This is a genomic window from Roseburia lenta (assembly GCF_014287435.1).
Lineage (GTDB): Bacteria > Bacillota > Clostridia > Lachnospirales > Lachnospiraceae > Pararoseburia > Pararoseburia lenta.
The window spans coordinates 1-115,343 of sequence record NZ_JACOPG010000002.1 but is presented as its reverse complement, the minus strand read 5'-3'; the positions used below and the strand labels follow the sequence as shown (position 1 = coordinate 115,343).

The 115,343-nt window shown below is 45.5% G+C and carries 113 protein-coding genes, 3 tRNA genes, 2 pseudogenes and 2 riboswitches; of the genes and pseudogenes, 104 read left to right on the top strand and 14 right to left on the bottom strand.

Annotated elements, in window-relative coordinates:
• Positions 1 to 96: 96 nt before the first annotated feature.
• Together H8R94_RS04505 and H8R94_RS04500 are read right to left on the bottom strand one after the other, a co-directional pair.
• Positions 97 to 783 (bottom strand): response regulator transcription factor, encoded by a 687-nt coding sequence (locus H8R94_RS04505; RefSeq protein ID WP_186854019.1) that lies wholly within the window; start codon positions 781 to 783, stop codon positions 97 to 99.
• Positions 784 to 952: 169 nt separating this feature from the next.
• Positions 953 to 1,696, bottom strand: a pseudogene (locus H8R94_RS04500) (conjugal transfer protein); the annotation flags it as partial.
• A 107-nt stretch (positions 1,697 to 1,803) separates the two neighbouring features.
• On the opposite strand from H8R94_RS04500, the gene H8R94_RS04495 reads away from it, so the two are divergent.
• The 30 genes and pseudogenes from H8R94_RS04495 (at position 1,804) to H8R94_RS04355 (ending at position 24,595) form a co-directional block, all read left to right on the top strand.
• Positions 1,804 to 2,586 carry a plasmid recombination protein gene (locus tag H8R94_RS04495; protein WP_408639022.1) on the top strand — a complete coding sequence of 261 codons (783 nt, stop codon included), beginning with the start codon at positions 1,804 to 1,806 and terminating at the stop codon, positions 2,584 to 2,586.
• Complete coding sequence (locus H8R94_RS12480; RefSeq protein ID WP_330592989.1) at positions 2,549 to 2,710, top strand: hypothetical protein; 162 nt, start codon at positions 2,549 to 2,551, stop codon at positions 2,708 to 2,710. Before H8R94_RS04495 ends, H8R94_RS12480 begins: the two co-directional genes overlap by 38 nt.
• A 21-nt stretch (positions 2,711 to 2,731) precedes the next feature.
• A complete protein-coding gene (locus H8R94_RS04490; RefSeq protein WP_186854018.1) occupies positions 2,732 to 3,067 on the top strand; it encodes a DUF6061 family protein in 336 nt (111 codons plus the stop codon).
• A 110-nt stretch (positions 3,068 to 3,177) separates the two neighbouring features.
• The gene (locus H8R94_RS04485) at positions 3,178 to 3,582 is read left to right on the top strand and encodes a hypothetical protein (RefSeq protein ID WP_186854017.1); all 405 of its coding nucleotides are present in this window, start codon (positions 3,178 to 3,180) and stop codon (positions 3,580 to 3,582) included.
• On the top strand, positions 3,572 to 3,883 hold the full coding sequence (locus tag H8R94_RS04480; protein WP_186854016.1) for a hypothetical protein: 312 nt from the start codon (positions 3,572 to 3,574) through the stop codon (positions 3,881 to 3,883). The genes H8R94_RS04485 and H8R94_RS04480 overlap by 11 nt, the downstream gene beginning before the upstream one ends.
• 6 nt (positions 3,884 to 3,889) lie before the next feature.
• On the top strand, positions 3,890 to 4,285 hold the full coding sequence (locus tag H8R94_RS04475) for a hypothetical protein (RefSeq protein WP_186854015.1): 396 nt from the start codon (positions 3,890 to 3,892) through the stop codon (positions 4,283 to 4,285).
• Positions 4,278 to 4,952 carry a hypothetical protein gene (locus tag H8R94_RS04470; protein ID WP_186854014.1) on the top strand — a complete coding sequence of 225 codons (675 nt, stop codon included), beginning with the start codon at positions 4,278 to 4,280 and terminating at the stop codon, positions 4,950 to 4,952. Before H8R94_RS04475 ends, H8R94_RS04470 begins: the two co-directional genes overlap by 8 nt.
• Positions 4,953 to 5,382: 430 nt before the next feature.
• Positions 5,383 to 5,802: a hypothetical protein gene (locus H8R94_RS04465; RefSeq protein WP_186854013.1), complete on the top strand. Its 420-nt coding sequence runs from the start codon at positions 5,383 to 5,385 to the stop codon at positions 5,800 to 5,802.
• A gap of 179 nt (positions 5,803 to 5,981) precedes the next feature.
• Positions 5,982 to 6,809, top strand: coding sequence for a GIY-YIG nuclease family protein (locus H8R94_RS04460; protein WP_186854012.1), 828 nt, complete (start codon positions 5,982 to 5,984; stop codon positions 6,807 to 6,809).
• A gap of 15 nt (positions 6,810 to 6,824) precedes the next feature.
• Complete coding sequence (locus H8R94_RS04455) at positions 6,825 to 7,037, top strand: hypothetical protein (protein ID WP_186854011.1); 213 nt, start codon at positions 6,825 to 6,827, stop codon at positions 7,035 to 7,037.
• Between the two features lie 45 nt (positions 7,038 to 7,082).
• Entirely contained in the window at positions 7,083 to 7,616 is a 534-nt protein-coding gene (locus H8R94_RS04450) for a hypothetical protein (RefSeq protein ID WP_186854010.1), read from the top strand.
• Between the two features lie 15 nt (positions 7,617 to 7,631).
• A complete protein-coding gene (locus tag H8R94_RS04445) occupies positions 7,632 to 8,819 on the top strand; it encodes a macro domain-containing protein (RefSeq protein WP_186854009.1) in 1,188 nt (395 codons plus the stop codon).
• Between the two features lie 118 nt (positions 8,820 to 8,937).
• Positions 8,938 to 9,630 (top strand): vWA domain-containing protein, encoded by a 693-nt coding sequence (locus H8R94_RS04440; RefSeq protein ID WP_186854008.1) that lies wholly within the window; start codon positions 8,938 to 8,940, stop codon positions 9,628 to 9,630.
• A complete protein-coding gene (locus tag H8R94_RS04435) occupies positions 9,630 to 9,821 on the top strand; it encodes a hypothetical protein (protein WP_186854007.1) in 192 nt (63 codons plus the stop codon). The genes H8R94_RS04440 and H8R94_RS04435 overlap by 1 nt, the downstream gene beginning before the upstream one ends.
• A gap of 488 nt (positions 9,822 to 10,309) precedes the next feature.
• A complete protein-coding gene (locus H8R94_RS04430) occupies positions 10,310 to 11,410 on the top strand; it encodes a ribonuclease III domain-containing protein (RefSeq protein ID WP_186854006.1) in 1,101 nt (366 codons plus the stop codon).
• 18 nt (positions 11,411 to 11,428) lie between these two features.
• Positions 11,429 to 11,617 carry a hypothetical protein gene (locus H8R94_RS04425; protein ID WP_186854005.1) on the top strand — a complete coding sequence of 63 codons (189 nt, stop codon included), beginning with the start codon at positions 11,429 to 11,431 and terminating at the stop codon, positions 11,615 to 11,617.
• 612 nt (positions 11,618 to 12,229) lie between these two features.
• Positions 12,230 to 12,658 (top strand): annotated as a pseudogene (gene aac(6') / locus H8R94_RS12420) (aminoglycoside 6'-N-acetyltransferase); the annotation flags it as partial.
• Between the two features lie 42 nt (positions 12,659 to 12,700).
• On the top strand, positions 12,701 to 13,210 hold the full coding sequence (locus tag H8R94_RS12415; RefSeq protein WP_186854283.1) for a GNAT family N-acetyltransferase: 510 nt from the start codon (positions 12,701 to 12,703) through the stop codon (positions 13,208 to 13,210).
• A 70-nt stretch (positions 13,211 to 13,280) separates the two neighbouring features.
• Complete coding sequence (locus tag H8R94_RS04410) at positions 13,281 to 13,436, top strand: hypothetical protein (protein ID WP_186854004.1); 156 nt, start codon at positions 13,281 to 13,283, stop codon at positions 13,434 to 13,436.
• A gap of 147 nt (positions 13,437 to 13,583) precedes the next feature.
• A complete protein-coding gene (locus tag H8R94_RS04405) occupies positions 13,584 to 13,784 on the top strand; it encodes a hypothetical protein (protein ID WP_186854003.1) in 201 nt (66 codons plus the stop codon).
• Positions 13,781 to 14,842 carry an FUSC family protein gene (locus H8R94_RS04400; protein WP_186854002.1) on the top strand — a complete coding sequence of 354 codons (1,062 nt, stop codon included), beginning with the start codon at positions 13,781 to 13,783 and terminating at the stop codon, positions 14,840 to 14,842. The genes H8R94_RS04405 and H8R94_RS04400 overlap by 4 nt, the downstream gene beginning before the upstream one ends.
• Positions 14,843 to 14,949: 107 nt before the next feature.
• On the top strand, positions 14,950 to 16,476 hold the full coding sequence (locus tag H8R94_RS04395) for a beta-glucuronidase (protein WP_186854001.1): 1,527 nt from the start codon (positions 14,950 to 14,952) through the stop codon (positions 16,474 to 16,476).
• A gap of 395 nt (positions 16,477 to 16,871) precedes the next feature.
• Entirely contained in the window at positions 16,872 to 18,095 is a 1,224-nt protein-coding gene (locus H8R94_RS04390) for a hypothetical protein (RefSeq protein WP_186854000.1), read from the top strand.
• 95 nt (positions 18,096 to 18,190) lie between these two features.
• Positions 18,191 to 19,405, top strand: coding sequence for a DNA cytosine methyltransferase (locus H8R94_RS04385; RefSeq protein ID WP_243238460.1), 1,215 nt, complete (start codon positions 18,191 to 18,193; stop codon positions 19,403 to 19,405).
• A 76-nt stretch (positions 19,406 to 19,481) separates the two neighbouring features.
• Positions 19,482 to 19,590, top strand: a riboswitch (TPP riboswitch).
• A 158-nt stretch (positions 19,591 to 19,748) separates the two neighbouring features.
• Complete coding sequence (gene thiE, locus H8R94_RS04380; protein WP_118280151.1) at positions 19,749 to 20,396, top strand: thiamine phosphate synthase; 648 nt, start codon at positions 19,749 to 19,751, stop codon at positions 20,394 to 20,396.
• 118 nt (positions 20,397 to 20,514) lie between these two features.
• A complete protein-coding gene (thiD, locus tag H8R94_RS04375; RefSeq protein WP_186853998.1) occupies positions 20,515 to 21,318 on the top strand; it encodes a bifunctional hydroxymethylpyrimidine kinase/phosphomethylpyrimidine kinase in 804 nt (267 codons plus the stop codon).
• Positions 21,311 to 22,495: a putative hydroxymethylpyrimidine transporter CytX gene (cytX, locus tag H8R94_RS04370; protein ID WP_186853997.1), complete on the top strand. Its 1,185-nt coding sequence runs from the start codon at positions 21,311 to 21,313 to the stop codon at positions 22,493 to 22,495. Before thiD ends, cytX begins: the two co-directional genes overlap by 8 nt.
• Before the next feature lie 47 nt (positions 22,496 to 22,542).
• Positions 22,543 to 23,055, top strand: coding sequence for an energy coupling factor transporter S component ThiW (thiW, locus tag H8R94_RS04365; protein WP_186853996.1), 513 nt, complete (start codon positions 22,543 to 22,545; stop codon positions 23,053 to 23,055).
• 18 nt (positions 23,056 to 23,073) lie between these two features.
• Positions 23,074 to 23,865, top strand: coding sequence for a hydroxyethylthiazole kinase (gene thiM, locus H8R94_RS04360; RefSeq protein ID WP_186853995.1), 792 nt, complete (start codon positions 23,074 to 23,076; stop codon positions 23,863 to 23,865).
• 142 nt (positions 23,866 to 24,007) lie between these two features.
• Positions 24,008 to 24,595: a 50S ribosomal protein L25 gene (locus tag H8R94_RS04355; RefSeq protein WP_186853994.1), complete on the top strand. Its 588-nt coding sequence runs from the start codon at positions 24,008 to 24,010 to the stop codon at positions 24,593 to 24,595.
• A gap of 61 nt (positions 24,596 to 24,656) precedes the next feature.
• On the opposite strand, the gene H8R94_RS04350 is transcribed toward H8R94_RS04355, so the two are convergent.
• Positions 24,657 to 25,556 (bottom strand): LysR family transcriptional regulator, encoded by a 900-nt coding sequence (locus H8R94_RS04350; protein WP_186853993.1) that lies wholly within the window; start codon positions 25,554 to 25,556, stop codon positions 24,657 to 24,659.
• Positions 25,557 to 25,674: 118 nt separating this feature from the next.
• Between H8R94_RS04350 and H8R94_RS12120 the strand changes: the two genes are divergently transcribed.
• The 4 genes from H8R94_RS12120 to H8R94_RS04330 all read left to right on the top strand — a co-directional run bounded on the left by H8R94_RS12120 (position 25,675) and on the right by H8R94_RS04330 (position 29,896).
• Positions 25,675 to 27,099, top strand: a complete 1,425-nt coding sequence (locus H8R94_RS12120) for an SGNH/GDSL hydrolase family protein (RefSeq protein WP_243238459.1) — start codon at positions 25,675 to 25,677, stop codon at positions 27,097 to 27,099.
• A 220-nt stretch (positions 27,100 to 27,319) separates the two neighbouring features.
• Positions 27,320 to 28,078 (top strand): tRNA threonylcarbamoyladenosine dehydratase, encoded by a 759-nt coding sequence (locus H8R94_RS04340; protein ID WP_186853992.1) that lies wholly within the window; start codon positions 27,320 to 27,322, stop codon positions 28,076 to 28,078.
• Between the two features lie 51 nt (positions 28,079 to 28,129).
• Complete coding sequence (locus H8R94_RS04335; RefSeq protein ID WP_186853991.1) at positions 28,130 to 28,285, top strand: hypothetical protein; 156 nt, start codon at positions 28,130 to 28,132, stop codon at positions 28,283 to 28,285.
• A 3-nt stretch (positions 28,286 to 28,288) separates the two neighbouring features.
• The gene (locus H8R94_RS04330) at positions 28,289 to 29,896 is read left to right on the top strand and encodes a diguanylate cyclase domain-containing protein (RefSeq protein WP_186853990.1); all 1,608 of its coding nucleotides are present in this window, start codon (positions 28,289 to 28,291) and stop codon (positions 29,894 to 29,896) included.
• On the opposite strand, the gene H8R94_RS04325 is transcribed toward H8R94_RS04330, so the two are convergent.
• Both H8R94_RS04325 and H8R94_RS04320 read right to left on the bottom strand, forming a co-directional pair.
• Complete coding sequence (locus H8R94_RS04325) at positions 29,893 to 30,603, bottom strand: GDSL-type esterase/lipase family protein (RefSeq protein ID WP_243238458.1); 711 nt, start codon at positions 30,601 to 30,603, stop codon at positions 29,893 to 29,895. The two genes, H8R94_RS04330 and H8R94_RS04325, sit on opposite strands and share 4 nt — an antisense overlap.
• 19 nt (positions 30,604 to 30,622) lie before the next feature.
• Positions 30,623 to 31,990, bottom strand: a complete 1,368-nt coding sequence (locus tag H8R94_RS04320) for an MATE family efflux transporter (RefSeq protein WP_186853989.1) — start codon at positions 31,988 to 31,990, stop codon at positions 30,623 to 30,625.
• Between the two features lie 198 nt (positions 31,991 to 32,188).
• On the opposite strand from H8R94_RS04320, the gene cls reads away from it, so the two are divergent.
• The 12 genes from cls to H8R94_RS04260 all read left to right on the top strand — a co-directional run bounded on the left by cls (position 32,189) and on the right by H8R94_RS04260 (position 44,136).
• The gene (gene cls, locus H8R94_RS04315) at positions 32,189 to 33,799 is read left to right on the top strand and encodes a cardiolipin synthase (protein WP_186853988.1); all 1,611 of its coding nucleotides are present in this window, start codon (positions 32,189 to 32,191) and stop codon (positions 33,797 to 33,799) included.
• A gap of 27 nt (positions 33,800 to 33,826) precedes the next feature.
• A complete protein-coding gene (locus H8R94_RS04310; protein WP_186853987.1) occupies positions 33,827 to 36,640 on the top strand; it encodes a histidine kinase N-terminal 7TM domain-containing protein in 2,814 nt (937 codons plus the stop codon).
• A gap of 37 nt (positions 36,641 to 36,677) precedes the next feature.
• Positions 36,678 to 37,472 (top strand): HAD-IIB family hydrolase, encoded by a 795-nt coding sequence (locus tag H8R94_RS04305; RefSeq protein ID WP_186853986.1) that lies wholly within the window; start codon positions 36,678 to 36,680, stop codon positions 37,470 to 37,472.
• 70 nt (positions 37,473 to 37,542) lie between these two features.
• Positions 37,543 to 38,247 (top strand): 4Fe-4S binding protein, encoded by a 705-nt coding sequence (locus H8R94_RS04300; protein WP_118280124.1) that lies wholly within the window; start codon positions 37,543 to 37,545, stop codon positions 38,245 to 38,247.
• A 5-nt stretch (positions 38,248 to 38,252) separates the two neighbouring features.
• A complete protein-coding gene (locus H8R94_RS04295; protein ID WP_118280122.1) occupies positions 38,253 to 38,834 on the top strand; it encodes a M48 family metallopeptidase in 582 nt (193 codons plus the stop codon).
• Between the two features lie 10 nt (positions 38,835 to 38,844).
• Positions 38,845 to 39,486: a metallophosphoesterase gene (locus H8R94_RS04290; RefSeq protein WP_186853985.1), complete on the top strand. Its 642-nt coding sequence runs from the start codon at positions 38,845 to 38,847 to the stop codon at positions 39,484 to 39,486.
• 36 nt (positions 39,487 to 39,522) lie between these two features.
• Positions 39,523 to 40,098 (top strand): FKBP-type peptidyl-prolyl cis-trans isomerase, encoded by a 576-nt coding sequence (locus H8R94_RS12335; protein WP_118280118.1) that lies wholly within the window; start codon positions 39,523 to 39,525, stop codon positions 40,096 to 40,098.
• 14 nt (positions 40,099 to 40,112) lie between these two features.
• The gene (locus H8R94_RS04280) at positions 40,113 to 41,138 is read left to right on the top strand and encodes an aldo/keto reductase (protein ID WP_118280116.1); all 1,026 of its coding nucleotides are present in this window, start codon (positions 40,113 to 40,115) and stop codon (positions 41,136 to 41,138) included.
• A gap of 3 nt (positions 41,139 to 41,141) precedes the next feature.
• Complete coding sequence (locus H8R94_RS04275; protein ID WP_178010674.1) at positions 41,142 to 41,369, top strand: hypothetical protein; 228 nt, start codon at positions 41,142 to 41,144, stop codon at positions 41,367 to 41,369.
• 19 nt (positions 41,370 to 41,388) lie between these two features.
• The gene (locus H8R94_RS04270; protein WP_118280113.1) at positions 41,389 to 42,327 is read left to right on the top strand and encodes an NYN domain-containing protein; all 939 of its coding nucleotides are present in this window, start codon (positions 41,389 to 41,391) and stop codon (positions 42,325 to 42,327) included.
• Positions 42,328 to 42,378: 51 nt separating this feature from the next.
• Complete coding sequence (locus H8R94_RS04265) at positions 42,379 to 43,107, top strand: alpha/beta hydrolase (protein ID WP_243238457.1); 729 nt, start codon at positions 42,379 to 42,381, stop codon at positions 43,105 to 43,107.
• 42 nt (positions 43,108 to 43,149) lie between these two features.
• Complete coding sequence (locus H8R94_RS04260) at positions 43,150 to 44,136, top strand: 2-hydroxyacid dehydrogenase (protein WP_118280111.1); 987 nt, start codon at positions 43,150 to 43,152, stop codon at positions 44,134 to 44,136.
• Here H8R94_RS04260 and H8R94_RS04255 read toward each other — a convergent pair.
• Entirely contained in the window at positions 44,117 to 44,782 is a 666-nt protein-coding gene (locus H8R94_RS04255) for a Crp/Fnr family transcriptional regulator (RefSeq protein WP_186853984.1), read from the bottom strand. The genes H8R94_RS04260 and H8R94_RS04255 overlap by 20 nt on opposite strands.
• 106 nt (positions 44,783 to 44,888) lie before the next feature.
• Between H8R94_RS04255 and hcp the strand changes: the two genes are divergently transcribed.
• A complete protein-coding gene (gene hcp / locus H8R94_RS04250; RefSeq protein WP_186853983.1) occupies positions 44,889 to 46,526 on the top strand; it encodes a hydroxylamine reductase in 1,638 nt (545 codons plus the stop codon).
• Between the two features lie 27 nt (positions 46,527 to 46,553).
• Positions 46,554 to 47,309: a TraX family protein gene (locus H8R94_RS04245; RefSeq protein WP_243238456.1), complete on the top strand. Its 756-nt coding sequence runs from the start codon at positions 46,554 to 46,556 to the stop codon at positions 47,307 to 47,309.
• Between the two features lie 80 nt (positions 47,310 to 47,389).
• Here H8R94_RS04245 and H8R94_RS04240 read toward each other — a convergent pair whose 3' ends face one another.
• Positions 47,390 to 48,244: a hypothetical protein gene (locus tag H8R94_RS04240; RefSeq protein WP_186853982.1), complete on the bottom strand. Its 855-nt coding sequence runs from the start codon at positions 48,242 to 48,244 to the stop codon at positions 47,390 to 47,392.
• A 190-nt stretch (positions 48,245 to 48,434) separates the two neighbouring features.
• On the opposite strand from H8R94_RS04240, the gene H8R94_RS04235 reads away from it, so the two are divergent.
• The 7 genes from H8R94_RS04235 (at position 48,435) to H8R94_RS04205 (ending at position 57,059) form a co-directional block, all read left to right on the top strand.
• Positions 48,435 to 48,761 carry an ArsR/SmtB family transcription factor gene (locus tag H8R94_RS04235; protein WP_207722462.1) on the top strand — a complete coding sequence of 109 codons (327 nt, stop codon included), beginning with the start codon at positions 48,435 to 48,437 and terminating at the stop codon, positions 48,759 to 48,761.
• A gap of 60 nt (positions 48,762 to 48,821) precedes the next feature.
• On the top strand, positions 48,822 to 49,040 hold the full coding sequence (locus H8R94_RS04230; protein ID WP_118280100.1) for a cation transporter: 219 nt from the start codon (positions 48,822 to 48,824) through the stop codon (positions 49,038 to 49,040).
• 60 nt (positions 49,041 to 49,100) lie between these two features.
• On the top strand, positions 49,101 to 50,978 hold the full coding sequence (locus H8R94_RS04225; protein ID WP_186853981.1) for a heavy metal translocating P-type ATPase: 1,878 nt from the start codon (positions 49,101 to 49,103) through the stop codon (positions 50,976 to 50,978).
• Between the two features lie 121 nt (positions 50,979 to 51,099).
• A complete protein-coding gene (locus H8R94_RS04220) occupies positions 51,100 to 53,016 on the top strand; it encodes a glycoside hydrolase family 2 protein (protein WP_186853980.1) in 1,917 nt (638 codons plus the stop codon).
• Between the two features lie 243 nt (positions 53,017 to 53,259).
• A complete protein-coding gene (locus H8R94_RS04215; protein WP_186853979.1) occupies positions 53,260 to 55,026 on the top strand; it encodes an ABC transporter ATP-binding protein/permease in 1,767 nt (588 codons plus the stop codon).
• Complete coding sequence (gene cydC, locus H8R94_RS04210; RefSeq protein ID WP_186853978.1) at positions 55,023 to 56,681, top strand: thiol reductant ABC exporter subunit CydC; 1,659 nt, start codon at positions 55,023 to 55,025, stop codon at positions 56,679 to 56,681. Before H8R94_RS04215 ends, cydC begins: the two co-directional genes overlap by 4 nt.
• 9 nt (positions 56,682 to 56,690) lie before the next feature.
• Positions 56,691 to 57,059 carry a nitrous oxide-stimulated promoter family protein gene (locus H8R94_RS04205; RefSeq protein WP_118280089.1) on the top strand — a complete coding sequence of 123 codons (369 nt, stop codon included), beginning with the start codon at positions 56,691 to 56,693 and terminating at the stop codon, positions 57,057 to 57,059.
• Here H8R94_RS04205 and H8R94_RS04200 read toward each other — a convergent pair.
• On the bottom strand, positions 57,052 to 58,425 hold the full coding sequence (locus H8R94_RS04200; RefSeq protein ID WP_118535781.1) for a sodium-dependent transporter: 1,374 nt from the start codon (positions 58,423 to 58,425) through the stop codon (positions 57,052 to 57,054). The genes H8R94_RS04205 and H8R94_RS04200 overlap by 8 nt on opposite strands.
• A 237-nt stretch (positions 58,426 to 58,662) precedes the next feature.
• On the opposite strand from H8R94_RS04200, the gene H8R94_RS04195 reads away from it, so the two are divergent.
• Positions 58,663 to 60,369, top strand: coding sequence for an EAL domain-containing protein (locus H8R94_RS04195; protein ID WP_186853977.1), 1,707 nt, complete (start codon positions 58,663 to 58,665; stop codon positions 60,367 to 60,369).
• Here the strand turns inward: H8R94_RS04195 and H8R94_RS04190 are convergent.
• A complete protein-coding gene (locus tag H8R94_RS04190; RefSeq protein WP_178010901.1) occupies positions 60,366 to 61,667 on the bottom strand; it encodes a helix-turn-helix transcriptional regulator in 1,302 nt (433 codons plus the stop codon). The two genes, H8R94_RS04195 and H8R94_RS04190, sit on opposite strands and share 4 nt — an antisense overlap.
• Positions 61,668 to 61,853: 186 nt before the next feature.
• On the opposite strand from H8R94_RS04190, the gene H8R94_RS04185 reads away from it, so the two are divergent.
• The 4 genes from H8R94_RS04185 (at position 61,854) to H8R94_RS04170 (ending at position 65,091) form a co-directional block, all read left to right on the top strand.
• Positions 61,854 to 62,084, top strand: a complete 231-nt coding sequence (locus H8R94_RS04185) for a hypothetical protein (RefSeq protein WP_186853976.1) — start codon at positions 61,854 to 61,856, stop codon at positions 62,082 to 62,084.
• Between the two features lie 147 nt (positions 62,085 to 62,231).
• A complete protein-coding gene (gene tsaA / locus H8R94_RS04180) occupies positions 62,232 to 62,933 on the top strand; it encodes a tRNA (N6-threonylcarbamoyladenosine(37)-N6)-methyltransferase TrmO (protein ID WP_243238455.1) in 702 nt (233 codons plus the stop codon).
• A 20-nt stretch (positions 62,934 to 62,953) separates the two neighbouring features.
• Positions 62,954 to 64,369, top strand: coding sequence for an MATE family efflux transporter (locus H8R94_RS04175; RefSeq protein ID WP_186853975.1), 1,416 nt, complete (start codon positions 62,954 to 62,956; stop codon positions 64,367 to 64,369).
• A gap of 98 nt (positions 64,370 to 64,467) precedes the next feature.
• Entirely contained in the window at positions 64,468 to 65,091 is a 624-nt protein-coding gene (locus H8R94_RS04170; RefSeq protein WP_118280072.1) for a hypothetical protein, read from the top strand.
• A 54-nt stretch (positions 65,092 to 65,145) separates the two neighbouring features.
• Here the strand turns inward: H8R94_RS04170 and H8R94_RS04165 are convergent, their stop codons facing one another.
• Complete coding sequence (locus H8R94_RS04165; RefSeq protein ID WP_186853974.1) at positions 65,146 to 66,510, bottom strand: MATE family efflux transporter; 1,365 nt, start codon at positions 66,508 to 66,510, stop codon at positions 65,146 to 65,148.
• 174 nt (positions 66,511 to 66,684) lie between these two features.
• Between H8R94_RS04165 and H8R94_RS04160 the strand changes: the two genes are divergently transcribed.
• The 16 genes from H8R94_RS04160 to H8R94_RS04085 all read left to right on the top strand — a co-directional run bounded on the left by H8R94_RS04160 (position 66,685) and on the right by H8R94_RS04085 (position 85,150).
• The gene (locus H8R94_RS04160; RefSeq protein ID WP_186853973.1) at positions 66,685 to 68,217 is read left to right on the top strand and encodes a methyl-accepting chemotaxis protein; all 1,533 of its coding nucleotides are present in this window, start codon (positions 66,685 to 66,687) and stop codon (positions 68,215 to 68,217) included.
• A gap of 69 nt (positions 68,218 to 68,286) precedes the next feature.
• Positions 68,287 to 69,177: a magnesium transporter CorA family protein gene (locus H8R94_RS04155; protein ID WP_178010889.1), complete on the top strand. Its 891-nt coding sequence runs from the start codon at positions 68,287 to 68,289 to the stop codon at positions 69,175 to 69,177.
• 96 nt (positions 69,178 to 69,273) lie between these two features.
• Complete coding sequence (locus tag H8R94_RS04150; RefSeq protein WP_186853972.1) at positions 69,274 to 70,047, top strand: transporter substrate-binding domain-containing protein; 774 nt, start codon at positions 69,274 to 69,276, stop codon at positions 70,045 to 70,047.
• A 78-nt stretch (positions 70,048 to 70,125) separates the two neighbouring features.
• The gene (locus tag H8R94_RS04145) at positions 70,126 to 70,860 is read left to right on the top strand and encodes an amino acid ABC transporter permease (protein WP_118280058.1); all 735 of its coding nucleotides are present in this window, start codon (positions 70,126 to 70,128) and stop codon (positions 70,858 to 70,860) included.
• Positions 70,850 to 71,596, top strand: a complete 747-nt coding sequence (locus tag H8R94_RS04140; protein ID WP_118280055.1) for an amino acid ABC transporter ATP-binding protein — start codon at positions 70,850 to 70,852, stop codon at positions 71,594 to 71,596. Before H8R94_RS04145 ends, H8R94_RS04140 begins: the two co-directional genes overlap by 11 nt.
• A gap of 119 nt (positions 71,597 to 71,715) precedes the next feature.
• Positions 71,716 to 73,719, top strand: coding sequence for an ATP-dependent zinc metalloprotease FtsH (gene ftsH, locus H8R94_RS04135; protein ID WP_178010887.1), 2,004 nt, complete (start codon positions 71,716 to 71,718; stop codon positions 73,717 to 73,719).
• 5 nt (positions 73,720 to 73,724) lie between these two features.
• Complete coding sequence (uvrC, locus tag H8R94_RS04130; RefSeq protein WP_118280049.1) at positions 73,725 to 75,617, top strand: excinuclease ABC subunit UvrC; 1,893 nt, start codon at positions 73,725 to 73,727, stop codon at positions 75,615 to 75,617.
• Positions 75,618 to 75,678: 61 nt separating this feature from the next.
• Positions 75,679 to 76,614, top strand: a complete 936-nt coding sequence (hprK, locus tag H8R94_RS04125) for an HPr(Ser) kinase/phosphatase (RefSeq protein ID WP_118280047.1) — start codon at positions 75,679 to 75,681, stop codon at positions 76,612 to 76,614.
• Between the two features lie 62 nt (positions 76,615 to 76,676).
• On the top strand, positions 76,677 to 78,059 hold the full coding sequence (locus H8R94_RS04120; RefSeq protein WP_186853971.1) for an aminopeptidase: 1,383 nt from the start codon (positions 76,677 to 76,679) through the stop codon (positions 78,057 to 78,059).
• A gap of 41 nt (positions 78,060 to 78,100) precedes the next feature.
• The gene (gene murB / locus H8R94_RS04115; protein ID WP_186853970.1) at positions 78,101 to 78,991 is read left to right on the top strand and encodes a UDP-N-acetylmuramate dehydrogenase; all 891 of its coding nucleotides are present in this window, start codon (positions 78,101 to 78,103) and stop codon (positions 78,989 to 78,991) included.
• Positions 78,992 to 79,017: 26 nt separating this feature from the next.
• Positions 79,018 to 79,893 carry an RNase adapter RapZ gene (rapZ, locus tag H8R94_RS04110; RefSeq protein ID WP_118280039.1) on the top strand — a complete coding sequence of 292 codons (876 nt, stop codon included), beginning with the start codon at positions 79,018 to 79,020 and terminating at the stop codon, positions 79,891 to 79,893.
• Between the two features lie 9 nt (positions 79,894 to 79,902).
• Positions 79,903 to 80,799, top strand: a complete 897-nt coding sequence (gene whiA / locus H8R94_RS04105) for a DNA-binding protein WhiA (protein ID WP_118280037.1) — start codon at positions 79,903 to 79,905, stop codon at positions 80,797 to 80,799.
• 11 nt (positions 80,800 to 80,810) lie between these two features.
• A complete protein-coding gene (locus H8R94_RS04100; protein ID WP_186853969.1) occupies positions 80,811 to 81,059 on the top strand; it encodes an HPr family phosphocarrier protein in 249 nt (82 codons plus the stop codon).
• A 10-nt stretch (positions 81,060 to 81,069) separates the two neighbouring features.
• Positions 81,070 to 81,957 carry a diacylglycerol/lipid kinase family protein gene (locus tag H8R94_RS04095; protein WP_118280032.1) on the top strand — a complete coding sequence of 296 codons (888 nt, stop codon included), beginning with the start codon at positions 81,070 to 81,072 and terminating at the stop codon, positions 81,955 to 81,957.
• Positions 81,958 to 82,020: 63 nt separating this feature from the next.
• Positions 82,021 to 82,884 (top strand): class II fructose-1,6-bisphosphate aldolase, encoded by an 864-nt coding sequence (fba, locus tag H8R94_RS04090; RefSeq protein WP_118280029.1) that lies wholly within the window; start codon positions 82,021 to 82,023, stop codon positions 82,882 to 82,884.
• A gap of 145 nt (positions 82,885 to 83,029) precedes the next feature.
• Positions 83,030 to 85,150, top strand: coding sequence for a glutamine synthetase III family protein (locus H8R94_RS04085; protein ID WP_118280027.1), 2,121 nt, complete (start codon positions 83,030 to 83,032; stop codon positions 85,148 to 85,150).
• A gap of 124 nt (positions 85,151 to 85,274) precedes the next feature.
• Here the strand turns inward: H8R94_RS04085 and H8R94_RS04080 are convergent.
• Positions 85,275 to 85,346: transfer RNA gene (locus H8R94_RS04080), tRNA-Gln, on the bottom strand.
• A 72-nt stretch (positions 85,347 to 85,418) separates the two neighbouring features.
• On the bottom strand, positions 85,419 to 86,081 hold the full coding sequence (locus H8R94_RS04075; protein ID WP_118280024.1) for a YigZ family protein: 663 nt from the start codon (positions 86,079 to 86,081) through the stop codon (positions 85,419 to 85,421).
• 133 nt (positions 86,082 to 86,214) lie between these two features.
• Here H8R94_RS04075 and H8R94_RS04070 point away from each other — a divergent pair, with 133 nt between their 5' ends.
• From H8R94_RS04070 to H8R94_RS04055, 4 genes are all read left to right on the top strand, one after another.
• Entirely contained in the window at positions 86,215 to 88,902 is a 2,688-nt protein-coding gene (locus tag H8R94_RS04070; protein ID WP_186853968.1) for a transglycosylase domain-containing protein, read from the top strand.
• 152 nt (positions 88,903 to 89,054) lie between these two features.
• Complete coding sequence (locus tag H8R94_RS04065) at positions 89,055 to 89,771, top strand: acyl-[acyl-carrier-protein] thioesterase (protein ID WP_118535817.1); 717 nt, start codon at positions 89,055 to 89,057, stop codon at positions 89,769 to 89,771.
• A gap of 13 nt (positions 89,772 to 89,784) precedes the next feature.
• Positions 89,785 to 90,627: a CvfB family protein gene (locus H8R94_RS04060; RefSeq protein WP_118535819.1), complete on the top strand. Its 843-nt coding sequence runs from the start codon at positions 89,785 to 89,787 to the stop codon at positions 90,625 to 90,627.
• Between the two features lie 109 nt (positions 90,628 to 90,736).
• Positions 90,737 to 91,111 carry a RidA family protein gene (locus H8R94_RS04055; protein WP_118280015.1) on the top strand — a complete coding sequence of 125 codons (375 nt, stop codon included), beginning with the start codon at positions 90,737 to 90,739 and terminating at the stop codon, positions 91,109 to 91,111.
• 86 nt (positions 91,112 to 91,197) lie between these two features.
• Here the strand turns inward: H8R94_RS04055 and H8R94_RS04050 are convergent, their stop codons facing one another.
• The gene (locus H8R94_RS04050) at positions 91,198 to 91,398 is read right to left on the bottom strand and encodes a putative motility protein (RefSeq protein WP_118535821.1); all 201 of its coding nucleotides are present in this window, start codon (positions 91,396 to 91,398) and stop codon (positions 91,198 to 91,200) included.
• A 118-nt stretch (positions 91,399 to 91,516) separates the two neighbouring features.
• On the opposite strand from H8R94_RS04050, the gene trxB reads away from it, so the two are divergent.
• The 11 genes from trxB to H8R94_RS03995 all read left to right on the top strand — a co-directional run bounded on the left by trxB (position 91,517) and on the right by H8R94_RS03995 (position 104,801).
• The gene (gene trxB / locus H8R94_RS04045) at positions 91,517 to 92,431 is read left to right on the top strand and encodes a thioredoxin-disulfide reductase (protein ID WP_243238454.1); all 915 of its coding nucleotides are present in this window, start codon (positions 91,517 to 91,519) and stop codon (positions 92,429 to 92,431) included.
• A 112-nt stretch (positions 92,432 to 92,543) separates the two neighbouring features.
• The gene (locus tag H8R94_RS04040) at positions 92,544 to 93,740 is read left to right on the top strand and encodes a C40 family peptidase (RefSeq protein WP_178011024.1); all 1,197 of its coding nucleotides are present in this window, start codon (positions 92,544 to 92,546) and stop codon (positions 93,738 to 93,740) included.
• Positions 93,741 to 94,722: 982 nt separating this feature from the next.
• Positions 94,723 to 95,811, top strand: a complete 1,089-nt coding sequence (locus H8R94_RS04035; protein ID WP_118280009.1) for a PucR family transcriptional regulator — start codon at positions 94,723 to 94,725, stop codon at positions 95,809 to 95,811.
• Between the two features lie 29 nt (positions 95,812 to 95,840).
• Complete coding sequence (gene ftsE / locus H8R94_RS04030) at positions 95,841 to 96,524, top strand: cell division ATP-binding protein FtsE (protein ID WP_118280006.1); 684 nt, start codon at positions 95,841 to 95,843, stop codon at positions 96,522 to 96,524.
• Positions 96,514 to 97,422, top strand: coding sequence for a permease-like cell division protein FtsX (ftsX, locus tag H8R94_RS04025; protein ID WP_118280003.1), 909 nt, complete (start codon positions 96,514 to 96,516; stop codon positions 97,420 to 97,422). Before ftsE ends, ftsX begins: the two co-directional genes overlap by 11 nt.
• Before the next feature lie 61 nt (positions 97,423 to 97,483).
• Entirely contained in the window at positions 97,484 to 98,716 is a 1,233-nt protein-coding gene (locus H8R94_RS04020; protein ID WP_186853966.1) for a S41 family peptidase, read from the top strand.
• A 21-nt stretch (positions 98,717 to 98,737) separates the two neighbouring features.
• A protein-coding gene (gene prfB, locus H8R94_RS04015) for a peptide chain release factor 2 (RefSeq protein WP_118280671.1) occupies positions 98,738 to 99,872 on the top strand; the annotation gives its coding sequence in 2 pieces (ribosomal slippage) (positions 98,738 to 98,812 and positions 98,814 to 99,872; 1,134 coding nt in all).
• An 85-nt stretch (positions 99,873 to 99,957) separates the two neighbouring features.
• A complete protein-coding gene (locus H8R94_RS04010) occupies positions 99,958 to 100,401 on the top strand; it encodes an ACT domain-containing protein (protein ID WP_118279999.1) in 444 nt (147 codons plus the stop codon).
• Positions 100,402 to 100,405: 4 nt separating this feature from the next.
• Positions 100,406 to 101,602 (top strand): homoserine dehydrogenase, encoded by a 1,197-nt coding sequence (locus tag H8R94_RS04005; RefSeq protein WP_118279996.1) that lies wholly within the window; start codon positions 100,406 to 100,408, stop codon positions 101,600 to 101,602.
• A 141-nt stretch (positions 101,603 to 101,743) separates the two neighbouring features.
• Positions 101,744 to 103,252: a glycerol kinase GlpK gene (glpK, locus tag H8R94_RS04000; RefSeq protein WP_118279995.1), complete on the top strand. Its 1,509-nt coding sequence runs from the start codon at positions 101,744 to 101,746 to the stop codon at positions 103,250 to 103,252.
• A gap of 139 nt (positions 103,253 to 103,391) precedes the next feature.
• Entirely contained in the window at positions 103,392 to 104,801 is a 1,410-nt protein-coding gene (locus tag H8R94_RS03995; RefSeq protein ID WP_186853965.1) for an NAD(P)/FAD-dependent oxidoreductase, read from the top strand.
• Here the strand turns inward: H8R94_RS03995 and H8R94_RS03990 are convergent.
• Entirely contained in the window at positions 104,798 to 105,133 is a 336-nt protein-coding gene (locus H8R94_RS03990) for a DUF2752 domain-containing protein (protein ID WP_186853964.1), read from the bottom strand. The two genes, H8R94_RS03995 and H8R94_RS03990, sit on opposite strands and share 4 nt — an antisense overlap.
• A 110-nt stretch (positions 105,134 to 105,243) precedes the next feature.
• Here H8R94_RS03990 and H8R94_RS03985 point away from each other — a divergent pair, with 110 nt between their 5' ends.
• From H8R94_RS03985 to H8R94_RS03925, 13 genes are all read left to right on the top strand, one after another.
• A complete protein-coding gene (locus H8R94_RS03985; RefSeq protein ID WP_243069472.1) occupies positions 105,244 to 105,750 on the top strand; it encodes a hypothetical protein in 507 nt (168 codons plus the stop codon).
• Between the two features lie 48 nt (positions 105,751 to 105,798).
• Positions 105,799 to 108,090 carry a Tex family protein gene (locus tag H8R94_RS03980; protein WP_186853963.1) on the top strand — a complete coding sequence of 764 codons (2,292 nt, stop codon included), beginning with the start codon at positions 105,799 to 105,801 and terminating at the stop codon, positions 108,088 to 108,090.
• Positions 108,091 to 108,135: 45 nt separating this feature from the next.
• Positions 108,136 to 108,283, top strand: a riboswitch (FMN riboswitch).
• A 122-nt stretch (positions 108,284 to 108,405) separates the two neighbouring features.
• Positions 108,406 to 109,047, top strand: a complete 642-nt coding sequence (locus H8R94_RS03975) for an ECF transporter S component (RefSeq protein WP_118279985.1) — start codon at positions 108,406 to 108,408, stop codon at positions 109,045 to 109,047.
• Positions 109,048 to 109,186: 139 nt separating this feature from the next.
• On the top strand, positions 109,187 to 109,699 hold the full coding sequence (locus H8R94_RS03970; RefSeq protein ID WP_186853962.1) for a YcxB family protein: 513 nt from the start codon (positions 109,187 to 109,189) through the stop codon (positions 109,697 to 109,699).
• Positions 109,700 to 110,134 (top strand): tRNA (adenosine(37)-N6)-threonylcarbamoyltransferase complex ATPase subunit type 1 TsaE, encoded by a 435-nt coding sequence (tsaE, locus tag H8R94_RS03965; RefSeq protein ID WP_186853961.1) that lies wholly within the window; start codon positions 109,700 to 109,702, stop codon positions 110,132 to 110,134. It begins immediately after the preceding gene.
• Positions 110,131 to 110,844 carry a tRNA (adenosine(37)-N6)-threonylcarbamoyltransferase complex dimerization subunit type 1 TsaB gene (gene tsaB, locus H8R94_RS03960; RefSeq protein WP_118279977.1) on the top strand — a complete coding sequence of 238 codons (714 nt, stop codon included), beginning with the start codon at positions 110,131 to 110,133 and terminating at the stop codon, positions 110,842 to 110,844. The genes tsaE and tsaB overlap by 4 nt, the downstream gene beginning before the upstream one ends.
• Positions 110,844 to 111,296, top strand: a complete 453-nt coding sequence (gene rimI, locus H8R94_RS03955) for a ribosomal protein S18-alanine N-acetyltransferase (protein WP_118279974.1) — start codon at positions 110,844 to 110,846, stop codon at positions 111,294 to 111,296. Before tsaB ends, rimI begins: the two co-directional genes overlap by 1 nt.
• The gene (locus H8R94_RS03950) at positions 111,290 to 112,201 is read left to right on the top strand and encodes a ribonuclease Z (protein ID WP_118279971.1); all 912 of its coding nucleotides are present in this window, start codon (positions 111,290 to 111,292) and stop codon (positions 112,199 to 112,201) included. The genes rimI and H8R94_RS03950 overlap by 7 nt, the downstream gene beginning before the upstream one ends.
• 3 nt (positions 112,202 to 112,204) lie before the next feature.
• Positions 112,205 to 112,783, top strand: coding sequence for a DUF6715 family protein (locus H8R94_RS03945; protein WP_118279969.1), 579 nt, complete (start codon positions 112,205 to 112,207; stop codon positions 112,781 to 112,783).
• Positions 112,776 to 113,810 (top strand): tRNA (adenosine(37)-N6)-threonylcarbamoyltransferase complex transferase subunit TsaD, encoded by a 1,035-nt coding sequence (tsaD, locus tag H8R94_RS03940; RefSeq protein ID WP_118279966.1) that lies wholly within the window; start codon positions 112,776 to 112,778, stop codon positions 113,808 to 113,810. Before H8R94_RS03945 ends, tsaD begins: the two co-directional genes overlap by 8 nt.
• Positions 113,811 to 113,856: 46 nt before the next feature.
• The gene (gene ispD / locus H8R94_RS03935) at positions 113,857 to 114,549 is read left to right on the top strand and encodes a 2-C-methyl-D-erythritol 4-phosphate cytidylyltransferase (protein WP_118279964.1); all 693 of its coding nucleotides are present in this window, start codon (positions 113,857 to 113,859) and stop codon (positions 114,547 to 114,549) included.
• Between the two features lie 86 nt (positions 114,550 to 114,635).
• Positions 114,636 to 114,721, top strand: a tRNA-Ser gene (locus H8R94_RS03930).
• A 62-nt stretch (positions 114,722 to 114,783) separates the two neighbouring features.
• Positions 114,784 to 114,873, top strand: a tRNA-Ser gene (locus H8R94_RS03925).
• The last annotated feature ends 470 nt before the right edge of the window (positions 114,874 to 115,343 follow it).

The following is a 115,343-nucleotide window of genomic DNA, read 5'->3' as shown; positions in this document are numbered from 1 at the left end:
AAACCTCCTTTACTTAAACCAGTATAACGGGCAATTTTAAAGAATTTCTTAAATCGTAATGAGAAAAGTTAAAAAAATAATAAAGCTAAGGAACGTTTAATCCTTAGCTTTATGTAGGCGGTAGCCAATGCCCCAAACAGTATCAATAAATTCTGTATCAGAGCATATCGCTTTTAATTTATTGCGTAAATTACTGATATGAACATTAAGTGTATTATCTTCAGCAATATATTCTGTATCCCAAACACTTTGAAAAAGATTCGATTTTGAAAATACTTTATCTGGATATTTCATCAACAATTCTAAAATGCCAAATTCTTTAGCAGTTAAGGATAATTCTATTCCATTCAAAAATGCTGTATTTTTCTCTAGGTCTAAAGTCAGATTGTTATGTTGCAAACATTCTGTCTGGCTATTTTGAAATTGTACTCTTCGCAGATTACTTTCAATTCTGGCAAGCACTTCTTCCATATCAAAAGGTTTTGTGATATAATCGTCTGCTCCCAGACGAAGCAAGTCGATTTTATTTTGTGTAGTTTCTTTCGCTGAAATAATAATAACAGGTATCGTAAATTTCTTGCGTACATCAGATAAAATAATATCACCACTCCGATAAGGAAGCATAATATCAAGTATAATCAAATCAATTTTTTCTTTATTCAAAAAATCCAGAACATGAAGTCCATCATATTGGCAATGCACAGCATATCCTTTTTCTTTTAGAAAATCAGCCAATAACGCATTTATTTCTAAATCATCTTCAATAATCAATATTTGATTCATTAGCCTACCTCATTCCTGCAATGCTACTTTCCCATTATACATTTAAGGTTGTATTTCCTCAATACCATTGCAACCAATCATATGAGAGGGATTCTTATTTTGTCAATCTAATTGTAAGCAGAATAGTATAGATTGGATAAACAATTACCATACTATTCTGCTGTAACATTTATTCTACAATCTTCCAGTTATCGTCCTTATGAAGCACAAACTCATACTGTGAGATTTGCGTCATTTTCGACTTGTTATCCAGATACTTTACGGACACACTGACTTTGAGGTTGTCGCCATCTTTGGTAAAGACTGGGTTTACCAGTTCTGAAAATACATAGTCGCCGGATACAGGAGCAAGCACACCATCTTTGACATAATAGGCAAGTTCCTTTTCCGTAGCTGTCGGATAGAGCTTAAAGAATGTTTCCAAGAAAGCGGTAGCGTCCTTGACTGTATCGGAGCTGACACTGACATCTGCTTCCTGTGCTTTCGGCTCATACTTTGATTTCTGTACCGCCGGAGCAAGGGTTGGATTCTGGGTAATGACCATTGCACCGTCCTTATCCACATGAACGGTCACGGTGTAGTTTTCTGTGACTGTCTGTGTCTGTTCTCCCTCTTTTACCTGCTGATCTACTTCGTAGGCAACGGTAAAATCGTTCGTTCCAGACTGGTCTACATTCCAGACCAGCACATTTGTAACGGTCGCACTGGTTGGTATATCTGTTCTGATGGTATCGGCGTTCAAGTTCTGTAATTCTTTGGTAAGGTATTTACTGATTTCCGTTGTCCTTGCTTCAATGGCTTCCTTGCTGGTATCCCATGAGTAGTAGGCTTTCGCAAAGTTCTTGACGAGATTCTCAATACCGTTGGTATCGTTCAATCTTAGTTGAATGATTTCTTTTTCATGTATCGTGTGCTTTTGCGTTACTTTCGACGAAAGTAACAAAGCCTGCGCCGTATTCGGCGTTAATATGACAGATAAAAGAAAGGGGAAGATTGCCTATGGAGAGAACGATAAGTGCAATGATCGGAAAAGGTTCTGTGAGACATAATACCAGAGCATTTACAGCTAAGAATGTAGATAAGAACAGACGTGCTGATAATATGGGGTTTTGCCAAGAAGATATTAAACAAGTTTATCATAAGCTGTTTGATGAGGCATTGGAACGATATAATGCAAAACAGAAACGGAAAGACCGTATGATTGATGATTACTATGAGAAAATCAGACGAGGCAAGCAGGAAAAGTTATTTCGTGAAGTGATATTTCAGATTGGAAATAAAGATGATATGAATGCCAAAAATGAAGATGGATTGTTGGCAAAAAGGATTTTAACGGAATTTATGGACGAGTTCCAAGCCAGAAATCCGAACTTATATGTATTCTCGGCACATTTGCATATGGATGAAGAAACACCGCATCTGCACATTGATTTTGTACCATATATTAATGTTCAGCTTGAAAAGCAACAGAAAGAACTTAAAAGCAATATAGAGAAGATGGTTCAATCAGAGGAAGTATTACAACGAGATGTGCGTAAGTATGATGAAGCACTGGAATGGCAGTTGCCGGAGCCAGGGGCATTTACAAGTGCGAAGGCGTTTCGGGATAAGGTTGTATTGCCACTTGTGAATAAGTTGAAGTCTTTGGTGAAAAATCTGACAATTCAGTGTGTAAGGCTGAAAGAGGAAGTCCTGAAACTGAGAAAAGAGAAGAGAGAACTTTCGGAAAGCGTGGAGTTTTATAAGGCAAAGATTAGGGATATGAATGAAGGAACAGGAGCTGTTGCAGGAAAAGGCGGATGATCTGGAGCGTGTGAAGAGGTATGCTGGTGCTGAGCAGATTGATACGATTATTGGTAAGGTAAAGGAACAGGAGCGTACAGAGCAGCAGATAAGGCAGCATGACAGGTCTTATGGGACAAGATAATGGGAAGGATGGATTGATGATATGAAAGATAATCAAATGGATAATATCGTGGAATGTGCTTATAACATGGATAACGGCTATGTTGAGGTGTGGTTTACAGATGGAAATATGTTGCGGATAAAGTGCGAAGAAGTGGAGGCTGCTCTGAGGACAACGGAGCAGTCACTGGCGAAGTTACATAAATTATTGGATGAAAAGCCGATAGAATATGTGGCGTTGGCACTATCCGGAGAGATGCAGGCATATTGTGATATCGAGGATGATATGGTTAAGGGAATGTTTGGGACGATTGTGCAAGGGTATTTGAAGAAGGGGTATAATCGGGCTGCGGCGGAGATGATGGCTAGGGAGGTATGAGACCTAAATAATATGATTTTTCTTGACATATATGATATAATTATCATGAGATAGTTGTATAGTAAAATATATTTGTGATATTCCGAATATACTTTGAGAGGAAGAAACTTGTGTTTAACAGTAAGATAGATAAGTTTACGACATATGACAATAAGATTTCTGATTTGAAAACCAAGAAAACCGAATATCTTAAAATGATACAAGGTATAGATGAACAAATTAGTAATATTGTTGACGAAAGACGTGATTATGGCATTAAACAATATTTGGACAAGAAAAAAAGAGAAGAACTATTGGAAAATGCTGAAAAATACGGATATTCTCCTGAAAAACTTCGTGAGTTAAAAGTGTATGTGGATGAATGGAATCAAGATTGTGTTACAAATGATGTATTAGATAGCTTTAGAGTTATAGAAGAATTTGTAAAGGATAATCAAGAGCAATATAAAGGGAATATAATGTATAAATTTTCAAAATTCCTTAGTGACGAAGGGAGGAATTCAAATGAAAATTAATATTACCCCACCTAGGCATTATTCAGATTTCTATTTACACACCAAAACAAAAAAGTATTTGAAAGGAGAATATAATAAGTTAAAAGCATGGAATGTATTTGAAGGTGAAAGAAAAGGGTACTATTTGTATATAACCAAAAGAAATATTCAAATTGAATTGATTGACAACGGAAAAGAAACTGTTAATGATATAGAAAGATATTTAGAATTTTTGTTTTGCAATCAATACATAGGAGTAAGTTTTGAAGGAAATGATAATGTACATCTTGAAATGAAAAAGGTTAAATGCTTTTACTTATAGATAATCATGGAAAAGAAGAATGATGTAGAATTAGTTAAAGAATTGTTTGAAATTGTTATTTTAATTGGATTGATAATAATTAGATTTTTACCGATAGGGGATAATAATCCTATAATTAAAATAGCGGGATATGTGGGAGTACTAGTATCAGTGCTAGATTTGTATATAGATTCTATTGGAAAATTTTCTAGTTATGACAAGTTTCATGTTATCAAGGGATGGTCATATGCAATATTTTTATTAATGGCTATTTTTTTAGTACTTTTCCTAACGGGAATTGTGAAGATAAATGATGTATGGAGTGATGTATTTACATTAATGGCATTACTTATTACATTACCTAAAAGATTGTATATTCAATTATTAGAAAAGTATATATGCGGAGGAAAAAACAATGAATGAGAAGATTGAGATGCTTTTAAGTACCTATGCAGGGGATGATACTGATCTTTGTTATTATATACTTGACATTTTAAATCAGTCAGAAAATCCAGGAAGCAGTTTGGAATATTTTATGGAAAAAGTCAGAACTCGAAGCTCAGATGAAACCTATTCGCTGGAAAAGAAGTTTTCAATTAATGAATTGCAACAATTGGATTCAATTTATTCAAAATATGTTGATGAGTTATTAGTTGCAATAGTAAATAAAGCACATTTATCTAAGTGGAATATTGGAAAATTTTATGATACTTTATGGGAAAAAATAAGTACAGACATTCTGTTTGAAAATGAAAAGACAAAATCGTTTGTGTTGTTTAAGATGGCGCAAAATCCGTTGATGCCTTATGTAGAGATAGACTCGCCATTATCAATGAGTGATGAAAAATTTAGCGAGATACTTGAAAAAAACAAAGATTTGATTATTAAAATAAGACATATTTTATCGCTTAATTTCACTCAAAAAACAGAGGTGGCCTCGTTGATTCTTAATGAGATTCAAAAGAATAAATCATTTGAAGAACAAAGCGTTATTTTGGCAATTGTATTAGATGAATTTACTCAAAGGAAAGTCAATGGACTAATGCAAATGTTGGGAAATGCAAATGTTAAGTTCGAACAAAATAAATAGTGGCTCCATTTTGGCTCTAAAAATTTTAGACGAGGTACACAAAAATGTGAAATAAGATGAATATGAAGAATAAAACGCACAAATGTGTACCGAAAAACAGCCAGATAAATCTCTCCGCCCAAGAGTTTGAGTAGACCTGAAGTGGTTTAGAGGTTGGTATAACAAATCAAGTATTTTCAAGGCTTGAAATCATGTTAAGAAAACATGATTTCAGGCCTTTTTTGTGTCGTGATACGATTATGATACTGTTTTTCTCAGAAAAAACTGTATCGGAATTATTCCAGAATAAAGTCCAAACCTGTTTTTCATCTTTTATTTTCCACAAATTATAAAATTTCAAACTTTTTTTGCTCTCGTTTAGTAATGGGGATTTTTTCAACCCAAATGTATTACGTAACAAGAAATAGTATGTAAGCGGAGGGCAATGATTATGGCAAAGTATATTGTTGAAGAGACAAACAGAAGTAAATATGAAAAGAATTATAAGTTCCCGATGATAAATCTGATTCCTGCAATCATTTGGTGTATCCCAGTTCATCAGAAGTTGACTCCGTTGGTAGGAACAATGGGAGCATATATAGCGATGGCTGCCTTCTTTGTGTTGTATATTCTCTTATCATATGTTCCGATTGCAGTGTTAGTTCCGGGAATTGGAGGCGTTATAATTTTGACTGCTCTGTTTTGGGCACCGGCGGATCATATTGGAAATAATGTGGCAAGGATAATCGTAAAGGCAATAATCCTTATCATTGCGATAATGATTGAGTTTTGTATTGTGATAAATGCGACATTGCCGTGGCTGGAAAGGAAGACTGCAACACCGCCAAGAATTAGGAAAATAGATGGATAATGCTGAACATAAAAAAATATATCAAAAATGATTATGATTTTTTGAAAAATGTTATTGACAAGCAAAGAACATTATCGTTACAATAGTTGTTTTGAAACAGCTAGAAGTTTCTGGAATTACATGAAGTCTGAGGAATTGGGAACAAGGAATTAGCATATATTGAGAGGGTGGTGTTTTGAATGTATGGAAAAGCTATTGAACTCTTTCTTGTAAATGGTTCTGCGGATAGTTTGACAACAGCGGAACTATCAAACTGGAATGGTAAAGCTATTAAGATTCCAAGAACAGAGATTGCAGGATGTGACCGGGATGATATCAAAGGTGTCGGCGTGTACTTCTTGATGTGTCAGGAGGATGACGGAACAGATTCTGTTTATATCGGTGAGGCAGAAAATGTACTGGATAGACTTTCTCAGCATCTTAGAGATTATCAGTCCGGTAAAGAAAAATATTACTGGAATACAGCGGTTATTTTTGTTGGTCGAGACTTGAATAAAGCCTTGATCCGATATTTAGAGAATCGTTTTGTTGAGATTGCCAAGGACTGTGGCAGGTATTCGATTCTGACAAAGAATACATATAAGAACACGGTGCTGAAGGAAACTCAGATTGCCACAATGGAAGAGTTTATTGATAACGTGAAGATTCTTATCAATACCCTTGGATATAAGGTGCTTGTTCCTGTTCCGAAGGCTACGGATGATACGGTTTACTTATATTGCAAGGGCACGGAGGCAAATGCAAAAGGATTTGTAAGCACCGGTGGTTTTACAGTTCTGTCCGGATCGAAAATATCCGATCATACAGTGCCGTCTTTAGAAACACAGGGAAAAGGATATTTTAATCTGAGAAATACTCTTATCAAAGAAGAAGTGATAAAGGATGGGGTATTCCAAAAGGATTATGAGTTTAGTGCTTCATCCGCTGCATCGGCTGTAATACTTGGACATACATCCAATGGTAATGTTGACTGGAAGACTGAGAACGGAACGAAATTAAAAGATTAGTAGGAGATGTTTAGATTGAAGTATATCGTAAAGAAAATCATGGAACCAGATTGCGGTTGTGAGGAGCGTCCGGATGATTATATGGCTATGGACAAAGTCTTATTAAGAGATGAAAACGGATCTGAAATTGATATGGAGATTGCTGATAAAGAATTATACAGTAAAGATATCAATGAAGGAGATTGGGTATATTTTGATCTAAACAATCAGATTTTTAAAGAGCAATAACTTTTGGTACAATGGACCAGAAGTTGACCAGGGGGAATAATATCGATGGATAATAATTTCATAGAGGAATTGCTTAATCATCCATATGAAAAGAAGAGTATTAAGTCATTAAGAGGAGGATTCTGGATAGAGGAAGTTTTTACAAATAAGAATAATCATATAGATGGTGAAATATGTTGTGGTATTCATGGAGACGATTTAGGGAATGGTAGTGTGGAGATTCACATAGACATCGAAAAATTTAAAAATGACCATCATGCCGGATTTGGCTATTTGGAAGTACCCTCAAGGATTAGCAATCATGGAATAGGCACAACACTTATGCTTTCCGTTATTGATATAATAAAGGCTTTTAAGGAATTTTATTCGGTAGGAGAAAAAGTGAGGGTAAGTGGTTGGTTATCTACGTCGGATAAACAGAATGGTAATTGGAACAAGTCAGTTCCTCTTTACGAAAAGATAGGGCACCTAGCAAATGTAGAAAGCTATTTTACTATCAAGAATGATGAAAATCATTATTCAGCAGAAGATTTTTTGCGTATTTCAAATGACGATGGAAGCATTATTTATTTGATTTAAGTGGGAGGTGAGGATTTGCCTTTTCAGATTATTAGAAATGACATAACAAAAGTAAAAGCAGATGCCATAGTAAATACAGCAAATCCGAACGTTGCCGTTGATGATGGTGTTGATTCTGCCATATATAAAGCTGCCGGAAAGAAAAAGCTTCTTGAAGCACGTAAGAAGATTGGTCTTTTGATGCCGGGTGAAGTAGCAATCACGGATGCATTTGATCTTGATGCAAAGTACATCATTCATGCAAGTGGTCCTTGGTGGACGGATGGAAGTAAAGGTGAGGAAGAGTGTCTTCGCTCATGCTATGCGAAGGCATTACAGTTAGCGAAGGACTATGGATGTAATTCCATTGCATTCCCACTTCTTGCCACGGGCACATATGGTTTCCCGAAGGAGCTTGGCATACAGATTGCTGTTGATACTTTTACGGCTTTCTTGGAAGATAATGACATAGAGATTACGCTTGCTGTGTTTGGTAGCGAGGATGTTACTATTTCTGGTAAGCTTGTAGAAGATGTTGCCTGCTTTGTTGATGACGGCTATGTAGAAACAGCTCTTGCTGAGGAATACCGAAATGATAACTATCCGCGCGAAACGGGAAAACGGCCAGAGAGCAGAGTCGGTGCTACATTGCAATCTTTCCATATGCCATCATTCCTGCGAAGAGAAAACAGGGATAAGGAGGAAGATAGTTTTGATGCGCTTCCTTTAGAGGAAGAGGCTAAGGAAGATGAATCACCGGATGCAGATATGATGCAATCATATTCTGCAATGGAAGCGCCTTCGGTTATGATGCCGGAGTATCTTAAGCCGGTTTCCTTTGAAAAGAAGTCAGAGTCTTTGGAGGAAGCGTTAAAGGAAATCTATACGGATTCTTTTGAAAAGCATTTACAGCAGCTTATCAATAAAAAGGAGCTTAAAAACTCAGAAGTATACGCAACAGCGAATATTTCAAAGCAGTATTTCTCAAAACTTCTTAAGGGGCAGGTAAAGCCTTCAAAAGAGAAGATGCTTGCACTTGCTGTTGGGTTGCGCCTTAATCTTGACGAAACGATAGATTTTCTTAGAATAGCCGGGTATGCGTTGTCACCGATATCGCAGACCGATAAGATAGTTGAGTATTTCATAGAGCACGAAGATTATAACGTCTTAAAAATAGATATTGTATTGTTTGATTATGGGCTGGATCCATTGTCAAATCCATAAATATGAAAGGTCGCCTTACGGTTGACCTTTTTTCTTTGCCTACGATTTATTATTACATCACAACAAGGAAATGCCTCACTGCAGGGAGGTCAGTAATAGAAAACGGAGGTAAAGGATCATGAGTAAAGGATTAACGGAAATCGTTTATATTTTGGATAGAAGCGGATCTATGGGAGGGCTTGAAGCAGATACCATCGGTGGTTTTAATTCCATGATGGAGAAGCAGAAAAAGACCGGTGAGAAGGCATATGTATCTACAGTGTTGTTTGATGATACCTGTGAAGTGCTACATGATAGAGTGTCGATTGATAAGATTAAGAAGATGACGGACAAGGAGTATTACGTTCGCGGATGTACAGCACTTCTTGATGCTGTAGGTGGAGCAATCCATCACATCGGAAATATTCATAAGTATGCCAGACCTGAAGACCGTCCGGAGAAGACCATCTTTGTGATTACAACAGATGGTATGGAAAATGCCAGCAGACAGTATTCTTATGATAAGGTGCAAAAGATGGTAAAGCACCAGCAGAAAAAGTATGGCTGGGAGTTTATTTTCATCGGAGCTAACATTGATGCATATGCGGAAGCTCAGCGTTTTGGAATCAGAAAAGAGCGTGCCGTAAATTATGTGCATGACAATATAGGAACCGCTACAGTTTATGAAGGTGTATCTAAGGCAGTGTGCTTTGCGATGAAGGCAAGTTCTGCGGAACATATGGAGGATTGTCTTAATGATAGTGGATGGAAAGCTCCAATCGTAGCAGATTATCTAACTCGTGGAAATAAGAAGAATGGGGGTAAGAACTAATGGCTATTAAGGGTGCAGTATTAGGCGATATATTGGGATCTCAGTATGAGTTTAATCGTCCCAAAAATCTGGATTGGCAAAACATACCGCTTATCATAGATGATAAAGCTAAGTTTACGGATGACTCTGTTATGATGCTTGCCATAAAAAAACTCTGGTGGAAGATAATGACCTGGTTGAAACAATGGTAGCTGTTGGTCAGCAGTATCCATTCTGTGGATATGGACGGCTGTGTTAAGCTGTCTATCGCGAAAAGGCTCTCTATTCGGGTTTTGATTACTCGGGTATGGGAGCCTTTCTTTATGCCTTTTTGTACAGCCGTGGGTCCCTGCAGTCAACTTATGAGGAATGATGGGAGAGATTTTTAACTTTTGGTCCAGTGGACCAGAAGTGGATAATTACGGGTTGACAGAATTAAATTCTGTGGAAAAATCTTGATTATTGTGGTAATATTACCATGTAACTGAAAATTGGGGCGTGATGCTTTTTAAATTTTGTGTTCTATTTGTACGAGATTTATTACTGCATATGCAAGTGTGCTTTAGTAAATACATGAAAATAGAGAAGAAAATTTAAGATCCATGTCTGATGCAGACGATTACTATCTCACGAGTAGTCTATTTTGTGTTAGATTATTATGCCCCTTTCACATTTATTGTTGAAAGGAGTTTTTTGTTTTATGGACAAAAAAGAGTATTTTGAAACAGTAGTACAGAATCAGATAGGATATGAGTTTAAGAATCAAAAGTTGTTAAGACAGGCATTTGTACGAAAATCGTATACCGAAGAGAATGGTGGAGAGAACAATGAGGTTTTGGAATTTGTTGGCGATACGGTTTTAAGTGCTTCCGTTATGAGGTATCTAACAACGAAATATGGAAATGACCTTCATATCCAGGAGAAGATACCAGCAGGATTTAGAGTACCACAGGAACCGGAAGAGTTTCATAGTGAGAAAACAGAAGGTGAGCTTACCAGAATAAAGCAAAAACTGGTAGAAAAAAAGACGCTGGCAATGCGTATCGACGAAATGGGCTTTACTGAGTTTCTTATTATGGGTAAGGGAGATATAGAACAAAATATGGCTGAGCAACCTTCTGTAAAAGAAGATTTGTTTGAGGCCATACTTGGTGCAGTTGCGCTTGATACCAATTATGATTATGAGATCATCCAGAATGTGGCAGAGGTAATGCTTCGACCGGATTCTATTGTGGATAATGGGGAAGAAGCAGATTATGTAAGATTAATCTATGAGTGGGATGAATCTTTTGGTTGTATTCCGTACTTTAGGTATAAAAATGAGCGCTATAGTCTATATATTCCAAGTAGCCCTGAAGTAATCGAGGTTGTTCCACAAGGTCGCTATTATCTTACAAATGCTAATCATTCATGTGAAATGTCCATACGAAATGATCTCCCAAGATTTAAAGCATATGGATTATCAAAGAATGAAGCACGCAAGATAGCTTGTAAGGCTGCATATGACTATCTGGTAGAACATGATTTATTGTTTACGATTCGTGACGAAATAGATGAGCCATCTATTGAAATGGCAATAAATCAGCTTGAGATACTTGCTCGGCGTGGATATTTCAGTATTCCAAGATATGATTATACGGAATCGCATGATGAAGATGGAAATCCGATTTGGCATGTTGAATGTCATATTGATGAAATCGACGTTGAATTTGATTCTGAATCTTCATCAAAAAAACAGGCTAAGAAAGAAGTTGCGTTTGAGATGCTACAGTATGTATTAGATAACTATGAAGAGGAGTAAAGAAAGGAGACCAGCAATATGGATAGATTTGATTATAGTGATGGAGATTTTCTTTATAACATGGGTGGCGGTATGATGATGGATTCTGAAGGCCATATGATGCAAGATATGGGGGCTGGTATGGCGATGGATATGGAATCCGGAGAATTACATCTTACGGACAGTGGGTCACATTCGTTATTTGATGATGAAGAAGATGATTGGTAGTTCGTGTCGTATAAGTATCAATGGGAACTTAGTGAGTATCTGAACAGAGATATTTGCCAGCCAGAGGGATTTGATGCGTATGGATATCCGAGTGAACTTTTTAAATTAGACATGGAACGATTAGGGATTGCTGCTAAGAGAAAGCCAGCAAAGGTAATTGATTTCAGTCAGTATATAGAAAGCAATCGTGGTACTAACGATTAGTACCACAAAACTTTTTCTTGCAGAAATATTGCTTAGAGATTATAATTTCCATAGGTGGACTTGCAAACTATCGGATGATTATTCTGCGAATAGTAAACAAACCTGCAAGCCACCGGAACTACACACAATAATGACAATATAGCAATGGTACTGGATTGGTACTAAAAATATGTGAAACGAAGAATAACGTGTGGAAAAAGTATGAGTTATCAATACAAAACGGTATAGATAACTGCACTGAAATAATCAAAATCAAACCAAACTTTGCGAGTTTGAATAACGGACAGAAATGCCGAAAGCCTGTATTTATACAGGTTTCCGGCATTTGTTTTATCGAATGGCTCTAGTTTGGCTCTATTTGTGGGTGGAGTAATAGGGATAAATCTTATATCGGCTGTAGGAGTGATAATGAAAATGGATATTAGAGTAGCAACTTTGGAGGATGTACAGATAGTAGCAAAATTGGCGATTCAGATGTGGAAATCACATACCATTGGAGAATTGGCAAGGGAATTTTACGATTATATTAGCAAAGAGAAGGGGATAGTTTTTATTGCAGTGGCAGATGCAGGCGCAGTTGGCTTCGCACAATGTGGATTAAGACATGACTATGTAGAAGGCACAGCTTCAAGTCCAGTAGGGTACTTGGAAGGGATTTTTATAAAAGCGGAATATAGAAAAAGAGGACTGGCAAGAGGTCTGTTAGAGACATGTCAGAAGTGGGCAAAGGAGCAGGGGTGTACAGAATTTGCCAGTGATTGTGAGCTAGATAATGAAAATAGTCGCAAATTTCACTTAAAAATAGGTTTTGTAGAAGCAAATAGAATTATCTGCTTTACGAAAAAATTAACAGATTCTGTTATTGACAAGAACGTAACAATGACATTTGACGAATCATTGGGTGGCTGCACATACGATCATATAAAAAGATTTGAATATAAGAAAGCAACAATGAAAGATGTTGATGAATTAGTAAGAACGAGAATAATTGTCCTGCGTGCAGCTAATAAATTGTCGGATGATGTGGATATGTCTCTGGTAGAGAAGGAATCATATGCATATTATAGATATGCATTGAAAACCGGAGAGCATGTTGCATATTTGGTATATGATAACGGAAAGTTTATCGGTGCAGGTGGAGTCAGCTTTTATCAGGTTATGCCGACATATCATAACCCGACAGGCAAAAAGGCTTATATCATGAATATGTATACCAATCCGGAATATCGTAGACAGGGAATTGCATATCATACATTGGATTTATTGATAAAAGATGCGAGGGAGCAGGGCATATCACAGATTGCGTTAGAGGCAACGGATATGGGACGACCTTTGTATGAGAGATACGGATTTATAAAAATGGAAGATGAAATGGAACTGATTAAGTGACAAGATATATTGGGTTCACTACAGGTGAATGGATGGAGTGACTTAAATGATAACAGATAGAAGAAAGTGAATGTTTAAGATTGCAATATTACAAAAACGTGCCATTAATGCACAAATAGCTAAGGGTAAAGTTGATGATAGTCTTATGAGAGTCTTGAGTAAAGAGATAGCATGTGAATTAATGGAAATTATATTTGGTAATAATGACAATAAAGACGTTGTGTAAAGAAAAATAATTAAAATGATAAAAGTAAACCCACAAATATCACAGCGGATATGGCATCGGAATTGGAAAATTAAAGAGTGAATACAAAGTATAGGTTTTAAAGAAGCAGCGTGGAAAGCACTTTTTAGAGTAATGGGGATACAAAGCATGAAACAGCCCGATTACAATCGTTTACAACTATATCTGATGCCGCCAACTGGCTGGATGAAGCATCATGATTATTATTATATGGTTCAAGGCGGCAGAAAGAAGCGATATCCGCAGGCGCTTGATTTCCCACTTGCAAATAAATCAAATTTGCAGTACACTTCTCTTCGCTTTACAAAAGATAGGAGAGAAAATACATGACTTTTTATCAAGAATTACAATTAAGTTCTGTTGGCTCAAAACAATTGATTCATAGCACGACAGATAAAAAAGAAAAACGACGCCATATCTTGATATACAATTTCAAGGTATATTTGGTCATGGCGTTTTGTGTTGCCGTGGTGACACTTTATAGCATGTTGGCAGGAAACGAGAACAGTGTGGTGGGGGTGACAGTTTTACTGGCGCTTTTGGTTTTGCGTCAGGCGGATTTTGGAATCAGGACGACGCATGGACTGCTTTCCATCATGGGGATATTTGCGATTCTCATGGCGGGGCCTAGACTGGCAAATGTTTTACCGGCATTTGGCGACTTTGCGGTCAACACGATCAGTATTTTCCTGCTGATGATATTGGGCTGTCACAATGTGATTATGTACAATCATTCCACTTTCGTTTTGGGCTATTTGCTTTTATATGGCTATGATGTCACTGGGCATGCGTATCAGATGCGTCTGCTTGGTTTGTTTATCGGCATGGTCATTTGTATGGCTGTTTTTTACAAAAATCAAAAGGAGCGCCCTTATCGGAGAACTTTTTTTGACCTTTTCCGGGAGTTTGATGTGCATTCGGCCAGAAGTCGTTGGTATATCAAATTAACGCTGATCGTATCAAGTGCTATGTTCATCGTAAATATACTTGGCTTGCCACGCGCCATGTGGGCAGGAATCGCCTGTATGTCGGTCAGTTTGCCGTTCACACAGGATTGTCTGCCTAGGGCTAAGGATAGAGGTCTGTTTAATATTGTAGGTTGTGTGCTTTTTATTGCCTTGTATCTGATTTTGCCGGAATCTATGTACAGTTTGATTGGTATTATCGGTGGTATTGGCGTCGGATATTCTGCCGGCTACAAATGGCAGACGGCTTTTAACACCTTTGGAGCATTGGCTATCGCATCCTCTTTATTTGGTATGCCGATGGCGGTGGCTCTGCGTATTGGTATCAATGTGCTGGCAGCCCTATATACGGTTGTTATCAATAAGTGTCTGGATTGGTTACATACGCGTAGAACTGCACAAAAAAGTTTTTTATATGAATAAATTTTATAAAACTGGTAATATTTTTAGCCTATTTTCGATATTTGATATACACAAGACAAAAAACGTGCTAGGATAAAAGCATAAATATTGGAAAGGAAGGTAATAAAATGGCAGAATTTGTAAGTTTGGCACCGGAAAAACTGAGTGCTCTGCGTGAGATGAATCCATGTCTCATGTCTTATAATATTGAATTTGCGGAAGTGACGGGTGGAACATTCTGGAAGGCATACACACCGGAGCAGATCGCGGGAACAGAGCCTTTTCAGGTAGGAAAAGGCGAAAATATCACAGATATGTATAAGGATCTGATGCAGGTCTATGCACCGATCAACCTCTATGATGAGAAATTGCGCAAACTGGCAAAGGAACTGGGAACGGCATGGGTGCGTGTGTCCGGTACCTGGGCGACTAAGACTTATTATGATTTTGATGGTACTTGCAATGGCAAGGTACCGGAAGGATATCTGAATGTTTTGACGAAGGAACAGTGGATCGGTGTGCTTGACTTTGTTAAGGCAATCGGAGCAAAACTTATGATTTCCGTAGCAAACTGTCCTGGACTTCATAGTGCAGACGAACCATGGCATCCGGCAGAGGCAGAAAAGATCTTTGCACTCAGTAAGGAATACGGCGTACCGATCGATGGAGCAGAGTTTGCAAATGAACCGAATATGATGGAGGAGACCGGTTTTCCACATGGTTATACGGCAGCAGATTACAGACGCGATCAGGATCTTTTCTTCGTTTGGCTGCGCAAGAATTATCCGGATTGCCTTTGCATCGGACCGAGCAGCGTTGGTGATGGCCTTGATTTTATGGGCAGTGAAGACAGTGCAAGTGGTGGCGGGGTAGAACAGCTTACCAAGGAAAATGTTTCAACTGAGGAACTTTTAAAGGGTACCAAAGAGCCTTTGGATGTATTTAGTTATCATTACTATAATGGTGTATCTGATCGTTTGGCATCTGTTATGCCAAGTGCACATTGGGCTCCGGAAAAGGCAAACAGTGAGGAGTATCTTTATGTGCCGATTCATTGTGCCAAGGTATATGCTCCAATCCGTGATAAATATGCAGCAGATACAGAAATGTGGGTAACCGAGTCCGGCGACGCAGGCGGCGGTGGAGATACATGGGCATCTACCTATTTAGATGTTCTTAGAACCTTAAACGAATTGGCGGGATTTTCCACGGTTAGTAATGGTGTGATTTTCCATAATACACTGGCAGCATCTGATTACGGATTTTTGGCTCGTGAAGTCTTTGATCCACGTCCAAATTATTTTGCTGTGCTCTTGTGGAATCGCCTGATGGGAACAACCTGTTATGATACAAAGGAGCCGGTTCGTGAGGGGGCACATGTTTACGCACATTCTCGCAAGGACGGCAAGCCGGGATTTGTCTATCTTGTGATCAACAACTCACTGACAGAGACAACCGAGGTAGAACTTCCAAAGGAAGCAGAAAGATATACTCTGGCAGGCCAGGATGGCAATATGCGTGCGACCATTATGACACTCAATGACAAGCCACTTGTCTTGGGAGAGGATAATGCATTGCCAGATTTAAGTCCGGTTGTTCAGCCTGCAGGTCAGGTGGAACTTGCACCGGGAACCTGTACATTCTTTGTTTTATAATCAGCAGAGATCATAGGAAAGATATAAAAGAAAGGCGTTGTCGAAAGGCAGCGCCTTTTATGGTACAACAGAAAATCCATTTTATGGCATAGCAAACAGTAAAAAACTATAGTAAGATATAACATATATTTCATAGAATTGTGCTATATGTAAGCCCATAGTTTTAAAATTGGGAGGAAACGATCATGTTAAAAAAACTGGGGAAAAAGAATTTTTTACAGAAGAAATCCTAGTTATGCCAGTCGCGCTAAGGAAGTTTATGCCAATGCGCAGCTTTACTTTATTGAAAACGGAGCCCATGGATTTAAGCGGAAGCATGATGCGATCGCTATGGGATATTTAGATGCTTTTGTGGGATAGACAGGGAAAGCATTCTTGAAAAGAGGGGGACAACGATGGCTTTTTTAGTAGAACAAGTGAATACAGATGGAACGATTGTCTGCGATTATGATCAGACACTTTCGGTGCGGGCTCTATATGAACGCATTGCGACATATTTTCCGGGAATTTATAGAGATGAAGACGGAATCATCTGTGGTGTGTATCAGGGACGTAAATATTCCATTCGTGCCAAAAATGTTTCCTATCTGGGCAATCCACATCCGGTTTTTAAAAAGAGAATACAGATAGCAAATGATCTGAAAGAATTTTACCAGGCATCTCTTGCCAAAGGATATCGGCCTATTTTGTTAGGGGTATACACCTATAAGCAAACGGTATTATTCTGTGCCTTTCGGATTGAGGATTTCATATACAAAAAAGCCCACAACTCCTCTGCACATGTGTACAGCAGTGACCTGTCCGATGCAGCAGAGCATGATTATTTTCAAAAAACAGATTATTTTGGCAATCAGATCACTGTCTTTTCGCCAAAAGGAGTTGAAGTTTTCCTAAGGGAACTGTTTGAAAATACAGGGCAGACCTGGGGTACACCCGACCTATTTTCTGTGGATGTTTCTAATCCTATGCCGCAGCATATTGTGCAGGAGATTTTGACATTTTTTCAAGATGTTAACAAAGAATGGCACGGAATAGACTGCTACCGACAGATGATCGCTGCCAATTATCGCAACAAATATCAACCGGAATGGGCTGGATTTTATCTGGAATTTTTGTTTGAACAATATCTTGTGGAGCATCAACTACAAGATGATATCCGCTATGCACAGGATAAGTCAAAAAACGGTATTGATTTAGACCTATATTTTCCAACCATAGGTTGCTATGGAGACTTAAAGACCCACAGCATAGAATCTCGCGGTGTGCAGGGCAACGATTGGGATACGGTGTTTTCACTGATCGACGGCAATCCCAGGGGACACCTCTATTATCTGGTCTGTGAACACGAGACGATCAAAGATAGGGTGTGCAATTATGAAGTGACAGAATACTGGAATCGCGCACTACACAAAGAAAATCTGCGTAGTTATGGCGGACGGATGAAGAATCAGGTGACGCTGGCAGATTTTTATCTGCTGGATATCAATGACGGTAACAAACAGTTCTTGTCACAGTTTAAACAGGGCATCAACAGTAATGGAAAACCGAGAGCGCCCAAGATCATGGTCGAGCGTGATCAATTTAAAAATTTTGCGATAGCGGAAATGCCCTTGTTATAAAAATTTTTAATCATATCAAAAAAGTCTAGCTTTCCCAAGGCGGCTATGATAGAATAGATATGTTTGAGCGTAATAAATCAGAAGGAAACGATATTTTGGAAAGACGAGACAAGGGTACATACAATTTCAAATTTATAGATCTTTTCTCCGGAATTGGGGGCTTTCATCAGGCGATGACGCAACTTGGTGGAGAGTGTGTGCTTGCATCAGAAATCGATGCCAATTGTAATCAGGTATATAAGCAGAATTATCACATGGATTCTGCTGTAAATGTACGAGATCTGAATGAAAAAACAGACATACCGGATCATGATGTACTATGTGCAGGATTTCCGTGCCAGGCATTTAGCAAGGCCGGAAAACAGGCAGGCTTGAAAGACCAGACAAGAGGTACCCTATTTTTTGAAATTGAACGTATTTTACGTGAAAAGAAACCGGAGTATATAGTGTTAGAAAATGTACGAAATCTTGTCAGTCACGATCACCATAATACCTGGCGCATTATTCATGCCGTGCTTCAGGATTGTGGATATCGTTTGACGGAGGCACCGCTGATCGTTAGTCCACATCAGTTTGGAATACCACAATTGCGAGAGCGCGTGATCATCTTGGGAAAATATGATCCCAAGCATGTAGATGAGCCACTGGATATTCAGATATCGGGAGGTTACAAAAAAGAAGATAACAGCATTTATGAAATTTTAGATGAGCAGAAAGTAGAGGACAAGTATTACATATCTGCGTATGAGAAGTATGTACTGTCTGCATGGGATGAGTTTTATCAGGGAATTGATTTAAAAGTGATCGGTTTTCCCATCTGGGCAGATTATTTCAAATACAAGGCAGTTCCACAAGAGTATCCGGCATGGAAACAGAATTTTGTAAGGAAAAACATGGAACTCTATCAACGCAATCAAGTCTTTATTGACGCGTGGCTGGAAAAATATAACAACTTACAGGATTTTGTTCCGACGCATCATAAGATGGAATGGCAGGCTGGAACAGCCATTTCCACCCTTTGGGAGGGCATTATACAGATGCGACCATCAGGCATTCGCGTGAAAGCACCAACGTGTTTCCCTGCACTCGTTGCCATGGTACAGATCCCGATTATTGGCAGATACAAGAGACGATTAACGGTGGAGGAGGCAGGGCGTTTGCAAAGTTTTCCGAATCCGGTTCGAACGCCGGAGGCAGGAGAAGGATTTATATGCGATAGCAGTGATCAACAGGCATATAAACAATTTGGCAATAGTGTCAATGTGGAAGTGATGCGGCGTTGTACACAGGAACTTTTTGACCGCTACTAAATTGCAATAAAATTTTCTTGCATAATTTGTCATAACGACTATAATAAAGATGTTGTCCGAAAGAATGACATCTTTATTTTATAAAAAGGGGAGCTTGCAAGTAGGCAGGCTGAGAGTAAGCGAGTTGCTTTGACCCATAACCTGATTTGGATAATGCCAACGTAGGGAGATAGAGAGTTGCAGAAATGATTATTTCGCACAGAAATCCATCGTTGGTTTCTGTGCGTTTTTTGTATAAATAAGAAAATCCTACGAAATCGCTTAAGATACAAAAGGCAATTTGTGCTGGAGATACGCACGCGCGCGAGCATGAAGCAGGTCACAGGCGCGCGAAGGAGAATACATGGAATTTAGACGAGAACAATTAAAAGTATATGCGATTACAGACCGCAGCTGGCTGGGCGAACAGACACTTGCACAAGCGGTGGAAAGTGCTCTGGCAGGCGGTGCAACAATGGTACAACTTCGTGAGAAACACTTAGACGAAGAGACTTTTATTGGGGAAGCAAAGGAATTGCTTTTGCTCTGCCATCGATATCATGTGCCGCTGATCATTAACGATAATGTAAAAGTAGCAAAGTTGGTCGGGGCGGATGGTGTGCATGTGGGACAGTCCGATATGGAAATATCCAAAGTCAGAGAGATTTTGGGAGAAAACGCCGTGATTGGTGTGACTGCAAAGACAGTGGAACAGGCAAAAGCAGCGGAGGCGGCTGGCGCTACCTATTTGGGCAGTGGAGCAGTCTTTGGTACGAGTACAAAATCAGATGCCAAGCCAATGTCCTTCGAACTGTTTCGACAGATTTGCGAAAGCGTAAGTATTCCGGTGGTCGCGATCGGTGGCATCTGCGGAGAAAACTTACCACAACTGACAGGTCAGAAAATGGCAGGCATTGCTGTGGTCAGCGGAATTTTTGCCAGCGATGATATCGAGGCGGAGACAAGAAAACTGCGTCAAAAGATGGATGACATCTTGGAAAAACACATATAATTTCTCCGGCCTTTTAAAAGACCGGTAAGTTATAGATAGATTTACAGCGGCAGATTGGGGGCACCACCTTAGGTCGCTATACAAAATTAATGCAGAAAGAGTACGAGGAGGAAAAATTATGTACACAGCATTAACAATCGCTGGAAGTGATTCCAGTGGAGGCGCCGGCATCCAGGCAGATATTAAGACGATGACAGCAAATGGCGTATATGCCATGAGTGCCATCACGGCTTTGACTGCCCAGAATACAACCGGCGTTACAAGCATTATGGAGGCAACTCCACAGTTTTTGGCAGAGGAACTGGATTGTATTTTTACGGACATTTATCCGGATGCCATTAAAACAGGCATGGTTTCATCAAGTGAATTGATCGAGGTCATTGCCGACAAATTGACAGGCTATCAAGCGAAAAACATTGTCGTAGATCCTGTGATGGTGGCAACAAGCGGAGCGAGGCTGATCAGCGAGGATGCCATTAGTACCTTGAAAAGTAAATTACTACCTCTTGCAAAGGTAATCACACCGAATATTCCAGAGGCAGAAGTATTGTCTGAAATGCAGATTAAAAGTGAAGCAGATATGGAAAAAGCTGCAGAAATTATTTGCAACCGTTTGGGATGTAGTGTTCTTCTAAAAGGTGGTCATCAGTTAAACGATGCCAATGATCTTTTATGGCAAAAAAATGAGCAGGCAACCTGGTTTATGGGAAAGAGAATTGATAATCCAAATACCCATGGAACAGGATGTACATTATCATCTGCCATTGCCAGCAATTTGGCGAAGGGATACGATCTAAAGACATCCGTAAAATATGCCAAGAATTATATTTCCGGAGCGCTTGCTGCCGGTTTGAATCTTGGAAAGGGAAGCGGCCCGATGAATCACGCATTTGCAATCAAAGGAGAATACATAGATGAATGAAAATAGAACTTCCGTTTTTTCAAATGGATTGATATGGTTTGGTGCAGGGGTATCTCTGGCTGAAATTTTGACAGGTACTTATTTTGCTCCATTAGGTTTTGGTAAAGCTATGGCAGCTATTTTATTAGGTCATTTCATCGGTGGTCTTATGATGTTTGCTGCTGGTATGATTGGCGCAAAAGAAAGACGTAGTGCCATGGAAACAGTAAAAATGAGTTTTGGTGAAAAAGGAAGTTTATTGTTTGCCATTCTTAACGTTTTGCAGTTGATTGGATGGACATCAATTATGATTTATGATGGTGCGCTTGCAGCAGATGGTTTGCTGCATACAGGACTCTGGATATGGGCTTTGGTGATTGGTGCGTTGATTATTCTTTGGATTGTAATCGGTCTTACGAATTTAGGTAAACTCAATACGATTGCAATGACAGCACTTTTCATTTTGTCACTGATTCTGTTTAAGGTAATTTTCTTTGGTACAGCAGTAGCAGGTCCGATTGTGGATGACGGAAGCCTGACTTTTGGTGCAGCAGTAGAGCTTGCTGTAGCTATGCCATTATCCTGGTTGCCACTCATCAGTGATTATACAAGAGAAGCAGAAAAGCCATTTGCAGCAACACTCGTTAGTGTACTTACCTACAGTGTTGTCAGCATTTTTATGTATATGATTGGTATGGGAGCAGCGATTTTTACAGGAGAATATGATATTGCCCAGATTATGGTAAAAACAGGACTTGGCGTTGTTGGCCTTTTGATTATCGTATTCTCAACCGTGACAACGACCTTTTTGGATGCGTATTCTGCAGGTGTTTCATCCGTATCTATTTCTTCTAAAATAAAGGAAAAATGGGCAGCTGTGGTTGTAACCATCATTGGAACGGTTGCAGCGATGCTTTATCCAATGGATAACATTACAAACTTTTTGTATTTGATTGGTTCTGTATTTGCGCCGATGATTGCTGTGCAAATTGCAGATTATTTCATCTTGAAAAAGGCGGATGCAGCAGAAAAAGAATTTCAGTGGACCAATCTGTTGATCTGGCTTATTGGTTTTATAGCGTATCGTTTGCTGATGCATGTGGATACACCGGTGGGAAATACGTTGCCAGATATGGCAATTACAATCGTTCTCTGCCTGATTGTAGGAAAAATTGCAAGTAGGGGAAAAGAAAACTAGGGGACACATGTTTTTCGTGATGTCTCCGGAAAGAAAGAGAGAGTATCATGAAAAAAGTAAATCTGAAGAAATTAACTATCACAGCACTTATGGCAGCCATTGCCGTTGTAGGGAGTTTATTTTCCTTCCCGGTATTTGGGTCTAAATGTGCACCGGTACAGCATCTGGTCAACATTTTATGCGTTGTTACCGTAGGTCCATGGTGGGCATTGGCACAGGCTTTTATCGCGTCGCTCATTCGTAATCTGGTTGGTCTGGGAAGTCCGCTTGCCTTCCCGGGCAGTATGTGTGGCGCACTTTTGGGCGGTCTTTTGTATAAATATGGCAAAAAACTACCCTTTGCCTATATTGGTGAAGTGGTAGGAACGGGTATTTTGGGAGGCATGCTCTCTTATCCGATAGCGTATCTTGTTATGGGAAATAAGGCGGCAGCACTCTTTACCTTTGTAGTTCCATTTTTGATTAGCACATGTGGTGGAACCTTGATTGCGATTGTTATTACGGCTTCTTTAAAAAAGACAGGCGTTTTAGGACGTATGCAGGCGAGTCTGGAAGAATAAGTTTTGTGTGGAGATTGTATGGAAAGCGATGCAGAGATTAGAACATATTTAAACAGAATAAAGACCTTGCATCCGGTTATTCACTGCATTACAAATACGGTGACCATGAACGACTGTGCCAATCTGGCTCTGGCCCTAGGGGCATCGCCGACCATGGCACATCACGAGAAAGAAGTGGAAGAGATCGCGGCGGGCGCAGATGCGCTTGTCTGCAATCTGGGCGCGACCGAATGTCTGGATGCCATGTTCTTAGCCGGAGAAAAGGCACATGATCTGGCACATCCGATCGTGTTGGATCCGGTTGGTGTGGCAGGTTCTTCTTATCGCAGAAAAAAATGCATGGATCTGATCCGCCATATAGAGCCGACCTGTATCCGGGGAAACTATTCTGAAATGCTGGCTTTGATGGAACAGCATAATATGGCGGCTGGTGTGGATGCGGTAGATAAAAGTATGGATCCGCAGAGGTTAAAGCAACTGGCGGAGGAGTTGGATTGTATTCTGGTCGCATCTGGTCCTACCGATTGGATCACGGATGGAAAGCGGATAGAGTCTTGTGAGCGCGGGCATGCTATGATGTCTTATATCACAGGGAGTGGTTGTATGTCCACGGTAGCAATTGCTGCTTTTTTGACGGCGGATCTATCGGTGGAAAGTGTGGCTGCTTCCTGTGCCTTTATGGGAAAAGCAGGGGAGATTGCGGCAGACGGCACAAAAAAAGTGCATGGTGGTAGCATGACTTTTCATGATCTTTTCTTAGATCAGGTGTCTTTGCAGGGCATTCTATGGAAAGATAATACGCACTTGTAGAATATGAAATTTCCTCTTGCATTTTAAAAATAAAAGGACTATAACAGTTTGTGGAACGAAGAGAAACGAAAGGCCATTTGTTTTAATGACATTCCGCAAACATCCCTCTGTTCTTAGATTTGTAGCATGGAGGAAAAGACAAATGAATACTTTAAAAGCGCAAAGAAGAGAAACAACGGAGAAAGCAAAGAGACTGAGAAGAGAAGGCTATGTGACCGGTAATCTGTTTGGAAAACAGATCGAGGGTTCTGTACTTCTGAAGATTGAGAAGAAGGAAGCCGAGAGGATCATGCGTGAGTGCATGAAAGGTAGCCAGATCATGCTGGATGTTGAGGGCAAGGAGTATGATGTCCTCATCAAGGAAATGGATTATGATTCCATGAAACGTAGCATCGTAGAGATGGATTTTCAGGCATTGGTTAAGGGTGAAAAGGTACATTCCGTAGCCGAGATTGTTCTTCATAACAAGGATAAAGTCCTTGAGGGAGCCTTGGAACAACTCCTTGAGGAAGTATCTTACAAGGCAACACCAGAACATTTGGTAGACAAGATCGACGTGGATTGCGCTACCTTACATCTGGGCGATACGATCACAGTCGGCGATCTGGATATTGCCAAGAATAAGGATGTTGAGGTCATGACCCATCTGGATAGCGTAGTTGTCACGGTGCTTGCACCAAACAATGCGGATATTCCGAGTGATGAGGATGCCGAGGAAACAGCCGAATAATACCTATAAAAAGAACGAAATCCGCCGGGGAATTTATCCTCGGCGGATTTTTTGTCTTTGGCTATAACGCGGCAAAATATGTGTGCAGATAATCTGCAAATTCCTGAGCCAAGGCTGATAGATAGGGCTGGCGGTAGAGACAAATATGACGGTAGATTTTTGCATTCGGGAGAGGTGCAAGTATCAGGTTATTTGCGGTATAGGCAGGACGCCAACTCTTTTGTGGTACCAGAGTGAAATAACGTCCCTGACTGACAAGTTCGCATTGGACATAGGAGTTGTTGACATCGCTGGATGATTGTAGGGGGCGCAGGATATAACGCTTCCATAGGTCATCTAACAGATCGCCCATGCGGCTTTCTGGCGATGGCAGAATGCAGGGATAATGATAGAGTATGGAGCGTGGTATGGCTGTCTCCCGGGCAAAAGGATGCGATGCGGCGTAGGCAATGCAGATCTCCTCACTCATGAGTATATCGCCCACTGGCTTTTGCAAGGACTCTGTATCAGAGGAAGGTGTTGTTAGTTGTGGATAGGCATCCAAAACGAGATCCAGATGATCCTGCATACAGTCCAGAGGATAGCCGGTGTGAACCGTGATGTTGGCATCCGGGCGTTTTTCGTAAAAACCCCCCAGAATATCTGAAAGCAACTGGGAACAGACGCTGACACCAAAGGAGATATGCTTGTCATCTGTCTGGTTGTTTGACGCAAGTGCCGCGCGAGCGCCATCGTAATTGGCAAGAATCTGCTTGGCATAGGTTTGAAAAATTCGTCCATTTTCATTTAAAATGATATGTTTTCCCTGACGGTCAAACAGTGGATAGTGTAATTCTTCCTCCAATTCCTGAATAGTTTTGGAAAGTGCCGGCTGTGCGATAAATAAATTTCTGGCAGCCGATGAAATGTTTTCTGTTTTGCAGACTTCTATAAAATACTGTAATTTCTTTTCTGTAATCATAAGAAACCTCCCAATAATCTATACATAATATATTATAACATATGAGATTTTTATATTGGAATATTTATATATAAAAGAATTATACTGAATGCATCATGAAGATTGGGAGGTATTTTACATGAAAAAGAAAATGGCAATGCTTCTGGCCCTGACGCTTAGTCTCGGATGCATAGGGACAGCGTGTGGCAGCAGCAAGAAAGCAGATGCTGACACAAAAAAAGAGAATACGAAAACAGTGACAGCAGATGAGGTCAGCGAGGAGGAGACACTGCTCAGTGGAAGTCACATTGCAGTGGTTGGCTCTACACTTACAGTTGGAAATGGCAAGACATCCTACACCGATTATCTGGAAAAGAAAAATGGAATGACCGTGGATGTGTTTGCAACAAAGGATGCGACCTTGACCGGAGACGGGGAACAATCCTACAAGGCACAGTTGGACGCCATGGACAAGGATGCGACATGGGATATGATCTTAGTAGAAATTCCACCGACAGAGACAGACAAAAAAGCAGAAGTAGGAGAATTATCAGAGAGTGAGGATCGAGATACTTATGATCTGGAAACGCTGACAGGTGCATATCAGTATATCGTATCTTATTGCTGGGAGACCTGGAAAGCGCCGGCAGTTTTTGTTACGGGTATTCAGGAGGGGAAAAAGGATGCCATCTATGATATGCGTCAGGCTGTCTGGCCGGTCAAATATGGCATGGATCATGCATATGTCATGGATCTATGGGAAAAACTGGATTATAAAGATAAGAACATCAGTACATACAAGCAGAAAGACGGAACGCTTAGTGATGCCGGTTACATGAACTGGTATGGTCCGGCCCTGCAGACGGAATTGATTGAAAAATATGGAGAAGTGGCATCAGATAAGATCAATGAATTGCCGCAGTATGATCCGGCAAATGTGGAAGCACTTGCAGATTCTCCGTTAAAGGGGAAAAAGATCATCTTCTTAGGTTCTTCGGTTACTTTTGGAAGCAACAGTAATGAGGCTTCCTTTGTGGAATATTTGGCTGCCAGAGATGGTATTGTATATGTCAAAGAAGCGGTTAGTGGAACCACGCTTGTAGACAATGGAGAGACTTCTTATATTGCCCGCATGAAGGCAAATATTCCGGATCAGAAGGCGGATCTCTTTATCTGTCAATTGTCTACCAACGATGCAACGACAGGACAGCCAATGGGCGAGATCTCAGACTCTAAGAACATGGATGATTTTGATACGACAACGATTGCCGGAGCCATGGAATATATCATCGCATACGCAGACCAGCATTACGGTTGTCCGGTCATGTTCTATACCGGCACAAAGTATGACAGTGAGCAGTATGGTGAAATGGTGGAATTGACCAAGAAACTGCAGGAAAAATGGGGCATTGGCATCATTGATATGTGGGATGATCTGGATGCAGACATACCGGAATATCATTATTATATGGCAAATGGCATTCATCCAAACCGTGCCGGCTATCTGGACTGGTGGACACCATTTTTTGAACAGGAAATTGAAAAATATCTGGACTTGAACTAAGACAGACACAGGGACGCTCCTATGCAGTAGGGGCGTCTCTTTTTGCTTGGAGCAACCTAGAGTGGGGCTGGTGCAAATGGGATAAGCAGGCGCCCAAGCCAAAGGGGACAGTCCATATGGCAAAAGGAATGTCCCTTGTGGCTTCCTTGTGGCTTGTGCATCTGCGGCTTCCATGCTACAATAATCTCCAAGAAAAATGGTAGGAAATGAGGAAGATCACATGTTGACACAGTTTTCAAGAACGGAGTTATTGTTAGGCAAGGAAGGTATGGAACGCCTGAAAAATGCCAGAGTGGCTGTCTTTGGCGTGGGCGGCGTAGGTGGATATGTGTGCGAAGCCTTGGTACGAAGCGGTGTAGGGAGTTTTGATCTGATCGACGATGATAAGGTCTGTCTGACCAATCTCAACCGTCAGATCATCGCAACGCGTTCTACAGTCGGCAAATACAAGGTCGATGTGATGAAAGAGCGTATGCTGGACATCAACCCAGATGTACAAGTGGAGACTTACAAGTGCTTCTTTTTGCCGGAAAATGCAGATGACTTTCCTTTTGCAGAATATGATTATGTAGTGGATGCCGTAGACACGGTGACGGCAAAGATTGAACTGGTCATGAAATGTCAGTCTATGGGCGTGCCGATCATCAGCAGCATGGGAGCAGGCAATAAATTAGATGCCAGTGCTTTTCAGGTGGCTGATATCTATAAGACAAAGATGTGTCCTCTGGCAAAAGTGATGCGTCGTGAGTTGAAGAAGCGGGGCGTCAAGAAATTAAAAGTCGTTTATTCTGAGGAGAAACCGACAAAACCGATCGAGGATATGGCAATCAGTTGCCGGACGCATTGTATCTGTCCGCCGGGAGCAGCCCATAAATGTACAGAGCGTCGTGATATTCCGGGCAGTGTGGCATTTGTGCCATCGGTTGCCGGTCTTATTGTGGCAGGAGAAGTCGTCAAAGATCTGGTCTATACGAAATAACATAAAAATATAAGGCTTTTCAGTACATTGCGTTAAAGGAGCAAAAATGCTATGAGAAGGAAGATTGGAAAAAGGAAATGGATATTGCCGGTTTGCGTGACGGCTTTGGGGCTCGTTGTTCTGGCAGGAGTAGTACACTTTAGTATAGAGAAAAATCATAAACAGGTACGGACGGTCACCGAACTGAATGCTATGAATTATGCATAGCGCATGGCCAGCGACCTCAACCATGGAATCGGCATCACAGAATCCATACAGGCGATTATTGTCAGTGACAATGGACGGATTGCCAACTTTGATGAGATTGCTGCAGACTTGATCGATGATACGATTCAAAGTATCCAGATCGCGCCGGATGGTGTCGTAACAGATATTTATCCTGCAGCGGGCAATGAGGCCGGCAAGATCGATCTGATCCATGATGAGCAAAGAGGAGAGATTTCTCGCTATAGCCGGGATCATGACCTGACCATCATGCAAGGACCTTTTTCACTCAAACAGGGTGGCATGGGCATTGCGATCCGTAATCCGGTTTACCTGAAAAATGATGCAGGGCAGGAGTATTTCTGGGGCTTTACCATAGCCATCATCCGCGTGCCGGATATTTTTGCTAATTCCGTACAGGCACTTACCAACTTTGGATATGATTACCGCCTGTCTAAGACAGAATCACCGCTTACATCCCAATATCAGGAGATTTCTGCCTCCGCAGAGGACATGACAGATCCGGCTTCCTATGAATTTGAACTTTGCGGATGCTCTTTTAAATTAGAAGTGATGCCAAAAGAAGGCTGGAATCGAGGAGACAATGTAGGACAGATTCTTATTGTCGGTATACTGATCATTATCCTTTTGTCTGGCTTGACTGGATCCGTATTAATCATGGAAGAAGATAGACAGCAATTGGAAGAATTATCTACGACAGATGCCTTGACAGGTCTTTATAACCGCAATGGTTTTGAAAAGTGTTTTTGGGAATATCGCAGGAAAAATCCAAACCAGTCATGCGTTGGTATACAGTTAGATATCGATGATTTCAAGATGATTAACGATATTTATGGTCATGTGGTAGGAGATCAGGCATTACAGAATCTGGCGCAGAGCATGCGGACTGCTTTTCCTGCCAATGCCATTTACGGCAGAAATGGTGGTGACGAGTTTACGCTGATTTTGACCGGGGCGACCTGTGATGATGTCAAAGAGCAGATAGAAGCCTTTACCGCCAGCGACCGATCTTTTATGTATGAGGGTATGGAATACTACTTTCATATTTCTGTAGGCTATGCGGAGTATCCGGCGGATACAGAGGAGGCTGACCGGCTGCTGGGACTTGCGGATATGGCGCTTTATGAGGGAAAACTTCGTGGAAAAGCCAAGAGTATGCGGTATCAGAAAGATTTTGATCCAAACCGGAGAAACCGTCTGGGATTTGCCCTTAGTGACATTACCCAGCACTTGCCGGGAGCATTTTTGATCTACAAGGCAGATCCGGAAAATGACCAGATTCTATTTGCCAATCAGGAACTGGTTACTTATGCAGGCTGTAAGAATCTGGATGAATTCATGCAGTATTCAAAGCATAGTTTCCGCAATCTGATTCGCTCCGACGAGCAGGAGGCTGTTGAGAAAAGCATCTGGCAGCAGATTCAGTCCCAAGCCGCCGGAACGAATGATTTTGTGCAATTCCATTTTGTCAAGAAAGATGGCAGTACACACCCGGTATTGGATCATGGGCGTATCGTGGAAAGCAACTATTACGGCAATGTCTTTTATGTACTCATTATGGATTGTCAGTTGTTAGATGAGCATTACGATTAAATATATGGTTTGATATTGTTGAATACGACTTCATATGCGTTGGCAAACATATGGAGTCCTTCTTTTGTAAAATCCTTTTTCAGATAGCCCTCGGCATCACAAAGCCCATCGTTGGCATTGATAAAATGATAGTCGTATTTGGCGGCAAGGGTAGCCATTTTTTCATTGATCATGTCAAGGTTTTCTCGGGTGCGTGTGGCTAAGAGGTGTCTGGTAACCTCGTTATCAGCAACCGTCGGATTGGTCGGATAGTAAGCCATCATGTAGACCTGACATTCGGGAAGCCTTTCTTTTATCTGCTGCAAGATGTGTTCATAATTGCTAAGAAGATGAACAGCCCAGTCCTGACCGTCTTCGCGAGGACGCATGTCGTTTGTCCCGATGTTGATAAAAAGTTTTGATGGGGCGAGGTCAAAAAGTACGGTGTCAATTTCAGCGATGAAATCATCTGTGGTATAGCCGCCGATACCGCGGTTATAGATGATCTTGTCAATGCCATGATTCCGGGCAATCTCTGTGATGGGAAATTGTTCCATCAGAGAAGAACCGGTAAAAAGGATCTGTCCTTTGACGGCATTCTCGTTTAGGATGCGGAAATTTTTGACTTTTTCTGCCTGCTCCTGCTTGGAACGCATTTGCATGATGCTACCAATCTCTTTCATAATCTCCATCATTTTTGGGTCTTTTTGTAATTCTTTTAAGTCCATTGTAGATATCCTCCATTTATTATTTGTTTTTTTGTATACGTTTTAATTCCGGTAAGACGGTGCAAAGCATGGTGATAAAGCAAAGGCTTCCACCGATGACATTGGATACCGGTTCGGCTAAAAAGACACCGTCTGTGCCCATGCCGAGAACGAAAGGCATCAGATAGGTCAGAGGGACAACGATAAAAACTTTTCGAAGCAGGGAAAAAAATATGGCCTGTTTCTTTTTATTTAAGGATTTGAAAATGGTCTGACCGATATATTGCAAATCCATAAAAATAAAGGCTGCAAAGTATTGTTTTAAGGCCGGAACAGAGTCACTGATCAGGCTGGCATCGGAACTAAAGACCTGTATGAGGGTATGGGGAATCAGAATAATGACAGCCCACATAACAGCGGTATAAGCAAATACCAGAAGACTCATGATGCTGCCGGCTTTCTTGACGCGCGTTGGACGTTTGGCACCATAGTTGTAACTGATGATGGGGGATGAACCCTCGGTCAGTGCATAGATTGGTGTTTCGACCAACTGTCTTACACTAGATACGATCGTCATGACAGAGATATAAATATCACCGCCGGTCATGGAAAGGACATGGTTGCAGCAGATGGTCACCAGGCTGTTGGTCAACTGCATGATAAAACCGGCAGTTCCAAGACTGACGATATTTTTGGCATGCCCTAAGGAGACAGAAAATTCTTCCTTTTTAAGCAGGCGAACCTGTAACTCAGATCTTCTAGTTAAAAAATAAAGGACAAAGGCAGCAGACAGAGTCTGTGAGATGACGGTTGCAATTGCAGCACCACATACGCCAAGGCCAAATGCGAAGATGAAAAGTGGATCTAAGAGCAGATTGGCAAGGGCACCGATGGCGACGGAGAGCATGCCCATGGTGGAATAGCCCTGGGCATTGATAAAGGGGTTCATACCCACAGCTATCATGGATGGCAGGGTACCTATCAGGTAGAGCATGAGGTAGGGATAGGCAAATACCAGTGCTTTTTCGGAGGCTCCAAAAAGGATGAGAAGGGGATGGGCAAAGAGCATGCCAATCGCCATGAGCAAAATCGCGGCTATGCACAGCATGGTAAAGGATGTGTTCATAATCTGGTTGGCCCTTGTATCCTCTTTTTTTCCTCTGTGGATGGAAAAAATCGGGGCACCGCCGCTGCCGAACAGATTCGCGAAGGCACTGATAATAACAATCAGAGGAAAACAAAGTCCTACTGCGCCGAGTGCTGCCGTTCCCACTTGGGGAATGCGGGCGATATAGACACGGTCTACGATGTTATATAAGAGGTTTAAAATCTGGGCGATAAGCATTGGCAGTGCGGCAGCCAGAATATTTTTGCCGACACCACCATTTTCAAAATCAATTTGTTTCATTGTGATATCATTTCCTTCTTTTTCTGCATTCAAGTATAACAATCTGTCTTATATATGTAAAATACAGATTACATATTATTTATAACCGAAAGACTATATAGAAAAACGAGAAGATCTGCCTGTATTGAATATCCATCGGCGATGCATTATAATAGAAAGACTAGATTTGGAGTGCTTTATATTAGGAAAGGAGCAGGCATGAAAATACGGACCTATGAGAAAAAAGCACATGTGAAAAACGGCATTGCAAGACTCTTTTTCTCCGTACTTGCGATCGCCTTAGAGATCGCTTTTATCGTGGTGGTCTTTACCAGGCTCAATGATTACGCGGAAGGTATCAACATTGCCACGCGTATTCTGGCGGTGGTGCTGGTCGTATGCATTTACGCGCAGGATCGGACAAGCAGTATGAAGACCCCTTGGATCATGCTCATCCTTGCCTTTCCGATTTTTGGCATCATCATGTATCTTCTGGTCGGTCTGAATGGTCACACCTATAAGATGCGGCAGCGTTACGATGCCGTGGATGCCATCGTTCTTCCCATGCTGGAGCAGGGACCGGGGGCAGACCATGTGAAGTCCTCCATGGAGGAACTGCGGGATAAGAATGAACAACTTGCTAGTATATCCTATTATTTGCAGGAAAAGAGCGGATTTCCGGTCTATGCGGACTGTCCCATTACCTATTATGATGAGGCTTACAAGGGATTTGAGGCACAAAAAGAAGCCTTAAAAAAGGCAAAGCACTTTATCTTTATGGAGTATTTTGCCATCGAGCAGGCAGAAGCATGGAATCAGGTAGAGAAAATTTTAGTAGAGCGGGTCAAGGCTGGCGTGGAAGTCCGCGTCTTTTATGACGATATCGGAAGTATCGCCTTTATCAACGGGGATTTTGCCAAGCACCTCAATGCCCTTGGCATCCAGTGCCGTATCTTTAACCCTTTTATGCCGGGGTTGAATTTCTTTTTAAATAACAGGGACCACAGAAAGATCATGGTCATCGATGGACGGGTGGGCTTTACCGGCGGTTACAATATGGCAAACGAATACTTTAATCTGACCCATCCCTACGGTTATTGGAAGGACACAGGCGTGCAGATCACAGGGCTGGCAGTGCGGAGCCTGACGGCAACTTTTCTGGAAAACTGGAACGCGGTCAAGGGCAACGATATCGATGATGCCGATTTTGGCAAATATCTGGAGCAGCCTTATGCGGATCCGCATGCCATGGCAGAGGAGATCGGAGAGACCGGGCAAAGCCGGGCTTATGTGCAGCCTTATGCAGACCGCCCTATGGATAATGAGCATGTGGGCGAGGAAGTCTACATCAGCCTGATCAATAAGGCAACGCGGTATTGCTGGTTTGTCACGCCGTATCTCATCCTGACTGATGAGATGGTGCACGCCATCCGTCTGGCAAAAAAGCGTGGCGTGGATGTGCGCATCATCACACCGGCGATCCCGGACAAACGTATTGTCTATGCCGTGACGCGGTCTTACTATCATTGCCTGGCAAAGCACGGTGTCCGTATCTATGAATATACGCCGGGCTTCTGTCATGCCAAGATGTGCGTGGTGGATGACGTGGTAGCCACCTGCGGCACGATCAATCTGGACTACCGCAGTCTCTATCATCATTTTGAAAATGGCTGTCTCTATGCCTATGGTCCGGCAGTCCAAGAGACCAGACAGGATATGGAAGCCATGATGAGGGAAAGTCTTGAAGTTACAGAAAAATACAATACCGGGCGCAGTCAGGGCATGCGGTTTATCCAGATGCTCCTGCGTCTGATCGCACCACTTTTATAAACAGAAGAGGAGTTTACAAAAGAGAGTATGAGTCAGGGGATTTTAATTTTTCAAGCGATCGTAACGATCGCCTGTATCGCTTTTGTCTTGGCGGCAGGGATCCAAAAGTCCAACCGTCTGTCTAAATTGATGCTGATCGTGGCGTTTTTATGCCTGATCGAAAATGCGGCATATCTGATGGAGATACAGGCGGATTCGATCAGTGCGATTCTGCTGATCATGAAATTGCGATATATCGGTGTGGCATTTATTGATACTTTCTTTTTACTCTTTTGTATGCGCTATACCCACAAAAAGATACCCAAGCACCTGGTCGGTGTCATGCTCGTAGTGGACATTCTTGTCATGATCAGTGCATGGACCAGTCAGTATCATTCGCTTTTTTACCGGGACATTTATTATGTGACCGCCGGCAGTCTGACCTATCTGCACAGAGTCTACGGACCGGTCATCTATTTTAACTCGGTCTATGAGACAGTGCAGATCTTTGCCTGTGCCTATCTGGCGCTTAAGGGCTGGCGTGAGGCAAAGGATGAAAAATACCGTCGCAGTTGTAAGATGCTCTTTTTCTGTGTCCTTTTGCCTTTCGTGGTCGTTCCCATCCGTCTTTCGGGACTGGATCGGGGCTACGAACTCATTCCATCTTTGACCGCGGTGGGGATGATCTTATTCTTTTCTTCTGCCATGGTGCAGGATATGTTTGATATTGCTCGTGTGGCACACAACAATATCTTTGAAAATATGCATGAACCTATCATCATTGTGGATGGGAACTACGGCTTTGTAGAGGCAAACATCAAGGCAAAAAAACTTTTTCCATCTTTAGCCGATCAGCGGCAGGGACAACTTTTAACTGAGACAAAACTTTTGTCTTATCTGCGTACCGGGATTGCCAATAAGATGTATTTGGGCGATCAGGTCTATGATGTGCATATCGACCAGATTTATGAGGAAGATGTGCTCATGGGCTATTCTATCCTTCTGATGGATCTGACGGATGAGGAAAGGCAGATGAAGCGGATCCAGTCCCTGGTGACAGCCGCCAACGAAGCCAATCAGGCAAAGAGTGATTTCATCGCCAGCATGTCACACGAACTGCGTACTCCGATCAATTCCATCATGGGTATGAACGAAATGATCCTGCGAGAGGCGAAAGATCCGCAGATCCTGCAATATGGCAAAGACGTGGAGAGTGCAGCAAATATGCTGCTGAGCCTGGTCAATGATATTTTGGATTCGTCCAAGTTATCGACCGGCAAACTCAATATCCTGCCGGTACATTATGATCTGGGCAATATGATATCCGATCTTTATCAGATGCTGTCGCCTCATGCCAAGAAGAAAAATCTGACTTTTCAGGTCGTTGTCGATCCGACCCTGCCGCGTGCCTATATCGGGGATGATATCCGTATCCGTCAGGTTCTGATCAACCTTTTGACCAATGCGATCAAGTACACCGCCCAGGGCAGCGTGACCTTTTATGTGGAGTCGGTACAGACGACAGACAGTAGTGATCTGGGCGTACGTTTTTCCATCAAAGATACCGGAAATGGCATCAAACCGGAAAAGATCCCACAGATCTATGAACGCTTTAACCGCGTGGAAGAAACGGCAGTCCGTCATATCGAAGGCAGTGGACTGGGACTGAGTATTTCTTCCTCTCTCCTACAACTGATGGGCAGTAAACTGGATGTCTGGAGCCAGGAGGGCGTCGGCAGTGACTTTTCATTTGTTCTCTACCAGCCGGTAGCGGATCCAACACCGATCGGGGAATTTGCGCAGATGGTAGCGCAGAATGTGGCATATGAGGAGTTTGCCTCCGGTTTTGTGGCACCGAAAGCCAAGATTCTTCTGGTCGATGACAACGAGATGAATCGGCGTGTTTTTGTGGAACTTTTAAAGGAGAGCCGGATCCAGATCACGGAGGCGGATAGTGGTGCAGAGTGTCTGCGTCTGACAAAAGAACATGCCTATGACCTGATCTTTTTGGATCACATGATGCCGGAAATGGATGGGATCGAGACGCGGCGTAATATGCTTTCGGATGAGGGCAATCTCTGTCGGCAGGTGCCGATCGTCATGCTGACCGCCAATGTGACTGCGGGGGCAAGGGAAAAGTATCTGGCAGAGGGCTTCTGTGACTTTTTGCCAAAGCCTATTCTCTACGATCAACTGGAAAAGATGCTCCTTACTTACCTGCCAAAAGATCTGGTGAAAAAGGGGCAAAAGGATGACAAAGATCAGGCGCAGGCAGACATGGAACTGCCGCAGATCGAGGAGTTTGATGCGGAATATGCCATGCTGATCTGGAAGAGTCCGTCGCGTTATCGTACCGGTTTGCAGGAATTTGCCCGTGATCTTGCAAGGGCGCAGGAAAAGTTGACGACTCTTTTTGACACGACCTGGACGGATGAGACAAAAGAGGACTACAGACGCTGTATCCATACCTTAAAGGGCACGGCGGCGACCGTGGGTGCCCTGCTTTTGTCAAAAACAGCCCGCCTGATCGAGATAGCTCTGGCTGACGGTCGGATAGATCAGGTGCAGACCCTGCATCCTATACTCATGGAGCAGATCGAAGATGCCGGAAAGCACCTGGCAGATTATTTCAAAGATCACAAGGATACGACGGCGGAGACCAAGGAAAATCTCTTGGAGATGATGCAGTCTGCACTGGAAAACCAGGACCTGCAGGCGGTGGATTTCCTCTATCAGCAGTTGCAGGATAGAGCGTGGAGCGTGGACGCGGCATCGGTACTGGCGACGCTGGGACAGGATCTGTCGGAATTTTCCTGGGAGTCTGCGACGCGCAAGGTGGAAATCCTGCGGACTTTCTGCTAAGATAGGTAAGCGAAAAAGAGAAAAGGATAGATTAGAAATGAAGCAAAAGGTAAAACTGATTGCATCGGATCTGGACGGCACGCTTTTACAGAATTATATGCCGGATTGTTCCGAGGAGGCGATCGAACTGATCACGGCACTGACGAAAAAGGGCGTGATCTTTGTGCCTGCCAGCGGCAGACAGTATTTTAACTTACATAACATGTTCAAAAAGGTGGATGGAGATGTCATGTATCTCTGTGAAAACGGTGCCTTGGTCTTTTATCAGGACAAGGTTCTCCTAAAGCGGGAGTTTGACCGAGCGTTAGCCTTGGAACTTTGCCATATGGTCATTGATGATCCAAAGTGTGAAGTATTGATCTCCGGGGAGCGCACCTGCTATGTGGTGCCAAAGACAGAGGACTATGTGGATTATCTGAGAAATCACATCAAGAACGATGTGACCGTGATCGGGGCACCGGAGGAGATCACAGAGCCGATCATCAAGGTATCTTACTTTACCCCAAAGGACTACCGGGATCAGGTGACGGCATACTTTACCAAAAAGATCGCCGGAAGATGCCAACTCATGGTATCTGGTAATGAGTGGGCGGACTTTGCACCACTTGGAGCCAATAAGGGCACGGCACTCGAAGCCATCGGTCAGCAGATGGGGATCGCACCGGAAGAAATGGTGGCTTTCGGTGACAACGAAAATGACCGTTCTATGTTGGAATTTGTGGGACAGCCTTATCTGATGCAAAAATGTAATCCGACCATGGAGGATGTCAAGGCGAACCACTGCGACCGCGTGGAAGATGTTTTGCGTCAGATTTTAAATGGAATGTTGTAGATACAACATATTTTTTGGACAAAATGTCTTATGATCTAGTCATCTTAGGAAAAGTAAAGGAGCATAGATCATGAGAAGAAAGATTGTTCATATTGAAGAAGAAAAATGTAATGGATGTGGCGCATGTGCGACAGCCTGCCACGAGGGAGCCATTGAGATCGTAAACGGCAAGGCAAAACTCATCAAAGACGACTATTGCGACGGACTTGGCGACTGTCTGCCGCATTGTCCGATGGATGCCATCCATATCATTGAAAGAGAAGCGGCAGATTACGACGAAGTCGCTGTCAAGGCACGCATGGAAGCAGCCCAAGAACAACCAAAGCCATTTGTATGCCCGGGCAGCATGGCAAAAGCCATTGCACATGAGGATGCGCCGGAAGTGGCGGCAGCGACAAAGGCTGCGAGTGTCAGCCGTCTTGCTAACTGGCCGGTACAGATCAAACTGGCGCCGCCACAGGCACCATATTTTGACGGTGCCCGTCTTTTGATCGCGGCAGACTGTACGGCATATGCTTATGCATCCTTCCATGAAGAATTTATCAAGGGGCATGTGACCCTGATCGGCTGTCCAAAGTTGGATGCGATCGATTACAGTGAAAAATTAACGGAGATCATCAAGGCAAATGACATTAAGAGCGTGACGATCGTGCGCATGGAAGTACCGTGTTGCGGCGGGCTGGAGTATGCAGCCAAGACCGCCTTACAAAACAGCGGCAAGTTCCTTCCATGGCAGGTTGTGACCATCTCCATTGATGGCAGGATCCTTGATTAAGGAAAATGTTGACAGAATTGATTATTGCCTTAGAAAATGAAGAAATCGAGGTCGAGATCGTAAGATCCAAGCGGCGGAGCATGGCACTCCAGATCCGGACGGATGGATCCGTCTTAGCGCGGGTACCTATGCGTGTTTCAGACAGGACCATCCGCCGCTTTGTGACCTCGCATGCCAGGTGGATCGAGGAAAACCGCAGCCAGATGTTTGCAAGAAGACAGTATCTGGCAGAAAATCCTTACGACATCCCGGAATGGGAGAGCCTGACGGCATCCGACAAAAAAATAGCCAAGCAAAAGATAATAGAGCGCGTAGACTACTATGCAGATTGCATGGGGATAGACTACGGCTCTATTTCTATGCGTAATCAAAAGAGCAGGTGGGGAAGCTGCAGCAGTAAGGGAAATCTCAACTTTAACTACCGGCTGGCTTATCTGCCGCAGGAACTTTTGGACTATGTCGTGGTGCATGAACTGGCGCACCGCCGTCATATGGATCATTCCAAGACTTTCTGGCAGGAGGTCGAGACCTATTATCCAAATTATAAGGAATGTCGGCGGACATTAAATGATATCATGTTAGCATAAGGAGAGACAGATGCGGTATTACATTGCAGATTGCCATTTTTTCCATGAAGCACTCAACCGGGAAATGGATCACAGGGGCTTTGCCTCCGTGGAGGAAATGAATGAATATATGATAAAAAGATGGAATGAAAAGGTCAGAAACCGCGACGAGGTCGTGATCTTAGGAGATCTTTCCATGGAAAATGCCGAGCAGACCAATGCCCTTTTAGACCGTTTGCAGGGCAAACTGTTCCTGATCGTCGGCAATCATGACAACCGCTATCTGCGGAGCAAAACCTTCCACAAGGAGCGTTTTGGCTGGATCTATCCCTATGCGGAACTCCATGATGACGGGCGCAAGGTCGTCCTTTCCCATTATCCCATCGCCTGTTATAACGGGCAGTATTTAAAAAATAAAAAGGGAGAGCCGCGGACCTATATGCTCTACGGGCATGTGCATGACAGTCATGACGAGCGCCTGATCGAGCAGTATCAGCAGATGGTGGAAAAGACCCGGATCCCGGATCGTGATGGTGGAACGCAGTCCCTTTCTTCCCACATGATAAATTGTTTTTGCATGTATTCGGACTACCAGCCCCTCAGTCTGGACGAGTGGATCGCGCTGACAAAGCAGCGACTTATCCGTTGCCAGAATGTGGAAGATTCATTATAATATAAGAGTTATCATCTAAGGAGGTAATCATACGCAATGAAGAAAGAAAATAAGAAAATGGCACAGGAGAGAAGAGCCGCAGAACGTAAAAAACAGGCAACCATGCGTCTGGTGAGAAATACCCTCATCATTGCGCTTATCGTTGCATTTTTTGTCGGCATGATCGTCTATGGCGTGATCGATAGCCGTAAGCAAAAGGCTGCCGAGGCAGAGGATGCCCAGCAGCAGGCGACAGATACGTCCAGCCAGGAGTCCACCACACAGGATTCTTCAGATACGACGAAAGAGACATTGCTGACAGATACCAGTCTGGAAGTAAAGGAAGGCGATACGGTCAATATCGATTATTCCGGCAGTATTGACGGTTATGTTTTCCAGGGAGGAACCGCAGAGGGACAGGATCTGACGATCGGATCTAATACTTTTATCGATGACTTTGAGGAGCAGTTGGAAGGTCATAAGGTGGGAGAGACTGTTGAGGTCAATGTCACATTCCCGGAAAATTATGGACGTTCTTATACAGACGATAATGGCGAGACCAAGAGTTTCAATGGGGCTGAGGCAGTCTTTACCGTCAAGATCAACGGCATTTACGGACAAGCAGAAGAATAAGGGAGGAAAAGCCAATGAGAAACATTACATTAGGAAGTACAGGGATCACAGTGCCGCAGAACGCTTTTGGGGCACTGCCGATCCAGCGTATCAGTGCTGAGGATGCAGCGGGACTTTTGAAAAAGGCATACGAAGGCGGCATGCGCTTTTTTGACACGGCAAGAGCCTACAGCGACAGCGAGGAAAAAATGGGCTTAGGTCTTTCAGATGTCAGAGAAAATATTTACATTGCCTCAAAGACGGCAGCCAAGACACCGGAAGGATTCTGGAAAGACCTTGAGACCACACTTCATAATTTAAAGACCGATTATCTGGATATCTATCAGTTCCATTGTGCAGACCGGGTTTTTGCACCGGGGGATGGCACAGGCATGTACGAAGCCATGCTTGAGGCAAAAGCCCAGGGTAAGATCCGGCATATTGGTATCACAGCGCACAAGATCGGCATTGCCGAGGACATCATCGAATCCGGTCTTTATGAGACCTTGCAGTTCCCATTTTCCTATCTGTCTGCGGACAGGGAACTGGCATTGGTGGAGAACTGCCGCAAGCACAACATGGGCTTTATTGCCATGAAGGGACTGGCTGGCGGACTTATCAACAATTCCACCGCAGCCATGGCATATATGACACAGTTTGACAATGTCCTTCCGATCTGGGGAATCCAAAAAGAGAGCGAGTTGGATGAATGGCTTGCCTTTATGGATCAGACACCGGAAATGACCGATGAGATCCGTGCCTTTATTGCCAAGGAATGTCAGGAACTGACCGGCGATTTCTGTCGTGGCTGTGGCTACTGTATGCCGTGCCCGGCAGGTATCATGATCAACCAGTGTGCACGTATGTCTCTCATGCTCCGCCGTGCGCCGTCAGCCAACTGGCTGACCGAGGAAATGCAGGCAGAAATGAAGAAGATCGAGGGCTGCTTAGAGTGTGGCGCCTGCAAAAAGAAGTGTCCGTATGAACTGGATACACCGACATTACTAAAGAAAAATTACGAGGACTACAAGCGTGTGCTTGCAGGGGAAGTAGAGGTATAAGAGATGATCAATCCGGGAACTATGATGAAACTCATGAATGCAAAGAACACATTTACAAACAATCATCCAAAGTTTGTAAAGTTCTTGCAGGTGGTATTTTCTTCCCGCGTGGAGGAAGGAACTGTTTTTGAGATTACCGTGACTAAGCCGGGAGAGGAACCGATCACGACAAATTTTAAGGTATTGCAGTCGGATCTGGAATTGATGGAGAGCCTGAAAGATTTACAGTAACAGGCAGGTGGAGTATAAAATGGAAGAAAAACGTCTGGCACTTTTGATCGATGCGGAGAACGCGAGTTCCAAGTATATTGATGCCATTATCAGTGAATTAAAAAAATATGGTGTGATCACCTATCAGAGAATGTATGGAGATTTTACCAGTCCAAATCTTGCAGACTGGCACAAAAAGGCATTGAAGCATGCCATTGTGCCAATCCAGCAGCCGCGCTATTCGTCCGGCAAAAATGCATCGGATATCATGCTGGTGATCGATGCCATGGATATCTTGTATCAGGACAAGACGGATGGATTTTGTATCGTGACTTCGGACAGTGATTTTACAAGACTGGTCAACCGCCTGCGTGAAGAGGGCATGTTTGTGATCGGCATGGGCAAATCCGACGCGTCAAAGACCTTTATTGCAGCCTGCAATGAATACAAGTTCTTGGATAAGATCGTGGATGAGGAGGTCAAGGAGACTTCCAAGGCAAAGAGCCACAAAGAAAGTAATCACGACAGCAAGGGCGATTCTATCACACCGATCGGAGAAATTAAATCAGCAATTAACGAATTGATCCAGCAGAGCGAGAACAATGGCGAGCATGCCAATCTGGGATCCACCAAGAGCAATCTGCAAAGACTCTTCCCGGATTTTGATGAGCGAAATTACGGCTACAGTTCCATGCGTACCTTTATTGAGGAAGCGACCAAGTTCGAGACCATGCAAAAAGGTACTGCCATCTGCATCCTGCGCAGCAGTGACCATGGCAAGGATATCGAAAAAGAAGTAGAGAAATTTGTACAGAAGGCAGCAGCCAGCACGGTGGAACTGGGAACACTTGGCAGGATGATCGCGACTGAATACCCGGATTTCAAATACAAGGATTACGGTTATGCCAGACTTTCCAAGTATGTCAGCAGTGTTCCGGGCGTGCAGATCGAGAACAATCTCGTGACCGCCATCCTGTAAAGACAGGTATAGATTTTTCTGGTTTTCAAAAAATAAAGATAGGATAGCAATATGAAAAACACAAGTCAGCGTAAAAAATTAAAAATAGAGATCACCATTGTCATCATTATTTCCCTGATCACGGGGATCATGGCTTATCTCAACCAGTATTATCACGCCGAGGGCGTAGAGGACGCACTGGAATCGGACGTGGAAGTTACCGTGACCAAGACGGAGGACGGCTATTTTTTTGATGGCAAGGGTACGGAGAGTGCCATGGTCTTTTATCCGGGAGCCAAGGTGGAGGAAATCTCCTACGCACCGCTCATGAAGCAGTTGGCGGCAAATGGCTTGGATTGCTATCTGGTCACTATGCCTGGTAATCTGGCGATTTTTGGCATGAATAAGGCAACGGATGTCATGACAGCCTATAAGTATAAGCATTGGTATATCGGCGGTCATTCGCTGGGCGGAGCCATGGCGGCATCCTATGCAGCAGATCACGCGGACGAACTGGACGGTCTCCTTCTTCTGGCGGCCTATTCGACCAAGGATCTTTCCGACAGCGATCTTGCGGTCGTGTCTTTGGTCGGCAGCGAAGATGGTGTCATCAACCGGGATAAACTGGCAAAGTATGCGGACAATCTGCCAAAGGATACGACGGTTGATATTCAGTTTGCCGGTGGCAATCACGCCTACTATGGCAATTACGGAGAGCAGGACGGCGATGGCAAAGCCGGTATCTCACGCGAGGAAGAGCAGGCGACGGTAGTGAATGCCGTGGTAGAAGCCTGGCTGTAAGAGTTACATAGACCGGATCTATGAAGGAAAGGATAAAATTAAATGAAGATATTATTTTATGATGCAAAGAAATATGATATCGATTCTTTTGATAAGGAACTGGCAGATTATGCATCCATAGAGATCGATTATCTGGATGCCGATATCAATGTGAGAACAGCGGCTTTAGCAAAGGGCTATGATGCCGTCTGTGCTTTTGTCAGTTCCGATTTATCCGCACCGGTTCTGGAAGTTTTGCACGAGGAAGGCGTAGGTCTGATCCTATTACGCTGTGCCGGTTTCAACAATGTGAATCTGGAAAAGGCAAAGGAACTGGGACTCACCGTCCTTCGCGTACCGGGCTATTCCCCGGAAGCCGTGGCAGAGCATGCAATGACACTGGCTATGAGTGTCAACCGACGTATTCATAAAGAATATATCAAGGTGCGGGAGAACAATTTCAGTCTGGAAGGACTCATGGGGATCAACTTTTACGGCAAGACCGCAGGTATTATCGGTACGGGAAAGATTGGTGCCGCTATGGCGCGCATTTGCCGGGGATTTGGTATGCGGGTGATCGCCTATGACAAATACCCGAACCCATCTTTGGATTTTATCGAGTATAAAGAATTAGAAGAAGTTTTCCGGGAAGGTGACCTGATCTCTTTGCATTGTCCGCTCACGATCGACAACTATCATATGATCAATGCCAAGACCATTTCTCTGATGAAGGATCAGGTGGTACTGGTCAATACTTCCCGCGGGGAACTGGTCGATACGGATGATCTGATTGCCGGGATTCGTGCCCACAAGTTTCATGGCGTGGGACTGGATGTTTACGAGGAGGAGTCCGGCAATGTCTTTGAAAACCGTGAGGCAGACATCATGGAACATTCCGTTACGGCAAGGCTTTTGTCTTTCCCAAATGTGATCGTTACCTCACATCAGGCATTCTTTACCGAGGAGGCAATGGAAGCCATCAGCCACACTACCTTAGAGAATGCGCTGGGCTACGAAAAGGGAGAGATCCCTACAGGCAATCAGGTGTAAGTTTAAAATGATTTTTTTTGGAACTCAGGATGCCCTCGCGCTGCATCTTGCTGAGTTCGTTGGAGAGGGCGCTGCGGTCGACCCCCAGATAATCTGCCAGTTGTTGGCGGTCAAAGGGGATGTCGAACTCGTAGTTGCCCTCTTTTTGTGCTAAAAAAGACAGATAGGACAAGAGCCTGCCGCGGATGGTCTTGGGCGAGGTGTGGAGGATGTGGCGGGACATATGCAGGTTCTTTTGTGAGGAAATGGCAAGCAGATTGCCTAAGAGGGCGCGGTGGCTGTAGCAGGACTTCTGACAGGGATTTAGGATAGCCCGGGTCTGTAAGAAAAGGACTTCTGTCGGTTCATTTGCAACGATATCGACCATGAGGATCTCCTCCGGTGTCAGGGCATAGGACTCGGCAAAGATCGCGCCTGCCCCCAGGCGGTCCATTACGGTGCGATTGCCCCAGAGGTCATTGTTTTCGATGGTGATATTGCCGGAGAGGACCAGACCGATGGCAGAGACCGTCTGTCCGGCACGCAGGATCAGACTGCCTTTTTCATATTGTCTGGTCTGTACGGAAAAACAGGCCAGCATCTTTTCCAGTTCATCCACGGAAATGCCGCGGAATAATCTTGTATTTGCTAAAAATTGGTAATTCATTTTATCTCCTTTTGTTGTTATGACAACATAATTGTTTCGATAGCCATATTATAATGAGCCTGTCAGTGAAAAACAAGACAAATAAACAAGATAAAGGAGAAGAAAAATGGAAAATAAGATGTTTTGCTATCAATGTCAGGAAACAGCAGGATGCAAGGGATGCAGTGTGCGCGGTGTCTGCGGTAAGACACCGGAAGTGGCTGCATTGCAGGATCTTTTGATATATGTGACCAAGGGATGTGCTGCTCTTACAACAGCGCTGCGCAGTGAGGGCAAAGAGGTTTCTTATGAGGTCAACCATCGTATTACCTTAAATCTTTTTACAACCATCACCAATGCCAATTTTGATGGGGCACAGATAACAAAGCGGATCGCAGATACCTTGGTCTGCAAGGAAGAACTTTTACAGCAGTTAGAGGACAAAAGGGAATTGCCGGAGGCAGCCCTTTGGACGGCGGAGCCGTCGGCTTATATGGAAAAGGCAAAAAGTGTCGGCGTTTTGGCAACGCAGGATGAGGATATCCGGTCTCTGCGCGAGTTGATCACCTATGGGCTCAAGGGTCTGTCCGCCTATTCCAAGCATGCCAATGTACTGCTGGCAGATGACGCAGAACTGGATGCCTTTTTACAGCGGGCACTGGCAGCAACCTTAGATGACACCTTATCCGTGAATGATCTGGTGGCGCTGGCATTGGAGACAGGCAAGTATGGCGTGAAGGGTATGGCACTCTTGGATGGAGCCAACACGCAAGCCTATGGCAATCCGGAGATCACAAAGGTCAACATCGGCGTGGGTAAGCGCCCGGGCATCCTGGTATCCGGACACGATCTGCGGGACCTGGAAATGCTTCTGGAGCAGACCAAGGACAGCGGCGTAGATGTATATACCCATTCAGAAATGTTACCGGCACATTATTATCCGGCGTTCAAAAAGTACAAGCATTTTGTCGGCAATTACGGAAATGCATGGTGGAAACAGACGGAAGAATTTGCGTCTTTCCATGGTCCGATCCTGATGACGACCAACTGTATCGTACCGCCAAAGGATTCCTATAAAGACCGTCTCTTTACCACGGGGGCATCCGGCTATCCGGGCTGCAAACATATTGAGGGAGAAATTGGTCAGGAAAAAGACTTTAGTCAGATCATCGCATTAGCCAAGACATGCCGGCCACCGGAGGAGATCGAACAGGGGCAGATCATCGGCGGTTTTGCACATGCCCAGGTATTTGCCCTGGCAGACCAGATCGTAGAAGCCGTAAAGAGTGGCGCGATCAAGAAATTCGTTGTCATGGCAGGCTGCGACGGCAGAGCCAAGTCCCGGTCTTACTATGCGGATTTTGCAAAGGCATTGCCACAGGATACGGTCATCCTGACAGCAGGCTGTGCCAAGTATAAATACAATAAATTAAATCTGGGTTCTATAGGAGATATCCCGCGTGTCCTGGATGCAGGGCAGTGTAACGATTCCTATTCGCTGGCGGTCATCGCTATGAAATTGCAGGAGATCTTTGGACTGGAAGACATCAATGAACTGCCAATCGTCTATAACATTTCCTGGTATGAGCAGAAAGCAGTTATTGTCTTGTTGGCGCTCTTAGCCCTTGGTGTAAAAAATATCCACCTGGGACCGACCCTGCCGGCATTCTTATCACCGAATGTGACAAAGGTTCTGGTAGACAACTTCGGGATTGCAAGCATTGGCAGCGTGGAGGAGGATATGAAGATCTTCTTTGGTGAATAAATCTTTACAGAAAGGAAGTGGCTTGTTATGATATTCTGGTGTCAGGTTCTGGCACCGGAAGGAGAACAAGCCATGCTTTCTTTAAACCGAAATCAGATCAAATATATTGTGATCCTAGCCATGCTCATCGATCACATTGCCTGGGCTTTTGTACCGCTTGCCTCCTGGCAGGGGCAGATCATGCATATGATCGGTCGGCTGACAGGTCCGACCATGGCATATTTTATTGCCGAGGGCTATGTGCATACACGAAGCGTAAAGAAGTATGCCAAGAGACTTGCCATTTTTGCGGTCATTTCCTGGATCCCCTTTACTTTTTTTGAGTATGGACATTTACCTATTTATAAATTAAATGGAAATTATACATTTGAATTTTCGCCGGGCGTTATCTACACCCTCTTTCTAGCCCTGCTTGCAATCTGGGTTTGGGATAAGGGAACGATGATGGAGGCACAGAAAAAAGCCATCATTGCCTTTCTTTGTATCTTGTCTATTTGGGGAGACTGGCCCATCTTTGATATCCTTTATGCCATGTGTTTCTTTTGCTATCGGAAGGATGAAAAGAAGAAGTGGTCGACTTATACCCTGCTCTCTGTCTGTAGTTTTGTCTTTGGGGGATTTGGTATCTGGGGTATTTATCAACTGGGTGTCCTTTTGGTGCCCCTGCTCCTGCATTATACTTATAATGGAAAGGCGGGCAGTAAGAAGCCCATACATAAGTGGTTCTTTTATGTATTCTATCCCCTGCACCTGCTCGTGCTGGGACTTTTAAAAATTTTATAAAGTAAGATCACATAGAAAGCCCTCGTGCGCAGGATACGCGCGGGGGCTTTTCTTTTATTTCATTGAGAAGTTTGGAAAACTTAAACTGTTCCTGTGATGGTCAGGGTTGCGGAACCCGGAACAATGGAGATGGCACCGGTCGCAGCATCCTGTGTATAGGAAGCGGCAGGTACGGTGATGATGCCGGCGGTCGATACAAACTGTCCGGTGGTGGCATCGTAGGTGTACTCGGTACCTTCCGTCCAGGCAGTGCCATTGAAGGCGACCGTGATCGGATTTAAGATCGGGTCAAAACGGTCGGAGACGATCAGGGCATCGGCTTCATCCGCTGCGGTGTTGCCGTAGTTCTGAATGATAAAGGTATAAGTCAGTTGTCCGTTTTCGGAGACAGTCGTCGGTGTTAAGGATTTACTGATGCGGAGCACCGGCTTACTGTAAGCATTGACTGTAGCACTTGCCGTGATCGGATTGGCGATATTGTTGGCATTGATGGTCGCCGTGTTGGTGATGCTACTTTCCTGTGCCAGTGGAGCATAATCGTTGGTCTTGGCCTGGTAGATGACGGTGACATTGCCTTTTGCCGGAACAGACAGACCGGAAATGGTCAGAGGAGGACCGGCGGTCACCGTTGGTGTCGGCTGTAAGACACCGCCAACATAATAGCGGACAGTGCCTACCACATAGTCCATAGGCACCAGTGTTATGGTGTTTAAGGTATAGGCACCCAGATTATCGGAGATCGTCACTCCGGTCATGGTGGTATTGCCTGAGTTTAAAATGTTGACGACATAGGTCAGGGTATCATCCTGCTGATACTCGGTCTGTACGGCGGTCTTTGTGGCAGAGAGCACTTCGACCAGTTCACCGGTCGTGATATTGGATGTGGTCGTGTTGCCGTTGTAGGACAAGGTCGCCTGGTTATAAAAAGTTGCCATAGTTGATATTCTTTCTTTTTTTATTATTCTATGTGGCGGGGAAAAAAAGGTACAGAAAATTCATTGGATATATTGACAATGTATGAACATATGAATATAATTACATATGAACAGATGATAAAGAGAAAAAATACAAAAGATAAAGATAAAGAAGGGAGGATTTCAGGTGGCAGAGCAGAAGTCAGAATTTTTGGCGGCACACGAAGATTTGGTAGAGCAGGTACTCCAAAACCAACCGGAGGATGAATACCTGTATGATCTGGCAGAACTTTTCAGGGTCTTTGGCGATTCGACCAGGATCAAGATCTTATATGCCTTGTTTGAAAGTGAACTTTGTGTCAGTGATATCGCACAGATCTTAAATCTGAACCAATCCGCAGTCAGTCACCAACTCCGCATTTTAAAGGATGCCAAGTTGGTCAAGTTCAAACGGAGCGGCAAGAGTATTTTTTACTCGCTGGATGATGATCATGTGCGCACGATCCTATCCATGGGTATGGATCACGTAGAGGAGTAAAGACAGATGGATCACCATCTTGTATGATAAAGAATAAAAAAGAAAAAGGAGAACAAAATTATGAAAAAGACATATGATGTAGAGGTTGATTGCGCAAACTGTGCAGCAAAGATGGAGGAAGCCGTAAAGAATACAGAGGGCGTAAAGAATGCAACTTTGAGTTTCATGACTTTGAAGTTAAAGGTTGAATTTGAAGAAGGCGCAGATGTGGACGCTGTTATGCAGCAGGCATACAAGAACTGCAAAGTCGTAGAAGACGATTGCGAGATCTTTTTATAAGAAGAACCGCGTTTCGGGGCTGTGCCACGGAGGCGGTGGGAGTCGTAAAGGAGAAGATAGATGAGTAAAAAACAGCAAAAAGTACTGAAACGCATTGTTGTTGCCCTGCTTTTATTAATAGCAGTATCCATTTTGGATGCTTTGGTAGAGATGCCGTGGATCCTTCGTTTGGCATTGTATCTGGTGCCATATCTGGTAATTGGCTATGACATTTTAAAAAAAGCGGGAAAAGGTATCCTAAAGAGACAGGTCTTTGATGAGAACTTTTTGATGGCAGTCGCAACCGTGGGAGCCGTTTGTCTGGGCGACTACAAAGAAGGGGCAGCGGTTATGCTCTTTTACCAGATCGGCGAACTCTTCCAGAGCGTAGCCGTAGGAAAGAGCCGCAAGAACATCGCAGCCCTTATGGATATCCGACCGGATTATGCCAATATGATGGTGGACGGCAAACTGGAAAAGGTCGATCCGGATGATGTGGAGATCGGTTCCGAGATTATTATCAACCCGGGCGAAAAAGTGCCGATCGATGGCGTGATTACAGAGGGAAATACGACCTTAAATACCAGTGCGCTTACGGGAGAAAGCCTGCCGAGAGACGCATCCTGCGGCGATGAGATCATCAGTGGATGCATCAATATGACCGGTATGATCAAGGTAAAGACGACCAAGGAGTTTGGTGATTCTACCGTATCTAAGATCTTAGACCTGGTGGAAAATTCAGCCATGAAGAAATCCAGATCCGAGAACTTTATCACAAAGTTTGCCAAGTATTACACACCGGCAGTCTGTTATGGTGCTCTGGCACTTGCTATTTTACCGCCGATCGTGCGCCTGTTTATGGGAAGTAGTCCGATGTGGGGCGAGTGGATCATCCGAGCTTTGACTTTCCTGGTAATCTCTTGTCCGTGTGCTTTGGTTATTTCCATTCCGCTATCATTCTTCGGAGGTATCGGTTGTGCCTCCAGCAATGGTATTCTGGTCAAGGGATCCAATTATCTGGAAGCATTGTCTGCAACCAAGTATATTGTCTTTGACAAGACAGGAACACTGACCAAGGGGGTATTTGAGGTGACCGCCTCTTACCCGGAAAATGGATTTGATAAAGAAACCTTACTTGGTATGGCTGCCTATGCCGAAAGTTCATCTTCCCATCCGATCAGCCTGAGTCTGAAAAAGGCATATGGACAGGAACTGGATCTTTCCCGTGTCTCTGACATTGAGGAGATCGCCGGACATGGTGTGTGTGCCCGGGTGGACGGCAAGAAGGTCTATGTTGGAAACATGCGCCTGATGCAGCGTGAAAATCTGACGGTTACGACCGAGCACAAAGAGGGAACGGTCTGCTACGTTGCCGTGGATGGCACCTATGCAGGATGTATCGTGATCTCCGATGTGGTAAAACCGACCACGAAGGATGCGATCGCCGGACTGAAGAAGAACGGCATCAAAAAGACCATTATGCTTACCGGGGATGCCAATGAGACGGCACAGCGTGTGGCAGCAGAGATTGGTATTGATGAAGTCCACAGTGAACTGCTTCCGGCAGATAAGGTCGCACAGGTCGAGCACATTTTAAATGCCAAGGGAGAAAAGGAAAACTTAGCCTTTGTCGGTGACGGCATCAACGACGCACCGGTATTATCCCGCGCAGACATTGGTATTGCCATGGGAGCCATGGGATCGGATGCAGCGATCGAGGCAGCCGATGTGGTCCTTATGGACGATGATCCGGCAAAGATCGCGCTGGCTATGAAGATCTCTGTACGAACCTTAAAGATCGTGCGGGAAAACATTGTCTTTGCACTTGCGGTTAAGGCAGTCTGCCTGATCTTGGGAGCACTTGGTATTGCCAATATGTGGGTAGCCATTTTTGCCGATGTCGGTGTCATGGTGCTGGCAGTCTTGAATGCAACAAGAGCCTTGAAGATAAGAGCATAATAAGAATTTAAAAGGAAGGACTCTGCTGTGTCGCAGGGTCCTTTTTTCTTGGCTGGATAAACAGTGAAAAGACCGCAAAGGTGTGATACAATGAGCCCAAAGGTGAAAAGAAGGTGTGCGTATGAAGCAGTTATATACAAGTTGGGGAGAAAAATTAAAAGAGGAGATGAAAGTGGGCAAGGAAGATCTTGCAGTACTTACAGAATATCCGCGCCCATCCATGATGCGCGATTCTTATGAGAATCTCAATGGTTGGTGGGATTATGCCATCACAAAACAGTTGGATGGGGAGAAAATCCCGGATATTTATAATGGGAAAATCCTTGTGCCATACTCACCGGAAGCCGCACTCTCCGGTGTGGAGCATCAGTTGCAACCGGATGAATATCTCTGGTATCATAGAGAACTTGTACTGGATAGAAAAAAACTGGATCAAGGGATGCGTCTGCTCCTACATTTTGGTGCGGTGGATCAGACAGCATATGTCTATGTGGACGGAAAAGAAGTGATGACACATGTTGGCGGATATCTCCCATTTACCCTTGACCTGACACCATATGCAAGGAAGAGCCGGGCGGACGCACTGGATCTTGTCGTGAAGGTGAAGGATGTCAGCGACACTTCTTATCATGCGAGGGGAAAGCAAAAGTTACAGCGTGGCGGTATGTATTACACGGCACAAAGTGGTATCTGGCAGACGGTCTGGATGGAATATGTACCGGCTCTTGCAATCGCAGAAGTAAATGTGGTGGCAGATAGTGATCATGGAAAAGTGTGTTTTACTATTCTTGCACAGGGAAAAAATGAAACGAATGAATTAACAGATATTTGTGAAAATTTCATGACAAATGCAGGCTTACCTGTAACGATACGGATTTTTGCATCATCTCATGCGCGAGCAAATATTGAAACACCGCATGCTAAAATACAGGAAATAAGCGGAAAAACAGTCATAGCAGAGTACAAGGATAGCACCATCATAAGAAAAAAGGTGGAAAGTTCGGATAATCCTAATCTATATCTGGAAGATATTGTGCTGGAGATACCGGAAGCAGACCGCAAGTTCTGGAGCGTGGAAACACCTTATTTATATGATTATGAAATCTTGCTGGGGGAGGATGTTATTTACGGCTACTTTGCACTGCGCACGTTCACAAAGGAAAAAGATAAAGATGGAATCTGGCGCATCTGTTTAAATCATCATCCGATATTTATGGAAGGTGTTTTGGATCAGGGCTATTGGCCGGATGGACTCATGACACCGCCTGCGGATGCGGCATATATTTTTGATATCATGGGAATGAAGGAGACCGGATTTCATATGATCCGTAAGCATATCAAGATTGAACCGGAGCGATTTTATTTCCATTGTGACAGGCTGGGGATGATCGTATGGCAGGATATGGTAAATGGCGGTAGGTCTTACAAGGATTGGTATGTTACATATCTGGCTACCGTACTTTCGTTTTTACAGATCAAAAGCAATGACAGGCATCGAAAACTGCTTTCGCGTGAGGACGAGGCTGGACAACGTGAATGGCAGCAGGAGATGTTAGAGACGATCGCCTTATTAAAGAAACACCCCTGCATCAGTACATGGGTTATTTTCAACGAGGGCTGGGGACAGTTTTCGACCAATGAAATGGTGGCACTGGCAAGAGAGGCGGATCCAACGCGCCTGATCGATGCGGCAAGCGGCTGGTACGATCAGGGAAGCGGCGATATGAATTCCTTTCACAATTATTTCTTCCCCCTGGTCATCCCGCGTGACCCAAGAAAGAATGAGCGTGTGGCTGTATTGTCAGAGTATGGAGGTTATTCCTATGGCATCCCGGAACATACCACAACAGAAGCTATCTATGGATATGGAACTTATAAAGATACGGAGAGCCTTAAGGCGGCATATGAAAAGCGGCGTCAGGAGGCGATGAGATTGATTCCACAGGGGTTGTGTGCAAGTGTCTACACACAGGTATCTGATATCGAGGACGAGGTCAATGGTATCTATACCTATGATCGGAAAGTGAAGAAAATATAATAATCATGCAATACTATTTTAAGGTGTAAGTCGAAAATGACTTACATCTTTTTTGATTACAGAAACTCTGCAGTTCTGATGGCAAGAAGAAAAATCCAATGGCAGGAAGAAAAAACCAGTGGAAAAATCCAGCAAAATGTGGTAAGTTAAAGCGAACCTATGTTATGAATGAAAAACCACGGTACACATCAACTAATCAAAACGAAAGTATATTTCATAGATACAGGGAAGGAGAACATACATATGATGATGAACAAACGGCTCATCGCCATGGTGGGCGAGAGCAAAAAATACATAGCCGGCAATGTCATCTTTCAGTGGCTTGGCATGCTTGCCAACATCCTGATGATGTATAGCATTACCGGATTTTTAGGAACTTTACTGCCGGACAGCGGCAGGGGAGGCGACTTTTATCAGAACATCAAAAGACTGGTCTTGGTTGTTGTATTCTGTATCCTGGCACGTTTCCTTTGCACCCTTCTTTCCAACCGCATGAGTTTTCTTTCGGCAAAGACCGTAAAAAAGACCCTGCGACAAAAGATCTATGAGAAACTCCTGGCACTGGGTTCTTCCTATCAAAAATACGTTGCCAGTTCCGAAGTCGTACAGATCGCCGTGGAGGGAGTAGACCAGTTGGAGACTTACTTTGGTGCCTACCTGCCGCAGTTCTTTTATGCCATGTTGGCACCCCTGACTTTGTTTATTGTCCTTTGCTTTGTCAATGTGCCGGCAGCGATCGTACTTTTGGTCTGCGTGCCTATGATCCCGATGGCGATCGTCTTTGTCCAGAAGTGGGCAAAGAAACTTTTGTCAAAATACTGGGGACAATATACGGCTTTGGGCGACACCTTTTTGGAAGACCTGCAAGGGCTTACGACCTTGAAAATCTATCAGGCAGATGGCTATAAGAGTGAAAAGATGGACGAGGAAGCCGAAAAGTTCCGAAAGATCACCATGAAGGTCCTGACCATGCAGTTAAATTCCATTACCATTATGGATATTGTTGCTTATGGCGGTGCGGCACTTGGCATGATCGTTGCCATCCTTCAGTATCGCGCAGGTCATATCGATCTTACCGGCACACTTTTTATCATCCTGCTTTCGGCTGACTTCTTTATTCCTATGCGCCAACTGGGAAGTTTTTTCCATGTTGCCATGAATGGTATGGCAGCCAGTGACAAGATCTTTGCCCTTTTGGATGTCAAAAAGGAAGAGACAGGGGAGATCGCAGAAGAGGTACCACAAACAAACGATCTTTGTATGCAGGACCTGTCTTTTTCCTATGATGAGAGCCGTCAGATCTTAGTCCATATCAACCTGTCAGTAAAATCCGGGCAGTTTGTTGCCCTGGTCGGAGCCAGCGGCTGCGGCAAATCAACGATCGCATCCTTATTTATGGGAAGAAATACGGCTGACCAGGGGCAGATCACCTTGGGAGGACTGCCATTGGCAGCCATTCCGGAAGATGTGCGTATGCAGAAGATCACCTATGTCAGCCACGATGCCTATCTCTTTAAGGGAAGCGTGCGCGATAATCTTTTGATGGCAAAGGAAGACGCCACGGAAGGGGAAATGTGGAAGGTCTTAGAGCAGACCAAACTGGCAGACTTTTTACGGCAAGAGGAGGGGCTGGATACCAAATTACTGGAAAAGGCATCCAACTTGTCCGGCGGACAGCGGCAGCGCATGGCATTGGCGCGTGCTCTCTTGCATGACAGCCCGATCTATATTTTTGATGAGGCAACCTCCAATATTGATGTCGAGAGTGAAAATGATATCATGGAGCAGATCATTGCTTTGGCTAAGACAAAGACCGTGCTTCTGATCTCCCACCGTTTGGCAAATGTGGTCGGAGCAGATCAGATCTATGTATTGGAAAAAGGTCAGATCGTTGAAGTGGGGCAGCATGAAAGCCTTTTGCAAGAGCAAAAAACTTACGCGTCACTCTGGCAGGCACAGCAGGAATTGGAAAATTACGGAAAGTCTGAGAAAGGAGGAGCACAGGCATGAAAAAGAGATCAAATTTAGAGATCATGGCAAAACTGATCGGCATGGTACGTCCGCTTCTGGGCTATATGCTCCTTGCCATTACATTAGGTCTGATCGGACATTTATTGGCATCCTTTATCACTATTTTTGCCGGTTATGCGGCATTGAAGGTTTGGGGATTTCCAATCGCCCACTCCATTGCTTTCTTCTTTGTCTGCATGGTGGTCTTTGCCATCGCCAGAGGATTTGCCCGCTATACGGAGCAGTCCTGCAACCATTACATTGCATTCAAACTCTTAGCACTGATCCGCGCAAAAGCATTTGCAGCCCTGCGCAGGCTTTGCCCGGCAAAACTTGAGGGCAGGGACAAGGGAGATCTGATATCCGTCATTACTTCAGATATTGAACTTTTGGAAGTTTTTTACGCACACACGATCTCGCCGATCGCGATCGCTACGATCTACTCGGTCATCCTGAGTCTTTTCATCGGACATATCCACTGGGGTCTGGGACTGCTGGCATTGGCGGCATATGTGACCGTGGGCGTCATCGTACCGGTCATTGCTTCCAAAACGAGTGGCGATCTGGGATTGGAGTTCCGCAATCAGTCAGGTAGTCTGAGTGCATTTGTGCTGGATTCTTTGCGCGGTCTGCCGGAGACCATGCAGTATGGCAATGGAAAAAAACGTATGCAGCAGATGAATGAGCGCACCGATCGGATGAATGACTGTCAGGAAAAAATGAAGCGTGTGACTGGGCTTAATATGGCGGTGACCAATACGGCAATCCTGGTCTTTGACTTCCTTATGCTGCTTAGCGCATCTTATTTATATAAAGAAGGGATCATTGCCTTTGACGGGATCGTGATCGCGACTCTGGCACTTATGTCCTCCTTTGGACCGGTGGTGGCACTGGCAAATCTGGGAACGACCTTACAGAATACCTTTGCCTCAGGCAACCGTGTCTTAGACATTTTAGAGGAAGAACCACAGGTCGCTGAGATCACAGGTGCAGACCAGACAACTTACGGACAGGTGACGATCGAGGATGTGACCTTTGCATATGAAAAGGAGACGATCTTAGATGGAGTGTCTTTGGATGTGCCAAAGCAGGGCATTCTTGGTATTGTCGGAAAGAGCGGCAGCGGTAAATCAACCCTCTTAAAACTTTTGATGCGTTTCTGGGATGTTGATTCAGGAAAACTTGCAATCGCAGACCGGGAGATCGGAAAGATCAATACGGAAGATCTGCGCCGGATGCAGGGCTATATGATCCAGGAGACCCATCTTTTCTGTGACTCTATCGCAGAAAATATCCGCATTGCAAAACTGGATGCGACCAGAGAGGAGATCGAGGAAGCCTGCAAAAAAGCCTCCATTCATGACTTTATCCTGTCCTTACCGCAGGGCTATGACACACCGGTGGGCGAGTTGGGTGATACCTTATCCGGCGGAGAGCGTCAGCGTATCGGGCTGGCGCGTGCCTTTTTACACGACGCGCCGATGATGCTTCTGGATGAGCCGACCAGCAATCTGGATTCCTTGAATGAAAGTGTCATTTTGCGTTCTTTGCGCGAGGAGCGAGGAGATAAACTGATCCTTTTGGTCTCACACAGGGATTCTGCCATGCGCATTGCCGATCAGGTCTATCAAATGAAGGAAGGACGCGTCAGTTAGGAGAAGATGATGGAAGAAAATTTGACCAGTCAGGAACTTATAGAAAAAAGAGAACGGGAAAAAACTATGGTTTCGGATATGATCCGTGTCTACTGCAAGGGAAATCATGCGGCTTATGATAAGAAAAACAAGTGTCTCTGCAAAGAGTGTCAGGCACTGGATGATTATGCGAGAATGCGCAGTGACAAGTGTCCTTTTATGGAGACAAAGACTTTTTGTTCCAACTGCAAGGTGCATTGCTACAAGCCCGAGATGCGCCAGCGCATCAAAGAAGTGATGCGCTATAGCGGACCGCGGATGCTCTTTGTGCATCCCGTCGCCTGCATCCGCCATCTCGTAGAGACGCGGCGGGAGAAAAAGCGACTGGAAACTACATAGAGATCCAGCCAAAAGCATTGGCAATGGATGAAATGAGGATGATGATGGCAAAGATCGGACAGAGATACTTGATCATAAACTGGAAGATCTTTTTACGACGGAATGGTTTTCCTCCGTCTGTCACTTCATCCTCTATTTTTTGTGTGCCGACCACCCGGGAGACGAGCAGACAGGTCGCAAGGGCAGCCAGCGGCATCATGACTGAGTTTGTCAGGAAGTCAAAGAAATCCAAAAACTGCATGCCGATCAGGGTTACATTTGCCAGTGGACCATAGCCCAGAGAGGAAAGAGTGCCGAGCGCGATCATGATGATACCGACGATAACGGTCGCCTTTTTCCTTCTCCAGCCAAGTTCGTCCTCAAAGGTGGAAACCGCACTTTCCGTCAGTGCGATGGAACTTGTCATAGCGGCAAAGAGTACCAGCACAAAGAAAAGGATGCCGACGCCCGTGCCAAGCCCCATGCTGTCAAAGACTTTCGGGATCGTGATGAACATGAGGGACGGACCTGCCTGTAAGGTGTCCGGATCTCCGCCAGAAAAAGCAAAGACCGCCGGAATGATCATCAGACCAGCCATAATGGCGATCGCTGTGTCAAAGATCTCTACATTCTTGGTAGAGTCCTCGATGGAGACATCCTTTTTCATGTAAGAACCAAAGGTCACTAAGATGCCCATGGCGATCGACAGGGAATAAAACATCTGTCCCATGGCGGCAACGACGGTCATCCAGGAGAAGTTTTCCGGGTTTGGCACCAGAAAATATTTGACACCGGCAAGGGCACCTGGTCTGGTTACAGAATAGATGGTAATAATGACGGACAGTACGACCAGGATGGGCATCATGATCTTGGATACGCGTTCAATGCCGTTTCGTACGCCCGCAAAGATGATGCCAAGCGTCAGCAGGGCAAAGACCAGAAAACAGAGTTCTGTGGATGCCCCGTCAGAGATAAAGGTGCTGAAATAGCCGTCCTGAGCGAGTGCAGAGCCCTTTCCAGAGAGATAGCCAATGAGATATTTGAGTACCCAGCCGCCAATGACGGAGTAGTAAGGTACGATCAGGATGGGTATGATGGCGTTGAGCCAGCCGCCGACAGACAGCCATTTGGATCTGCCGAAGGAATGGTAGGCTCCGACCGGACTTTTCTTGGTCATACGACCGAGTGATGTCTCTGCCATGATCATGGTATAACCAAAGGTCAGGGCAAGGATGATATAGATCAATAGAAAAATACCGCCGCCGTATTTGGCAGCAAGGTATGGAAAACGCCAGATATTTCCAAGCCCGACAGAAGCACCGGCTGCAGACAGGACAAAGCCGATCTTACCGGAAAAGGAACTGCGCTTTTTGTTTGGATCATGCATGATAAAATTTCCCCCTCAAGATTATTTCCTATTAAATGCATTTGGGCATACATAATGGAGGAAGTTTAGCATAAATACTGAAAATTTGCAATGCCGTATAGAAAATAAAGGTTGTCTTGCAAGATGAGGAGTATTACAATATGGATGTGTGACGAGGTTCGAGAGCAGACAGATGGGCGTCGCCTTTCGTATAGGAAAAATAGCATATGACGGGATATATTTCCCCAGGGGATGAAGATGGAGAAACAAGAGACAGCCAAGACGATAGCAGGACATGATGTGAAACGGGTACATGAGAAAATTTCAGATTATCTTGTCAGAAGTGAGTATGACTATATTTGTGTCATCAACACCCAGACAGGGATGCTTTATGTAGATACAGATGAATTGCATGCAGATTGGGACTGGACAGGCGAGGAGCATGACTATTATGATGCGCGCGCCCTTTTGGTAGAGACTTTTTTGGATGATAACGACGGTAAGGACTTTATGCACTGCTCGGAGATCCCATACATCGTAAAGCAGTTGGAAGAACAAAAAGTTTACAGTTTTATGTTCCATTTTAGTACACCGGAACACAACCGCCACAAGAAACAATGGAAGTTTTCTTATCTGGATCAGGAAGATGGTTTGATCCTTACGACCTTAAAGGATGTGACAAAACTCCTAGAACAGGATCATCTGACCGGAGAGTTGAACCGATATGGCTTTATCCGAAAGGCAAGAGCTGTTCTGCGGGATCCTGCCGTAGACCATGATCTTGCCATTATGTATATCAACCTCAAGGGCTTCAAGGCAATCAATGAGTTGTTCGGTACGGAGGGCGGAGATCTGGCACTGCGTGAGGTCGTGCGTGTCATTCACAGATCTAACCTGCATCCTTATGCTGTGGGACGTATCGAGGCAGATCATTTTGTCTGTCTGGTGGATCCAGCCAATATCAATTATGAACACTTAAAGCAATTCTTACATCAGACCCTGGTATTTGATCAGAGATCCTTAGATGTTTACGGTGTCTGCGGTATCTATATGATACCTGCGGAGGAGCGTTTGGACAGTGTCAGCAATATGTGTGATCGCGCCCGCATGGCAAAGGATTATATCGAGGATGAATATGTAAAGCCATATGCTATTTTTGATCAAAAGATGGGCAGTTCTTATATGGAGAGAAACGATGCACTGCGGGATATCAGCAATGCTCTGGAAAAGCATGAGTTTCAGGTTTATTACCAGCCGGTCTATGATGCCTTTTCCGGTGAGATAGCATCCGCCGAAGCGCTGGTGCGCTGGAAAAAGGCAGATGGAGAAATGGTATCGCCGGGCATCTTTGTACCTGCCTTAGAGGACAGCGGACGTATCTCCCAGATGGATCTTTTCGTGGAACGCAGTGTGCTTTCCTTTATGGAGGAACGCTACAAAAAGGGACAGTTTATTGTTCCGGTTTCCATGAATATGTCCCAGATGGATTTCTTTGATAAAGATATGATGGCATCGGTTCTTCTGGATGTTTCCAATACCGACCTGCCGATGGATTATACACGTTTTGAGGTGACGGAGACGGCATACTCGACCGTTGCCAGCAACAACCGCAATGTGCTTTTGGATATGAAGCGGATCGGCGTCAAGTTCTATTTGGATGACTTTGGCAGTGGCTACTCGTCCTTTAGTACCATCCGTGATTATGATTTTGATGTTGTCAAATTAGATATGGGATTTGTGCAAAAGATCGGTACGACGACAAAGGCAAATGCTGTCATTCAAGCCATTATCGACATGGCACATGCCATCGGTTCCAAAGTCGTAGCCGAAGGGGCAGAGACCAAGGAACAGGTGGATGCTTTGCGGGAGATGGGATGCGATTATATTCAGGGCTTCTATTTCTCCAAGCCTTTGCCGCAGGAGGAATTTGAGGCGCTCTTAAATGCCCAGTACAGAGAGGACTAGCCGTGATACTGGGAAGGGGATACCCCATATTCTTTTTGAAAAAGATTTGAGAAATAAGATTGCGAACAAAAATGCAGTGCTTCTGCTACCTGGGTCACATTCATGTGCTCGGTAGTCAGGAGCACTTTTGCTGCCGCTAGTTTTTCTTTTTGGACATACTGGTTGACCGTGATGCCCAGTTCTTCCTTGAATTTGTGGGACAGATAATAGTCGCTGTAACCGGTAAAGTGTGACAGGTCTTTGATCGTGATCTTGTCGCGGATATGCAGGTTGATGTAGTCAATGCAGGCGCGGATGGGCGCAGAGATATCCTCGTTTTGCTTGGCATCGTGCACACGGGTGATGTAGTCGGCAAAGATGGTGTCGTTGATATAGCGGATATCATTTACATTTGCACAGTTGTCGATGGCGAGGGTGTAGGTATCCATCAAAGAATAGGAGATGGAGGCAGACAGGCCGCCCCGGATGGCTGCGCGGCTGCAGAGGGTCAAAAGGGAGATGGATCCGTACTTGCAGCGTTGCAGATCATTTTCCAACTGGATCTTGATGCCGTTGGAGAACTTTCCACCTTCCTTGATCAGGTCTAAAAGTCCCATATTTCCCTGCTCGACTGCAGCGACCAGTTGCTGCTCAAAACCGGAAACCCCGGCATGGTCGCGGGACAGATCTTCGTTTAATTTATAAGAAGTCTGCTGTAAGTGGCGGATGGAGGCATCGTTGCCCTTATAATCTTCTAAGGCTTGCATAAATGCCTTGGTGGCTATGTTGGTCTCCGGGACGGCAGCCGTCTTTTTGGTATGGTAAAAGTTCTTGCGCCGGATGGCAGGAAAATCCAGACATTCATCGCAGATGGCATTGTGGAGCATGAGCAGGTATTGCTCAAAGATATTAATGGGGATGATGGGATAGTCCTTGAACTGCTCGTACATATATTTACGGGCGGACACGGAAAGATCATGGATCTCCAGATCATCCAGCAGGCGTTTTAGAGACCGGTCATTGGCAAAGGTCGGTCCCAGTAAAAGGACACGGTCGGTTCTTTTATCCTCTTTGGAAAATACACAGCCTATGATAATGCCCAGATCGTCTGAAAATTCATAGGGAGGGCAGACATCTTCTTTGGCATATGCGATCAGAAAGTCTTTCATACCATTTAAAGAAATGAGCCGGTCCATAAACTCTGCCTGTCCATCATGATTCGAAAGCAGTTCCATGGCAGGGGAATACTCCCAGAACTGCAGGGGATAGCATGTGGATAAGATTTTTATGGTCATCTCACAGGTCTCTTTAGAAAACATACTGACATACTCCTTATTTGCTTTGTTTGTATCCAGTATAACGCAAAAATATTAAATTTCTATAAAAATCACGAAAAAAATAATATAAACATGAATTTATGTACGATGCTTTGATCCTACTCGTGCTACTGTATAGTTAAATGAAGGGGACGAAGTATTCGTTTCAACAATAGAGGAGGACTTTTTATGAGTAAAGAGGTAAGTGTTACAGGCACGAAATACCGCAGCGCCAAGTTATGGGAGATGATCATGGCTCCGGCGTGTGCTGGTAACAACATTTGTATGTACATGTGTATGGTTTATGCTTCTTATGCCGGCAGTGAAGGCTACGGTATCGCAAACAGGTGCAGGCAGACAATCAGGCCAAACGTGATGCAGCAGCAGAACAGTTACATCAGGCAGAAGCATAAAGTGTAATTGGTCTTACATAAAAATGACGAGGGAGGTCGGCAAAGATGCTGACCTCTATTTTTTTATCTGCGCTTGTGTTATACTCGGGCTTGAACGTTTGAAGAAGTATCTCGGACAAGAGAATGTACTATAAACAAGAGGAGAGAAAAAGTCATGGAAGAGACAAACATGCAGATCATCGGACATGTGCAAACGGATTTCCCGACCAAGTTTGGGTTGCCCAGACAGAGCGGTCTGATAGAGGAACTGGTCGGGCGCATCGAATTGAAGCCGGAATTTCGTCGTGCTGAAGCCTTCCGCGGCATTGAGGAATTTTCCCATCTTTGGATCCTATGGCAGTTTTCTCTCAGTCAAAAAGAGCATTGGTCGGCGACGGTAAAACCGCCACGCCTGGGAGGAAAAAAGCGTATGGGAGTTTTTGCCACGCGCTCACCCTTTCGCCCCAATCCCATTGGACTGTCCTGTGTCAGGTTATTAGACGTCGACTATGCTTGTGCCAAGGCACCGGTACTTTATGTGGCAGGGGTAGATATGGTGGATGGCACGCCCATTTATGATATCAAGCCTTATCTGCCTTATGCGGATGCAAGGGCAGATGCCAAAGGGGGATTTGCCGATGCGGTCTTTTCCCATGCACTAAAGGTGGACTTTCCACAGGAATTGCTGGACAAACTTCCAAAAGAAAAGCAAAAGGCGGCGATCGCCTTTTTAAAGCAGGATCCCAGACCGCCTTATCACAATCGTGCCGATCAGGTCTATAAGATCGCCTTTGACCGCTGGGACATCCACTTTACCGTGGAGGGGGACAGAGCCAGTGTTTGCGCTGTGCATTGCATCCGGGGCGCAGAAAGGTGAAAAAGGAGAAAGAATATAAGATGACACAGTCGAATACAGACAATCGCATAAAATTTGGCTTGGATAAGGCAGTCCTTGGTATACTGCTGACCCTGGCATGGCCTACGATCTTAGAAAATCTCTTGGAGACCATCTTACAATATGTAGATACTGCCATGGTGGGACATCTGGGCGCACAGGCAACGGCAACGGTATCTCTGACCGCTACCTATACCTGGCTGATCCAGAGCGTGATCGGTGCCCTTGGCGTGGGCTTCCTTTCCTATATTGCAAGGGCAGTGGGAGAAAAAGATCAAAGTAAGATCCGCAAGGCATCCAGACTCGCCATGATCGTGGCACTGCTTGCCGGGGGCATCCTTATGGCGATCACCCTTTGGATGGCACCCCATGTGCCGGTCTGGATGGGGGCAGAAAAGGCGATTCATGCAGATGCCACACGCTATTTTATCTATATCAATCTGCCTATGATCTTTCGTGCGGCGACCATTATATTTGCTTCTGCCATCCGGGCAACGGGCGATACCAAGACACCTATGATCGTCAATGTCTGGGTCAATGTTATCAATATCGGGCTCAACTATGTCTTTATCTATCTTTGGGGACAGGGGGCTGTGGGAGCCGGCATGGCGACCATGGTATCTTATACGATCGGGGGCCTTTTGATGACGGTTGTATTCCTACGCAATCCGAGTCTGGATGTGCTGGGAAAGGGGGGCTCCCCGGCGCAGGGGAAAGAAGGTAAGCCGCTTGTAACAGAAAAAGCGCAAGACATTTTGCCGGTTACGACCCGACAGGTTCTGACAGCTGTCCTTGCCATTAGCCTTCCGGTTGTCCTAACACGCCTGGCATCCTGCCTGGGACATGTGGTCTTTACCAGTTTTGTCTCCTCTATGGATACGATCACCTATGCGGCACATGCCATTGCCATTACGGCGGAGGAGATCTTTTATATTCCGGGCTATGGCATGATGGCGGCGACTTCTACCTTGATCGGCCACGCCATCGGTGAGAAGAATAAAAAGAAAGAAAAGGATGTTAAGATCGTGTCGATCGCTCTGATCTTTGGACTCATGTGCATCACAGGTATCCTGCTCTTTGTCGGCGCCCATGCCATGATGTCTATTTTTACAAAAGATCCGCAGGTGATCGCTATCGGGACGCGTCTGCTTCGGATGGTGGCCTTTACGGAACCGGTCTTTGGCACATCGGCAGTCATGGAAGGTATTTATAATGGTATGGGACGCACCCGCTATCCTCTGGTGGTGGAACTGATCAGTATGTGGGGTGTGCGTGTGGTCGGCACATATCTCTGCGTGCGCGTCTTTGGACTGGGGATCACGGCTGTCTGGATCATGATGATCTGTAACAACATCTTAAAAGCCATCCTGCTTGCCTTAGGCTTGCTTTCCATGGGGCGAAAAAATGCACAAAAGTAGGCTAAGGGGTTTATTTTGCAAAATTTCCTCCGATATAGAAGATAAGAAACGTTGAAAAGGATTTCGACATTGCATTATTGATCAAGGAGGACAAGATTATGAGTATGAATCCGGTAGGAACTACTAAGACCGATAGCGTTTACAACCGCTACGGAAAGACTTCTTCTGCCAAGACTTCCAAAGAGGCTGAAAAAACAAGTGCCACTGAGGAAAAAGAGGCGGTTTATGAGAAGGGAACAACAGAAAAGAAAGCAACTTATTCCATCAACAAGATGAGTTCATCCGATCGTGCAGCCCTGGTGCAGCAGTTGAAGCAGGATCAGGAGAACAGGCAGCAGAGTTTGATCTCACTGGTACAGGATATGATGAACGGACAGGCAAAGTCCTACAGTCAGGCAACCGGTGATGATTCTATCTGGAAATTCTTAGCCAGCGGCAACTTTACTGTGGATGCAGCAACCAAGGCACAGGCGCAGGCAGATATCGCAGATGACGGATACTGGGGTGTTTCCCAGACCTCACAGCGTTTGTTTGATTTTGCAAGTGCACTTGCAGGAGATGATGTAGAAAAGATGCAGAAGATGCAGGAAGCCATGCAAAAAGGTTTCAAGCAGGCGACAGCAGCATGGGGCAAATCGCTTCCAAGCATCAGCCAGCAGACTATGGATGCAGCCAACAAATTGTTTGATGATTATTACAAATCCAAAGGCGTAGAAGCCTAAAGAAAGGCATAAGAAAAGGACGGATGGGCTCCGTCCTTTTTTGATGGGAAAATATTATAGTGCTATGTGTGCAGCAAACTTCTTTTGCAGTTTTTTATGCACATGGAAGAAGGCCGGGATGAGGAATACATCCGCCATGATCCAGGCAAAGGGACTGGCAAAGCAGGCACCCAGAAAGCCAATCGCCGGTACCAGGGTAAAGGCAACAATGCTTCGCGCCAGCATTTCCATAACGCCTGCAAGAATGGCAAAGATGGAAAAGCCCATGCCCTGAATGAGAAAACGTACGATGTTGACCAGAGCCAGCGGAAAATAAAAGCAGGACTGGATCAGCAGGAAAGTCCGTGCATCTGCGATGATGGCTGTCTCATTTGCGGACAGGAACAAAAGCAGGAGATATTTTCCAGCAAAGAGCAGGACAAAAAAGGCGATGATCGCATAGCAAAGACCAAGGATGGTCGCAGATTTTAAGCCTTCTTTGACACGCCCCAGTTCCATGGCACCGACATTTTGTCCGCCGTAAGTTGCCATGGTAGAACCCAAGGCATCAAACGGACATACGATGAACATGGAGATACGGTTGGCTGCGGTGATGGAGGCAACGGCATTGGACCCTAAGTTGTTGACGGCAGCCTGCAAGATGACAGAGCCGATCGCTGTGATAGAATACTGTAAGCCCATAGGTACGCCCATATGACAGAGAGTAGCAACACAGTGTCCGTTCCAGGCCCATTCGCCCGGCTGCATTTTTAAGATCGGGAACTTTGCCTTCATATAGATGAGGCAGGAGATCCCGGAGATAAACTGGGAGATCACGGTTGCATAACCGGCGCCTTCGACACCCATGCCGATCTGTGTGATAAAGATCAGATCCAGTACGATGTTGATCCCGGATGCCAGCAAAAGGAAATAGACCGGAGTCTTGGAGTCACCGAGAGACCGCATGATACCGGAAGTGATATTATATAGGTAAGTAACCGGAATACCCACAAAAATGATAAAGATATAGGAGTATGCCTGATCTATGATATTGGACGGTGTCTGCATGAGTTCCAGGATCTGCCGGCAAAAGACGGAGACGATCAGAGTCATGACAGCAGAAAAAATGAGGCAGAGCCAGACACTGTTGGCAACGTATTTGCGCAGGCTTTCATAATCACCGGCACCAAAACGCTGGGCAACCGGGATGGCAAAGCCACTGCACACGCCCATGCAGAAACCGATGATGAGAAAGTTGATGGCTCCGGTGGAACCGACGGCGGCGAGGGCATCCACACCCAGAAACTTTCCAACGATGATGGTATCTACCAGACTGTAGAACTGTTGAAAGAGCATACCCACCAAAAGAGGCAGGGAGAAACCAAGGATCAGTGACATAGGTTTTCCTGTCGTTAATCTTTTTGTTGTATCTTTTGCCATAATTGCATTCCTTTCCTTATATATCAAAATTCGCTTTAGATATAATAGCACGAAAAAATTTTTTAACAATACTTTCCTAATAAACTTTCTTATTGTATAATGTATTTATCTTCATACACAGGGCAGTTGAGGGGAAAACTGTACACTTGTATAGTAAACGAGGGGGATAAGACGATGGATTATAATGACGTCATTCGTAACAAAAACAGAATATTAGCGATCACACTCTTGATCTGTATTGTGCTTCGCTGTATCGTAAATACATTTTTTACCGGGATCGTACAGGTCATCCCGATGGGGATCGGAGGACTGATCTTTACAGCGCTCCTGTTACTCTTGAACAAAAAGGTACATCCGGTGGTCATGATGTATGCCATGGTGGTACTCATGTCGGCGATCAGTATCATTCTGATGATAGCCTTTCCTTGCACGACCAATTATCTGATGTTTTTCTTGTCGATCTTTTTTGTTGTGATCTATGAGGACATCCGACCGATCATCATGCAGTCGGCGATCAGTGCGGCTGCTATGGTATATTTCTATTTCCGCTATACACAGGAATTGCGAGATTCCTGGTCGACGGATGCCATGGCAATGTGCGTTGTTTATATTGTCAGTGGCATGCTGGTATATATTTCTCTTTGCCGCCTGACCAAAGAACAGTTCCACCAACTGCGCAAGACCCACAAGGCAAGCGAAAAGGAGCGTAAAAAGGCAGAACAACTCTTAGCAGAGATCGGTAAGTCTGTTGGTGTCTTAGATACGACCAGTGGCAAGTTAAATGACAATATTACTATGACCGGCACGATCTCTGATCAGATCGCAGAGGCTACCGAGGACATTGCGCGCAGGACAGTGGCAGAGGTCGGAGATATTGAGCAGATCAAGGGCATGGTACAAAACGGGGTTTCCCAGATCAAGGATATCGCGGACAGCAGTACCCGCATGGCAGGGGCTTCCAACGAGACCAACACCCAGGTACAGACAGGCGGTCAGTTGGTCGGAGACCTGTCTTCCCAGATGCAGGATCTCAACAAGCGCATGGAAACGGTTGCTTCCTCCATCCAGTCTTTATCCGAGGAAAATGCCAAGATTATCGAGATCTTAGCGACACTGGATCAGATCACATCCCAGACCAATCTTCTGTCTTTGAATGCTTCCATCGAGGCTGCCAGAGCCGGAGAGCATGGCAAGGGCTTTGCTGTTGTTGCAACGGAGATCCGTCAGTTATCTGATGACTCCGCCAAGTTCACAGAGCAGATCCATGGCATCTTAAACGGTGTCGAGGAGCAGACCGCACAGGTACAAAAGGAGATCTTAACAGGACAGAAGTCTGTGGAGACCTGTACGCAGAATGCCAATGATGTCAACTACTCATTCCAGGAGATCGCCGAGAATACTTCCCAGGTATTGCACCGTGCCAATGTGATCGAGAAGCAGGCACAGGAACTGGAAAGCCTGATGAACACGACTTTGGAGAATGTCAACAATATCAACGACAATATCGAGTCAACATCCGCAGCCATGGAGGAGATCTCCGCAAGTATCAACAATCTCCACAGTAACATCGGCAATGTGGTAGACGGTTATCATGACATCAATGAGATCACCGAGGCTTTGGTACAGGCATCCGAGCCGGAAGCAGAGGAGGAAGATGACGATTTGCCAAAGAAGAAATTGAAAAAAGTCAAGATTGATTTATCTTAAAATCGTATAGACAGGATAGAAAAAGATACATACTAAGAGGTAGAAAAGAGATAGGAGATACCACTTAGTATGTATTTTTTATTGGAAAAAAAGGATGGCTGCGGTTATATCCATCCTTATACATGGGAGGAGGAAAAAGAGGATCTGATCGATCCTGAGGCCATTCACTCCTGTCTGGTAGAAAAGAAAGGTCACGACCTCGTGGTACAGATGCAGGTGCCCTTGCAGGAGGAGAAAAAAGTAGAGGGGAAAAAGCAGACTGTGCCGCTGTTGGGACAGGGGCATGCCTTTTCCAAGTTTGCCTTTGTCGTATGGGAGGACGGGATCTGTTTTGCGGATTTTGACGGCTATCTACAGGGGATCATGGACCGTCTGCGTAAGGAAAATGGGAAAAAGACACCGGAAGCCATGCTCTACCGGCTGTTTCAGATCCTTGTTGAAAATGATATTCATGTGCTGGATGTCATATACAAACAACTGGCAACTTTGGAAGAAGAGATCCCCAAGGATAATGCCCGCTTTTTTCTGCAAAAAATGTATACTATGAAACACAGCATTTATCAGTTGTTCCGTTACTATCAGCAACTGACGGAACTGGCGGATGATCTGATGGAGTGGGAGGGCGGCTTTTTAGATCCGGGAGAAATGGAGTGCTTTTCACGCTTCATCACAAGGACAAAACGGCTGGCAGATGATATGGAGATCATGCGGGAGTATGCTATGGAGATCTGGGAGATCTACCAGTCGCAGATCTCTATCCGACAGAATGATATTATGAAGATCCTGACAATTGTAACAACTATTTTTTTGCCGCTCAGCCTTTTGGCAGGCTGGTATGGCATGAATTTTGAATATATGCCGGAACTGCACTGGCGTTATGGTTATGTGGGGGTTCTGGTGGCAGCAGTCCTGATCGTGATCTTTTCTATGATCCTCTTTCGTAGAAAACGCTATTGGTAGATTGACTTTGAGGGGCTGACGGTGTTATATTATACAATATATATGTATATTTATAAATTTTAGGCGAAAGCGAAGACGGAAGAAAGGAAGAAAATTATGAAGTTAAAAAGAGGTTTAGCAGCCGTTCTGGTGGCTGCCCTTGCGGTAGGTATGATGACAGGCTGTGGAAGCAAGAGCAGTGACAAGCAGGCTGCAAGTGATAAAAAGGAAACTTTGGTCATGGCGACCAATGCGACTTTCCCACCATATGAATATGTGGACGGACAGGATTATGCAGGAATAGACGTGGAAGTGGCACAGGCGATCGCAGATGAACTTGGCATGGAATTACAGATCCAGGACGTAGAGTTCGGTTCTATCATTTCCGGTGTGCAGAGCGGTAAGTTTGATATCGGTATGGCTGGTATCACTGTTACAGAGGACAGAAAAAAGAGCGTTAATTTCACCAACACTTATGCGACAGCAAAGCAGGTCATCATTGTAAAAGATGGCAGTGCCATCCAGACAGTAGACGATCTGTCTTCCAATACCAAGATCGGTGTGCAGCAGGATACCACAGGTGATATCTACACTACAGATGATTACGGCGAAGATGCGGTGACCCGATACAACAAGGGCGCAGATGCGGTACAGGCACTGCTGACCGGCAAGGTTGACTGCGTTGTCATCGACAGCGAGCCGGCAAAGGAATTTGTTGCGGCAAATGACGGACTCAAGATCTTAGACACAGAGTACGTGGAAGAAGAATATGCTATCTGTGTAGCAAAGGACAATGATGAACTTTTGAATCAGATCAACGATGTACTTGACAAGTTGAAGAGTAATGGTAAAATTGACGAGATCGTAAATAAATATATTTCAGCAGAATAAAAGCCAGAGCAAAAAGGGTCAGACCCAGGTGTCTGACCCTTTTTCAGGCTATGGGTATAGTAGAAAGGAAGAAGACAAATGAGTAATGGATGGAATACTTTTGTGACAGATTTCCGGTTTGTCTTTATACAGGACGACAGATGGAAATCCCTGTTTCAAGGTTTAGGGAATACGCTTGTGATCACATTTTTTGCGGTTATGATCGGTATTGTCTTAGGGGCGATCGTTGCAACCGTGCGCACGACTTATGACAAGAACAACGGAGATATGAAAAAGAGAAATCCGGTCGGATTTTACATATTGAGCATTGCTAATGTCATCTGTAAGTTATATCTGACAGTGATCCGTGGAACGCCGGTGGTTGTGCAGCTTATGATCGCATACTTTATCATATTTGCCACTTCCAACAATTCTACGGCTGTGGCTGTCTTTGCTTTCGGTATCAATTCCGGTGCTTACGTGGCAGAGATCATCCGTGGAGGTATCATGTCGATCGACGAGGGACAGTTCGAGGCAGGACGTTCCCTTGGCTTTAATTACGGACAGACCATGATCTATATCATCATCCCGCAGGTATTCAAGGTGGTACTTCCTACCTTATGTAATGAGTTTATCGTACTTTTGAAAGAGACTTCGGTTGCAGGTTATGTGGGTATCATGGACCTGACCAAGGCGGGCGACATCATCCGCGGCAGAACTTTCTCCGCATTTTTGCCATTGCTGGGCGTGGCAGCGATCTATCTTGTTATGGTCGTTATTTTGACTGCCTTAGTGGGATGTCTGGAAAGGAGTTTGCGTAAGAATGAGCGATAAGAATGTATTGATCCAGGTCACAGACTTAAAAAAACATTATAACAAAGGGGAGATCAAGGCACTCGACGGTGTATCTTTAGAGATTGACCAGGGCGAGGTTGTTGTCATCATAGGTCCAAGCGGAAGCGGAAAATCTACCTTGCTTAGATCCTTAAACCTTTTGGAGGAACCAACCAGCGGACAGATCCTTGTGGATGGCGTGGATATCACCGATCCAAAGGTAGACATCAATGTGCACAGACAGAAGATGGGCATGGTCTTCCAGCATTTTAATCTTTTCCCCAATATGACGGTGCTTCGCAATATGACCATCGCACCGATGAAACTTTTGCACAAGTCAAAGGGTGAGATTGAGGCAAAGGCGATGGAACTGCTTCGTATGGTAGGCTTAGAAGATCGTGCCGATGCCTATCCGAGCCAGTTGTCCGGCGGACAGAAACAGCGTATTGCTATCGTGCGTGCTCTTTGCATGGAACCGGAGATCCTTTTGTTTGACGAGCCGACTTCTGCCTTAGACCCGGAAATGGTCGGAGAAGTCTTGGATGTTATGAAAAATCTGGCAAAGGAAGGCATGACCATGGCGGTCGTTACCCATGAGATGGGATTTGCCAGAGAAGTGGCAAGCCGCGTAGTCTTTATGGATGCGGGAACCATTGTGGAGCAGAATACACCGCAGGAGATCTTTGAACATCCGCAGAGTGAACGTTTACAGAACTTCCTGGCAAAGGTTCTCTAAAAATAAAAAAAGTATAAACGAATTCGAAAATTATCGTAAAAGGCACCCGGGTAGTATTGCTTTTGCCATTTAGGTCAAATATAATGGATGAGGTAATACCTACGCGAGTGGAGGATAAAATGAACGAAAACAACAATGGTTCACAGCAGGGTGGACCGAATAACAATAATAACAACAAAAAACGACAGCCGATCATGCTCTTTGTGCTCTTTGCACTGATCGCCATGTTTATCACCAGCCTTCTATATAGCAGTGCAGGCTCCAGTACGACAGAGGCGATCACCTATTCCAAGTTCCTGGATCTGGTAGAGAAGGATCAGGTCAAGTCGGTTGTCTTTGACGGCGATCAGATCAACATCAAACTGGTAGATGGTGCCAAGGTGGGATCAGACTCTCAGACCGCGTCCATCCAGGCACAGTTATATAAGGAGAGTACAGGGCAGGATCTGACGATCACCTATTACACCGCTTATATCTCTGATGCAGACCTCCTTCCTTTATTAAAGGAACATGATGTGGAGATCGACGGAGAGATCTCAGACTCTACGGCAGTGATCATTTACAATGTTCTGAGTTTTGTTATCCCGATCGTACTCTTATGGATACTCATGTCCTTCCTTATGAAGCGCATGGGCGGCGGAGCCATGGGTGTTGGCAAGTCCAATGCCAAGGTCTATGTGGAGAAGTCTACCGGTGTGACCTTCAAGGATGTTGCCGGACAGGATGAGGCAAAGGAATCCTTGCAGGAAGTAGTAGATTTCCTGCACAATCCTCAGAAATATACCTCGATCGGTGCCAAATTGCCAAAGGGCGCACTTTTGGTCGGACCTCCCGGAACCGGTAAGACTTTGCTTGCTAAGGCAGTAGCCGGAGAAGCGGGCGTGCCGTTCTTCTCTCTGGCAGGATCCGATTTCGTGGAAATGTTCGTCGGTGTCGGTGCTTCCCGCGTCCGTGATCTTTTTAAAGAGGCACAGAAGGCTGCACCGTGTATCATCTTTATCGATGAGATCGATGCCATCGGTAAGAGCCGTGATTCCCGCTATGGCGGTGGCAATGACGAGCGTGAGCAGACTCTGAATCAGTTATTAGCAGAAATGGATGGATTTGATACTTCTAAGGGACTTTTGATCTTAGCGGCTACCAACCGTCCGGAAGTTCTGGATAAGGCATTGCTTCGTCCGGGACGTTTTGACCGACGCATCATCGTAGACCGTCCGGATCAAAAAGGACGTCTGGAGACCTTAAAGGTACATGCCAAGGATGTGGCTATGGATGAGACGGTAGATCTGGATGCATTGGCACTGGCATCTGCCGGACTGGTAGGATCCGATCTTGCCAATATCATCAATGAGGCTGCCATCATCGCCGTAAAGCATGACCGTAAGTTTGTCAACCAGAGCGACTTGTTTGAGGCATTTGAATTAGTTGCTGTCGGCGGTAAAGAGAAAAAAGACCGCGTCATGAGTGACAAGGAGCGCAAGATCGTTTCTTATCATGAAGTAGGGCATGCGCTTGTTTCCGCTTTGCAGAAGAACACCGAGCCGGTACAAAAGATCACGATCGTACCGCGTACCATGGGTGCTTTGGGCTATACCTTACAGACTCCGGAGGAGGAGAAGTTCTTAGAGACCAAGGATGAACTGCTTGCCAAGATCACCACCTTTATGGGTGGGCGTGCCGCAGAACAACTCGTATTTGAGTCTCCGACCAGTGGTGCTTCCAACGATATTGAGAATGCGACCAGCATTGCCAGAAACATGGTGACACGTTTTGGTATGTCTGATAAGTTTGGCATGATGGGATTGGCAACGGTGGAGAACCAGTATCTGGAAGGCAGAGCCTCCATGACTTGTGGCGAGCGTACCGCGGCAGAGGTGGATCAGGAAGTCCTTCGTATCGTGACCGAGTGTTACGACAAGGCGACCGGTCTTTTGGAAGAAAACCGCGAGATCTTAGATAAGATCTCAGACTATCTCTACGAGCATGAGACCATCACCGGTAAGGAATTTATGAAGATCTTCCGTGACCTGAAGGGACTGGATGACCCGGAGGAAAAGAAAGAGGATACTTCTGCTGAGACAGTAGAAGAGATCGACGACAAAGATTTATTTGTGGAAGAGTAAAGAATATGGATTTTTCGATTGAAGAAGAATTAGCAAAACTCCCGGATTCTCCGGGAGTTTATATTATGCATGATGCCAAAGAAGCCATCATCTATATTGGCAAGGCAAAGTCTCTGCGCCATCGCGTGCACCAGTATTTCCAGCCCAGCCATGATGAGGGTATCAAGAAACAGCGCATGGTGCAGCAGATAGCCTATTTTGAATATATTGTGACGGATTCGGAATTGGAGGCACTGGTCTTAGAATGCAATCTGATCAAGGAGCATCGCCCAAAGTATAATACTATGCTTCGTGACGATAAGACATATCCGTATATCAAAGTGACGCTGGGAGAAGCTTACCCCAGAGTCCTTTTTTCGCGTCAACTGAAAAAGGACAAGGCAAAATATTTCGGACCTTTTACCAGCGCGGCGGCTGTCAAGGATACCATTGATCTGGTGCAGAAGATCTACCATTTGCGCACCTGCAACCAAAAGTTCCCGGATAATTTCGGTAAGCGCAGACCTTGTCTGAATTACCATATGAAGCAGTGCCCGGGTGTCTGTACCGGCAAGGTTTCGGAGGAGGAATATCAAAAAAGCGTCCAGGGAGCCATTGACTTTTTGAACGGCTCCTATGGCGAGGTTGAGAAGATGCTGACCGAGAAGATGCAAAAAGCGGCAGCAGATATGGAATTTGAAAAGGCGGCAGAATACCGTGATCTGCTGGGGAGTGTCCGTGCCTGCGTGCAGAAGCAGAAGATTACCAATGCAAGTGAGATGGATGACAAGGACATCGTTGCACTGGCAAAGCAGGGGGAGGATGCCGTCGTACAGGTATTCTTTGTGCGGTCGGGAAAACTGATCGGACGCGAGCATTTCTTTATGAATGTGCGCATGGATGAAGCAGACGGGGAAGTTGTAACACGTTTCATCCAACAATTTTATGCCGGTACGCCGATCATTCCACGCGAGATCTTTTTACAGGAAGAGATCGAGGATGCCCGGGTGATCGAGCAATGGCTGACGGAGAAAAAAGGACAGCGTGTCTACTTGCGTGTACCGCAAAAGGGCATGAAGAATAAGATGGTGGAACTGGCAGAAAAGAATGCTGCCATGGTCTTAGCCCAGGATCGGGAGCGGATCAAGAAAGAGGAAGGTCGTACCATCGGTGCCTTAAAAGAGATCGCGGGACTGCTTGGCATGGAGCATCTAAACCGCATGGAAGCCTACGATATTTCCAATATCAACGGCTTTCAGACGGTTGGCTCCATGGTGGTTTTTGAAAAGGGAAAACCTCTGCGCAGTGATTATCGAAAGTTCAAACTCAAGACTATCACGGGACCGGATGACTATGGCTCCATGCGGGAAGTTCTGACCAGACGTTTTTCTCACGGTCTACAGGAACGGGAAGAACTGCGTGCCAAGGGAGCGGACGAATCGCTGGGCAGTTTTACGCGTTTCCCAGATGTTATTATGATGGATGGCGGACGCGGCCAGGTCAATATCTGTGAGGAGGTCTTGGCAGACCTGCATCTGTCCATACCGGTCTGCGGTATGGTAAAGGATGACCACCACAGGACCAGAGGTTTATATTTCCATAATGAGCTTATCCCAATCGACCGGACATCGGAGGGCTTTCATCTGATCACGCGATTGCAGGACGAAGCCCATCGTTTTGCTATCGAGTATCACCGGTCTTTGCGCAGCAAGTCACAGGTGCACAGTTTCCTGGATGATGTGGAGGGCATCGGACCGGCAAGGCGCAAGGCTCTGATGAAACGCTATGCCAGTGCGGATGAGATGCGAAATGCCAGTATTGAGGAACTTGCCGATACCCCATCCATGGATATGCGTGCAGCAGAAAAACTCTACCGGTATTTTCACGGAAGTGAGGCTGACCCTACTGTACAAAAATGAAAAAGTTGGTTACAATAACAGGAGTGGTTATATTGTGATTTGACGATAAAGGAGAAGGACTATGGAACCAATACAGGCAAAACTTTCCATCGTTGCAGACAAACTGCATTTAAAGAATTTTACAGAAGACCTCAATCTGGAGGAACATTTCGTATGCGTTGCGGATGTCAACCGTCCGGCATTACAGTTGAATGGATTTTATGAGCACTTCGAGGCAGACCGGATCCAGATGATCGGTATGGTAGAGCATGCATATATGAATAATAAGACCGCAGAGGAACGTGCGGAGATCTACCGCAAACTGCTTTCCTACGACATACCGTGTGTGATCTTTTGCCGTGGTTTCGTACCGGAGCAGTCTTTGATGGATATTGCACATGAGCGCAAGATCCCGATCCTGGGAACCGAGCGCGGGACATCCGAGTTCATGTCCGAGTTGATCTTTGAACTCAATGTACTTTTGGCACCGTGCACGACCATTCATGGTGTATTGGTCGATGTCTATGGTGAAGGACTTCTGATCACAGGAGAAAGCGGTATCGGAAAGAGCGAGGCTGCTCTGGAGTTGATCCGCAGAGGACATCGTCTGGTGGCAGATGACGTGGTCGAGATCCGAAAGACTAACGCCCACACTCTTCTGGGACGTGCCCCGAAGATCACCAAGCATCTGATCGAACTGCGTGGTATCGGCATCATCGATGTTAAGAGTCTTTTTGGTGTTGAGAGTATCAAGGAGAGCCAGAAGATCGATTTTGTCATCAAATTGGAAGATTGGAAAAAGGAAAACGATTATGACCGCCTGGGTCTTGAGGATGAGCATATGAACATCTTGGGTATTGATGTGGTATGTCATTCCCTGCCGATCCGTCCGGGACGTAATCTTGCCGTGATCTGTGAGACGGCAGCCGTCAACCATCGTCAAAAGAAGATGGGCTACAATGCCGCACAAGAACTCTACCGTCGTGTCCAGGACAATATCAGTCAGGGACAGGAGTAGTTTTTCGTTAGGCATGAAGCCTTAGATTTTGCATATATTATAAAAGATAGGAGTGTTTTATTTTGGAAAGAGCAAATGCATGGAAAAAGTATCAGGAAGAGGACAAGCGTCAGGCTGTCTATGATTTTGCAGACGGCTATCGCCAGTTCTTGTCAGAACACAAGACTGAAAGAGAGTGCGCAGCATTCTTTGAGGCAGAAGCAAAGCAGGCAGGCTTTGAAAATCTGGATGAGATCATCGCTTCCGGCAAGACCTTAAAGGCAGGAGATAAGGTCTATGCCATCAACAAGAAAAAGATGGTGGCTGCTTTTGTGATCGGCAAGCGTCCGCTTTCCGATGGTATGCGTATTTTAGGAGCACATATTGATTCTCCGCGTCTGGATCTCAAGCAGAATCCATTATACGAAGATACCGATATGGCACTTTTAGATACCCATTATTACGGTGGCGTCAAGAAATATCAGTGGGTGACCCTGCCACTGGCTTTACATGGTGTGATCGTCAAAAAAGACGGCAGTGTCATCAATGTATGCATCGGTGAAAAGGACGAAGATCCGGTATTCGGAGTCAGCGATCTTTTGATCCATCTCTCTGCAGAGCAGATGGAGAAAAAGGCATCCAAGGTGATCGAGGGAGAAGACCTCAATGTGCTGGTGGGAAGTATCCCGGTAGAGAGCAAAGAAGAAAAAGAATGTGTCAAGGCAAATGTCCTTCGTATTTTAACAGAGCAGTACGACATTGAGGAAGAAGATTTCTTATCCGCTGAGATTGAAGTGGTTCCGGCAGGAAAGGCTAGAGACTACGGCTTTGATCGTTCTATGATCATGGGCTATGGTCATGACGACAGAGTCTGCGCTTACCCATCTTTTAAGGCGATCGCAGAGGTGATGGACGTAGAGTACACCAGCGTCTGTCTTTTGGTAGACAAGGAAGAGATCGGATCTGTCGGTGCAACCGGTATGGAATCACGCTTTTTTGAAAATACGGTTGCAGAGGTCATGGCACTGACCGGTCAGACTTCTGAGTTGTTGCTGCGCCGTGCACTGCGCAATTCCAAGGTATTATCTTCCGATGTCAGCGCAGCCTACGATCCAAACTATCCGTCTGTTATGGAAAAGAAAAATGCGGCTTACTTCGGCAGAGGTCTTGTCTTTAATAAGTATACAGGTTCACGCGGCAAGTCCGGTTCCAACGATGCAAGCGCAGAATATATGGCTGAAATGCGCAAAGTCATGGATGACGCAGATGTGTCCTTCCAGACCGCAGAACTCGGTAAGGTAGATGCAGGTGGCGGCGGAACAATCGCTTACATTCTGGGCAATCTGGATATGCAGGTCATCGACAGTGGTGTGGCAGTGCTCAACATGCATGCACCATGGGAGATCATCAGCAAGGTGGATCTCTACGAAGCATACAAGGGATATGTAGCATTTTTACACAACTAATATCTGACGGTTTATTATTTGACCATGGAGGAAAATAAACAATGGAAATCAAAAAGAAATTTCCACATATCAACTTTTTAGAAAAAGAGCCTATGAGCCGCCATACCACTTTTCGGATTGGCGGCCCAGCAGGGCTTTTTGCGTCTGTACAGGTTGCGGATGTGGCGCCATTGGTATCGTATTGCAAGACCCATGACATCCCGGTCACCATCTTAGGCAATGGCAGCAATGTCTTAGTGGGAGATCAGGGGATCGAGGGACTGGTCTTATCCTTTGGCAAAGAGGCGTCTGCTATCACGGTCGAGGGCAATCAGATTCGGGCAGAAGCGGGAGCGCTCCTGTCCCAGGTGGCTAATGCGGCACTGGAGCACGGATTGGGTGGACTGGCTTTTGCGGCAGGGATCCCTGGCACGATCGGCGGAGCCGTATGCATGAATGCCGGCGCTTATGGCGGAGAAATGAAGGATGTCCTGCAAGAGGTCAGAGTCCTGCGCGCAGACGGCAGGATCGAGAACTGGCATGCAGAAGATCTGGATCTTTCTTACCGGCACAGCCGTATGATGGAAGAAGGTGCTATCGTATTGTCTGCTACCATGAAACTGCACCCGCAGGAGACAGGGCAGATCAAGGCAGAGATGGATGATTACCGAATCAGACGACAGGCAAAGCAGCCGCTGGAATACCCAAGCGCAGGGTCTACCTTTAAGCGCCCGGAGGGCTATTTCGCAGGCAAACTCATCATGGATGCAGGACTGGCGGGCTACCGTGTCGGTGATGCCGCAGTTTCTGACAAGCATTGTGGATTTGTAGTCAATCTGGGGAAGGCGACGGCAACAGATGTGCGGGGGCTTATGCATGACGTATCAGACCGGGTCTATGCACAATTTGGCGTTCACTTAGAGCCGGAAGTACGATTTGTGGGTAACTTTTAAGAATCGCATGCAGGAGGCGATAAAGTATGAAATTATTGATATTAACGGGGATGTCCGGGGCGGGAAAGTCAACGGCATTCAAGATGTTGGAGGATCTGGGCTACTACTGTGTAGATAACCTGCCGATCCCGCTTCTTAAGAGTTTTATCGATCTGTCGGAGCAGCCTTCCGCCAAGGAGCAGAAACTGGTCGTCGGCATCGATATCCGAAGCGGCGAGTCCTTACATCTTTTACAGTCGGTCTTATCCGAACTGCGGCAGGATGGCAAGAAATACAGCATTCTCTTTTTGGATGCTGAGGATGAGGTACTGGTCAAGCGTTATAAGGAGACCAGACGGAATCACCCACTGTCCGGGACGGAGCGTATTCAGGCAGGCATCATCAAGGAGCGAGCAGCGATCGGATTTTTGAAAGAGGAAGCAGACTATATCATTGATACCTCACACCTTCTGACGCGCGAGTTAAAGGAGGAACTGCAAAAGATCTTTGTGCAGGAAGAAGACTTCCGCAGCCTTTTTGTGACGGTCATGTCCTTTGGCTTTAAGTACGGCATACCGGCGGACGCAGACTTAGTCTTTGATGTGCGTTTTCTGCCAAATCCATACTATATCGCGGAACTCAGACCCAAGACCGGCAATGACATTGAGATCCAGAAGTTTGTGATGGGCTACGAGGAGTCCCATATCTTTTTGGACAAACTGGTAGACATGATCGAGTTTCTGATCCCGAATTACATAAAAGAGGGCAAGAACCAACTGGTGATCGCGATCGGCTGTACCGGTGGCAAGCACCGTTCGGTCACACTGGCAAACAAATTGCACGAGCGCTTACTGGATGAAGATGCGATCGGCGTCAAGATCGAGCACCGCGACATCGGTAAAGATGCCTTGCGCGGAAAGTAGGAGGTTCCAATGTCCTTTTCAGCAGAAGTAAAAAAGGAATTGAGCCAGCATATCGACGGAAGCAGGCATTGCAGACTGGCGGAATTGGCGGCAATTCTCAGTCATGAAGGAAAACTTTTGACCCAGGGGAAAAAGACGATTCTTTCCATGGAATCGGAAAACCCGCTGGTGCAAAAAAAGTACTTTACTTTATTAGATAAAACAACTAATATATCTGAATATGGGGCTCATTTGGATGAGCAGGATGCAAAAGATGTCCTGACCATGGTAAAGATGTATAAAGAGAGGGAGGATGGCGTATCCATCCGCATGGACGTGGTAGATGGGCTGTTGTTACAGCAGACCTGTTGTCGTCGCGCCTTTATACGCGGTGCCTTTCTGGCAGCCGGATCCATCAGCGACCCCAACAAGAATTACCACTTTGAAATCGTTTGTAAGACAAGCCCACAGGCACTGCAACTGCAGGAGATTATGAAGGGTTTTGCAGTGGATGCAAAGATAGTAGAGCGAAAGAGACATTACGTAGTTTACTTGAAAGAAGGCGCTCAGATTGTTGACATGTTAAATGTCATGGGAGCCCATGTGGCTTTGATGGATCTGGAAAATGTCCGGATCCTGAAAGAAATGAGAAATTCTGTTAATCGAAAGGTGAATTGCGAGACGGCGAATATCACAAAGACAGTCAGTGCGGCTGTCAGACAGGTGGAAGATATCCAGTGGATCGAACAGACCAGAGGACTTGGTTCTTTGCCGGACAGTCTCAGAGAGATCGCAGAGGTACGTTTGGAACATCCGGATATGCCGCTCAAGGATCTGGGGCAGTTGCTGGATCCGCCACTGGGAAAGTCGGGCGTCAATCACCGCCTGCGACGCATTAGCGAGATCGCAGACAGGCATAGGGGATAGGAGGAACAATCGTGAGAAAAAACGTAACAATCAATATGACAGACAGTATGGAGTCCACACCGATCGCTCATCTGGTACAGTTGGCAAACCAGTTTTCCAGCAGTATCTATTTTGAGATGGACACGAAAAAGGTCAATGCCAAGAGTATTATGGGTATGATGAGTTTAGTCCTTACTGCGGGCGATGTCGTTACGATCGACGCTGAGGGTGAGGATGATGCAAAGGCAGTCGATGAGATCGAGAAGTTTTTGACAAAGTAGGATTTTTAGCATGAGCAAACGAGTTTTATTTTTGTTTAACCCGCGTTCCGGCAAAGGGAAGATAAAAGAGAATCTCGCAGACATCATTGATGTGATGGTCAAAGCCGGATATGAAGTGATGGTCTATACAACACAGTCTGCAGGCGATGCCGTGCAAAAAGCGCGCACGGAGGCAGGCAACTATGACAGGATCATCTGTAGTGGCGGAGACGGCACACTGGATGAGGTTGTCACCGGTGTTATGGCATCTGGCATTTCGGTGCCGATCGGTTATATTCCTGCCGGAAGTACCAATGATTTTGGTAATTCCCTGGGGATCGGATCAGATATGGTACAGGCAGCGCATATTGCTGCGGAGGGAAAGCCTTTCCCTTGTGATGTAGGCAAATTTAATGAAGATTATTTTGTCTACGTCGCAGCCTTCGGTATCTTTACCGAGGTGAGTTACCAGACCAGTCAGGATCTGAAGAATATGTTGGGGCATGCTGCCTATATCTTAGAGGGAGCCAAGCAGATCTGGGATATCCCGTCTTATCGTATGCAGGTAGAGTATGACGGCAATGTCTTATATGATGAGTTTATCTATGGCATGGTGACGAATTCCATGTCTGTAGGTGGATTTAAGGGGATCATTCCGGGCAATATCGCGCTGGATGATGGTGTGTTTGAAGTGACTTTGATCAAGACCCCGAAAAACCCGATCGAACTCAATGATATCGTTTGCTTTTTGACAGGGATTTCCAAGGATTCCAATCAGGTCTACTCTTTCCAGACCAACTTCTTAAAACTGACCAGCAGTGAAGATGTGTCATGGACTTTGGACGGTGAGTACGGTGGGAATCATCATCTTGTTGCCATCAGCAACTGTAAACAGGAAATGGAAATTATTGTTGAATAGATTTATAAATTGAGCTATAATGACTCATGGAGTGAAATTATATAGAAGAATGGAGGAACCGCTATGTTGGTATCTGCAAAAGAAATGTTGGACAAGGCTAAGGCTGGACATTACGCAGTAGGTCAGTTCAATATCAATAACTTAGAATGGACAAAGGCTGTATTGTTGACTGCTCAGGAGTTGAACTCTCCTGTCATCTTAGGTGTGTCTGAAGGTGCCGGAAAGTACATGACCGGATACAAGACAGTTGCAGCAATGGTAAAGGCAATGATCGAGGAATTGAATATCACAGTCCCGGTTGCATTGCATTTGGATCATGGTAGTTATGAAGGATGTTTGAAGTGTGTTGAGGCAGGCTTCTCATCTATTATGTTTGATGGTTCTCATTATGCAATCGATGAGAATGTTGCAAAGACAACAGAGTTGGTTGCTCTTGCACATAGCAAGGGAATGTCTATCGAAGCCGAGGTAGGATCTATCGGTGGAGAGGAAGACGGCGTTATCGGCATGGGAGAATGTGCTGATCCTAAGGAATGTAAAGCGATCGCTGATCTTGGCGTTGATATGCTTGCAGCAGGTATCGGTAATATCCATGGTAAGTACCCTGCAAACTGGGCTGGTCTTAGTTTTGAGACTTTGGATGCTATCCAGCAGTTGACAGGAGATATGCCACTGGTTCTTCATGGTGGTACAGGTATTCCGGATGACATGATCAAGAAGGCAATCTCGCTTGGTGTTGCCAAGATCAATGTAAACACAGAGTGTCAGTTATCTTTTGCAGCAGCAACAAGAGAATATATCGAGGCTGGCAAGGATCTGGAAGGCAAGGGCTTTGATCCTAGAAAACTTCTCTTACCTGGAACAGAAGCAATCAAGGCAACGGTGAAAGAGAAGATGGAACTGTTTGGTTCTGTAAATAGAGCTTAATATTTTTGATGGTACAAAGGTGTTCCGTATGTGTTTTTCATAGCGGGGCACCTTTTTGCTTATAAATAGTATGATTTATCAGATTTTTATGATATATTTGATAGAGTTGTGCTACAAGTGAAAGAAACGAGGAAGGAAAAGTATTATGAAAGAACAGGAATATTTCAACGTTGCTGATATCTTTGGCGAGAATGTCTTTAATGATTCTGTGATGCGTGAGCGTTTGCCAAAGAAAACCTATCAGAAGATGAAAGAGGTCATCAGTCAGGGCAGAGAACTGGACCCGGAAACAGCAGATGTTGTTGCTCATGAAATGAAGGAATGGGCGATCGAAAAGGGAGCAACCCACTATACACATTGGTTCCAGCCGCTTACCGGTGTGACGGCAGAAAAGCATGATTCTTTTATCACTGCCCCGATGTCCAATGGTAAGGTACTTATGAGTTTTTCCGGCAAGGAACTCATCAAGGGCGAACCGGATGCTTCTTCATTCCCGTCCGGCGGTCTGCGTGCAACGTTTGAGGCGCGTGGCTATACAGCATGGGATTGTACTTCTCCGGCTTTTGTCAGACAGGATGCCGCAGGTGCAACACTTTGCATCCCGACTGCATTTTGTTCTTATACAGGTGAGGCATTGGATCAGAAGACACCGCTTCTGCGTTCCATGGAAGCCGTCTCCAAGCAGTCTGTCCGCCTGCTCCGTTTATTTGGCAATACCACTTCACAGAGAGTTATGCCATCAGTCGGTGCAGAGCAGGAATACTTTATCGTAGACCGTGCCAAGTACTTACAGCGTAAGGATCTGGTCTACACCGGACGTACTCTTTTTGGTGCTATGCCGCCAAAGGGACAGGAAATGGATGACCATTATTTTGGCGCGATCCGTGAGAGGATTGCAGCATATATGCGCGATGTCAATATTGAGTTGTGGAAACTGGGCGTATCTTCCAAGACACAGCACAATGAGGTGGCACCGGCTCAGCATGAACTGGCACCGATCTATGCAGAGGCAAATGTGGCAGTTGACCACAACCAGTTGATTATGGAGACTTTGAAAAAGGTAGCCGGACGTAATGGTTTGCAGTGTCTGCTCCATGAGAAGCCATTTGCAGGCGTCAATGGTTCCGGTAAGCACAATAACTGGTCACTGGTTACCGATGATGGTATCAACCTTTTGGAACCGGGCAAGACACCACATGACAATATCCAGTTCTTACTGGTTCTGGCATGTATCCTGCGCGCGGTAGATGAACATGCAGACCTTTTGCGCGAGTCAGCAGCAGATGTGGGAAATGATCACAGATTGGGCGCAAACGAGGCACCTCCTGCTATTATCTCTGTATATCTGGGCGAGCAGTTGCAGGACGTATTGACACAACTCATTGATACCGGAGCAGCGACACATTCGATCTCCGGTGCCAAGTTGGAGACCGGCGTTAAGACTTTGCCGGATTTCATGAAAGATGCTACGGATCGTAACCGTACATCACCGTTTGCCTTCACAGGAAATAAATTTGAGTTCCGTATGGTTGGTTCTCAGGATTCTGTCGGCGAGCCGAATATCGTACTGAATACCATCGTTGCAGAGGCATTTGCGGATGTCTGCGATATCTTAGAGAAGGCGGAGGATTTTGATCTGGCAGTGCATGATCTGATCAAGCAGTTGGTGACAGACCATCAGCGCATCGTCTTTAACGGCAATGGTTATTCTGACGCATGGGTAGAGGAAGCCGAAAGACGTGGACTTCCGAATATCAAGTCTATGGTGGAGGCAATCCCTGCACTTACCACAGACAAGTCCATTGCCTTGTTTGAGCGTTTTGGCGTATTTACTAAGGCAGAATTGGAATCCCGTGCAGAAGTTGAGTACGAACTTTATGCAAAGGAGATCAATATCGAGGCTAAGACCATGATCGATATTGCCGGCAAGCAGATCATTCCGGCAGTCATCAAGTATGCGACAGAACTCGGTACTTCGATCAACACGATCAAGGCTGCCTGCGATGCGGATGTCAGCGTGCAGACCGAACTTCTGGTAGAGGTATCTGACTTATTGGCTGATACCAAGGTAGCACTTGCCAAGTTGCAGGAAGTGGTTGCAGAGGGGCTTACCATGGAAGAGAACGAGTCCAGAGCCAAATTCTATCACGATGAAGTATTTAAGGCAATGGAAGAGTTGCGTGCTCCGGTCGATGCATTGGAAATGCTGGTAGACAAGGAAGCATGGCCAATGCCTTCCTATGGAGATCTGATCTTTGAGGTATAAATGATCTTATAGAAAAAGAAAGACGGACAGAGAGGAATATGGTTATTCCAATCTGAGCCGTCTTTTTCATTGCGCATTTAAAAAATGGAAATAAAAAAAGAACTTCATAAAGAAGTTCTTGAAACTGGCCCACAAGGATTCGAACCTTGAAATGACGGAGTCAGAGTCCGTTGCCTTACCATTTGGCGATGGGCCATTATGCCTTGTGTGAGCGACTTGTCTAACAGCAACTCAACAATGAACATTATATAGAAGGCGAAAAGAAAAATCAAGTCTTTTTTTCAAAAATTATAATTTTTTCTGCATCGTAGCCGTAGCGCACGTAATCACCCCAGGAAAGCAGGGCATTTCCGCTGGTTACGTTGGCAATCTCGGTCGGCAGACTGTCGTAAAGATCGGCATCGATGACGACATCCAGACGGACATCAGCGCCAAATTCACTTGCCGAAACGGGCACGGCATGTTCGCGTAGCAGATAGTCGATCTTGCCATAGGCATTGTAGTCACTGGTGATGGTGAGTTCCCGACCAAGACGCTGCTCAACCAGGACACTGGCATCCAGTCCTGCCTTGGTTGCTCCCTGATAGGCGCGTACCAAGCCTCCGGTACCAAGTAAGACGCCGCCGAAATATCGGGTCACAACGACAACGATATTGTAGACGGAAGCGGACAGGAGGACATCGAGCATAGGCCGTCCTGCGGTCTGCGCCGGTTCGCCGTCATCGGAGCAACGCATAATTTCCTGTTTGCTGCCAATGATATAAGCATAGCAGTTATGCCGCGCATCCCAGTATTCCTTTTTCTTGGCTGCGATGAAGTCCAGTGCCTCCTGTTCTGTTGCAACAGGTGCGACACTGGCGATAAAGCGGGATTTCTTTTCGACGATCTCGCCCACGCCGCCCTGATATAGTATTTTCGTGCATTCTGCCATGCCTGTCTCTCCCACACATTTTTCTTTATTATATATGAAGTTTTTGGTATAATAAAGTAGATTTGTTTAAATTCTGACCAATACCCAGGCCTGTATATCTTTTGGGCAGGCATGGTAAGTAAAGGAGAACGATATGAACTACGGTAAAAAAAGTGCACAAAAGCAAAGTGCTAAACTTTCGAGCAAACGTGCCAAAAATAAAAAGAGATTCGGCATTACCTTTATTAAGACCATTTTGGTATGCATTCTCTGCATCATCGCTGTCGGACTTGTGGCAGGCGGTCTGTATGCAGTCAAGTTGATCAAAGAGTGCCCGGATATTTCAGAGGTCAATATTTCCCCGAATGGATTTTCCACGACAGTCTTGGATTCAGCGGGAAATGAGATCGAGACGCTGGCAGCCTCCGGCTCCAACCGTACTTATGTGACAATCGATGAGATCCCCAAGGACTTGCAGCATGCCTTTGTAGCGATCGAGGACGAGCGATTTTACAAGCACAATGGTATTGATCTGCGTGGTATTATCCGTGCAGGCTTTACCGGTATCATCAGTGGCGGTGAGAAGATGCAGGGTGCATCGACCATCACCCAGCAATTGCTGAAAAACAACTATTTTACAACGTGGACAAAGGAAGCCACACTCTTAGACAGTGTCAACCGTAAGATCCAGGAGCAGTATCTGGCAGTCCAGTTGGAAAAGGTAGAAGATAAGGATACGATCCTGGAAAATTATCTGAATACGATCAACTTAGGACAGAATACCCTTGGAGTTGAGGCAGCATCGGAGCGTTATTTCAATAAGTCTGTCTCCGAACTGACCTTGTCCGAGGATGCGGCGATCGCAGCAATCACGCAGAATCCGTCCAAGTACAATCCAATCACCAACCCGAAGGACAATGCGTCCAGACGTAAAAAAGTCCTCAAAAAGATGTTGGATCTGGGCTATATCAACCAGTCGGAATATGATGAAGCCTTAGAGGACAACCTTTACGATCGTATCCAGATCGTGAATGCGCAGAATGAATCCAGTGCAAGCACTTCTTATTTTGTAGATGCGCTGACGGATGAAGTGGTAAATGATCTGGTAGACCAGAAAGGCTATACAGAGGCGCAGGCTTATCAGATGCTTTATAGTGGCGGTCTGACCATCAACTCTACGCAGGATAGCAATATCCAGACCATCTGTGAGGAAGAAGTCAACAACAATGCAAACTATTCAGATCATGTGCTTTATTCTTTCTCTTACCGTTTGACGGTGACGAAGAAGGACGGCACTTATCAGAATTACAGTGAGCAGACCATGCTGACCTACTATCAGGCGCAGAATCCGAATTATGATATTAACTTCTCTTCACAGGAAGAATGTGATCAGGCGATTGAACAGTACAAGTCTGAGATCATGGAAGAAGGCGATACGATCGCCGAGGGTGGCGAGACGATCACTTATACTTTACAGCCACAGGCTGCCATTTCCGTGATCGACCAGGCAACCGGACATGTGGTTGCTTTAGTAGGCGGTCGTGGCAACAAGACAGCCAGCAAGACGCTGAACCGTGCAACCAACATTACACGTCAGCCGGGATCCTGCTTCAAGATCATCGGTTGTTATGCGGCAGCATTGGATGCCGGCGGATTGACCCTTGCCAGCGTGCAGGATGATGCACCGACCAGTTATGCAAATGGTACGCCGCTTCACAACTACGACAATCGCTATCGTGGCTTTACCACGATCCGTGATGCGATCATATCTTCCATGAATGTCGTGACGGTCAAGAACCTGACCCAGATCGGTACCGGACTTGGCTTTGAATATGCAGAAGCCCTTGGTATTTCTACTTTGGAACCGGGAGACAACAACCAGACCTTATGCCTGGGCGGTCTGACCCATGGTGTTACGGATCTGGAACTTACGGCATCTTATGCAACGATCGCAAATGGCGGAGACTACAACAAGCCGGTATTCTATACACAGGTTTTGGATCATAACGGCAATGTGATCCTGGACAATACACAAAATACTTCCAAGGAAGTGTTAAAGGATACGACGGCGTGGCTTTTGACCAATGCCATGCAGGATGTTATCACATCCGGTACAGGTTCCGGTGCGGGACTTTCCAATATGCCGACGGCGGCAAAGACCGGTACGACGACCAAGAACCGTGATACGGTATTTGCAGGCTACACGCCATATTATACAGCGGCAGTCTGGGGCGGCTATGATGACAATACGGAGCAGACTTATACCGCATATGCCAAACTGATCTGGCATTCAGTCATGCAGCGTATCCATGAGAACCTGCCTCGTAAGGAGTTTACACAGCCATCCGGTATTGTGACGGCGCAGGTATGTAAGAAGTCAGGTAAACTGGCGATCGAGGGTGTCTGCGATGCGGATCCGAGAGGCTCTATGGTTTATACCGAGTATTTCGATAAGGATTCTGTACCGAAAGAGACTTGTGACCATCATGTCAAGTTAGACATCTGCTCTGCCTCCGGTCAGATCGCCGGAGAGTATTGCCCAGCTGAAAATCGTGTGCCGACGGTATTCATCATCGGTGGTACGGCGGAGACAGAAGACGGACCATATCTGATCACGGAAGAAGCATTGAATACGGTATGCAGCGTGCATACATCTTCCGGCAGCACAAGCGATGGTTCCACAAGTGATGGAAGCGTCAAGCCGACGGTTGAGGGAACCATTACTGACAATAAATCACAGACTGACACTTCGGGAGGGGACAACAGCTCCGGCAGCAGTTCGGGCGGTTCCTCCGGTGGCTCGGCAGGTGACGGTAGCACAACGCCGAGTACAACACCATAAAAAAGAAAGAACGCCAGCAGCGGTATAGCGAATATGCCGTTTCTGGCGCTTTTTGTGGGTGATTGTCCGTGGCTCAAAACAGATACATTTACCTTATCTCTATTTTGTGTTATTTTATAATGGACTAGAAAAATGATGAGAGGGCGAAAACAATGTATGCATTACATAGCCGTGTAAGATATAGTGAGGCAGATGAAAAAGGCAGATTGTCTGTATCGGGCATTATGAATTACTTGCAGGATTGCTGTACCATGCAGGCGGAAGATCTGGGCGTGGGCTTATCCTATCTGGCAGAGCATCATATTGGCTGGTTTGTGACATCCTATCAGATCAAATTATTAAAGGAAATGCCGATGGTGGGTGAGTCGATCGTGGTCAAGACTTGGCCGTATCGTTTTCGCGGTATGCTGGGATATCGTAATTTTACGATCGAGGATCAGGCGGGACGGGTCTATGTCCAAGCCGATTCCTTGTGGATTTTGATGGATCTGGATAAATTATCGCCGGTACGTCTGCCACAGGAAATGCTGGATGCCTATACGATTGATCCGCAGTTAGAGGGTGAATGGAACCTGCGCAAGCGTAAATTGCCGGATACTATGACCAGAGTCTATGACTTTACTGTGACCAAGTTGCATCTGGATACCAACCATCATATGAACAATGCCCATTATGTTGAGGCGGCGAGAGAGTGCCTGCCGAGAGGACAAAAGATAAGCCAGATTTATGTGGAGTTTCGCAAATCAGCAGTCTTATCAGATCAGGTTATCTGCTACAGTGTGCAAGAGGAAAATCAGCGTGTGGTTGCTTTAGAAAACGAGGAAAAAGAATTGTTTGCGGTTGTTGAATTTACAATCAACAACAAATAAGAAAGGAAATACAATGAAATTAGGATGTATGCAGACCTTACGGGTCATAAAAAAAGTAGATTTTGGTGTCTATCTGGCAGATAAGGATCAGGCGAAGGCAGAGGAGAGAGTCCTACTTCCCAAGAAGCAGGTTCCGGACCAGACCATAGTCGGTGACGAGATCGAGGTCTTTCTTTACCGGGATTCCAAAGATCGTATGATCGCGACAACGACGCATCCATTTATCACCTTAAATGAGATCGCGGTTCTTACAGTGAAAGAAGTGGGACGTATCGGTGCTTTTTTGGATTGGGGCTTGGAAAAAGACTTACTGCTTCCGTATAAGGAGCAGACCAGAAAGGTGCATGAGGGTGACGAGATCTTGGTACGCCTTTATATTGATAAGAGCAATCGTTTATGCGCCAGCACGCGCGGTATCTATGAAGGCCTGTCCACCAATCCACCGTATCAGATCGGTGATGAAGTGGAGGGACGTGTTTATGAGTTCGGTCATGATTTTGGTACATTTTTGGCAATCGATGACAAATATTCAGCCATGATCCCGAAACATGAAGACACATCACATCTGCAATTAGGAGATGTGATCACGGTGGAGGTGACCGGCATCAAGGAAGACGGCAAACTGGATGTATCTATGCGTAAGAAAGCCTATATGCAGATGGATGATGATGCGGAAAGAATCATGGATCTGATCGAGTCCTATGCAGGCGTTCTGCCGTTTACGGAAAAGGCAACACCGGAAATCATTTTCCGTGAGACAGGACTTAGCAAGGCTGCATTCAAACGCGCGGTAGGACGCTTATATAAGGAAAGAAGAATTCAGATCACGGACGGTAAGATCCGTAAAGCGGACTAAGTTTTTCTATACCATAGGATAGGAGTATGCTATAATAGCAAAAGACGTAAAAAAGGAGAACCTGCACCTGACAGGTAGTCCATTAGAAATAGAAAGGAAGCAGTACATTATGAAAAAAGTAATCGCAACAGATAAGGCACCGGCAGCAATCGGACCATATTCACAGGCAATCGAAGTAAACGGTATGGTTTATACATCAGGTATCATCCCGGTAGATCCTGCTACAGGCAATATCCCGGAGGGATCCGTAGCACAGGCAGAGCAGGCATTCTTAAATATGAAAAATCTGCTGGAGGCAGCCGGTACAGACATCAGTCAGGTAGTAAAGACAACTGTATTCATTAAGGAAATGAATGATTTTGGAGCGATCAACGAAGTTTATGCAAAATACTTCACAGAGCCATATCCAAGCCGCAGTTGTGTAGAAGTGGCAAGACTGCCAAAGGATGTTATGCTTGAAATCGAAGCCATTGCCTTGAAATAAGAGAAGTTTATAATTGCAGAAGGAAAAAAGAAAAGAACCCTTAGCGGTTCTTTTCTTACACTTGTTATAGAATTGTAAGGATCCGATCAGACGCGCAGATCGATGTTCTGACCGATACCATTTATAGAAGCCTCTGAAACAGGGGTTGGCATAGAAGACAGAGAAGCGGCAAGAAGATCACCGGTAGATGTGGCAGTATCCAGTTGCTTGCTTAACATGGCAATGCCGATCTGTTGTAAGGCGCCGGTATCTGATATCATACCGGAAGAAACAGGTGTAATATTCATGACAATTCCTCCTTTCTATGCGATAGACCATGTATATCTATGGAATATTCTATCATACTTAATTGTAGTATGACACATCAGGAAGAAAATGACAAGAGGAGATAAAAGGAGAAGAAAAATGTATGACGTAATTATAATAGGAAGTGGTCCGGCGGGACTGGCAGCGGCTATTTATGCAAAACGTGCGGCACTCGAGACTTTGGTTCTGGAAAAGACACCTCTGAGCGGAGGACAGATCATCAATACCTATGAGGTTGATAATTACCCGGGACTACCAGGGATCAGTGGCATGGAATTGGGACAAAAGATGCGTGGACATGTCGATGCGGAAGAAGCAGAGGTCAAGACTGCGACGGTGACTGACATTGAAGACAAGCAGGATCATAAAGTTGTCCATACCAATCAAGGAGACTTTGAGACAAGGACGGTCGTGCTTGCCATGGGAGCATCCCATAGACAGTTGGGAGTTCCCGGAGAAGAAGATCTTTGCGGTATGGGCGTATCTTACTGTGCAACCTGCGATGGGGCTTTCTTTAAGAACCGGGATGTAGCTGTGGTCGGTGGCGGCGATGTGGCACTCGAGGATGCACTTTTCCTGGCAAGGGGCTGTCGCAAGGTATACTTAATCCACAGACGCGATGCTTTTCGTGGGGCAAAAGTCTTGCAGCAGCAGGTGCAGGCGAAGGAAAATATTGTCTGCCTGATGGATTCGGTTGTGGATCAGATCCTTGGTCAGGATATGGTGGAAAAACTGCATATTTCCAATACCAAGACAAAGGAGGCGACAGATCTGCCGGTGCAGGGCATTTTCATTGCTGTTGGCATCAAGCCGAATACAGATACCATACAGGGGCTGCCAAAGCGTGATGAGGCAGGTTATATCCTTGCAGCCGAAGATGGCGTGACGGATATACCGGGTATTTTTGTTGCAGGGGATTGCAGGACAAAACAACTGCGTCAGGTGATCACGGCGGCGGCAGACGGTGCCAATGCGATCACATCCGTGGAACATTATTTGTGCGAGACACACTAATGTCGCAATTTAGTAAGGGCGTGGACTTGACAGGTTGCGAACCCTTTGCTATAATGGCAAAAGTGATGTAACAATTTCGTAACAAATGTTTCACATGGAGGTTTACGATAACATGAGAAAAGATGGAAAGATCAAGATTTCATATGCGGTGGCAGCAGGTGTGCTTTTAGGCAGTGTGTCTATGACATCTCTTGCTTCTCCGGTTGCCGGTGTTGTAGGTATGGCATCTACAGACAGCGCAACGGTCGCATCTAATTCATATTCTACCTTGTCAGGTGTATCATTGACTTTGGCGAACATTTTATCCGATGCTTCAGCAGCAGCCAATAACACCAGTGATGTGGCAAGTAATGACACAACTACAGTTGAGCAGACACAGCAGTCTGAATATGCCAATGTAGCCATTGCACAGGTAGACAATTACGTTAATATCCGTAGCACCCCAAGCGAGGATGGCGATGTTGTCGGCAAGTTATACAACAAGTCAGCCGCTACCGTACTTGCTACTGAGGGAGACTGGTATCAGATCACATCCGGCAACTGTACCGGATATGTTAAGTGTGAGTTCGTTGTTGTCGGTGATGAGGAACTGGCAAAATCCGTTTCTACCAGACTTGCAACGGTTACCACACAGACTTTATATGTCAGAGAACAGCCGACAACGGAGTCTTCTGTTGAGGGTATGGTTCCGGAAGGAGACGACTTGGTTGTAACAGATGAGTCTATGGCTGATACAGGTTGGGTAAAGGTATCCTTATTAGATTATGAAGGCTATGTATCCTTAGAGTTTGTAACTTTGTCAACTGACTATGTAACAGCAGAGTCCAAGGAAGAAGAAGAAGCAAGACTTGCTAAGGAAGAGGCAGAGCGTAAGGCAGCCGCAGCCGCAGCCGCTGCATCTTCAAGAAAATCATCCGGTGGATCTTACTACACAGGTGGATCATCTTCCTATGCATCCCCAAGTGGTTCCGGCGGATCAGCAGTTGTAGGTTATGCATCCCAGTTCGTTGGCAATCCGTATGTTTATGGTGGATCTAGTCTGACAAACGGAACAGACTGCTCTGGTTTTGTTATGAGTGTATATTCTGCTTTTGGTGTAGGACTTCCTCATTCTTCCAGTGCTATGCGTAGCGTTGGTTATGGCGTAGATGTGAATTCTATGCAGGCTGGTGATATCGTATGTTACAGTGGACATGTTGGAATTTACACAGGTAATGGTACGATCGTAAATGCTTTGAATAGCAGTTCCGGTATCACATACACCAATGTAAACTACAGCCCGATCCTTGCAGTTCGTAGAATTTACTAATTTGCATATTAAGTTGGATTTAAGCCTCAGGCAAATGCCTGGGGCTTTTTATTGTCGTGTATGCCGAGCAAAATGTTCAGTATATATGGAGGGGGATAGGACTTACCGTGGATGGGGCGCTGGAGTGTGTGATAGGGGCGGGGAGGCGGACTACGAGAGAATACATTGGAACAGGTTGGGACAATTTCTTATGAGGGCAATTTGCTGGGGATGAACTGTCTCTTGCACAGCTTCGACAGTCGGCAGGATGTGTCCGCCTGAGACAGATATTCAGGAGCGCCGCGCACAAGAGACTCTAATGCGTTTTACACTCATATCGGTCATCAGGCGAACATCATCCCTGACGGCTGTCTAACTTTGCAAAGACAGTTCTAATGCTAGAAAGCAAATGCCCTCATATAGAAATTGCCTGTTCTGTGACAGTATTCTCTCGTAGTCCGCCTCCCCGCCCCTATCACACACTCCAGCGCCCCATCCACGGTAAGTCCTATCTCCTCCCCCAAAAAGTATTCAGACAATAATTTTGTCAAGGTAAAAAGTGTTTTTTGGAAGAACTGCACAAAAATCCAAATTTTGGTAAGAAACAAAAAAATCCGGGTGCAAGACCGCAAAAACTTATCCACAATTTTTGCAACGAAAAAGTGGGAAAAATGGACTTATACACGGAATTATTAACTTTATCCACAATTTTGGGGATAAAAACGCGGAATCTGTAGATGGCAAAAAGAACAAGCGTTTTGTAAGTTTCTGATAAAATTTGTCGAAAAAGGAAAAAAGCATTGACTTTTAAAATGTAAAAAAATGTCAAAATGTGGAGATATTGACAGAATATTTGTAGCAAAAGGGATTTTGCATAAAAAAGTGGCGCTTGCCTCTTTCTTTTTTTAGCAGATTATATTAAAATAGCAAATAAGTATGTGAAAAACTTCAAAAAACCACAGGGTCAAATTGTGGAAATTGCATAGATAAGGGAGGAAAGGATATGATTTCGAATCAGACGCTACAGAATACCATCGACGGTCTGCACCAGATCACCAAGGTTGATTTCGCTGTTGTGGATAGCGAGGGTGGTGTCTTGGCATCTACACTTACGAATCCGGGCCAGTATCGCGAATCAGCAGTTACATTTGCAATCTCTGAAGCAGAGAGTCAGGTAGTGTCCGGCTGCCAGTTCTTTAAGGTGTATGACGAGCAGCAGTTAGAGTTCATTGTTCTTGCAAAAGGTACGGATGAGGAAGAAGCCTTATTGGTAGGCAAGATCGCCACATTCCAGATTCAGGAATTGATGGTGGCATACAGGGAACGCTTTGACAAGGATAACTTCATCAAGAACCTTTTGCTGGATAACTTATTGCTGGTTGACATTTACAACCGTTCCAAGAAGTTACATGTAGATATCAATGCCAGACGTGTTGTTATGATCGTAGAGACAGGTGAGCACAAGGATGGAGATTCCATTGACCGGGTGCGCAGCCTCTTTAGCGGAAAGACAAAGGACTTTGTGACCGCCGTAGATGAGCACAATATCATCGTTGTCAAAGAACTCACAGAGCAGGAGACCTATGACGATATCCGAAAGACCGCGGCAGTGATCATTGATGCCTTAAAGGACCGTGATGATGCGATCCGCGTTTCTTACGGTACGATTGTCGGAGAGATCAAGGAGGTATCTCGCTCCTATAAAGAAGCAGGCATGGCTCTGGATGTAGGCAAGATCTTCTTTGCCGACAAGCGCATCATCGCATATTCAGCACTGGGCATCGGACGCCTGATCTATCAGCTGCCGATTCCGCTTTGCAAAATGTTTATCAAGGAGATCTTTGACGGCAAGGATCTGGACGATTTTGATGAGGAGACACTTTCCACCATCAACAAATTCTTTGAAAACAGTTTGAATGTTTCTGAGACATCCAGACAACTCTATATACATAGAAATACACTGGTCTATCGTCTGGATAAGTTGCAAAAGAGCACTGGACTGGATCTGCGCGTCTTTGAAGATGCGATCACCTTCAAGATCGCACTCATGGTCGTGAAGTATATGAAGTATATGGAAAACCAGGATTTTTAATTTACAGCATTTAGGAGATAGAAGAAACAATGATTCGACTAGAACACGTTAGTAAGACATACCAGCAGGGTGTGCCGGCGCTCAATGATGTCAATATTGACATTGAGCAGGGGGAGTTCGTTTTTATCATGGGTAAGAGCGGTTCGGGTAAATCGACCCTGATCAAACTTTTGCTCAAGGAACTGGAACCGACAGAGGGCGAGATTTACATCAATGAGCAGAAGTTGTCTTCGGTCACCCACAAAAAGACGCCATATTTCCGCAGAAATATCGGTGTTGTATTCCAGAATTTCCGTCTTTTACAGGATCGCAACGTCTATGAAAATGTGGCATTTGCCATGAAAGTCGTTGAGTCCTCAACACGTGAGATCAAGCGCAAGGTGCCGCTCATGCTGTCTTTGGTCGGACTGGCTGCAAAGTACAAGTCGCTGCCACGCCAGTTGTCCGGTGGTGAGCAGCAGCGCGTTGCCATTGCAAGAGCACTGGTTAATGAGCCAAAGATCCTTCTGGCAGATGAGCCGACAGGAAACCTGGACAATACCAATGCGTGGGAGATCATGCATTTATTGGAGGAGATCAATGAGCGTGGAACGACCGTTGTGGTGGTAACACATAATAGCGAAATTGTCAAAAAGATGAATAAGCGTGTCATCACGATCAAAAAAGGCGTCGTTGTCAGTGACGGGAAATGGGGTGATACACATGAAGTTTAGTACATTTTGGTATAACGTAGGACAGGGACTGAAAAATATCTGGCGTAACAAGTTATTCTCCCTGGCATCCATTGCGACCATGTCTGCCTGCATTTTTTTGTTTGGTGTCTTTTATTCCATAGGTGTGAATTTTACCTCAATGGTACATTCTGCCGAGGAAGGCGTGACGATCATTGTTTACTTTGATCAGGGAGTCAGCCAGGAACAGATCGACAAGGTAGGCGAGGAGATCGGCAAGCGTGCTGAGGTTGCAAAATATGATTTTGTGACCGCAGATGAGGCTTGGGCATCTTATAAAGACAAGTATTTTGAGGGCAATGAGGCAGCCGCAGAGGGCTTTGCCGAGGATAATCCGCTTGCTAATTCCGAACACTATGAGATCTATCTGAATGATGTATCCATGCAGCAGACCTTAGTAGACTATCTGCAAGGTTTGGATGGTGTCAGAAAGGTAAGTTATTCCGAGGTTGCAGCACAGACCTTATCAGATTTTAACAGTCTGATCGGTTATATTTTTGTTGGCGTGATCATCATTCTGGTGGCAGTTGCCGTCTTTTTGATCAATAACACGGTTACTGTTGGTATTTCCGTGCGTAAAGAGGAGATCGCCATCATGAAACTGATCGGTGCCAAGGACAAGTTTGTCCGTGCGCCGTTTGTCGTAGAGGGTGTATTTATCGGTCTGATCGGTTCAATCATTCCGCTGGTGCTTTTATTCTTCCTCTATCAGGGCATTGTAAGTTATGTATCGGAGCGCTTCCAGTTTATTGGCGATCTGGTTTCTTTCGTGCCGGTAGGAACCGTATTTACCATCTTGGTTCCGGTATCGCTGGTACTGGGTATTGGTATCGGTTACATTGGCAGCCGAATGACCCTGCACAAACATTTGCAGGTCTAACCGCATAGAATATGTGATCTTACAATATATTGGAAAAAAGTCATATAAGAAGGATAGGAAGATGGAAGAAATAAAAGAGCAACCGGAAGTGACAAAAAAGGCAAAAAAGCCAAAGACATTTCGTCGTGGTGTCCTGACCGGCGTTTTGTGCAGCCTGCTTGTCATGGCGCTGATTCTTGGCGGGCTGGTATTTGCCCTGCGGGGCAGTCTTGGCACGCTGGCAGATTTAAACCTTTCCAAGTTGCAATACATTTCCACACTGGTACATCATTACTATTATGAAGATGTGGATGAAGAGGCACTGGCAGAAGGCATTTACAAGGGCTATATGGAAGGATTGGATGATCCGTATTCGGTTTATTATACGGCGCAGGAATATGAGGATATGATGATCGATACGACAGGCAATTATGCCGGTATCGGCGCTGTGCTTACAAAGGATACGACGACCGGGCAGGTGCGTATCGTCAATGTATATGATGATTCCCCGGCGGCAAAGGCAGGGCTTCAGGCGGATGATATCATCGTATCTGTGGACGGACACAAGGGACAATCAGAAGACCTGGATCAATTCGTGCATTATGTGCGTGGCGAAGAAGGCACCAAGATCACGGTGCAATATGAGCGTGACGGCAAGACAGATGTCGTGGAAGTAACGCGTGCACAGGTGGAGGTACCGAGTGTCAAATACAAGATGCTGGATGACGCTGTCGGTTATGTTTATCTGTCAGAGTTTTCCGATAATACCAAAGATCAGTTTGAAGCAGCAATGGCAGACTTGGAGTCCCAGGGCATGAAAGCCGTGATCTACGATCTGCGCTTTAATGGTGGCGGGCTGGTAGATTCCGTGACCGGGATCCTGGATGACATCTTACCGGCGGGTACGACCGTTTATATGGAAGACAAAAACGGCGAGCGCACGACTTATACATCGGATGATGAAAAGCAGATCAATATGCCGATGGTCGTACTGACATCCGGCAATACAGCCAGCGCGGCAGAGATCTTTGCCGGAGCCATCCGCGATTTTGACTATGGTACCCTAATCGGTACCAAGACTTTTGGAAAGGGGATCGTGCAGACGACGGTGCCGCTTTCCGACGGAAGTGCGATCAAGGTCACGATGGCGACCTACTATACGCCGAGTGGTGAGTGTATTCACAAGACAGGCATCACACCGGATATCAAACTGGAATACCAGTTCTTAGGCGGTGATGACGAGACTTATGATGAGTCGCTCGACAACCAGATCCAGAAGGGGCTTGAAGTCCTCCACGAGGAACTGGACAAATAAAAAATGAAAGAGGTGAATACTGTGGTAGAACTTGACGCTTATAAACAGCAGTTGCAAGCATACGAATCTCCACTACAGGAAGTGAGGGATTCACTTTGACCTGGCTAACAAGTCAAAGCGTATCGAAGAATTAGAAAGAGAAATGGAGGCAGCGGACTTTTGGAATGATGCAGCACAGTCTACTGCCAAAATGAAGGAACTGAAAAGTTTAAAAGATGATGTCAGTATCTTTTCCCATTTACAGGAACTATATGAGGAGATCGACACCTATATCACATTGGGATATGAGGAGAATGACCCGGATCTTTTGCCGGAGATCGAATCTCTTTTACAGGAGTTTGATGGGGAACTGGAAGAACTGCGCATGAAGACTTTGCTCTCAGATGAGTATGATGACAGAAATGCCATCGTATCGCTCCATGCCGGAGCCGGTGGTACGGAGAGTTGCGATTGGGTATCCATGCTGTACCGTATGTATACCAGATGGGCAGCGAGTCGTGGCTATGAGGTAGAGGTACTGGATTATCTGGACGGTGAGGAAGCGGGCATCAAGTCCGTGACCTTCCAAGTCAATGGGGCAAATGCCTATGGTTATCTGAAATCTGAAAAGGGTGTCCACCGTCTGGTACGTATCTCGCCTTTTAATGCAGCAGGCAAAAGGCAGACTTCCTTTGCATCCTGCGACGTCATGCCGGAGTTGGATGATAATGTCGAGGTGGAGATCAATGATGACGATATCCGTATCGATACCTATAGGTCCAGCGGTGCTGGTGGCCAGCACATCAACAAGACATCATCTGCCATCCGTATCACGCACTTCCCGACTGGGATCGTGGTACAATGCCAGAATGAGCGTTCCCAGCATATGAACAAAGATAAGGCTATGCAGATGTTAAAGGCAAAGTTGTATCTTTTGCAAAAAGAGGAGCAGGAGCGCGAAGCGCAGGGCATCCGTGGAGAGGTGACCGAGATCGGCTGGGGCAACCAGATCCGTTCTTATGTCTTACAGCCTTACACCATGGTAAAAGATCTGCGGACCGGCGAGGAGACCGGAAATGTGGATGCCGTTTTAGACGGTGCCATCACCCCGTTTATGAATGCCTATCTGAAATGGTGTTCTCTGGGACGACCGGATCGTCATACGCAGGAATCATAAAGGGCTTGATTTAGGTAGTCTTCTTGTGGTATTATCTTTCGAGTGAGAACATTTGTGTTTGTGTCAAAGACACTCGGGAGGGAATATGTCAGAGAAGACTACCTATTTTGTGTTAAAGGAAAAGGCAGTGCCGGAAGTGCTCCGTAAGGTAGTGGAGGCAAAGCGCCTGATCGAATCCGGTCGTTGTATCTCCGTGCAGGAGGCGACAGATCGCGTGGGGATCAGCCGGAGTTCTTTCTATAAGTACAAAGAGGATATTTTCCCCTTTCATGACAACGTCAAAGGAAAGACGATCACTATGGTGATCCAGTTGGAGGACGAGCCCGGCATTCTGTCAGAGATCTTACAGACAGTCGCCCGGTATCATGCCAACATACTGACGATCCACCAGAGTATTCCGGTCAATGGGATCGCGTCACTGACCTTATCGGTCGATGTGCTGCCGGAGACAGGCGATGTCTCGGAGATGGTGGAAGTCATGGAAAAAACACAGGGAATACAATACGTAAAAATATTAGCTAGGGAGTGATCAGATGAAAGTAGCAATTATGGGATACGGAACTATCGGTTCCGGTGTAGCAGAGATTTTAGAGGTAAACAGAGATGTTGTGGCAAAGCGTTGTGGCGAGCCATTAGAATTAAAATATGTTTTGGATCTGCGTGATTTTGAGGGAGACCCGATCGCGGACAAGATCGTCCATGACTACAAGACGATCGTAGAAGATCCGGAAGTTGCCATTGTTGTGGAGACCATGGGTGGCGTGGAGCCGGCATATACCTTTGTTAAGGCAATGCTTGAGGCAGGAAAGCATGTTACGACCTCCAACAAGGCACTTGTGGCAGACAAGGGTGCAGAATTGATCGAGATCGCCAGAAATCACAAGGTCAATTTCTTATTTGAGGCATCCGTTGGCGGCGGTATTCCGATCATCCGTCCGTTGACCTCCTGCCTGACAGGTGATGTGATCGAGGAGATCACGGGTATCGTCAATGGTACGACCAACTATATGATGTCAAAGATGACCAAAGAAGGTCTGGAATTTGATGATGTATTAAAGGATGCACAGGCAAAGGGCTATGCAGAAAAGGATCCGACAGCAGATATCGAAGGACACGATGCCTGCCGTAAGATCGCCATCCTGACATCTCTTGTCTGCGGCAGACAGGTGGATTATGAAGATATCCCGACTGAGGGAATTTCACATATCACGGCAACCGATATCAAGTATGCAAATAAAATGGGAAGAGCCATCAAGTTACTGGCTACCAGCAAAAAGGTGGGAGACTCCTATGTGGCAAGAGTAGCACCTTTCCTTTTATCACCGGAGCATCCGCTTTACAATGTGCATGATGTATTCAACGCTATTTTTGTTCATGGCAATATGCTGGGCGACGGTATGTTCTACGGAAGCGGTGCGGGCAAACTCCCGACCGCCAGTGCAGTCGTGGGTGATATGGTCGCCATTGCCAAGCATATCGACAAGAACATCTATCTGGAGTGGGAAAAGGAGAAACTTGTCCTTGCGGATCCAAACGAGCAGGTCAATCGTTTCTTTGTACGTTCCGCTGCATCAGAGGCTGAGATTGAGAATATCTTTGGTCAGGTAGAGTTCGTTGAGAGCGGTCTGGATGATGAGATCGGATTTGTCACAGAGGCCATGAAAGAGTCTGACTATGCGACAAAGGCAGCGGCACTTGGCGAAGTGCGTCAAATGATCCGTCTGGTCTAAAATGCATCATAAATAGACACATTACGACCATCCGTGGAAGAATAGAAAATCGCGGAAACTTTATTGAAAAATCATGGGGGATTTTTTATAATAGGGTCAGGATCATTAAAGATTTGATTTCAATATAAGGGGGTTTTTACTATGCCAAAATATATTATGGCATTGGATGCAGGGACGACAAGCAATCGCTGTATCCTGTTTGATCATGAGGGGAACATTTGTAGTATGGCACAGAAGGAGTTTCGTCAGATCTTCCCGAATCCGGGATGGGTGGAACACGATGCCAATGAGATTTGGTCTACACAGCTTGGTGTAGCCGTAGAGGCGATGTCAAAGATCGGCGCGACCGCAGACGATATTGCCGGTATTGGTATTACGAACCAGAGAGAGACTGTCATTGTGTGGGATAAACATACTGGGGAACCTGTATATCACGCGATCGTTTGGCAGTGTCGCCGTACTTCTGAGTACGCAGATGAATTAAAGGCAAGAGGCTTGGAGGACATGATCCGTTCCAAGACAGGTCTGATGATCGATGCCTATTTCTCCGCTACCAAGATTCGTTGGATTTTGGAAAATGTAGAGGGAGCAAGAGAAAAAGCGGAAGCTGGAGACCTTTTATTCGGTACGGTAGAGACATGGTTGATCTGGAAACTAACCAAGGGCGCAGTACATGTTACAGATTATTCCAACGCTTCCAGAACCATGCTTTTCAATATCAATACTCTGGAATGGGATGATGAGATTTTAAAAGAACTCGATATTCCGCGTTCCATGTTACCGGAAGCCAAGCCGTCAAGTTGTGTTTACGGTATGGCAGATCCGAGTTTCTTCGGTGCAGAGATCCCGATCGCGGGAGCAGCCGGAGATCAGCAGGCAGCCCTTTTCGGACAGACCTGTTTTACCGAGGGCGAAGCCAAGAATACATATGGTACCGGTTGTTTCCTTTTGATGAACACGGGAGAAAAGCCGGTATTCTCCAAGAACGGTCTGGTTACAACGATCGCATGGGGATTGGACGGCAAGGTCAATTACGCGCTGGAGGGATCTATCTTCGTCGCTGGTGCTGCGATCCAGTGGCTGCGTGACGGCATGAAACTGATCGATTCCGCTGAGGATTCCGAATATATGGCAAAGAAAGCCAAGGGCACCCATGGTACTTATGTCGTTCCGGCATTTACCGGACTGGGCGCACCGCATTGGGATCAGTATGCGAGAGGTACGATCGTAGGTATTACCAGAGGCACCAACAAGAACCATATCATCCGTGCGACGCTGGAATCTATCGCTTATCAGGTATGCGATGTTATTGATGCTATGAAGGCAGATGCCGAGACCGATCTTCGTACCCTGAATGTAGATGGTGGTGCCAGTGCCAATGATTTTCTGATGCAGTTCCAGGCAGATATGCTGGATAAGCCGGTCAACAGACCGTCCTGCGTAGAGTCTACGGCTCTTGGTGCAGCATACCTGGCAGGTCTTGCGGTTGGTTACTGGGAGAGCAAGGAAGAAGTCATGAAGAATGTGCAGTATGACCGTGTATTCATTCCATCCATCGACCCGGAGGAGCGCGCAGCAAAGCGTAAAGGCTGGAATAAGGCAGTCAAGTATGCTTTTGGCTGGGCACGTCAGGACGAGGACGACGAGTAAAGGTATTCTGATAAAAAAGGACACTATAAGGAGATGTCAAGGCTGGCATCTCCTTTTCTACGCCCGCTTACGGCTTTATTTTACTGGCAGGACAGAGGAAACTATGATATGATAATGAAGTAAAAAAGCGGTCGTTTTTATGAAAAGACGACGGATAGGAGAATGTATGAATTACGATGTACTGATTATTGGCGCAGGCCCGGGAGGTATTTTTTCTGCCTATGAACTGATCCAGCAGGATCCGAATTTGCGTGTGGGCGTTTTTGAGGCAGGACACGCTCTGGGAGGCAGAAAATGCCCGATCGACGGAAATAAGATCAAGTCCTGTATCGGATGTAAGACCTGTTCGATCATGAGCGGTTTTGGCGGAGCCGGTGCTTTTTCAGATGGAAAATACAATATCACCAATGATTTTGGCGGTACTTTATATGAATATATCGGTAAAAAAGAAGCTATTGATCTGATGCGCTATGTCGATACGATCAATCTGGCATATGGCGGCGAGGGGACCAAATTATACTCTACCGCAGGCAGTCGTTTTAAAAAGCAGTGTATGCAAAATGACCTGCATTTGCTGGATGCATCTGTTCGCCATTTGGGTACGGACATCAACTATGTGGTATTGGAAAATCTCTACGAATATTTAAAGGACAAGGTAGAGTTTCATTTTGACACGCTGGTGGAGTCAGTCGAAGTCTTAGCAGATGGTGAGGAAGGCTACCGTATCCAATGCAAGGATGCAAGTTACACCTGCAAAGATTGTATTATTTCTGTCGGACGCAGCGGAAGCAAATGGATGGAAGAAGTCTGCAAGGATCTTTCTATTCCAACCAATTCCAACCGTGTGGATATCGGGGTGCGTGTGGAATTGCCGGCAGAGATCTTTTCACATCTGACGGATGAATTATACGAGAGCAAGATTGTTTACCGTACCCAGAAATACGAGGATAAGGTGCGTACCTTCTGTATGAATCCAAAGGGGGCGGTCGTAAATGAAAATACCAATGGCATCATTACGGTAAACGGACACAGTTACGAAGACCCGGAGAAACAGACGGAGAATACCAATTTCGCACTTTTGGTTTCTAAGCATTTTTCCGAGCCTTTTAAGGATTCCAACGGTTATGGCGAGTCAATCGCCAGACTTTCTAATATGCTTGGCGGTGGCGTGATGGTACAGCGTTTCGGAGACCTGATCCGTGGACAGCGTTCTACCAGGAAGCGTATCGAGGAGTCCTTTGTCACACCGACACTCAATGCTACGCCGGGAGATCTCTCCCTGGTACTGCCAAAGCGAATCTTGGACGGCATTGTAGAGATGATCTACGCACTGGATAAGATCGCACCGGGTACCGCAAATGACGATACTCTGCTTTATGGTGTCGAAGTCAAGTTCTACAATATGGAAGTGGAAGTGGACGAACATTTGCAGACCAATTATAAGGGACTTTATGTGATCGGTGATGGAAGCGGTATTACCCACTCCCTGTCACACGCTTCTGCAAGTGGTGTTTATGTAGCAAGAGAGATTGCGGGAAACCAGAACTAGAAGATCTGCAATAGGTCTACATGAAAACAGACAAGGGCAAGGTTTTTGATGACAAAATATACTGCCAGTAAGCCCAGTGCGATCCATAGCAGACGGGCGCTGGGGTGGTACTTATGATCTAGGATCTTGCGGATACATAGATAGAGGCAGACAAAAAAGGCATAGACCACCAGCGGGTGAAAGAGAAAAGACTTGATCCAGTGTCCGGTAAGAAATAAATACAGGGCTCTGGTGCCACCGCAGCCGGGACAATAGTAGCCGGTTACTAGATGGAAAAGGCATTTGGGTGCATGGCTCATATAGTTTTGTAGTAGTCTGGCAAGTGCTTGCATATTAGGCCTCACATCTAATTGAAATAGTGATATTTAAGTACAAAATCTACTATAAAGGAATGACGGACGATTTGTAAAGAGGACGCGATCAAAGAAAGGGGGAATGGTGTATGCAGATAGGAAGTCTTGGTTCTATCCTTACAACTTCATATCAGCCGGGAACTTATGGCATGGGGACTTATGATGTCACCGCAGGCGTGACGGATCCGACTATGACCGGGGCAGGGGATACGGACGGCGTCAAGCCGGGTTATAAATCCACGCCGGCGGAATGTCAGACTTGCAAGGAGCGCAAGTATATCGATGGGTCGGATGAAAATGTTTCCTTTAAGGCGGCGGCACACATTTCACCGGAGGCAGCCGGCGGTGCCGTGCGGGCGCACGAGGGTGAACATGTCAGCAATGCCTATACCAAGGCTGCCCAAAATAACGGAACGGTGGTAAATGCCAGCGTATCCATCCACACATCGGTCTGCCCGGAATGTGGCAGGACTTATGTTTCGGGTGGCACGACCAACACAACGATCCGCTACAACGAGAGCAATCCTTACGGACAAAATCAAAAATCGCTGGATGCAGCCAGCCTGATCGGGGGCAAGGTGGATTTGAGTGCCTGATGCAGGCGGTTTTGATCGAGAAATTAGAAAAGAAATGGAGTAACATAGATGGACATCAATAGAAAACTGGCAAGTGAACTTGGCGTTCTGCCAAAACAGGTAGATGCGGCGGTAAAACTGATCGATGAGGGCAATACCATTCCCTTTATCGCAAGATATCGAAAGGAAGCAACGGGTGCACTCAGTGATGAGATTCTGCGAAACCTGTATGAACGTCTGAATTATCTGCGCAACCTGGAGGACAAGAAAGCGTCAGTCTTGGCGAGCATCGAAGAGCAGGGCAAATTGACGGAGGAACTGCGTGCGCAGATCCTGGCGGCAGAGACACAGGTCGTTGTAGATGATCTGTATCGCCCATACCGTCCAAAGCGCCGCACCCGTGCGACGATCGCCAAGGAAAAGGGCTTAGAGCCGCTGGCAGATCTGATCTTTTTGCAGGAGATCGATCAGCCGTTAGAGGAGATTGCAGGAGATTATGTAAATGCAGAGAAGGAAGTGGTTACGGCGCAGGATGCGATCGCGGGAGCCAAGGATATTCTGGCAGAGACCATCGCAGACCAGGCGGATTATCGTATGCATATCCGTGGGCTGACAGAGAAAAAGGGACATATCACATCAAGTGCCAAGGATGAGACCGCGGAGTCGGTCTACGAGATGTACTATGAGTTTGACGAACCAATCGAAAAGTTGCCGGGACACCGTATTCTGGCACTCAACCGAGGAGAAAAGGAAAAGATCCTGACGGTCAAGATCTTGGCACCGACCGAGGAGATCATTCGTTATCTTTCCAAACAGGTTATTACCAAGGATAACCCTTATACGACGCCGGTGCTGACGGAGACGATCGCGGATGCGTATGACCGCTTGATCGCACCGGCTATTGAGCGTGAGATCCGGTCTGCCCTGACGGAAAAAGCAGAGGACGGCGCGATCAGTGTCTTTGGCAAGAACTTACAGCAGTTGCTCATGCAGCCACCGATCGCAGGACAGGTGGTCTTGGGATGGGATCCGGCATTTCGTACCGGCTGTAAACTTGCAGTTGTAGATGCGACCGGAAAGGTATTGGATACGACAGTTATTTTCCCGACAGCACCGCAGAATAAGGTGGAGGAGGCAAAGGCAGTTTTAAAGAAACTCATCTCCAAATACCATGTTACCCTGATCTCCGTAGGAAATGGTACGGCATCGCGTGAATCAGAAATGATCATCGTAGATCTCTTAAAGGAGATCCCGGTTCCGGTGCAGTATGTGATCACCAATGAGGCGGGGGCATCCGTCTATTCTGCCAGCAAATTGGCGACAGAGGAATTTCCGCAGTTTGACGTAGGGCAGCGTAGTGCGACATCCATTGCCAGACGTGTACAGGACCCCTTGGCTGAACTGGTAAAGATCGATCCAAAGTCGATCGGTGTAGGACAGTATCAGCATGATATGAACCAGAAAAAGTTGGACGAAGCCTTATCCGGTGTTGTTGAGGCGTGCGTCAACAATGTGGGCGTTGACCTGAACACGGCTTCAGCATCCTTGCTGGAACACATTTCAGGCATCAATAAGACCATTGCCAAGAATATCGTGGCATATCGTGAGGAGAACGGACAGTTCACTTCAAGAAAACAATTATTAAAGGTACCAAAATTAGGACCAAAGGCATACGAACAGTGTGCAGGCTTCCTGCGGATCCGCGGGGGCAAGAATCCTTTAGACGCGACCAGCGTACACCCGGAGTCCTATGAAGTGACGGAAAAGCTTCTTGCCGAATTAGGACATGATCTGACGGAGATCACCAGTGGCGGTATCGGGCAGATCGGAAAGGAAGTAGGCGATCTGGATCGACTGGCAGAAGAACTTGGTATCGGTGCCATGACTTTGGAGGATATTGTAAAAGAACTCCAAAAGCCGGGGCGTGATCCAAGAGAGGATATGCCAAAGCCAATTCTTCGCAGTGATGTCCTGAGCATGGAAGATTTAAAACCGGGCATGGTCTTGAAAGGCACTGTCCGCAATGTCATTGATTTTGGTGCTTTCGTGGATATCGGCGTGCACCAGGACGGACTTGTCCATATTTCTGAGATCTGCGACCGCTTCATCAGGCATCCGCTGGAGGCTGTATCGATCGGCGATATTGTGGATGTGCAGGTCTTGAGCGTGGATTTCAAAAAGCAAAGGATCCAGTTGACCATGAAACTGGGCGATCGACAGGACAAAAAAGAGGCTGCGAAAGACCAGCCTGCGGCAAGATGCAAAAAGCCTGCCAATAAGCAGAATTTCAAGAAAAAACAGGAGCACAGGAAGCCGGTCAAAAAAGGCAATAACTTTTTTGACAATATTATTATCGAATAGTGGTTGACAGATAGGCTCTATATGCATATACTGATGCTTGTAAATAGGAATCTTCGGGGCAGGGTGATATGAGAGATCATAGATTCCCGACCGACGGTGATGTTGCTACGGCAACGAGTCCGTGACCTGCATTTGCAGTTGAATCGGTGTGAATCCGATACCGACAGTATAGTCTGGATGAGAGAAGATAAGTTGATTTTTGCGTGCAATGTATTGCCCCGAACGCTGGAATTAGTGTTCGGGGCTTTTTGCGTACAAGGCTGACTTACCAGAGACCGATTTTCCTAAATAAAAAGGAAAAAGGAGTGTTACAAAATGAGTGAGGTAACAACAAAAAGAGCAAACGTAAACAATGGAACAAAGAGTGCAGCAGCATCTAAGATGAATGTGCGCTATCTGACGGTGACGGCAATGTTATCGGCGATCGCATTTATCCTGATGTTTCTTGATTTTTCTGTTCCGGTCATGCCAAATTTCATCCGCATGGATCTGTCAGAATTACCGGCCTTGATCGGTGCTTTTGCCATGGGACCGGCATGTGGCGTATGGGTATGCTTAGTTAAAAATCTCTTGCATCTGTTTATGACATCCACAGGTGGCGTCGGAGAATTGAGTAACTTTGTTCTTGGCGTAGCCTTCGTACTTCCGGCAGGACTGATCTACAAGCACAAAAAGAATAAGAAGTCAGCCATCACAGGCGCTCTGATCGGAGCACTTTGCATGGCACTCTTCAGTTTCCCATCCAACTATTTCGTGGTTTATCCGATCTACACCAAGATGATGCCAATGGATGTGATCATCGGTGCTTATCAGGCAATTGTGCCATCCGTAAAAGAATTGTGGCAGTGCCTCTTATTCTTTAATGTGCCGTTTACCTTTGTCAAAGGTCTGTTTTCCGTCCTGATCACAATGGTGGTATATAAAAAGATCTCACCGATCTTAAAAGGAAGAGTTTAAAAACAAAATAAAGAAATAGGATAAAAGCCTCAATCCGTCCGGCGTCTTGCATGTCGGTAGACGGATTGGGGCTTTTGATTTTGTATGGAATATGATAATATAACAATCAGAAGTGGGCTTATATGGAGGAAGATATATCATGACCATCAAATTTAACGTAAAACTGAGCAGTGAGGATATGTATCGTTTCAATATGTATCACGCATATACATCCATGCAGGGCATCTTGTCGCTTGTCATGGGGATCTTTGTAATCGTGGTGATCGCGCTTTCCGAAAATCTGCACGACATCCGTCATGCCCTGCCTTATCTTTTGATCGCGTTGATCTTTCTGTTATATGTGCCTTTGACGCTGCGCATCCGCTCGAAGCGACAGATTCATATGTCAGATGCTTTGAAGGATGTCCTGCATTTTGAAATGAGAGAAGATGGCATTGCCGTCACGACAGATCACGAGACGGAGGAGGCAGTTCTGCCATGGGATATGATCTATAAAGCCGTGACAACCAAACACAATCTTCTTATATATAGTAACCGCGTCAATGCGTACATCATACCAAAGGCACAGGCGACGGAGGAACTGCCACAGATCTATGCCATGTTGCGTCAGCATTGCAAGGATTATCGCTTACATATTAAGGGAGACAAATAGATGATAAAAGAAACATTTTCACCAGAGGAAACGTTTGCCTTTGGGAAAGAATTAGGAAAAAATGCCAGACCGGGACAGGTTTACACCCTGATCGGCGATCTTGGCGTGGGAAAGACAGTTCTTACGCAGGGAATCGCAAAGGGCCTGGGAATTGATGAAGCCATCTGTAGTCCGACCTTTACCATTGTGCAGGAATATCACACCGGGCGCATGCCGTTTTACCATTTCGATGTGTATCGTATCGGCTGTGTGGAAGAAATGGATGAGATTGGTTTTGACGATTACGTCTATGGCGAAGGCCTGACTATGATTGAGTGGGCAAATTTGATCGAGGAGATTCTGCCGGACCATTTCTGGCAGATCATGATCGAAAAAGATCTGGAAAAAGGTTTTGACTATCGCATGATTACAGTTGAGGAAGTGGGTAAGGCATGAAGATATTAGGAATTGATGCATCGGGCATGGTTGCCAGCGTAGCGATCGTGGAAGATGATATTGTTGTGGGCGAATACTCTACTAATTTTAAAAAGACGCATTCACAGACATTGCTTCCAATGTTGGAAGAACTGAAAAAGATGATCGCATTGGATCTGGATACGATCGATGCCATTGCGGTTGCAGCAGGACCGGGCTCTTTTACCGGACTCCGTATCGGTTCGGCGACGGCAAAGGGATTGGGACTTGCTCTGGACAAGCCGATCATATCCGTCTCAACGATTGAGGCGATGGCTTACAATCTCTGGGGAAGCGCAGATAATGTGTGTCCGATCATGGATGCAAGGCGGGGGCAGACCTATACCGGTCTTTATCACTTTACGGATACAGAGATGGAGTGCATCGTAGAACCTTGTGCTGTTGACATCACAGAGATCATAGAAAAGATCAATGCTACGGGCGGGTCCGTGACTTTCTTAGGCGATGGCGTGCCGGTCTTTCAAGAGGCAATCGCAGATAAATGCAAGGTTCCTTACCATTTCGCACCGGCTCATATGAACCGCCAGCGTGCCGCATCTTTATGTGCAAGGGCAGAGGCTTATTATCTTGCGGGAAAAGTGCAGACGGCAGCCGAGCACAGACCGGAATATCTGCGTCTGTCACAGGCGGAAAGAGAACGCATGGAAGCGCAAAAGAGCGGTCAGGCATAATGGATATCCGGATCAGACCCTGCAGGGTGGAAGATATCGACAGGATCGCAGCGATGGAAGCGGCGATCTTTAGCGAGCCATGGACAAAGACCGGATTTTTGGAGACGCTTTCCGAGACAGAACATGTCTTTTTAGTGGCAGAAGATCAAGAAAACCTGTGTGCCTATGGCATCTTATATTGCAACAGTGATGAAGGGGAGATCCCAACGATCGCAGTTTCAGAAGAAGCGCGCGGCAGAGGTCTGGGAAAGAGGCTTTTATCCCGGATGATGGAGGAAGCGGAAAAAAGGGGCGTAGCCCATGTTTATCTGGAAGTGCGAAAGAGCAACCTGCCGGCACAAAGGTTATACCAGGCATGTGGATTTTCTCTTGTAGGACAAAGAAAGGGCTTTTACCACAAGCCGGACGAGGATGCTTTCGTCATGGCTTTTCATAAGGAGGATATATGTTAGATATTTGCTTGCTGGGAACAGCAGGGATGATGCCGCAGCCACACCGCTGGCTTACGGCAATGATGGCTCGTTTTAATGGCAGCAGTCTATTGATCGACTGTGGCGAGGGAACCCAGATTGCGATGAAGGAGGCGGGGCTCAGCCCAAATCCGATCGATACCATCTGCTTTACCCATTATCACGCGGACCATATCAGTGGCTTGCCTGGACTGCTTTTGTCCATGGGCAACTCAGACCGCACGGAACCGGTGACTATGATCGGACCAAAAGGTCTGGAACGCGTAGTCAATTCTTTGCGTGTGATCGCACCGGAACTACCGTTTGACATTCATTTTATAGAACTTACCGAGGCAGAGCAGGATCTGGTCTTGCATGGCTATCATATCCGGGCATACCGTGTCCAGCATAATGTGCCTTGCTACGGCTATTGCATCGAGATCCCGCGCAGTGGCAGATTTGATGCCGCAGCGGCAAGTGCTCTGGGACTCCCGGTACAGACCTGGAACCGCCTGCAAAAAGGCGAGACCATCCTGTGGGAGGATAAGGAATACGCGCCGGACATGGTGATGGGACCGCCTCGCAAAGGGATCAAGGTGGCATACTGCACGGATACCAGACCGATCGACCGCATTGCGGACAACGCCAAGGGGGCAGATCTATTTATCTGTGAGGGCATGTATGCGGAGCCGGACAAACTTGCTAAGGCAAAACAGTACAAGCATATGACTTTTTATGAAGCGGCAGAACTGGCAAAGAAGGCAGAGGTCAAGCAGATGTGGCTGACCCATTTCAGCCCGTCTTTGGTAGGCGCAAAAGGATACATGAAGGATGTGAAGCGGATTTTCGCGGAATCATATCTGGGAGAGGACGGCAAGATGCTGGAGTTGGACTTTTTGGAGGAATAAGCGATGAAGAAGGCATTTCGTATAGGAATATCGATCGTGATCTGTGTGGGGCTGGTGTGCGGCTACTATTATTATCTGTCGCACAAGAATGCAAAAAGTGCAGAAGATGCACAAGACAAGACGACAGAAGTGGAAAAGATCATCGAAAGGGACTTTGATAAAAAGTATCCTAAAACACCACGCGAGGTCGTGAAGTGGTACAACCGGATCATCACGGCTTTTTACGGCGAGGAATATACGGACGAGGAACTGGAGAAGATGGCAGATCAGGCGAGAAGCCTGATGGATGATGAACTCCTGTCCTACAATCCGAGAGATACCTATCTGAAGAGCCTCAAGGCAGACATTGAGGACTATAAGACCAGGGATAAGATCATTGTGCAGTCCTCGGTCAGTGACAGCAATGATATTACCTATGCTACGGTAGACGGAGATTACTGCGCCTATGTGGATGCCTATTATTTTTCCAGAGAGGCAAGTGACTATAGCAGGACTTACGAGGAGTTTGTGCTGCGCAGGGATGATGAGGGGCACTGGAAGATCCTGAGTTTTCGTTTGACAGAAGGAGACAATGATGAGTGATAAAGAAATATGCATATTAGCGATAGAGAGTTCGTGTGATGAGACGGCGGCGGCGGTCGTGGTAAACGGCAGACAGGTCTTGAGCAATGTCATTTCCACACAGATACCGATCCATACCTTATATGGCGGTGTCGTGCCGGAGATCGCATCCAGAAAACATATTGAACGTATCAATCAGGTGATTGAGGAAGCACTGAAAGAAGCTCATACATCACTTGATGAGATTGATGCGATCGGTGTTACCTATGGACCGGGTCTTGTTGGAGCCCTGCTCGTAGGACTTTCTGAGGCAAAGGCGATCAGTTTTGCAAAAGATATTCCGTTGGTAGGTGTGCATCACATCGAGGGACATATCTGCGCTAATTATATAGAAGATAAAACTTTGGAACCGCCATTCCTTTGCCTGGTGGTATCGGGAGGACATACCCATCTGGTCCGCGTCAAAGATTATGGGCAGTATGAGATCTTAGGGCGTACCAGAGACGATGCGGCAGGAGAGGCTTTTGATAAAGTGGCAAGAGCCATTGGTCTGGGCTATCCGGGTGGTCCTAAGATCGAGCAAAAGGCAAAAGAGGGAGACCCGCATGCCATACCTTTCCCGGTGGCAAAGGTCAATGACAGTGCTTACGACTTTAGTTTCAGCGGCTTAAAGTCCGCAGTCTTAAATTATATCAACGGCGCCAAGATGAAGGGCGAAACAATCAACGAGGCAGATATCGCTGCATCCTTCCAGCAGGCGGTCATAGATGCTCTGGTGGGACATGCCATGCATGCGCTGGATGAATTCGGCGGGGACAAGTTTGCCATTGCCGGAGGCGTTGCGTCCAATGGTACTCTGCGTGCAGCCATGCAGGAAGCCTGCGAGAGGCGTGGTGTCAGATTTTACCATCCGTCACCGATCCTTTGTACGGATAATGCAGCCATGATCGGTGCGGCAGCCTATTATGAGTATATGTCGGGACGCAGAGATTCTATGTCTTTGAATGCTGTGCCGAATCTGGCATTGGGACAGCGCGTGGAATCGTGATCAAAGGCATGCGGTAGTGACAGAAGATCTTGAGCAGGAGAATGGGATGGAAAGAATAGGAGCAGTCGTATTGGCGGCAGGTTCCGGAAAGCGTATGGGAGCAGATATTCCAAAACAATATCTTGCCCTGTGCGGCAAACCGGTCATGGTATATTGTCTGGAGGCATTTGAAAAGAGCCGGGTGGATGAGATAGTTCTGGTAGTGGCACCGGGAGACCGGGCATATTGCCGGAAAGAGATCGTAGAAAAATATCATATTACAAAGGTAAGTGCCATTGTAGACGGAGGAGCAGAACGCTATGACTCTGTCTATGAGGGGTTAAAAGTCATCCACTGCGACTATGTCTTGATCCACGATTGTGCCAGAGCCTTTGTGACGGAAGATATCATAGAAAGATCCATTAGAGGTGCAAAGGGATACGGTGCCTGTGTTGTCGGGATGCCTGTCAAGGATACGATCAAGATCGCGGATGAGAGTGGCTGGGTAGAGGCGACCCCAAGGCGTGATCTGGTCTGGAGTGTGCAGACACCCCAGAGTTTTTCCTATCCATTAGTGTATGAAGCCTATACCAGATTGCAGGCATGCGATAAGACCGGGGTGACCGATGATGCCATGGTCGTAGAAAAGACCATGCAGGCGCGTGTGAAATTGATCGAGGGCAGTTACGAGAATATCAAGGTGACGACCCCGGAAGATCTGCTCATGGGGGAGCGTATTTTGCAGTCCCGAAAAAAGTGAAGAAATTTGAAAAAAAGAATTGACACGCAGATGCAAGAATGATATTATCTTATTCGTGCTGAAAAACACATAAACATATATGGCTTGGAGAGGTATCGAAGTGGTCATAACGAGGCGGTCTTGAAAACCGTTTGTCCGCAAGGGCGCGTGGGTTCGAATCCCACCCTCTCCGTTATATGCTTGTCATCGCATGGTGGTGAGCATATTTTATGTCAGTCTTTATTCGACACACTTGGAGAAGTACCCAAGCTGGCCGAAGGGACACCCCTGGAAAGGGTGCAGGTCGTTAATAGCGGCGCGAGGGTTCAAATCCCTCCTTCTCCGTTAGATTATAGGAAAAGACCATGAGAAAACGGCTTTTCACTTTTTGGAAAAAGATGTAAAAAGTTGTTGACAAGAAAAGGTCGAAATGATAATATAATCTAGCTGACGCAAAACGGCAGCAAACAACAACGAAAAAGAGATTTGAAATCTTGAAAAAAGTTGTTGACAGACTTCTGGTCATGTGATATGATAATGAAGTTGTTCGGGTCGCAAGCGGCTCGAAAGAAAAATGAAAAAGTTGTTGACAAACTTCTTGATACATGATAATATATTGGAGTTGCTGTTAGCAACACAACCTTGATAACTGAACAGTGAAACAACCTTGAAAGATTCTAAGAGAATAATTCAAGCCGATCAGAAATGATCGCAAACGAACAGCTTTTTAAAAAGCAACCTTAAAACAGTAAGGAACGGAATGGCTCAAGAAATGAAGCCAGCGCGTTCATGAAACTGGGAAAACTTTTAAACAT

Coding starts and splice junctions, on each gene's coding strand:
- H8R94_RS04505 (WP_186854019.1), bottom strand. CDS start 783: ATGAATCAAATATTGATTATTGAAGATGATTTAGAAATAAATGCGTTA.
- H8R94_RS04495 (WP_408639022.1), top strand. CDS start 1,804: ATGATCGGAAAAGGTTCTGTGAGACATAATACCAGAGCATTTACAGCT.
- H8R94_RS12480 (WP_330592989.1), top strand. CDS start 2,549: ATGAAGGAACAGGAGCTGTTGCAGGAAAAGGCGGATGATCTGGAGCGT.
- H8R94_RS04490 (WP_186854018.1), top strand. CDS start 2,732: ATGAAAGATAATCAAATGGATAATATCGTGGAATGTGCTTATAACATG.
- H8R94_RS04480 (WP_186854016.1), top strand. CDS start 3,572: ATGAAAATTAATATTACCCCACCTAGGCATTATTCAGATTTCTATTTA.
- H8R94_RS04475 (WP_186854015.1), top strand. CDS start 3,890: ATGGAAAAGAAGAATGATGTAGAATTAGTTAAAGAATTGTTTGAAATT.
- H8R94_RS04470 (WP_186854014.1), top strand. CDS start 4,278: ATGAATGAGAAGATTGAGATGCTTTTAAGTACCTATGCAGGGGATGAT.
- H8R94_RS04465 (WP_186854013.1), top strand. CDS start 5,383: ATGGCAAAGTATATTGTTGAAGAGACAAACAGAAGTAAATATGAAAAG.
- H8R94_RS04460 (WP_186854012.1), top strand. CDS start 5,982: ATGTATGGAAAAGCTATTGAACTCTTTCTTGTAAATGGTTCTGCGGAT.
- H8R94_RS04450 (WP_186854010.1), top strand. CDS start 7,083: ATGGATAATAATTTCATAGAGGAATTGCTTAATCATCCATATGAAAAG.
- H8R94_RS04440 (WP_186854008.1), top strand. CDS start 8,938: ATGAGTAAAGGATTAACGGAAATCGTTTATATTTTGGATAGAAGCGGA.
- H8R94_RS04435 (WP_186854007.1), top strand. CDS start 9,630: ATGGCTATTAAGGGTGCAGTATTAGGCGATATATTGGGATCTCAGTAT.
- H8R94_RS04430 (WP_186854006.1), top strand. CDS start 10,310: ATGGACAAAAAAGAGTATTTTGAAACAGTAGTACAGAATCAGATAGGA.
- H8R94_RS04425 (WP_186854005.1), top strand. CDS start 11,429: ATGGATAGATTTGATTATAGTGATGGAGATTTTCTTTATAACATGGGT.
- H8R94_RS12415 (WP_186854283.1), top strand. CDS start 12,701: ATGACATTTGACGAATCATTGGGTGGCTGCACATACGATCATATAAAA.
- H8R94_RS04410 (WP_186854004.1), top strand. CDS start 13,281: ATGTTTAAGATTGCAATATTACAAAAACGTGCCATTAATGCACAAATA.
- H8R94_RS04405 (WP_186854003.1), top strand. CDS start 13,584: ATGAAACAGCCCGATTACAATCGTTTACAACTATATCTGATGCCGCCA.
- H8R94_RS04400 (WP_186854002.1), top strand. CDS start 13,781: ATGACTTTTTATCAAGAATTACAATTAAGTTCTGTTGGCTCAAAACAA.
- H8R94_RS04395 (WP_186854001.1), top strand. CDS start 14,950: ATGGCAGAATTTGTAAGTTTGGCACCGGAAAAACTGAGTGCTCTGCGT.
- H8R94_RS04390 (WP_186854000.1), top strand. CDS start 16,872: ATGGCTTTTTTAGTAGAACAAGTGAATACAGATGGAACGATTGTCTGC.
- thiE (WP_118280151.1), top strand. CDS start 19,749: ATGGAATTTAGACGAGAACAATTAAAAGTATATGCGATTACAGACCGC.
- thiD (WP_186853998.1), top strand. CDS start 20,515: ATGTACACAGCATTAACAATCGCTGGAAGTGATTCCAGTGGAGGCGCC.
- cytX (WP_186853997.1), top strand. CDS start 21,311: ATGAATGAAAATAGAACTTCCGTTTTTTCAAATGGATTGATATGGTTT.
- thiW (WP_186853996.1), top strand. CDS start 22,543: ATGAAAAAAGTAAATCTGAAGAAATTAACTATCACAGCACTTATGGCA.
- thiM (WP_186853995.1), top strand. CDS start 23,074: ATGGAAAGCGATGCAGAGATTAGAACATATTTAAACAGAATAAAGACC.
- H8R94_RS04355 (WP_186853994.1), top strand. CDS start 24,008: ATGAATACTTTAAAAGCGCAAAGAAGAGAAACAACGGAGAAAGCAAAG.
- H8R94_RS04350 (WP_186853993.1), bottom strand. CDS start 25,556: ATGATTACAGAAAAGAAATTACAGTATTTTATAGAAGTCTGCAAAACA.
- H8R94_RS12120 (WP_243238459.1), top strand. CDS start 25,675: ATGAAAAAGAAAATGGCAATGCTTCTGGCCCTGACGCTTAGTCTCGGA.
- H8R94_RS04340 (WP_186853992.1), top strand. CDS start 27,320: ATGTTGACACAGTTTTCAAGAACGGAGTTATTGTTAGGCAAGGAAGGT.
- H8R94_RS04335 (WP_186853991.1), top strand. CDS start 28,130: ATGAGAAGGAAGATTGGAAAAAGGAAATGGATATTGCCGGTTTGCGTG.
- H8R94_RS04330 (WP_186853990.1), top strand. CDS start 28,289: ATGGCCAGCGACCTCAACCATGGAATCGGCATCACAGAATCCATACAG.
- H8R94_RS04325 (WP_243238458.1), bottom strand. CDS start 30,603: ATGGACTTAAAAGAATTACAAAAAGACCCAAAAATGATGGAGATTATG.
- H8R94_RS04320 (WP_186853989.1), bottom strand. CDS start 31,990: ATGAAACAAATTGATTTTGAAAATGGTGGTGTCGGCAAAAATATTCTG.
- cls (WP_186853988.1), top strand. CDS start 32,189: ATGAAAATACGGACCTATGAGAAAAAAGCACATGTGAAAAACGGCATT.
- H8R94_RS04310 (WP_186853987.1), top strand. CDS start 33,827: ATGAGTCAGGGGATTTTAATTTTTCAAGCGATCGTAACGATCGCCTGT.
- H8R94_RS04305 (WP_186853986.1), top strand. CDS start 36,678: ATGAAGCAAAAGGTAAAACTGATTGCATCGGATCTGGACGGCACGCTT.
- H8R94_RS04300 (WP_118280124.1), top strand. CDS start 37,543: ATGAGAAGAAAGATTGTTCATATTGAAGAAGAAAAATGTAATGGATGT.
- H8R94_RS04295 (WP_118280122.1), top strand. CDS start 38,253: ATGTTGACAGAATTGATTATTGCCTTAGAAAATGAAGAAATCGAGGTC.
- H8R94_RS04290 (WP_186853985.1), top strand. CDS start 38,845: ATGCGGTATTACATTGCAGATTGCCATTTTTTCCATGAAGCACTCAAC.
- H8R94_RS12335 (WP_118280118.1), top strand. CDS start 39,523: ATGAAGAAAGAAAATAAGAAAATGGCACAGGAGAGAAGAGCCGCAGAA.
- H8R94_RS04280 (WP_118280116.1), top strand. CDS start 40,113: ATGAGAAACATTACATTAGGAAGTACAGGGATCACAGTGCCGCAGAAC.
- H8R94_RS04275 (WP_178010674.1), top strand. CDS start 41,142: ATGATCAATCCGGGAACTATGATGAAACTCATGAATGCAAAGAACACA.
- H8R94_RS04270 (WP_118280113.1), top strand. CDS start 41,389: ATGGAAGAAAAACGTCTGGCACTTTTGATCGATGCGGAGAACGCGAGT.
- H8R94_RS04265 (WP_243238457.1), top strand. CDS start 42,379: ATGAAAAACACAAGTCAGCGTAAAAAATTAAAAATAGAGATCACCATT.
- H8R94_RS04260 (WP_118280111.1), top strand. CDS start 43,150: ATGAAGATATTATTTTATGATGCAAAGAAATATGATATCGATTCTTTT.
- H8R94_RS04255 (WP_186853984.1), bottom strand. CDS start 44,782: ATGAATTACCAATTTTTAGCAAATACAAGATTATTCCGCGGCATTTCC.
- hcp (WP_186853983.1), top strand. CDS start 44,889: ATGGAAAATAAGATGTTTTGCTATCAATGTCAGGAAACAGCAGGATGC.
- H8R94_RS04245 (WP_243238456.1), top strand. CDS start 46,554: ATGATATTCTGGTGTCAGGTTCTGGCACCGGAAGGAGAACAAGCCATG.
- H8R94_RS04240 (WP_186853982.1), bottom strand. CDS start 48,244: ATGGCAACTTTTTATAACCAGGCGACCTTGTCCTACAACGGCAACACG.
- H8R94_RS04230 (WP_118280100.1), top strand. CDS start 48,822: ATGAAAAAGACATATGATGTAGAGGTTGATTGCGCAAACTGTGCAGCA.
- H8R94_RS04225 (WP_186853981.1), top strand. CDS start 49,101: ATGAGTAAAAAACAGCAAAAAGTACTGAAACGCATTGTTGTTGCCCTG.
- H8R94_RS04220 (WP_186853980.1), top strand. CDS start 51,100: ATGAAGCAGTTATATACAAGTTGGGGAGAAAAATTAAAAGAGGAGATG.
- H8R94_RS04215 (WP_186853979.1), top strand. CDS start 53,260: ATGATGATGAACAAACGGCTCATCGCCATGGTGGGCGAGAGCAAAAAA.
- cydC (WP_186853978.1), top strand. CDS start 55,023: ATGAAAAAGAGATCAAATTTAGAGATCATGGCAAAACTGATCGGCATG.
- H8R94_RS04205 (WP_118280089.1), top strand. CDS start 56,691: ATGGAAGAAAATTTGACCAGTCAGGAACTTATAGAAAAAAGAGAACGG.
- H8R94_RS04200 (WP_118535781.1), bottom strand. CDS start 58,425: ATGCATGATCCAAACAAAAAGCGCAGTTCCTTTTCCGGTAAGATCGGC.
- H8R94_RS04195 (WP_186853977.1), top strand. CDS start 58,663: ATGGAGAAACAAGAGACAGCCAAGACGATAGCAGGACATGATGTGAAA.
- H8R94_RS04190 (WP_178010901.1), bottom strand. CDS start 61,667: ATGTTTTCTAAAGAGACCTGTGAGATGACCATAAAAATCTTATCCACA.
- H8R94_RS04185 (WP_186853976.1), top strand. CDS start 61,854: ATGAGTAAAGAGGTAAGTGTTACAGGCACGAAATACCGCAGCGCCAAG.
- tsaA (WP_243238455.1), top strand. CDS start 62,232: ATGGAAGAGACAAACATGCAGATCATCGGACATGTGCAAACGGATTTC.
- H8R94_RS04175 (WP_186853975.1), top strand. CDS start 62,954: ATGACACAGTCGAATACAGACAATCGCATAAAATTTGGCTTGGATAAG.
- H8R94_RS04170 (WP_118280072.1), top strand. CDS start 64,468: ATGAGTATGAATCCGGTAGGAACTACTAAGACCGATAGCGTTTACAAC.
- H8R94_RS04165 (WP_186853974.1), bottom strand. CDS start 66,510: ATGGCAAAAGATACAACAAAAAGATTAACGACAGGAAAACCTATGTCA.
- H8R94_RS04160 (WP_186853973.1), top strand. CDS start 66,685: ATGGATTATAATGACGTCATTCGTAACAAAAACAGAATATTAGCGATC.
- H8R94_RS04155 (WP_178010889.1), top strand. CDS start 68,287: ATGTATTTTTTATTGGAAAAAAAGGATGGCTGCGGTTATATCCATCCT.
- H8R94_RS04150 (WP_186853972.1), top strand. CDS start 69,274: ATGAAGTTAAAAAGAGGTTTAGCAGCCGTTCTGGTGGCTGCCCTTGCG.
- H8R94_RS04145 (WP_118280058.1), top strand. CDS start 70,126: ATGAGTAATGGATGGAATACTTTTGTGACAGATTTCCGGTTTGTCTTT.
- H8R94_RS04140 (WP_118280055.1), top strand. CDS start 70,850: ATGAGCGATAAGAATGTATTGATCCAGGTCACAGACTTAAAAAAACAT.
- ftsH (WP_178010887.1), top strand. CDS start 71,716: ATGAACGAAAACAACAATGGTTCACAGCAGGGTGGACCGAATAACAAT.
- uvrC (WP_118280049.1), top strand. CDS start 73,725: ATGGATTTTTCGATTGAAGAAGAATTAGCAAAACTCCCGGATTCTCCG.
- hprK (WP_118280047.1), top strand. CDS start 75,679: ATGGAACCAATACAGGCAAAACTTTCCATCGTTGCAGACAAACTGCAT.
- murB (WP_186853970.1), top strand. CDS start 78,101: ATGGAAATCAAAAAGAAATTTCCACATATCAACTTTTTAGAAAAAGAG.
- rapZ (WP_118280039.1), top strand. CDS start 79,018: ATGAAATTATTGATATTAACGGGGATGTCCGGGGCGGGAAAGTCAACG.
- whiA (WP_118280037.1), top strand. CDS start 79,903: ATGTCCTTTTCAGCAGAAGTAAAAAAGGAATTGAGCCAGCATATCGAC.
- H8R94_RS04095 (WP_118280032.1), top strand. CDS start 81,070: ATGAGCAAACGAGTTTTATTTTTGTTTAACCCGCGTTCCGGCAAAGGG.
- fba (WP_118280029.1), top strand. CDS start 82,021: ATGTTGGTATCTGCAAAAGAAATGTTGGACAAGGCTAAGGCTGGACAT.
- H8R94_RS04085 (WP_118280027.1), top strand. CDS start 83,030: ATGAAAGAACAGGAATATTTCAACGTTGCTGATATCTTTGGCGAGAAT.
- H8R94_RS04075 (WP_118280024.1), bottom strand. CDS start 86,081: ATGGCAGAATGCACGAAAATACTATATCAGGGCGGCGTGGGCGAGATC.
- H8R94_RS04070 (WP_186853968.1), top strand. CDS start 86,215: ATGAACTACGGTAAAAAAAGTGCACAAAAGCAAAGTGCTAAACTTTCG.
- H8R94_RS04065 (WP_118535817.1), top strand. CDS start 89,055: ATGTATGCATTACATAGCCGTGTAAGATATAGTGAGGCAGATGAAAAA.
- H8R94_RS04060 (WP_118535819.1), top strand. CDS start 89,785: ATGAAATTAGGATGTATGCAGACCTTACGGGTCATAAAAAAAGTAGAT.
- H8R94_RS04055 (WP_118280015.1), top strand. CDS start 90,737: ATGAAAAAAGTAATCGCAACAGATAAGGCACCGGCAGCAATCGGACCA.
- H8R94_RS04050 (WP_118535821.1), bottom strand. CDS start 91,398: ATGAATATTACACCTGTTTCTTCCGGTATGATATCAGATACCGGCGCC.
- trxB (WP_243238454.1), top strand. CDS start 91,517: ATGTATGACGTAATTATAATAGGAAGTGGTCCGGCGGGACTGGCAGCG.
- H8R94_RS04040 (WP_178011024.1), top strand. CDS start 92,544: ATGAGAAAAGATGGAAAGATCAAGATTTCATATGCGGTGGCAGCAGGT.
- H8R94_RS04035 (WP_118280009.1), top strand. CDS start 94,723: ATGATTTCGAATCAGACGCTACAGAATACCATCGACGGTCTGCACCAG.
- ftsE (WP_118280006.1), top strand. CDS start 95,841: ATGATTCGACTAGAACACGTTAGTAAGACATACCAGCAGGGTGTGCCG.
- ftsX (WP_118280003.1), top strand. CDS start 96,514: ATGAAGTTTAGTACATTTTGGTATAACGTAGGACAGGGACTGAAAAAT.
- H8R94_RS04020 (WP_186853966.1), top strand. CDS start 97,484: ATGGAAGAAATAAAAGAGCAACCGGAAGTGACAAAAAAGGCAAAAAAG.
- H8R94_RS04010 (WP_118279999.1), top strand. CDS start 99,958: ATGTCAGAGAAGACTACCTATTTTGTGTTAAAGGAAAAGGCAGTGCCG.
- H8R94_RS04005 (WP_118279996.1), top strand. CDS start 100,406: ATGAAAGTAGCAATTATGGGATACGGAACTATCGGTTCCGGTGTAGCA.
- glpK (WP_118279995.1), top strand. CDS start 101,744: ATGCCAAAATATATTATGGCATTGGATGCAGGGACGACAAGCAATCGC.
- H8R94_RS03995 (WP_186853965.1), top strand. CDS start 103,392: ATGAAAAGACGACGGATAGGAGAATGTATGAATTACGATGTACTGATT.
- H8R94_RS03990 (WP_186853964.1), bottom strand. CDS start 105,133: ATGCAAGCACTTGCCAGACTACTACAAAACTATATGAGCCATGCACCC.
- H8R94_RS03985 (WP_243069472.1), top strand. CDS start 105,244: ATGCAGATAGGAAGTCTTGGTTCTATCCTTACAACTTCATATCAGCCG.
- H8R94_RS03980 (WP_186853963.1), top strand. CDS start 105,799: ATGGACATCAATAGAAAACTGGCAAGTGAACTTGGCGTTCTGCCAAAA.
- H8R94_RS03975 (WP_118279985.1), top strand. CDS start 108,406: ATGAGTGAGGTAACAACAAAAAGAGCAAACGTAAACAATGGAACAAAG.
- H8R94_RS03970 (WP_186853962.1), top strand. CDS start 109,187: ATGACCATCAAATTTAACGTAAAACTGAGCAGTGAGGATATGTATCGT.
- tsaE (WP_186853961.1), top strand. CDS start 109,700: ATGATAAAAGAAACATTTTCACCAGAGGAAACGTTTGCCTTTGGGAAA.
- tsaB (WP_118279977.1), top strand. CDS start 110,131: ATGAAGATATTAGGAATTGATGCATCGGGCATGGTTGCCAGCGTAGCG.
- rimI (WP_118279974.1), top strand. CDS start 110,844: ATGGATATCCGGATCAGACCCTGCAGGGTGGAAGATATCGACAGGATC.
- H8R94_RS03950 (WP_118279971.1), top strand. CDS start 111,290: ATGTTAGATATTTGCTTGCTGGGAACAGCAGGGATGATGCCGCAGCCA.
- H8R94_RS03945 (WP_118279969.1), top strand. CDS start 112,205: ATGAAGAAGGCATTTCGTATAGGAATATCGATCGTGATCTGTGTGGGG.
- tsaD (WP_118279966.1), top strand. CDS start 112,776: ATGAGTGATAAAGAAATATGCATATTAGCGATAGAGAGTTCGTGTGAT.
- ispD (WP_118279964.1), top strand. CDS start 113,857: ATGGAAAGAATAGGAGCAGTCGTATTGGCGGCAGGTTCCGGAAAGCGT.